The organism is Lactobacillus sp. UMNPBX12 (assembly GCF_002553955.1).
Lineage (GTDB): Bacteria > Bacillota > Bacilli > Lactobacillales > Lactobacillaceae > Lactobacillus > Lactobacillus crispatus.
In genome coordinates, this window is sequence record NZ_PCYY01000002.1 from 1 (window position 1) to 115,343 (window position 115,343).

Annotated in this window: 120 protein-coding genes, 3 tRNA genes, 1 other RNA gene and 1 pseudogene (1 of these 125 running past the window's edge); 107 read left to right on the top strand and 18 right to left on the bottom strand. The window is 37.0% G+C overall.

Going from position 1 to position 115,343, the window contains the following annotated elements:
- Positions 1 to 252: 252 nt before the first annotated feature.
- Together CP363_RS00880 and CP363_RS00885 are read right to left on the bottom strand one after the other, a co-directional pair.
- Positions 253 to 813, bottom strand: coding sequence for a DUF4811 domain-containing protein (locus CP363_RS00880; RefSeq protein ID WP_065990284.1), 561 nt, complete (start codon positions 811 to 813; stop codon positions 253 to 255).
- Positions 814 to 2,286 (bottom strand): MDR family MFS transporter, encoded by a 1,473-nt coding sequence (locus tag CP363_RS00885; protein WP_098035702.1) that lies wholly within the window; start codon positions 2,284 to 2,286, stop codon positions 814 to 816. It abuts the gene before it with no gap.
- 160 nt (positions 2,287 to 2,446) lie between these two features.
- On the opposite strand from CP363_RS00885, the gene CP363_RS00890 reads away from it, so the two are divergent.
- From CP363_RS00890 to CP363_RS00915, 6 genes are all read left to right on the top strand, one after another.
- Positions 2,447 to 2,884: a MerR family transcriptional regulator gene (locus tag CP363_RS00890; RefSeq protein ID WP_057726449.1), complete on the top strand. Its 438-nt coding sequence runs from the start codon at positions 2,447 to 2,449 to the stop codon at positions 2,882 to 2,884.
- A gap of 121 nt (positions 2,885 to 3,005) precedes the next feature.
- On the top strand, positions 3,006 to 3,860 hold the full coding sequence (locus CP363_RS00895; protein WP_089142986.1) for an ABC transporter ATP-binding protein: 855 nt from the start codon (positions 3,006 to 3,008) through the stop codon (positions 3,858 to 3,860).
- Positions 3,860 to 4,714 (top strand): ABC transporter permease, encoded by an 855-nt coding sequence (locus tag CP363_RS00900; RefSeq protein ID WP_098035703.1) that lies wholly within the window; start codon positions 3,860 to 3,862, stop codon positions 4,712 to 4,714. Before CP363_RS00895 ends, CP363_RS00900 begins: the two co-directional genes overlap by 1 nt.
- 3 nt (positions 4,715 to 4,717) lie before the next feature.
- Positions 4,718 to 5,170 (top strand): LytTR family DNA-binding domain-containing protein, encoded by a 453-nt coding sequence (locus CP363_RS00905; protein ID WP_089142988.1) that lies wholly within the window; start codon positions 4,718 to 4,720, stop codon positions 5,168 to 5,170.
- Between the two features lies 1 nt (position 5,171).
- Positions 5,172 to 5,576 (top strand): DUF3021 family protein, encoded by a 405-nt coding sequence (locus tag CP363_RS00910; RefSeq protein ID WP_089142989.1) that lies wholly within the window; start codon positions 5,172 to 5,174, stop codon positions 5,574 to 5,576.
- 87 nt (positions 5,577 to 5,663) lie between these two features.
- Positions 5,664 to 6,449 (top strand): CAP domain-containing protein, encoded by a 786-nt coding sequence (locus tag CP363_RS00915; RefSeq protein WP_098035704.1) that lies wholly within the window; start codon positions 5,664 to 5,666, stop codon positions 6,447 to 6,449.
- A 66-nt stretch (positions 6,450 to 6,515) separates the two neighbouring features.
- Here CP363_RS00915 and CP363_RS00920 read toward each other — a convergent pair whose 3' ends face one another.
- Complete coding sequence (locus tag CP363_RS00920; RefSeq protein ID WP_098035705.1) at positions 6,516 to 7,949, bottom strand: APC family permease; 1,434 nt, start codon at positions 7,947 to 7,949, stop codon at positions 6,516 to 6,518.
- 168 nt (positions 7,950 to 8,117) lie between these two features.
- On the opposite strand from CP363_RS00920, the gene CP363_RS00925 reads away from it, so the two are divergent.
- A complete protein-coding gene (locus CP363_RS00925; protein WP_098035706.1) occupies positions 8,118 to 9,650 on the top strand; it encodes an SH3-like domain-containing protein in 1,533 nt (510 codons plus the stop codon).
- Positions 9,651 to 9,744: 94 nt separating this feature from the next.
- On the opposite strand, the gene CP363_RS00930 is transcribed toward CP363_RS00925, so the two are convergent.
- Positions 9,745 to 9,816 (bottom strand) — tRNA-Arg (locus CP363_RS00930).
- A gap of 247 nt (positions 9,817 to 10,063) precedes the next feature.
- Here CP363_RS00930 and CP363_RS00935 point away from each other — a divergent pair.
- The 4 genes from CP363_RS00935 (at position 10,064) to tpiA (ending at position 14,273) form a co-directional block, all read left to right on the top strand.
- On the top strand, positions 10,064 to 11,095 hold the full coding sequence (locus CP363_RS00935; protein WP_098035707.1) for a sugar-binding transcriptional regulator: 1,032 nt from the start codon (positions 10,064 to 10,066) through the stop codon (positions 11,093 to 11,095).
- A 52-nt stretch (positions 11,096 to 11,147) separates the two neighbouring features.
- Positions 11,148 to 12,164 carry a type I glyceraldehyde-3-phosphate dehydrogenase gene (gene gap / locus CP363_RS00940; protein ID WP_005718691.1) on the top strand — a complete coding sequence of 339 codons (1,017 nt, stop codon included), beginning with the start codon at positions 11,148 to 11,150 and terminating at the stop codon, positions 12,162 to 12,164.
- Positions 12,165 to 12,278: 114 nt separating this feature from the next.
- Positions 12,279 to 13,490 carry a phosphoglycerate kinase gene (pgk, locus tag CP363_RS00945; protein WP_005721494.1) on the top strand — a complete coding sequence of 404 codons (1,212 nt, stop codon included), beginning with the start codon at positions 12,279 to 12,281 and terminating at the stop codon, positions 13,488 to 13,490.
- Between the two features lie 24 nt (positions 13,491 to 13,514).
- A complete protein-coding gene (tpiA, locus tag CP363_RS00950; protein WP_098035708.1) occupies positions 13,515 to 14,273 on the top strand; it encodes a triose-phosphate isomerase in 759 nt (252 codons plus the stop codon).
- A 486-nt stretch (positions 14,274 to 14,759) separates the two neighbouring features.
- On the opposite strand, the gene CP363_RS00955 is transcribed toward tpiA, so the two are convergent.
- Together CP363_RS00955 and CP363_RS00960 are read right to left on the bottom strand one after the other, a co-directional pair.
- A complete protein-coding gene (locus CP363_RS00955; RefSeq protein WP_005721490.1) occupies positions 14,760 to 15,275 on the bottom strand; it encodes a hypothetical protein in 516 nt (171 codons plus the stop codon).
- 19 nt (positions 15,276 to 15,294) lie between these two features.
- On the bottom strand, positions 15,295 to 16,170 hold the full coding sequence (locus CP363_RS00960; RefSeq protein WP_023488014.1) for a Cof-type HAD-IIB family hydrolase: 876 nt from the start codon (positions 16,168 to 16,170) through the stop codon (positions 15,295 to 15,297).
- Positions 16,171 to 16,237: 67 nt separating this feature from the next.
- Here CP363_RS00960 and CP363_RS00965 point away from each other — a divergent pair, with 67 nt between their 5' ends.
- Genes CP363_RS00965 through tsaE form a run of 3 tightly spaced genes read left to right on the top strand, consistent with a single transcriptional unit; the run spans position 16,238 to position 18,415 of the window.
- Positions 16,238 to 16,936, top strand: coding sequence for a uracil-DNA glycosylase (locus tag CP363_RS00965; protein WP_005718702.1), 699 nt, complete (start codon positions 16,238 to 16,240; stop codon positions 16,934 to 16,936).
- Positions 16,937 to 16,946: 10 nt separating this feature from the next.
- Positions 16,947 to 17,936 (top strand): phosphate acetyltransferase, encoded by a 990-nt coding sequence (gene pta / locus CP363_RS00970; RefSeq protein WP_013086075.1) that lies wholly within the window; start codon positions 16,947 to 16,949, stop codon positions 17,934 to 17,936.
- Positions 17,936 to 18,415, top strand: coding sequence for a tRNA (adenosine(37)-N6)-threonylcarbamoyltransferase complex ATPase subunit type 1 TsaE (tsaE, locus tag CP363_RS00975; protein ID WP_013086076.1), 480 nt, complete (start codon positions 17,936 to 17,938; stop codon positions 18,413 to 18,415). Before pta ends, tsaE begins: the two co-directional genes overlap by 1 nt.
- A 37-nt stretch (positions 18,416 to 18,452) precedes the next feature.
- On the opposite strand, the gene CP363_RS00980 is transcribed toward tsaE, so the two are convergent.
- Positions 18,453 to 18,986, bottom strand: a complete 534-nt coding sequence (locus CP363_RS00980; RefSeq protein ID WP_005718706.1) for a 3'-5' exonuclease — start codon at positions 18,984 to 18,986, stop codon at positions 18,453 to 18,455.
- 95 nt (positions 18,987 to 19,081) lie between these two features.
- Here CP363_RS00980 and murB point away from each other — a divergent pair, with 95 nt between their 5' ends.
- The 12 genes from murB (at position 19,082) to CP363_RS01040 (ending at position 29,611) form a co-directional block, all read left to right on the top strand.
- A complete protein-coding gene (gene murB, locus CP363_RS00985; RefSeq protein WP_013086078.1) occupies positions 19,082 to 19,978 on the top strand; it encodes a UDP-N-acetylmuramate dehydrogenase in 897 nt (298 codons plus the stop codon).
- A gap of 66 nt (positions 19,979 to 20,044) precedes the next feature.
- Positions 20,045 to 21,142 carry an ABC transporter ATP-binding protein gene (locus CP363_RS00990; protein WP_005721487.1) on the top strand — a complete coding sequence of 366 codons (1,098 nt, stop codon included), beginning with the start codon at positions 20,045 to 20,047 and terminating at the stop codon, positions 21,140 to 21,142.
- A complete protein-coding gene (locus CP363_RS00995; RefSeq protein WP_035443106.1) occupies positions 21,132 to 21,944 on the top strand; it encodes an ABC transporter permease in 813 nt (270 codons plus the stop codon). The genes CP363_RS00990 and CP363_RS00995 overlap by 11 nt, the downstream gene beginning before the upstream one ends.
- A complete protein-coding gene (locus CP363_RS01000) occupies positions 21,941 to 22,756 on the top strand; it encodes an ABC transporter permease (protein ID WP_013086080.1) in 816 nt (271 codons plus the stop codon). The genes CP363_RS00995 and CP363_RS01000 overlap by 4 nt, the downstream gene beginning before the upstream one ends.
- Positions 22,753 to 23,826 carry an ABC transporter substrate-binding protein gene (locus tag CP363_RS01005; RefSeq protein ID WP_005718711.1) on the top strand — a complete coding sequence of 358 codons (1,074 nt, stop codon included), beginning with the start codon at positions 22,753 to 22,755 and terminating at the stop codon, positions 23,824 to 23,826. Before CP363_RS01000 ends, CP363_RS01005 begins: the two co-directional genes overlap by 4 nt.
- 38 nt (positions 23,827 to 23,864) lie before the next feature.
- Positions 23,865 to 24,707, top strand: a complete 843-nt coding sequence (gene cdaA, locus CP363_RS01010; protein WP_005718712.1) for a diadenylate cyclase CdaA — start codon at positions 23,865 to 23,867, stop codon at positions 24,705 to 24,707.
- Positions 24,704 to 25,663, top strand: coding sequence for a YbbR-like domain-containing protein (locus CP363_RS01015; protein ID WP_005718713.1), 960 nt, complete (start codon positions 24,704 to 24,706; stop codon positions 25,661 to 25,663). Before cdaA ends, CP363_RS01015 begins: the two co-directional genes overlap by 4 nt.
- Positions 25,664 to 25,685: 22 nt before the next feature.
- Positions 25,686 to 27,038 (top strand): phosphoglucosamine mutase, encoded by a 1,353-nt coding sequence (gene glmM / locus CP363_RS01020; protein ID WP_005718714.1) that lies wholly within the window; start codon positions 25,686 to 25,688, stop codon positions 27,036 to 27,038.
- A gap of 100 nt (positions 27,039 to 27,138) precedes the next feature.
- Complete coding sequence (locus CP363_RS01025) at positions 27,139 to 27,954, top strand: Cof-type HAD-IIB family hydrolase (protein ID WP_089146325.1); 816 nt, start codon at positions 27,139 to 27,141, stop codon at positions 27,952 to 27,954.
- Positions 27,955 to 27,984: 30 nt separating this feature from the next.
- Positions 27,985 to 28,425, top strand: a complete 441-nt coding sequence (locus CP363_RS01030; protein ID WP_005718717.1) for a CopY/TcrY family copper transport repressor — start codon at positions 27,985 to 27,987, stop codon at positions 28,423 to 28,425.
- A 14-nt stretch (positions 28,426 to 28,439) separates the two neighbouring features.
- Positions 28,440 to 29,156, top strand: coding sequence for a hypothetical protein (locus CP363_RS01035; RefSeq protein WP_098035709.1), 717 nt, complete (start codon positions 28,440 to 28,442; stop codon positions 29,154 to 29,156).
- Positions 29,156 to 29,611: a low molecular weight protein-tyrosine-phosphatase gene (locus CP363_RS01040; protein ID WP_005718721.1), complete on the top strand. Its 456-nt coding sequence runs from the start codon at positions 29,156 to 29,158 to the stop codon at positions 29,609 to 29,611. The genes CP363_RS01035 and CP363_RS01040 overlap by 1 nt, the downstream gene beginning before the upstream one ends.
- 24 nt (positions 29,612 to 29,635) lie before the next feature.
- On the opposite strand, the gene CP363_RS01045 is transcribed toward CP363_RS01040, so the two are convergent.
- Positions 29,636 to 30,781, bottom strand: a complete 1,146-nt coding sequence (locus CP363_RS01045) for a glycerate kinase (RefSeq protein ID WP_098035710.1) — start codon at positions 30,779 to 30,781, stop codon at positions 29,636 to 29,638.
- 208 nt (positions 30,782 to 30,989) lie between these two features.
- On the opposite strand from CP363_RS01045, the gene CP363_RS01050 reads away from it, so the two are divergent.
- The 4 genes from CP363_RS01050 to CP363_RS01065 all read left to right on the top strand — a co-directional run bounded on the left by CP363_RS01050 (position 30,990) and on the right by CP363_RS01065 (position 36,611).
- Positions 30,990 to 31,823, top strand: coding sequence for a PRD domain-containing protein (locus tag CP363_RS01050; protein WP_013086086.1), 834 nt, complete (start codon positions 30,990 to 30,992; stop codon positions 31,821 to 31,823).
- 127 nt (positions 31,824 to 31,950) lie between these two features.
- On the top strand, positions 31,951 to 33,972 hold the full coding sequence (locus tag CP363_RS01055; RefSeq protein ID WP_098035711.1) for a beta-glucoside-specific PTS transporter subunit IIABC: 2,022 nt from the start codon (positions 31,951 to 31,953) through the stop codon (positions 33,970 to 33,972).
- Between the two features lie 41 nt (positions 33,973 to 34,013).
- Positions 34,014 to 35,489 carry a glycoside hydrolase family 1 protein gene (locus tag CP363_RS01060; RefSeq protein ID WP_013086088.1) on the top strand — a complete coding sequence of 492 codons (1,476 nt, stop codon included), beginning with the start codon at positions 34,014 to 34,016 and terminating at the stop codon, positions 35,487 to 35,489.
- A 171-nt stretch (positions 35,490 to 35,660) separates the two neighbouring features.
- A complete protein-coding gene (locus CP363_RS01065) occupies positions 35,661 to 36,611 on the top strand; it encodes an alpha/beta hydrolase (RefSeq protein WP_005721479.1) in 951 nt (316 codons plus the stop codon).
- Positions 36,612 to 36,655: 44 nt separating this feature from the next.
- On the opposite strand, the gene CP363_RS01070 is transcribed toward CP363_RS01065, so the two are convergent.
- On the bottom strand, positions 36,656 to 38,281 hold the full coding sequence (locus tag CP363_RS01070) for an APC family permease (RefSeq protein ID WP_013086089.1): 1,626 nt from the start codon (positions 38,279 to 38,281) through the stop codon (positions 36,656 to 36,658).
- A 375-nt stretch (positions 38,282 to 38,656) separates the two neighbouring features.
- On the opposite strand from CP363_RS01070, the gene CP363_RS01075 reads away from it, so the two are divergent.
- The 19 genes and pseudogenes from CP363_RS01075 to CP363_RS01165 all read left to right on the top strand — a co-directional run bounded on the left by CP363_RS01075 (position 38,657) and on the right by CP363_RS01165 (position 53,390).
- Positions 38,657 to 38,842, top strand: a complete 186-nt coding sequence (locus CP363_RS01075; protein WP_005718732.1) for a type Z 30S ribosomal protein S14 — start codon at positions 38,657 to 38,659, stop codon at positions 38,840 to 38,842.
- Positions 38,843 to 38,870: 28 nt separating this feature from the next.
- A complete protein-coding gene (locus tag CP363_RS01080) occupies positions 38,871 to 39,515 on the top strand; it encodes an SDR family oxidoreductase (RefSeq protein WP_023488033.1) in 645 nt (214 codons plus the stop codon).
- A 71-nt stretch (positions 39,516 to 39,586) separates the two neighbouring features.
- On the top strand, positions 39,587 to 40,108 hold the full coding sequence (locus CP363_RS01085; RefSeq protein WP_005722771.1) for a VanZ family protein: 522 nt from the start codon (positions 39,587 to 39,589) through the stop codon (positions 40,106 to 40,108).
- 84 nt (positions 40,109 to 40,192) lie between these two features.
- The gene (locus tag CP363_RS01090; protein WP_005718738.1) at positions 40,193 to 40,921 is read left to right on the top strand and encodes a YebC/PmpR family DNA-binding transcriptional regulator; all 729 of its coding nucleotides are present in this window, start codon (positions 40,193 to 40,195) and stop codon (positions 40,919 to 40,921) included.
- A 198-nt stretch (positions 40,922 to 41,119) separates the two neighbouring features.
- Positions 41,120 to 42,094 (top strand): competence type IV pilus ATPase ComGA, encoded by a 975-nt coding sequence (gene comGA, locus CP363_RS01095; RefSeq protein WP_098035712.1) that lies wholly within the window; start codon positions 41,120 to 41,122, stop codon positions 42,092 to 42,094.
- Entirely contained in the window at positions 42,063 to 43,064 is a 1,002-nt protein-coding gene (locus tag CP363_RS01100; protein ID WP_013086094.1) for a type II secretion system F family protein, read from the top strand. The genes comGA and CP363_RS01100 overlap by 32 nt, the downstream gene beginning before the upstream one ends.
- A gap of 60 nt (positions 43,065 to 43,124) precedes the next feature.
- On the top strand, positions 43,125 to 43,466 hold the full coding sequence (comGC, locus tag CP363_RS01105) for a competence type IV pilus major pilin ComGC (RefSeq protein WP_005721477.1): 342 nt from the start codon (positions 43,125 to 43,127) through the stop codon (positions 43,464 to 43,466).
- Positions 43,441 to 43,866 (top strand): hypothetical protein, encoded by a 426-nt coding sequence (locus CP363_RS01110; RefSeq protein WP_005721476.1) that lies wholly within the window; start codon positions 43,441 to 43,443, stop codon positions 43,864 to 43,866. Before comGC ends, CP363_RS01110 begins: the two co-directional genes overlap by 26 nt.
- Positions 43,863 to 44,132, top strand: a complete 270-nt coding sequence (locus CP363_RS01115; protein ID WP_005728527.1) for a hypothetical protein — start codon at positions 43,863 to 43,865, stop codon at positions 44,130 to 44,132. The genes CP363_RS01110 and CP363_RS01115 overlap by 4 nt, the downstream gene beginning before the upstream one ends.
- Entirely contained in the window at positions 44,086 to 44,613 is a 528-nt protein-coding gene (locus CP363_RS01120) for a ComGF family competence protein (protein WP_005727833.1), read from the top strand. Before CP363_RS01115 ends, CP363_RS01120 begins: the two co-directional genes overlap by 47 nt.
- Positions 44,614 to 44,807: 194 nt before the next feature.
- A complete protein-coding gene (locus CP363_RS01125; protein WP_005718747.1) occupies positions 44,808 to 45,809 on the top strand; it encodes a class I SAM-dependent methyltransferase in 1,002 nt (333 codons plus the stop codon).
- 44 nt (positions 45,810 to 45,853) lie between these two features.
- A complete protein-coding gene (locus CP363_RS01130) occupies positions 45,854 to 47,038 on the top strand; it encodes an acetate/propionate family kinase (RefSeq protein ID WP_005722775.1) in 1,185 nt (394 codons plus the stop codon).
- A 53-nt stretch (positions 47,039 to 47,091) separates the two neighbouring features.
- Positions 47,092 to 47,460, top strand: a transfer-messenger RNA (tmRNA) gene (gene ssrA, locus CP363_RS01135).
- A 208-nt stretch (positions 47,461 to 47,668) separates the two neighbouring features.
- Positions 47,669 to 48,559: pseudogene (locus CP363_RS01140) on the top strand (DUF3737 family protein).
- 8 nt (positions 48,560 to 48,567) lie between these two features.
- On the top strand, positions 48,568 to 49,731 hold the full coding sequence (locus tag CP363_RS01145) for a MalY/PatB family protein (protein ID WP_098035713.1): 1,164 nt from the start codon (positions 48,568 to 48,570) through the stop codon (positions 49,729 to 49,731).
- 92 nt (positions 49,732 to 49,823) lie between these two features.
- Positions 49,824 to 50,786 (top strand): mannose-6-phosphate isomerase, class I, encoded by a 963-nt coding sequence (gene manA / locus CP363_RS01150; protein ID WP_023488052.1) that lies wholly within the window; start codon positions 49,824 to 49,826, stop codon positions 50,784 to 50,786.
- A 35-nt stretch (positions 50,787 to 50,821) separates the two neighbouring features.
- Complete coding sequence (locus CP363_RS01155) at positions 50,822 to 51,214, top strand: SdpI family protein (protein ID WP_098035714.1); 393 nt, start codon at positions 50,822 to 50,824, stop codon at positions 51,212 to 51,214.
- On the top strand, positions 51,214 to 51,936 hold the full coding sequence (locus CP363_RS01160; RefSeq protein WP_098035715.1) for a response regulator transcription factor: 723 nt from the start codon (positions 51,214 to 51,216) through the stop codon (positions 51,934 to 51,936). The genes CP363_RS01155 and CP363_RS01160 overlap by 1 nt, the downstream gene beginning before the upstream one ends.
- Positions 51,936 to 53,390 carry a HAMP domain-containing sensor histidine kinase gene (locus CP363_RS01165; RefSeq protein ID WP_098035716.1) on the top strand — a complete coding sequence of 485 codons (1,455 nt, stop codon included), beginning with the start codon at positions 51,936 to 51,938 and terminating at the stop codon, positions 53,388 to 53,390. Before CP363_RS01160 ends, CP363_RS01165 begins: the two co-directional genes overlap by 1 nt.
- 43 nt (positions 53,391 to 53,433) lie before the next feature.
- Here the strand turns inward: CP363_RS01165 and CP363_RS01170 are convergent, their stop codons facing one another.
- The gene (locus CP363_RS01170; protein ID WP_198995774.1) at positions 53,434 to 55,638 is read right to left on the bottom strand and encodes an LTA synthase family protein; all 2,205 of its coding nucleotides are present in this window, start codon (positions 55,636 to 55,638) and stop codon (positions 53,434 to 53,436) included.
- Between the two features lie 124 nt (positions 55,639 to 55,762).
- Between CP363_RS01170 and CP363_RS01175 the strand changes: the two genes are divergently transcribed.
- The 3 genes from CP363_RS01175 to CP363_RS01185 all read left to right on the top strand — a co-directional run bounded on the left by CP363_RS01175 (position 55,763) and on the right by CP363_RS01185 (position 59,282).
- Positions 55,763 to 56,365, top strand: a complete 603-nt coding sequence (locus tag CP363_RS01175) for a VanZ family protein (protein ID WP_005721383.1) — start codon at positions 55,763 to 55,765, stop codon at positions 56,363 to 56,365.
- Positions 56,366 to 56,452: 87 nt separating this feature from the next.
- A complete protein-coding gene (locus tag CP363_RS01180; protein ID WP_054832884.1) occupies positions 56,453 to 57,790 on the top strand; it encodes a glucose-6-phosphate isomerase in 1,338 nt (445 codons plus the stop codon).
- A 118-nt stretch (positions 57,791 to 57,908) separates the two neighbouring features.
- A complete protein-coding gene (locus CP363_RS01185; protein ID WP_089149923.1) occupies positions 57,909 to 59,282 on the top strand; it encodes a DHA2 family efflux MFS transporter permease subunit in 1,374 nt (457 codons plus the stop codon).
- Between the two features lie 108 nt (positions 59,283 to 59,390).
- Here the strand turns inward: CP363_RS01185 and CP363_RS01190 are convergent, their stop codons facing one another.
- Entirely contained in the window at positions 59,391 to 60,401 is a 1,011-nt protein-coding gene (locus CP363_RS01190; RefSeq protein ID WP_057726800.1) for a serine hydrolase, read from the bottom strand.
- A gap of 81 nt (positions 60,402 to 60,482) precedes the next feature.
- Here CP363_RS01190 and CP363_RS01195 point away from each other — a divergent pair.
- Positions 60,483 to 60,554 (top strand) — tRNA-Glu (locus CP363_RS01195).
- Between the two features lie 5 nt (positions 60,555 to 60,559).
- Positions 60,560 to 60,632: transfer RNA gene (locus tag CP363_RS01200), tRNA-Gln, on the top strand.
- A 77-nt stretch (positions 60,633 to 60,709) separates the two neighbouring features.
- On the opposite strand, the gene CP363_RS01205 is transcribed toward CP363_RS01200, so the two are convergent.
- Complete coding sequence (locus tag CP363_RS01205; RefSeq protein WP_013086108.1) at positions 60,710 to 62,062, bottom strand: Mur ligase family protein; 1,353 nt, start codon at positions 62,060 to 62,062, stop codon at positions 60,710 to 60,712.
- A 135-nt stretch (positions 62,063 to 62,197) separates the two neighbouring features.
- Here CP363_RS01205 and CP363_RS01210 point away from each other — a divergent pair, with 135 nt between their 5' ends.
- The 18 genes from CP363_RS01210 to CP363_RS01295 all read left to right on the top strand — a co-directional run bounded on the left by CP363_RS01210 (position 62,198) and on the right by CP363_RS01295 (position 76,208).
- Positions 62,198 to 62,797, top strand: coding sequence for a thymidine kinase (locus CP363_RS01210; RefSeq protein ID WP_089143150.1), 600 nt, complete (start codon positions 62,198 to 62,200; stop codon positions 62,795 to 62,797).
- A 16-nt stretch (positions 62,798 to 62,813) separates the two neighbouring features.
- On the top strand, positions 62,814 to 63,902 hold the full coding sequence (gene prfA, locus CP363_RS01215) for a peptide chain release factor 1 (RefSeq protein ID WP_098035718.1): 1,089 nt from the start codon (positions 62,814 to 62,816) through the stop codon (positions 63,900 to 63,902).
- Complete coding sequence (prmC, locus tag CP363_RS01220; RefSeq protein WP_013086109.1) at positions 63,895 to 64,740, top strand: peptide chain release factor N(5)-glutamine methyltransferase; 846 nt, start codon at positions 63,895 to 63,897, stop codon at positions 64,738 to 64,740. The genes prfA and prmC overlap by 8 nt, the downstream gene beginning before the upstream one ends.
- Before the next feature lie 5 nt (positions 64,741 to 64,745).
- A complete protein-coding gene (locus CP363_RS01225; RefSeq protein ID WP_023488069.1) occupies positions 64,746 to 65,747 on the top strand; it encodes an L-threonylcarbamoyladenylate synthase in 1,002 nt (333 codons plus the stop codon).
- Positions 65,748 to 65,834: 87 nt separating this feature from the next.
- Positions 65,835 to 66,464 carry a uracil phosphoribosyltransferase gene (gene upp, locus CP363_RS01230; protein WP_005718766.1) on the top strand — a complete coding sequence of 210 codons (630 nt, stop codon included), beginning with the start codon at positions 65,835 to 65,837 and terminating at the stop codon, positions 66,462 to 66,464.
- 122 nt (positions 66,465 to 66,586) lie between these two features.
- Positions 66,587 to 67,300 carry a F0F1 ATP synthase subunit A gene (gene atpB, locus CP363_RS01235; protein ID WP_005728516.1) on the top strand — a complete coding sequence of 238 codons (714 nt, stop codon included), beginning with the start codon at positions 66,587 to 66,589 and terminating at the stop codon, positions 67,298 to 67,300.
- A gap of 20 nt (positions 67,301 to 67,320) precedes the next feature.
- Positions 67,321 to 67,545: a F0F1 ATP synthase subunit C gene (gene atpE, locus CP363_RS01240; RefSeq protein WP_005718768.1), complete on the top strand. Its 225-nt coding sequence runs from the start codon at positions 67,321 to 67,323 to the stop codon at positions 67,543 to 67,545.
- 56 nt (positions 67,546 to 67,601) lie between these two features.
- Positions 67,602 to 68,108, top strand: coding sequence for a F0F1 ATP synthase subunit B (gene atpF / locus CP363_RS01245; RefSeq protein WP_098035719.1), 507 nt, complete (start codon positions 67,602 to 67,604; stop codon positions 68,106 to 68,108).
- Complete coding sequence (atpH, locus tag CP363_RS01250; RefSeq protein ID WP_013086110.1) at positions 68,108 to 68,656, top strand: ATP synthase F1 subunit delta; 549 nt, start codon at positions 68,108 to 68,110, stop codon at positions 68,654 to 68,656. The genes atpF and atpH overlap by 1 nt, the downstream gene beginning before the upstream one ends.
- Before the next feature lie 14 nt (positions 68,657 to 68,670).
- Entirely contained in the window at positions 68,671 to 70,182 is a 1,512-nt protein-coding gene (gene atpA / locus CP363_RS01255; RefSeq protein WP_005721378.1) for a F0F1 ATP synthase subunit alpha, read from the top strand.
- A gap of 10 nt (positions 70,183 to 70,192) precedes the next feature.
- The gene (locus CP363_RS01260; RefSeq protein ID WP_098035720.1) at positions 70,193 to 71,155 is read left to right on the top strand and encodes a F0F1 ATP synthase subunit gamma; all 963 of its coding nucleotides are present in this window, start codon (positions 70,193 to 70,195) and stop codon (positions 71,153 to 71,155) included.
- Between the two features lie 33 nt (positions 71,156 to 71,188).
- The gene (atpD, locus tag CP363_RS01265; RefSeq protein ID WP_035443063.1) at positions 71,189 to 72,628 is read left to right on the top strand and encodes a F0F1 ATP synthase subunit beta; all 1,440 of its coding nucleotides are present in this window, start codon (positions 71,189 to 71,191) and stop codon (positions 72,626 to 72,628) included.
- 11 nt (positions 72,629 to 72,639) lie between these two features.
- Positions 72,640 to 73,080, top strand: coding sequence for a F0F1 ATP synthase subunit epsilon (locus CP363_RS01270; RefSeq protein ID WP_023488076.1), 441 nt, complete (start codon positions 72,640 to 72,642; stop codon positions 73,078 to 73,080).
- Positions 73,081 to 73,146: 66 nt separating this feature from the next.
- A complete protein-coding gene (locus CP363_RS01275) occupies positions 73,147 to 73,377 on the top strand; it encodes a DUF1146 family protein (RefSeq protein WP_013086111.1) in 231 nt (76 codons plus the stop codon).
- 83 nt (positions 73,378 to 73,460) lie between these two features.
- The gene (locus CP363_RS01280; RefSeq protein WP_013086112.1) at positions 73,461 to 74,450 is read left to right on the top strand and encodes a rod shape-determining protein; all 990 of its coding nucleotides are present in this window, start codon (positions 73,461 to 73,463) and stop codon (positions 74,448 to 74,450) included.
- Positions 74,451 to 74,463: 13 nt separating this feature from the next.
- Positions 74,464 to 74,757, top strand: a complete 294-nt coding sequence (gene yidD / locus CP363_RS01285; protein ID WP_013086113.1) for a membrane protein insertion efficiency factor YidD — start codon at positions 74,464 to 74,466, stop codon at positions 74,755 to 74,757.
- Between the two features lie 8 nt (positions 74,758 to 74,765).
- The gene (locus CP363_RS01290; protein ID WP_013086114.1) at positions 74,766 to 74,993 is read left to right on the top strand and encodes a DUF2969 domain-containing protein; all 228 of its coding nucleotides are present in this window, start codon (positions 74,766 to 74,768) and stop codon (positions 74,991 to 74,993) included.
- 21 nt (positions 74,994 to 75,014) lie between these two features.
- The gene (locus tag CP363_RS01295; RefSeq protein ID WP_013086115.1) at positions 75,015 to 76,208 is read left to right on the top strand and encodes an FtsW/RodA/SpoVE family cell cycle protein; all 1,194 of its coding nucleotides are present in this window, start codon (positions 75,015 to 75,017) and stop codon (positions 76,206 to 76,208) included.
- An 81-nt stretch (positions 76,209 to 76,289) separates the two neighbouring features.
- Here CP363_RS01295 and CP363_RS01300 read toward each other — a convergent pair whose 3' ends face one another.
- From CP363_RS01300 to rpsD, 5 genes are all read right to left on the bottom strand, one after another.
- The gene (locus CP363_RS01300; RefSeq protein WP_005718784.1) at positions 76,290 to 76,754 is read right to left on the bottom strand and encodes a universal stress protein; all 465 of its coding nucleotides are present in this window, start codon (positions 76,752 to 76,754) and stop codon (positions 76,290 to 76,292) included.
- Between the two features lie 60 nt (positions 76,755 to 76,814).
- On the bottom strand, positions 76,815 to 77,096 hold the full coding sequence (locus CP363_RS01305; RefSeq protein ID WP_005718786.1) for a hypothetical protein: 282 nt from the start codon (positions 77,094 to 77,096) through the stop codon (positions 76,815 to 76,817).
- A gap of 310 nt (positions 77,097 to 77,406) precedes the next feature.
- Positions 77,407 to 78,714 (bottom strand): replication-associated recombination protein A, encoded by a 1,308-nt coding sequence (locus CP363_RS01310; protein WP_098035721.1) that lies wholly within the window; start codon positions 78,712 to 78,714, stop codon positions 77,407 to 77,409.
- Entirely contained in the window at positions 78,715 to 79,182 is a 468-nt protein-coding gene (locus CP363_RS01315) for a YueI family protein (RefSeq protein ID WP_013086117.1), read from the bottom strand.
- Between the two features lie 91 nt (positions 79,183 to 79,273).
- A complete protein-coding gene (gene rpsD, locus CP363_RS01320; protein WP_005721374.1) occupies positions 79,274 to 79,885 on the bottom strand; it encodes a 30S ribosomal protein S4 in 612 nt (203 codons plus the stop codon).
- 284 nt (positions 79,886 to 80,169) lie between these two features.
- Between rpsD and ezrA the strand changes: the two genes are divergently transcribed.
- The 21 genes from ezrA (at position 80,170) to mreD (ending at position 102,444) form a co-directional block, all read left to right on the top strand.
- Complete coding sequence (ezrA, locus tag CP363_RS01325) at positions 80,170 to 81,882, top strand: septation ring formation regulator EzrA (RefSeq protein WP_098035722.1); 1,713 nt, start codon at positions 80,170 to 80,172, stop codon at positions 81,880 to 81,882.
- A gap of 87 nt (positions 81,883 to 81,969) precedes the next feature.
- Positions 81,970 to 83,130: a cysteine desulfurase family protein gene (locus CP363_RS01330; protein WP_035443061.1), complete on the top strand. Its 1,161-nt coding sequence runs from the start codon at positions 81,970 to 81,972 to the stop codon at positions 83,128 to 83,130.
- Positions 83,130 to 84,347, top strand: a complete 1,218-nt coding sequence (thiI, locus tag CP363_RS01335; protein WP_089146692.1) for a tRNA uracil 4-sulfurtransferase ThiI — start codon at positions 83,130 to 83,132, stop codon at positions 84,345 to 84,347. Before CP363_RS01330 ends, thiI begins: the two co-directional genes overlap by 1 nt.
- 226 nt (positions 84,348 to 84,573) lie before the next feature.
- Positions 84,574 to 85,830 (top strand): ATP-binding protein, encoded by a 1,257-nt coding sequence (locus tag CP363_RS01340; RefSeq protein WP_089146693.1) that lies wholly within the window; start codon positions 84,574 to 84,576, stop codon positions 85,828 to 85,830.
- Between the two features lie 144 nt (positions 85,831 to 85,974).
- Complete coding sequence (locus CP363_RS01345; protein WP_089146694.1) at positions 85,975 to 86,679, top strand: pseudouridine synthase; 705 nt, start codon at positions 85,975 to 85,977, stop codon at positions 86,677 to 86,679.
- A complete protein-coding gene (locus CP363_RS01350) occupies positions 86,679 to 86,936 on the top strand; it encodes a hypothetical protein (protein ID WP_233187122.1) in 258 nt (85 codons plus the stop codon). Before CP363_RS01345 ends, CP363_RS01350 begins: the two co-directional genes overlap by 1 nt.
- Before the next feature lie 184 nt (positions 86,937 to 87,120).
- A complete protein-coding gene (locus CP363_RS01355) occupies positions 87,121 to 87,540 on the top strand; it encodes a GtrA family protein (protein ID WP_005718806.1) in 420 nt (139 codons plus the stop codon).
- Entirely contained in the window at positions 87,540 to 88,469 is a 930-nt protein-coding gene (locus CP363_RS01360; RefSeq protein WP_089146695.1) for a glycosyltransferase family 2 protein, read from the top strand. Before CP363_RS01355 ends, CP363_RS01360 begins: the two co-directional genes overlap by 1 nt.
- A gap of 147 nt (positions 88,470 to 88,616) precedes the next feature.
- A complete protein-coding gene (locus tag CP363_RS01365) occupies positions 88,617 to 89,129 on the top strand; it encodes a DUF3990 domain-containing protein (RefSeq protein WP_005727083.1) in 513 nt (170 codons plus the stop codon).
- The gene (locus CP363_RS01370) at positions 89,126 to 89,401 is read left to right on the top strand and encodes a hypothetical protein (protein ID WP_005718809.1); all 276 of its coding nucleotides are present in this window, start codon (positions 89,126 to 89,128) and stop codon (positions 89,399 to 89,401) included. Before CP363_RS01365 ends, CP363_RS01370 begins: the two co-directional genes overlap by 4 nt.
- Positions 89,402 to 89,434: 33 nt before the next feature.
- On the top strand, positions 89,435 to 89,665 hold the full coding sequence (locus CP363_RS01375) for a hypothetical protein (protein WP_089146696.1): 231 nt from the start codon (positions 89,435 to 89,437) through the stop codon (positions 89,663 to 89,665).
- 205 nt (positions 89,666 to 89,870) lie between these two features.
- Complete coding sequence (locus CP363_RS01380) at positions 89,871 to 92,486, top strand: cation-translocating P-type ATPase (protein WP_098035723.1); 2,616 nt, start codon at positions 89,871 to 89,873, stop codon at positions 92,484 to 92,486.
- A 132-nt stretch (positions 92,487 to 92,618) separates the two neighbouring features.
- Positions 92,619 to 93,827, top strand: a complete 1,209-nt coding sequence (locus tag CP363_RS01385; RefSeq protein ID WP_098035724.1) for an ATP/GTP-binding protein — start codon at positions 92,619 to 92,621, stop codon at positions 93,825 to 93,827.
- Complete coding sequence (locus CP363_RS01390) at positions 93,820 to 94,356, top strand: N-6 DNA methylase (protein ID WP_089143170.1); 537 nt, start codon at positions 93,820 to 93,822, stop codon at positions 94,354 to 94,356. Before CP363_RS01385 ends, CP363_RS01390 begins: the two co-directional genes overlap by 8 nt.
- A gap of 315 nt (positions 94,357 to 94,671) precedes the next feature.
- The gene (locus CP363_RS01395) at positions 94,672 to 97,311 is read left to right on the top strand and encodes a valine--tRNA ligase (protein ID WP_089146698.1); all 2,640 of its coding nucleotides are present in this window, start codon (positions 94,672 to 94,674) and stop codon (positions 97,309 to 97,311) included.
- Complete coding sequence (locus tag CP363_RS01400) at positions 97,312 to 98,595, top strand: folylpolyglutamate synthase/dihydrofolate synthase family protein (RefSeq protein ID WP_005718820.1); 1,284 nt, start codon at positions 97,312 to 97,314, stop codon at positions 98,593 to 98,595.
- Positions 98,573 to 99,250: an HAD family phosphatase gene (locus CP363_RS01405; protein ID WP_023488111.1), complete on the top strand. Its 678-nt coding sequence runs from the start codon at positions 98,573 to 98,575 to the stop codon at positions 99,248 to 99,250. The genes CP363_RS01400 and CP363_RS01405 overlap by 23 nt, the downstream gene beginning before the upstream one ends.
- A gap of 35 nt (positions 99,251 to 99,285) precedes the next feature.
- On the top strand, positions 99,286 to 99,918 hold the full coding sequence (locus CP363_RS01410) for a RadC family protein (RefSeq protein WP_013086147.1): 633 nt from the start codon (positions 99,286 to 99,288) through the stop codon (positions 99,916 to 99,918).
- A gap of 85 nt (positions 99,919 to 100,003) precedes the next feature.
- A complete protein-coding gene (locus CP363_RS01415) occupies positions 100,004 to 101,008 on the top strand; it encodes a rod shape-determining protein (RefSeq protein WP_013086148.1) in 1,005 nt (334 codons plus the stop codon).
- A 45-nt stretch (positions 101,009 to 101,053) separates the two neighbouring features.
- Positions 101,054 to 101,905, top strand: a complete 852-nt coding sequence (gene mreC, locus CP363_RS01420) for a rod shape-determining protein MreC (protein ID WP_013086149.1) — start codon at positions 101,054 to 101,056, stop codon at positions 101,903 to 101,905.
- Complete coding sequence (gene mreD, locus CP363_RS01425) at positions 101,905 to 102,444, top strand: rod shape-determining protein MreD (RefSeq protein WP_013086150.1); 540 nt, start codon at positions 101,905 to 101,907, stop codon at positions 102,442 to 102,444. The genes mreC and mreD overlap by 1 nt, the downstream gene beginning before the upstream one ends.
- Positions 102,445 to 102,485: 41 nt before the next feature.
- On the opposite strand, the gene CP363_RS01430 is transcribed toward mreD, so the two are convergent.
- Positions 102,486 to 102,611: a DUF4044 domain-containing protein gene (locus CP363_RS01430; RefSeq protein ID WP_005718831.1), complete on the bottom strand. Its 126-nt coding sequence runs from the start codon at positions 102,609 to 102,611 to the stop codon at positions 102,486 to 102,488.
- Between the two features lie 93 nt (positions 102,612 to 102,704).
- Here CP363_RS01430 and CP363_RS01435 point away from each other — a divergent pair, with 93 nt between their 5' ends.
- The 14 genes from CP363_RS01435 to CP363_RS01500 form a co-directional block, all read left to right on the top strand.
- A complete protein-coding gene (locus tag CP363_RS01435) occupies positions 102,705 to 103,034 on the top strand; it encodes a DUF3397 domain-containing protein (RefSeq protein ID WP_005718832.1) in 330 nt (109 codons plus the stop codon).
- A 169-nt stretch (positions 103,035 to 103,203) separates the two neighbouring features.
- Positions 103,204 to 103,635, top strand: coding sequence for a division/cell wall cluster transcriptional repressor MraZ (mraZ, locus tag CP363_RS01440; protein WP_065990441.1), 432 nt, complete (start codon positions 103,204 to 103,206; stop codon positions 103,633 to 103,635).
- A gap of 5 nt (positions 103,636 to 103,640) precedes the next feature.
- Positions 103,641 to 104,588, top strand: a complete 948-nt coding sequence (rsmH, locus tag CP363_RS01445; RefSeq protein WP_065990439.1) for a 16S rRNA (cytosine(1402)-N(4))-methyltransferase RsmH — start codon at positions 103,641 to 103,643, stop codon at positions 104,586 to 104,588.
- 13 nt (positions 104,589 to 104,601) lie between these two features.
- Positions 104,602 to 104,964, top strand: coding sequence for a cell division protein FtsL (gene ftsL, locus CP363_RS01450; RefSeq protein WP_023488118.1), 363 nt, complete (start codon positions 104,602 to 104,604; stop codon positions 104,962 to 104,964).
- Entirely contained in the window at positions 104,964 to 107,123 is a 2,160-nt protein-coding gene (locus tag CP363_RS01455) for a penicillin-binding transpeptidase domain-containing protein (RefSeq protein WP_089146699.1), read from the top strand. The genes ftsL and CP363_RS01455 overlap by 1 nt, the downstream gene beginning before the upstream one ends.
- A 6-nt stretch (positions 107,124 to 107,129) precedes the next feature.
- Positions 107,130 to 108,098 (top strand): phospho-N-acetylmuramoyl-pentapeptide-transferase, encoded by a 969-nt coding sequence (mraY, locus tag CP363_RS01460; RefSeq protein WP_013086153.1) that lies wholly within the window; start codon positions 107,130 to 107,132, stop codon positions 108,096 to 108,098.
- A gap of 7 nt (positions 108,099 to 108,105) precedes the next feature.
- Entirely contained in the window at positions 108,106 to 109,485 is a 1,380-nt protein-coding gene (gene murD, locus CP363_RS01465; RefSeq protein ID WP_089143175.1) for a UDP-N-acetylmuramoyl-L-alanine--D-glutamate ligase, read from the top strand.
- Between the two features lies 1 nt (position 109,486).
- Positions 109,487 to 110,593: an undecaprenyldiphospho-muramoylpentapeptide beta-N-acetylglucosaminyltransferase gene (gene murG / locus CP363_RS01470; RefSeq protein ID WP_089146700.1), complete on the top strand. Its 1,107-nt coding sequence runs from the start codon at positions 109,487 to 109,489 to the stop codon at positions 110,591 to 110,593.
- 16 nt (positions 110,594 to 110,609) lie between these two features.
- Positions 110,610 to 111,467, top strand: a complete 858-nt coding sequence (locus CP363_RS01475; protein ID WP_089143176.1) for a cell division protein FtsQ/DivIB — start codon at positions 110,610 to 110,612, stop codon at positions 111,465 to 111,467.
- Between the two features lie 62 nt (positions 111,468 to 111,529).
- On the top strand, positions 111,530 to 112,891 hold the full coding sequence (ftsA, locus tag CP363_RS01480) for a cell division protein FtsA (RefSeq protein ID WP_013086157.1): 1,362 nt from the start codon (positions 111,530 to 111,532) through the stop codon (positions 112,889 to 112,891).
- A gap of 14 nt (positions 112,892 to 112,905) precedes the next feature.
- Complete coding sequence (gene ftsZ / locus CP363_RS01485) at positions 112,906 to 114,249, top strand: cell division protein FtsZ (RefSeq protein ID WP_098035725.1); 1,344 nt, start codon at positions 112,906 to 112,908, stop codon at positions 114,247 to 114,249.
- Between the two features lie 17 nt (positions 114,250 to 114,266).
- On the top strand, positions 114,267 to 114,704 hold the full coding sequence (locus tag CP363_RS01490; protein ID WP_005718844.1) for a cell division protein SepF: 438 nt from the start codon (positions 114,267 to 114,269) through the stop codon (positions 114,702 to 114,704).
- Positions 114,704 to 115,006, top strand: a complete 303-nt coding sequence (locus tag CP363_RS01495; RefSeq protein WP_005718845.1) for a YggT family protein — start codon at positions 114,704 to 114,706, stop codon at positions 115,004 to 115,006. The genes CP363_RS01490 and CP363_RS01495 overlap by 1 nt, the downstream gene beginning before the upstream one ends.
- Positions 115,006 to 115,343: the 5' portion of an RNA-binding protein gene (locus CP363_RS01500; RefSeq protein WP_013086159.1), read on the top strand. It continues 463 nt past the right edge of the window; the window shows 338 of its 801 coding nt (coding positions 1–338); the start codon lies at positions 115,006 to 115,008; its stop codon lies beyond the right edge, outside the window. Before CP363_RS01495 ends, CP363_RS01500 begins: the two co-directional genes overlap by 1 nt.

A 115,343-nucleotide genomic window follows, 5' to 3' on the forward strand; every position in this document is an offset into this window, starting at 1 on the left:
AGGGAAATAAATCAGATAAATATTTAAGAAATTAAGGTTAGACTAATGGTTCACAACCTACCGCAAAAATATTGACACTTACCGTTTGTAAAGGTGATTTAAGTTAACTTAAATCATATGGTAAAATTTGAGTTAAAACGAAGTTAATTTTTCCAGCTATTGTAAATATCAATTTAGCCATAAATAAAAACCCCGAAATTCATGTCCGAATTTCGGGGTTCATATCATGATCAAAGTTTGAGCTTCATTATTTTATTGGGCTGATTTTTGTTTTAAAAACTGCTGTTTTTTCATCATTTGTTTTTGCAACTGCTTGGCATCGTTAACTGACATTACTTTCCAGTTGGAGGGAATAGAAAAAATATATTCTCTGTGTTTTAACTCCTTGTCATGACCAAAGACGCCAAACATTATTTGATTAAAGGTATTGCTATAGGTGTAGCGAGTAGTCTTAATCGTTACTTTTGGTTGGCTGCTTCGTTTTACTTTTGTCGATACTTTATCTAATTTAATAGATTTTGGCTTCTTTTGAAGCTGACCAGTTTTATAAAGGTAAACTTTTTCAGTTCCATTACCTAAAGGCTGATAAAGCAAAATTGGCAGGCGAGGAGTAGCACTGGAAACTAGAGTGTTAGTGCTTGAGGTTGTTTTAGTTTTCATTCCCCAGTGATTATAATCATGTTCTACAATGCCGACAACACAAAGAATTGTTATGATTAATGATAGCCATGCAATAAAAGTATGCCTTTTTCCAGGGATGATATTAAAGTAAATAAACATAATTGCAGCTACGATTAGAATTAAAAGTATCATTTAACCATCCACCTTTTCTTGATGTTCACGTGCTCGATTGCCCTTCTTTAAGAAGAATGCAAGAACTAATGCGATTAATGAGAAGAGGATACTCATTGCAAATGAAGCATGAAAACCGTCTAAAGTTGCACTGATTGCTCTAGTCTTGTATTCAAGTGGCAGTGCATGAAGTAAACTTTTACCAGGCATATTATTATTGGTAGTTGTAGTTAAAACAGATACCAAAATTGCAGTACCAATTGAACTTAATACCTGTCTGAAAGTGTTGTTAACAGCAGTACCGTGAGAAATCTTGTTTAATGGTAAAGAATTCATACCAGATGTAGTAACATTCATCATTACCAAAGCTACACCGACCATTCTGATTGCATAAAGAATGATAATCATCGTGTACGAACTTTGCTCAGTTAAAAAGACAAATGGAATGGTTCCAATGGTCAACAAAGTTATACCAGTAATTGCCATTTTACGTGCACCATATTTGTCGAATAAACGGCCAGTAATTGGCGACATAATACCAATCATCAATGCACCAGGTAGTAACATTAAACCTGAATGGAAGGCAGAAACGCCACGCAAATTTTGAATATATAATGGTAAAACCATTTCAATGCCGACCATCGCTAAGTTGGTGATACCACTTAAGGCAGCTGCCAGTGAAAATTCAAAGTGTTTAAAAACGGTAATGTCCAAAAATGGGTCATCCATTTTCAATTGGCGGATACCGAATAGGATTACAAATATAATTCCAAATCCAATAAATCCTAAAATCTCGGGATTAGTCCAGCCTTTGTTACCAGCTTCTGAAAAACCATACAACAGACTTCCGAAGCCTAGAGTAGAGGTTGTTACTGACCAAACATCAATTTTTTCTTTCTTAGTTGGTAAAACATCTTTAATTAAAAAGAAAGCTAAGATAATTACTATTCCCGCAATTGGGGCAATGATGCTGAAGAGGTAACGCCAAGAAAGGTTATCAACAATCCAACCAGATAATGTTGGTCCAATTGCCGGTGCTAAGCCAATAACAATCCCAACAGTTCCCATTGCTGCACCACGCTTATTAGCTGGGAAGATAGAAAGCATAATTGTTTGTAAAAGTGGCATAGTAACACCAACGCCTAATCCCTGAATGATTCTCCCAGCAAGCAGGGTGCCAAAGTTGGGTGCAATTGCGGCGATCACTGTTCCAATAAAGAAGATTGACATGGCTGACAAATACATTTTTCTTGAACCGAAGCGATTGATTAGCCATGCAGAAATTGGGATCATAACACCATTAACTAACAGAAAGGCTGTTGAAAGCCATTCAGCAGTTGCGGTGCTGATGTTAAATGAACGCATAATTGAAGGAAGCGCTGTTGAAAGCAGTGTTCCGTTTAATACAGTACAGAAAGAACCTATAATTAAAACTAAAACTAGTAGGTTTCGATTATAAGCTTTTCCATGAATATCCGTTGGTTGCTTATTCATGTAATATTCCTTTCTCTTATAAAAGTTAACTATAAAAACTATAGGCTTAAAATTTGCCATTGTCAAATAATCTTACAAATAAGTTAGATAAATTAACACTTGTGTTGCAAAAGATAACAACAATATATAAAATATAACTATACTGTAAGGTGGTATCAGGATGAAATCTAAAAAAATTATGCATGACATTTTTAAAAATTTAGAAATTGGAATCGGTGAAGTTAGTAAATTGACTGGTGTTTCTCAAAGGCAATTGCGCTATTGGGAAACTAAGGGCTACATTAAGCCGATTTCAGATGATCAAAGTGGTGTGCGCCGCTATAATTTAGCGACCTTGTATCTAATTGTTTTTATCAAGGAACAATTAGATGAGGGCTTTACGTTGTCTGCAGCCTTTGAGCATTCAAAGGATATACGGTTGAAGAGTAGAATTGTTCATCAATTTTTCAGAGAAACTTTTGATGATGTTAAGGTTACTGATTCTACAAAGGGCTATGGGGAAATTGACTTAGGTGAATTTCAGGCTGAAGATGGCAGCATGCACCATTTCAAAGGTGTTGTAGATGAAAAAGGACAATACGTTAAGATGGATGAATAATGCAATTTTGATTTAGCTATTTTGCACTTTGTGTGTAAAAATGAACCACTTATTTGAGGTTTAAGTACAAAAGGGCTTCTTTTCTGTATTCTGATTATGAATTCAGAAAGGAAGTCTTTTTATGTTAATTGAAACTTTTAATCTAACTAAAAAATATGGTAAGAAGTTAGCTTTGAACAAGGTTAATTTGAAGATTAATCGTGGACAGTTGGTAGCTTATTTGGGCACGAATGGTGCAGGTAAATCTACTACTATTAACATCCTGATTGGCCTATTGAAACCAACTAGTGGCACTATCACGTATGCTAAGGATCTAAAAATCGGGGTAGTCTTTCAGAATAGTGTTTTAGATGATGTATTGACTGTCAAAGATAATCTATATTTAAGGGCAAGGATGTACAAAACTTTTTCTAAAGAGTGGTTAGAAAAATTGATTGGGTTGATTGGTATTAGAAGTTTCCTCAATCAAAAATACGGTACTTTGTCTGGTGGGCAAAAAAGAAGAGTGGATATTGCTAGAGCGTTAATTGATCATCCAGATATCTTATTTTTGGATGAACCAACAACAGGGTTAGATTTACAAACAAGAATTGTTATCTGGGATTTATTGCAAAAGCTTCAAAAAGAACAGGGGCTGACTATTTTCTTAACTACGCACTATTTAGAGGAAGCCGAAAATGCTGATCAGATGTATATTTTGGAAAATGGCAATGTCTTAGCAGAAGGCTCTGCAGAAGAAATTAAAGAGATGTATGCACCCAATCGGCTGCTAATTCGCCTAAAACAAGGGCAAACTTTTTCTACTAATTTTAAACAAATTTCTAAGTCAGATGATCAAATTGAAATCGATGGGCTTAATAGTAATCAGGTCATAGACCTTTTACATAAGTTTGAAGATAAGATTGATACATTTGAATATCGAAAAGGGTCAATTGATGATGCATTTATCAAGATTGCTGGAAAGGAGCTTCAATAATGTTCGCCTTAATGAAGAGAAATATCAAAATTTATTTTGCTAATAAACCAGGTGTAGTAATGTCATGTTTTGGTGCACTAATTTCATTTGTAATTTATATTGGATTTTTACAACAAAATATTGTTGATTCTTGGCAAAATGTTAGTCATGCAAAACAATTATTGGACCTCTGGATGCTTGGCGGTATTGTTTCAATTGCAGGCATTACTACTTCGTTTCAAGCACTTGGTCAAATGGTGAAGGATAGGGAAAGCCGAGCAATTGATGATATGAAGTTAACGAATTTAACTCCAATTAGTGAAAGCATGGCCTACGTAGCTTCAGCATTAATAATAAGCTTCTTGATGCAGGTTATTACTTTTCTAGTGATGGCAATTTACTTTTCAGTGGTTGATAAGGTGAATATTCAATCAACTGTATATTGGTCAGCATTAGGTTTTATGTTATTAGGTGCAATTGGCGCAACTTTATTAAACTTAGTTATCGTTTTATTTATCAATTCTTCAACAACGTTTAGTCGTTTGTCGGCGGTAATTGGAGCAGCAGCTGGATTTATGGTTGCAACTTACATGCCTTATGGAACTTTATCAAAAACTGCGCAAAATATAGTAAAATTGTTTCCAAGTAGTTATGAAGCGGGAAGTTTTAGAAGCTTGCTCTTAAATAAATTAAGTCAGGAAGATGTTCCAGATGAAATGCGTCAAAAATTGATTGAATATTTAGGGATTCATTTTAAATTTGGGTCTCATCAATTAACTAACGGGGATAATGTATTGGTAATAATAGCTATGTCACTCTTATTGACAGTTATAGTAATATGTCTCGCAGTCATGCTTGATAGAAGGAAGAACTAACACGTGAATGTAGAATTTCAGTCAGATTCTAATTTGAAAAAAGATCAAATTAAGATCAAAGTAATTTCTTTAGAGGAAACAGCAGAAGTAAAAAATTTATTGGCTTATATTCAAGATTTTGGTAAAAAGGTAGATTCAATTCTGCCGGTAAAAACTGAAGATCGGATTTTAACTATTAAAATTGAAGAAATTATCAAAGTTGAGGTTGAAAAAACAGAATTAACTTTTTATACCAAAAGTGCTGTCATTAAAACTACAGGTCGCTTATATCAAGTTTTAGAGAAATTAAATAATGATTTTGTACAGGTATCAAAACATGGGATTATTAATTTGAATTATCTTGAAGCACTCGAGGCGGGATTTACGGGCAATATGATTGCAAAACTGGCTTTTAAACAGAAGACTGATGTTTCAAGAAGATATTTACCTGAATTAGAAAAGAAACTGGGATTATAAAATGAAAATTTGGCATAAAATTTTAGATTTTTTTGTAACTGGAATGGGATTTGGTGCAATTACTTGCTTGCTTATTTTAGGAATAGTATCAAATAGTGTAGGTGCAATTAATATCCCATTAATGAGCGTAATTGTTGTTTTCATTTGTAGTGGTTTGATTGGTGAATTGAGTTTTCTATTTGATACTAATCTGTCATATTTAATTGCGTTGTTGTTACATTTAATTGGTACATTTACGTTGTTTTCTATTATGATGCTTTTCAATCATTGGCTTATAGATTGGCAAACTTTATGTATCTTCATTTTTGTATATATCATAATTTGGATTGTGATTAGATTGACGCAAGAAAAAGATATTCAAAAAATTAATCGTCAGATTAAAAAGCGGAATGGTAAAGATGGATGAATAATGCAATTTAAAAGGAAGATCTTTCATTAGTGTATGTGCTACAATTAAATCGTAGTTCACATATATTAATATGGGAGAAAAAGAATGAAGAAACGATTTTTAATTGCAGGTGCTTCTGCTATGATGATGACCTTGTCATTAACTGCATTGAATTCCAAGCCAGTTAAGGCAGCCAAAAATGCCGTTGATTTTATGACATATCTATCTAAAAACAAATCTTTGACTAAAGGGCAAAGGAGTTCCGCTAGATCAGCAGTGAAATTATTGAAAACAGGTCGCTTAGGTAAAAAGCCTAAGGCAAGTTGGTACAATGAATACGTTGACTTGCATTCAAATGATGATGCAACTAGTGCTAAGAATATTAAAGCTGTATTGCCTTATTTGGATAGCGTCAATAGAGTACGCAGAAATGAGGGAGTTCGCTCACTTAAGGTATCACCACTTTTGACAGCAGCCTCAATGTTAAATGCTGACTATCAAAAACGTGGTAGCTTAAAGCATACTCATTATTTCAAGTCGATTGGTTTGGAAAACATCGCTACTCAAAGTGTGGGTTTAGATCCGGTTGATACTTGGTTCTCTGAAAAGAAAAGTTGGAATTATGATGTAAAAAAGAATCATTCGTTGAAGCCGGCGAAGTATAGTCCAACTTGGACGGCAACTTATGATGCGGCCGTAGAGGGCACGAATGGCTATAAAGTGGCAGGACACTACTTGAATTTGATTAACAGAAATTATAGAGTAATGGGCTTTGCCAATGTAAGCAATACTGGTTATGGAAATGCTGATTCATATTTAGGAAGCAGTAAAGGTGCAGGAATTAGCGTTGCCAAGTACAAGGCATTGGTAAATGCTTGGGCTAATAAATAAAAATATACACTAAAAAGGAAGCAGTCTTTTGAAATTGCTTCCTTTTTAAAATTCTGTATTTAAATTTTATTTTGCCTTTGCTTCTTGATATTTCTTAATTCCTGGCAAAATTAAACCTAATGCAATCAAGACGATTGGCGTCAAGATATTAAGGAATAAGGTAAATGGATCTGGTGAGTAAATACCCAAGATACAACATGCAGCAGTAACTACAAAACACCAAATACCGGCAGTATAGGCTAAGCCTTGATGTTTAGTCATTTGATAAGTAGTGTTGAACTTTTGCTGCTGTTTTCTTAAAGCAACATATGCCGCAAATACCCAAAGGTAACGAAGTGGCATAGTAGTTGAATTTAATTTAACTAATTGTGCCATAACAGCTTGAGCATTTGGTACTAAAGCTTGAATAGCAATTAAGCCACCAGAGAGGACAACAACCATCCAGATACCGTTGATGTAAGCACCATGCTTGTTGAGTTTTAATAAGCCCTTTGGAATAAATTCTTTAGCTTCTTTACTACCCAAAAGCATTCTAAGTGGTGCATCGATACTGATTACTAATGTTGAGAATTGACCGATTACGTTACACCATGAATAGATGTACATGAACAAGCCGCCAACATGGTAATATTCGCCCAGCTTGTCAAATGCCATGTAGGCACCATTAGAGATGTATTCGTTAAGGTTGGCATTAACCACCTTAGGGTCAAACATTAATGCCATGGCAAAAGTACCTAAAATAGCAGATACCATAACCATGATTGCTAAAGCCATCATAGCCTTAGGGAAGTTTTTGGAAGGATCCTTAACCTTATTAACATAAGGGGAGATCTTTTCACAACCACCAACGGCAAATACTAGGATTGAAAGAGAAGTAAAGTATTTTACGTTGAAGGTTGGCATCAAATTCTTCCAGTTAAAGTCAATACTGTGGAAACCAGCAGAAGGATTAATAGCTGGTGCGGTAAACATCATAATGATGAATAAGATTGACATGATAAACATTGAAGAACCAGCAATTGTTGCTAGGCCTTTCAATACTGGAATACCACGACTTGCAACCCAACAGAAAAGCAAGAAGACTACTAATGTAGCAAATTGTGTCCAAGCGGTAGGTAAGCCATCATACCATTTTGTATTTCCGAAGATACCCCAGGCCATCGCTCTTAAACCACCAGTACCTTTACTGGAAATATAAACAACGTGGCAAGCCCAGTAGGTCCAACCTGCGTAGTAGGCCCATTTTGCGCCCATAGTGGCATTTACCCAAGAGGAAACCCCACCTTCAGCATTCTTGAAGGTAGCTCCAAGTTCACCAACCATTAAGGCATAAGGAACAAAGTAGAGAAGGAACATGACGATCCAGCTAAAGACAACCTTTGTCCCGTCAAAGTAGACGTACCCATTAACAACGTTACCAAAGCCCCACACGGTAGAGAAGGCCATCATTGCTAGGGTGGTCCACATCATCTTTTTGGAATTATTTTGTGATTCGACCATAAAATTTCTCCCTATTACTATTTATATATTTATGTGAACTTTTTAATTATATAACAGAAGCGTTTTCAAAGCCTTGTTGTTCAGGAAATTTTTTAATAATTAGATGTTTCATTTGATAAATTTGTGCTAAAATGAACGTGATTTTTTCATATGGGAGGATTAATAAGGATGTTAAAAGGGAAAAAGATGTTATTAACTTTTGTGGCCAGTGCTGCATTAGTTGGTGGTGTTTTTGCCATTAGTCAAAGCAAGGTAGATGCCAAAAGCTACAGCAAGGCAGTTACTAAGATTGCTGGCAATGGTAATTACGCTATTTATCATAATGTATCTAAAAAAGGACCATCAGGTGCATTTTCAAATACCAAGTACTTTAAGCATGGTCAAATTCAATCTAAGAAGTATGTTTCTACCAAGAAAGGTAACTTCTGGTACATTATTGTCGATGGACGCAATGTAGGTTGGGTAAGTCAAAACTTTTTTGCTAGAAACCAAATTTCAGTAGCTCAAGATGTTAGCTTAGTTCACAACAGCAACTACAGTTTTCCAACTAGGGATGCAATTAACTATGCAACAGATGGACAAGGTACTGCAATTAATCCGGATAAGGTTAATGTTTCACATAGCTCTGTTAGTTCAAGCCGTGCCGGCACTACTAAGGTAGATTATTCATATGGCAGGGCAAAGGCAAGCGTTAATGTAACTGTTCGTTCAGATGCAAATGAAGGAATTACTAGTGCAGGTGCTTCTGTTAAGAGTGGTCCTAAGGCAGTTCATACTTGGAATGGTGGCTCAAAGGGATCATCAAGAAATTGGAATCAGGCACACGGTTATCGTTCAGAAACTAGCTCAAATAGCTATTCAGGTAACGGCATGACTTTGCGCACTCGTTTGTTCCAACCACGTTTTGTCAGCTTAGGCTATGGTCAAGCTGCTGATGCAATGGGACAAGTTGGGGTAATTCCTGAAGGTATTACTGTTAATGATGGTATTTTTACAGCTTCTATGTACACTAGCAGTAGCGACTCAAGAGGACATCTTGTTTCTTACAACTTGAATGCAATTAAGAGTAAATATGCTGCTCAAAACTTAACTACTATGGGATGGAGCACTTTTAGAAGCTACGCAAACAATATTAAAGTTTCACCATACATTAAGCTAGGTCATGGTCAATCACTTGGCTCTTCTTCAAGCTACATTTATGTTTTGGCTAATAACAATAAGACTGCTAATTCAACAGCTTCAGAAGAAATTATGCAAGTAAGAAAGAGTGATATGAAGATTAACAAAATCTGGACTGTTAAGACCTGGAACGGCAGCAGTGCATATCCTCGTTACTTCCATAATGCAACCTTTGTTGGCGACAACACTATGTATGCATTGTTCCACAATGGTGGTCGTCACCAATATGAATACTGGAAGTTAACTAGAAATGGTGACACTTGGACTCCAGAAGAAATCGGTGCTACTCAAAGTAATTTCGTAACTGGTTCACCAGTTCAAGGTTTTGCTTATGACAGCAACCACAATCAATTCTATATTGGTTTTAACGACTACATCTTCCGTGTAGCAGCAAATGGTACTTATAAGGGTAGCCATCATTTCAACACTCGCCGTGAAATTGAAGGCTTATCTGTTTCAGGCTCAACTTTGTACACTGAGTTAGCACAACGTGCTGAGTTGATGACTACAAGCACTAAATAATTGTGATATTGAAAAAGGCATTCCGTGAGGAATGCTTTTTTGGTATAAAAAAGAAGAATACCGAGATGGCGGTATTCTTCAACATGTAGTTATATGGGCCCCCTGGGAGTCGAACCCAGATTCTAAGAACCGGAATCTTATGTGCGATCCATTACACTAAGGGCCCAGATGATTCTCAAATAGTAGTATATCAAAAAAAGTAATGAAATAAAAATGATTTTACTCGATTTACGACTTTTTTAAAATCGTGTATCTTTTTCTTGAATTACGAAAAATACATTGTTATACTAACAGTGTCGATTGGGAAATGTATGAATTGAATGAAAAGTACGTTTCTCTTATATTTTTAAGCATTCTGGGACACAAAACGACACGTAGGTGGTCGATAGATGTCCCATGGAAAGGAGGGAACGATGGATTCGGACTTTTCTTTGCTCGAAGCGCTCGTTCCCAACGTCTTAAAGATTCTTCGACAAAGGTATCTTGTCCTTGAGCAGATTTCGCTACATGCGCCAATTGGACGCCGAAGTGTTGCTCAGCATTTAGGGCTTTCAGAGAGAAACATCAGAACTGAGACTGAGTACTTAAGTCAATTAGGATTGATTGAAACAAAAAGTTTTGGGATGTTTTTAACTGAAAAGGGTGAGAAAACATTAAAAGATGCAGGGCCATTGCTTGATCGCCTCTTTAATGCCGGTGAAACGGAAGTAGCATTAGCCAAAAAATTAGGGATTGAAAGAACATTGATCGTCCCTGGTAATGCGGATTTCCAAGACCGAGTATATGAGGAGATGGGAGAAAAATTAAGTTCAGCTTTGAATTTACTCTTGCCTTTAGGCCATTCAATAGTTACAATTCTAGGTGGAGCGGCGTTAGCTAGATCTGCTAAGTATTTATCACCAGATTTAGCTAACAATCGCCAGTTGGAATTTGTTCCAGGTCGAGGAGCTTTGGGCGAAAATGTAGAGACGCAAAGTAATACAATCGTCCAAGAAATGGCTGCTAAGACTTCAGGTACTTATAAGACATTATATTTACCTGAGCAGGTCTCAGATGATGCTTACAAATCTTTGATTCGTGAGTCCTCGATCGCAGATGTTCTGCAAGACATTTCTCAAAGTGATGCTGTGATTCATGGTATTGGGTTAGCTCAAGAGATGGCACAGCGCAGAGGCTATAATTCAATTAAGCTATCTGAACTTCGTGAGAAGAGAGCCGTCACCGAATGTTTCGGGTGTTTCTTCGATGAACATGGCAAGGTTGTTGACCGCATCACCCAGGTTGGATTGCAGTTCGAGAACCTATACAAAATACCCCACATATTTGCTTTTGCTTGTGGTGCCCGAAAGGCTCAAGCAATTAAAGCTTATATGCCTAATGCGCCTCATCAAACCTGGCTAATCACTGATGAGGGCGCCTCAAATATGATTTTAAAGGGGAAATGAAATCCCGTTTAAAATAAATGTTGTTTATAGTTCTTAAGGAGGACTTTAGGTTATGACAGTTAAAATTGGTATTAACGGTTTCGGCCGTATCGGTCGTTTAGCATTCCGTCGTATTATGGACCTTGGCGAAAAGTCAAAGGACATTGAAGTTGTTGCTATCAACGACTTGACTACTCCAGCAATGCTTGCTTACTTGCTTAAGTACGACACTACTCATGGTACTTTCAACCACGAAGTTTCATCAACTGAAGATTCAATCGTAGTTGACGGTAAGAGTTACCACGTATACGCAGAACCACAAGCACAAAACATTCCATGGGTTAAGAACGATGGTGTTGACTTCGTTCTTGAATGTACTGGTTTCTACACTAGCAAGGCTAAGTCACAAGCTCACATCGATGCAGGTGCTAAGCGTGTATTGATCTCAGCTCCAGCTGGTAACGACTTGAAGACTATCGTTTACTCAGTAAACGAAGACACTTTGACTGCTGATGACAAGATTGTTTCAGCTGCTTCATGTACTACTAACTCACTTGCACCAATGGCTAACGCTTTGGACAAGGAATTCGGTATCGAAGTTGCTACTATGACTACTATCCACGCATACACTGGTACTCAAATGACTTTGGATGGTCCTTCACGTAGTGGTAAGGAACAAGACGCTCGTGCTGCTGCTGAAAACATCATTCCTCATACTACTGGTTCAGCTAAGGCTATCGGCTTGGTATTGCCTAACTTGAACGGTAAGATGAACGGTCACGCACAACGTGTTCCAGTTCCAGATGGCTCAGAAACTGAATTAGTATCAATCTTGAGCAAGAAGGTTACTGCTGACGAAGTTAACGAAGCTATGAAGAAGTACGAAAGCCCATCATTTGCTTACAACGGTGACCACATTGTTTCTAGCGATGTTCTTAACATGACTGCTGGTTCAATCTTTGACCCAACTCAAACTATGGTAACCACTGCAGGTGACAAGCAATTAGTTAAGACTGTTGCTTGGTACGACAACGAATACTCATTCACTTGCCAAATGGTACGTACTTTATTACACTTTGCAACTCTTTAATCATTAATTTTAATTAACTGATTATATAGTTAAGTGGTAATTGAGAAGGCGGAGGGAGATTCTTCCTTCCGCCTTTTTTTGAAGAAAAAATATCAAAATAATCGGAGGATTATAATGGCTAAATTAATCGTTGACGATCTTGATGTTAAAGGCAAAAAGGTCTTAGTACGTGTAGACTTTAACGTTCCAATTAAGGATGGCGTTATTGGTGACGACAACCGTATCGTTGCTGCACTTCCAACTATTAAGTACATCATTGAACACGGTGGCAAGGCTATCTTACTTAGCCACTTAGGTCGTGTTAAGTCAGATGCTGACAAGAAGGAATTATCATTAAAGCCAGTTGCTGAACGTTTAAGTGAACTTCTTAAGAAGCCTGTAACTTTTGTACCATCAAACGAAGGTAAAGAAGTTGAAGACGCTATCAACAACATGAAGGATGGAGACGTTATCGTTCTTGAAAACACTAGATTCCAAGACATCGACAACGACTTTGGTAAGCGTGAATCAGGTAACGATCCTAAGCTTGGCGAATACTGGGCAAGTCTTGGCGACATGTTTGTAAATGATGCATTTGGTACTGCTCACAGAAGTCACGCTTCAAACGTTGGTATCGCAACTGCTATGAAGGAAGCTGGCAAGCCTGCAGCAGCTGGTTACTTGCTTGAAAAGGAAATCAAGTTCTTAGGTGATGCTGTTGAAAACCCAGTACACCCATTCGTAACTATTCTTGGTGGTGCTAAGGTTTCAGACAAGATTGGTGTTATCGAAAACTTAATTCCTAAGTCAGACCACATTTTAATCGGTGGTGGTATGGCTTACACATTCTTAGCAGCTCAAGGCCACAGCATTGGTAAATCATTATTTGAAGCTGACAAGGTAGACCTTGCTAAAGAATTACTTGCTAAGGCTGGCGACAAGATCGTTCTTCCTGTAGATAACGTAGCCGCAACTGAATTCTCAAATGATGCTTCACGTGAAGTTGTTGGTGATGATATTCCTGACAACATGATGGGTCTTGACATCGGTCCTAAGACTGTTGAAAAGTTCAAGGAAATCTTGAAGGATGCTAAGACTGTTGTTTGGAACGGCCCAATGGGTGCATTCGAAATGCCTAACTTCGCTGAAGGTACTTTGGAAGTTGGTCGTGCATTGGCAGACCTTAAGGATGCAACTACTATCATCGGTGGTGGTGACTCAACTGCTGCTGCTAAGCAATTAGGCATTGCTCCTAAGATTACCCACATTTCTACCGGTGGTGGTGCTTCACTTAACTACCTTGAAGGTAAGGAATTGCCAGGTATCGCTTGCGTTTCAGACAAGTAATAGTAAGGAAAGGACAATAGATTAATGAGTCGTACACCAATTATTGCTGGTAACTGGAAGTTACATATGAATCCAGAACAAACTACTGAATTCGTTAACGCTGTTAAGGATAAGTTACCAGACCCAAGTAAGGTTGAATCACTTATTTGTGCACCTGCAGTTGACCTTGACGCTTTGAGAAAAGCTGCTGAAGGCTCAAACTTACATATCGGTGCAGAAAACTGTTACTTTGAAGACGAAGGTGCTTACACTGGTGAAACTTCACCTAAGGTCTTGAAAGAAATGGGTATGGACTACGTAATTATTGGTCACTCAGAACGTCGTGGTTACTTCCACGAAACTGACGAAGACATTAACAAGAAGGCTAAGGCAATCTTTGCTAATGGCTTGAAGCCAATCATTTGCTGTGGTGAATCACTTGAAACTCGTGAAGCTAACAAGCAAGAAGACTGGGTAGTTGCTCAAATTAAGGCTGCTTTAGAAGGCTTAACTGCTGAACAAGTATCTTCACTTGTTATTGCCTACGAACCAATCTGGGCTATCGGTACTGGTAAGACTGCTTCATCAGATCAAGCTGAAGAAATGTGCAAGACTATTCGTGAAACTGTTAAGGACTTGTACAACGAAGAAACTGCAGAAAACGTTCGTATTCAATACGGTGGTTCTGTAAAACCAGCTAACGTTAAGGAATTAATGGCTAAGCCTGATATTGACGGTGGCTTGGTTGGTGGTGCTTCATTAGTACCAGAATCATTCTTAGAATTGGTAAACTACCAAGACTAATTCATAAAAAATAATTTAGATTAATAATCTAGAATTTTTAGGGTCAAATCATTAGATTTGGCTCTTTTTTATATAGTTTGATAGTTAAAAACAAGTTCGTTGATAAAGTAAATAAAAATGATCAAGCCATTGATAAATCACTTGATCATTTCACTATATTTTTTAATAGAAATTAAAGTTGTCTTGTTTAGAAAAATAGATGTACTAAGTTAAATAACAAATTATTAAGCTATAAGCTAGCTCTAAAGACATTATTTAGCTGTCTTTAAAGTAAAATAATAACATCTAGCCCTTGTATTTTTGGCTGAACGAAGTATAATAAGCTATGGAGATTAAATCAAATTAGATTTAACCTTCATTATTCAGTCTCTGCCTAATAATTCCTTATTACTTAATAAATATAAACTTTATGGCAGAAGATACATCTATATCTATATCACTTTCTAGAAGAGCAGTTATGAAAATTTTCATGACTGCTTTTTTTGTTTAATTTGGATTTACCTCAAATCCAATTGGCGGAAAACTAGGCAGTTTCAAAGGCGTAACATGCCATTGTGTAAATAGAACGGATGTCAAAAGAATAAAGGGGACGTCTTCAGGCTTAGTAATATCACAAATTAAAACGCCTCCGCGATCTCCCATGATTGTTTGGACACTTGCTACACTCTTGATTCCAGAACGAAAAGTATAAGTACCACGTTTAATACTACCTGTAACAATATACTTTAATTGGGTCAAATAGAATATGTTTGCAGTAGGTGTGTTTAACTTTTTTACGCCTACTAAAGAGTGGTTGACGACATCAATTGTGAACGAAGCAATTAGGCCCGCACCATCAGAAAACAGACGTCCCACTTCCTGTTTACGGAAATTATTTAGATATAAAGTGTGATTTGGATTATCAAGATTGCCTTGAATAAAAAATTCAGCTTTTCCATTTTGATTAAGCACAGGAATTTGACCGTAATCCTTTTCCTGATTAAGTTCTAGCCAAAATCGCATACTTACTCACCTCATAACTTTAAATATTGTTATTATCTGCAATAAATTTATTTAAAATATAAGCTACTCCATCTTCATTGTTTCTCTTGGTGACTACCTGAGCTATTTTCTTAATAGCTGGAATCGCATTGCCCATCGCAACGCCAGTACCTGCTGCTCGGATCATACTCTCATCATTTAAATTATCACCGATTGCAGCGATTTCCTCAGGCTTGATACCTTTTAACTTGGCATAATCAAGTAAGGCAAGACCTTTTTGAGCATGTTGGTCATTGATTTCAATATTAGAAGATGAACTTGAAGTTACTACTAGATCGCCCATTGTAGCGATTTCTTTTTTGATATCGGTAAAAGCTTCATGTCCCCGAGAGTCAAAAGCAATAATTTTCATTACTTCTATTTTAGGATCTTGCAATAAATTATCGAAACTGTGGATTTGTTTCATATTCATAATAGTCTTATTACCAGCAGAAATTGCTACAGCTTGACGAAAATCAAGTAGAGGATTTAGATCTACCATTAAATGAGCTACATTTGAAATACGTTGATCTAGATTTTCACTATAAACCTGATTGGCAGTTAAAATTTCAAAGTAAAAGCCTGCTCGATGTAGTAAATGCACTAGCTGTTGTGCTTTTGCCTTGGGAATGCTGTGTTTGATCATTAATTGCTCATTTTCGTCAAAAACCAGGGCACCATTAAGATTGATAAAACCGGTATGCAAATCAGCATCTTTGAGAATTGAACGTGATTCGCGTGGGGCCCGGCCAGTCGCAATTAAAAATTCAATGCCGCTACTTTGTGCATTTTTCACAGCTTTTGCATTAGCAGCAGAAACAGCCATCTCTGAATTAAACAATGTGCCGTCAAGATCACAAGCAACTAATTTGATCATAATTTCTCTCCCATTTAGTATTAAATTAATGATACCATAAAGAGGAGAAGAAAAGAGGGTGTAAGACTTGGCTAAAGAATTAATTGGCAACGATTGGGATCAAGTATTGGATCCTGTTTTTGCAAGTGAGAAATATCACGAATTGCATAATTTTTTAAAAGAAGAATATTCTACTAAACAAATTTATCCTGATATGTATCATATTTTTACGGCTTTTAAATTAACGCCGTTTGCTAAAACTAAAGTGGTAATTTTGGGTCAAGATCCATATCATAATCCTGGTCAAGCTAATGGAATGAGTTTTTCCGTCATGCCAGGTACAACTTTGCCGCCATCACTTAAAAATATCTATAAGGAACTCTATGATGATGTCGGAGCTCGGCCTGTTAATCACGGTTACTTAAAAAAGTGGGCCGATCAAGGTGTGCTTTTGCTGAATGCGGTTTTGACGGTACCGTATGGGCATGCTAACGGTCACCAAGGCAAAGGTTGGGAAGATGTGACTGATACTGCAATTAAGGCTCTGAGTGAGCGTGGAAAAGTCGTCTTTATTTTGTGGGGTCGATTTGCTCAAAACAAGATTCCATTAATTGATCAAAGTAAGAATTTTATCATTAAATCATCACATCCAAGTCCATTTTCGGCTGATCGAGGGTTCTTTGGCTCGCGACCGTTTTCGCGGTGTAATATGGCATTGAAGAACTTTGATGAAACGCCGATTGACTGGCAATTGCCAGAAACGATAAGTAAATCTGATTTAGCATAAGAGGTAAAAAATGAGCGTATTTTCATTATTCAAAAAACAAGTTGAAGCAGCAAAAGATAAGAAAAGAATTGTTTTTCCAGAAAGCGATGATTTAAGAATTCTTACTGCCATAGCTAATTTGAAAAAAGATGGCATTATCGAACCAATTTTAATTGGAAATCCAGATGAGATTGCTAAGTTAGCTAAAGAAAATAATTTAGACTTAGCTGGTGTTAAGATCTATGACCTCAATCATTATGATGAACTTGATCAAATGGCAGCGGAATTTGTTAAAGCTAGACGAAAAGATACCAGTATTGCTGAAGCAAAGCTCAAGTTAGCCCAAGGTAATTACTTTGGTACCATGTTGGTGAAGATGGGAAAAGCAGACGGTATGGTTTCCGGTGCTGCTCACTCAACGGCTAACACTGTTTTGCCAGCTTTACAATTAATTCATGCAGCTAAGGGGATGCATCGAGTATCCGGCGCTTTCGTAATGGAAAAGGGCGATGAGCGTTACATTTTTGCCGACTGTGCCATCAACATTAATCCTGATGAAGAAACTTTAGCTGAAATTGGCTATCAATCTGCTCTGACTGCCAAGATGGCCGAAATTGATCCTAAGGTCGCATTTTTGAGCTTTTCAACTAAGGGTTCAGCCGAAGGACCAATGGTTGATAAGGTACATGATGCAGCAGCTATGTTCCAAAAGGATCATCCAGAAATTCCAGCTGATGGTGAATTGCAATTTGATGCCGCTTTTGTACCTGCAGTTAGTGAAAAGAAGGCTCCAAACTCAAAGGTAGCTGGACATGCGAATGTCTTTGTTTTCCCAGAATTACAATCAGGCAATATCGGTTATAAGATGGTTCAAAGATTAGGTGGCTTCACTGCTGTTGGTCCAATTTTGCAAGGTTTAGCAGCTCCAGTGAATGACCTATCTCGAGGCTGCAGTGAACAAGATATTTATGATTTAGCAATTGTTACTGCCGCACAAGCTTTAGCAAAGGATGAAAAGTAATGACAAAGTTAGAAATTAATTCTGCTGATGGAATGCAGAAATTAGGTGCATCCCTAGCCAAAACGGCCCAGCCCCACGATTTATTACTATTAAATGGTGATTTGGGTGCAGGCAAGACAACCATGACTCAAGGATTAGGACGAGCATTAGGCATACATCGGCCTGTTAAGAGTCCTACATTCACCATTGTGCGTGAATATCGAGAAGCTAAGTTGCCGCTCTTTCATATGGACTTTTATCGTTTGGAAAATGATGATTTATCCTCGATTGATTTGGAGGGCTATTTAGCAGAACCAGGTTTAGTGGTAATTGAATGGCCACAACTAGTAATGAATGATTTGCCAGATGAGTATTTGCAACTCACGATTACCAGAGTGGACGATAGTTGGGATTCAACTAAACGGGTTGTTGAATTTACTCCTCATGGTAAGCGCAATGAAGAATGGGTCAAAGCTGCGTTAACTGAATTTAATAAGTAAAGCAAAAATCTCTAGGATCAAAACTCCTAGAGATTTTTCATATCTGATAAACCAAATTTTTGATTGCTTCATCACCAAATTGCTCTTCTTGCTTGATTAAAATCCCAGCACATGCTTCACTATCACTTAATGCGTTATGGTGGTGCCACAATTCAACGTTTAAGGCCTCAGAAACTGTGTCTAATTTGTGGTCAGGCAGTTCTGGTTCGAGTAATTTACTGCTAGCTAAAGTGTCAATGACCAAATAGTGGGGCTCCTCAATACCGTAACGTGCCAGGCTTTGCCGCATGACATTAGTATCAAAGCGAGCGTTATGTGCGGCTACAAGCATTCCTGGTTGATACAATTCTTTAATGTGGGGCCAGACCTCTGCCATTGTTGGAGCGTTTTTAACGTCCTCAGCTGTAATTTGATGTACTTGAATATTTCGCGCGTCAAATGGCATTTGAGGATTAATTACTGTATAAAAGCGATCAACAATTTTATTATTTCTCACCATTACCAAAGCAAGTGAACAGGCACTTTCTGGATAATGGTTGGCTGTTTCAAAGTCCATTGCAATAAAATTCATAAAATTCTCCTTTTAAAAAAGTATATCATTAATATTAATGAAGCTAACGCCTTTATGCGGTAAAATAAAACAAGAAACTTTAAGGAGGCAACAGCGTGGAATTACTTGATTTGAAAGAAAAAGGGATTGATATTAAAGAGCAAATCCCATTAAGCAGATATACTTTTACTAAGACAGGTGGACCAGCTGAATATTTGGCCTTTCCTAAGACGACTGATGAAGTAGAACAATTAGTAAAAGTCACACGTGAAAATGAAATTCCATTAACAATTATTGGCAATGCCTCAAATCTAATCATCCGTGACGGCGGAATTGATGGGTTAGTAATTATTTTGACTGAATTAAAAGAGATTAAAGTAGAAGATAATCAAGTTACAGCTGATGCTGGTGCACGGATTATCGATACAGCTTTTGCGGCTGCTCATCATGGTTTGAGCGGAATGGAATTTGCTGCTGGAATTCCTGGTAGTATTGGCGGTGGTATTTTTATGAATGCTGGTGCCTATGGCGGTGAGATGCAAGAAGTAGTGCAAAGCGTTAATGTTTTAACCAGAGCAGGAGAATTTAAAACATATTCAAACGCAGAAATGAACTTTTCTTACCGGCATTCATTAGTTCAAGAAAATGGCGATATTGTATTAAGCGCCACTTTTGCACTCAAGTCAGGCGATAAGTTAGAGATCTTAGATCATATGCATTATTTAAATGCTTTACGTCGTTATAAGCAGCCACTTGAATATCCATCTTGTGGCAGTGTCTTTAAGCGGCCTACTGGGCACTTTGTTGGTCCGATGATTATTAAAGCTGGTTTACAAGGTAAACAAATCGGTGGCGCTCAAGATTCAATGAAACATGCAGGTTTTATCGTGAATAAAGGCGGTGCTACTGCAACAGATTATTTGAATTTAATTCATTTGATCCAAAAGGTAATTAAAGAAAAGTTTGACATTGACTTACACACAGAAGTTAGGATTATCGGCAAAGAAAAGTAAAATATTTTAGCAAAGACAAGCTACAGGCTGGAAGGCTTGCAGCTGTTTTTTATGTGAGGGATGGAAATGGATATTATCAAACTAAAACACATCACCAAAAAATATGATGATGGGTTTGTAGCATTAAAAGATATAAATTTAACTATTGAATCTGGTAAATTTTATTCACTACTTGGTCCTAGTGGCTCGGGAAAATCGACAATTTTGCGAATTATTGCTGGCTTTACTCAGCCATCTAGTGGTCAAGTCCTCTTTGATGGTAATGATATTACTGACCTTGATGCTTCAAAAAGACATATCAATACAGTTTTTCAAAATTATGCTTTGTTTCCACACCTGGATGTTTTTCAAAATGTGGCGTTTGGCTTGAAAATTAAGAAAAGACCAATGAGTGAAATCAAGCCAGCTGTTAAAGATGCTTTGCATATGGTTCGTCTAGACGGTTACGCTAACCGCGAAATTTCGGAACTTAGTGGAGGACAGCAGCAGCGTGTAGCTATTGCCCGGGCAATTGTTAATGAACCTAAGGTTTTACTATTAGATGAGTCGCTATCTGCTTTGGATAAACGTTTACGAAAAGACATGCAATTTGAATTACGGGCAATTCAGAAAAAGCTAGGCATTACCTTTATTTTTGTTACGCACGATCAAGAAGAAGCTCTATCAATGAGTGATGAAATTTTTGTTTTAAATGATGGGCAGATTCAACAAAGTGGTAATCCGGTAGCAATTTACGATGAGCCAGTGAATGACTTTGTAGCACGTTTTATTGGTGACTCCAATATTTTATCTGGTCGAATGATTCATGATTACGAAGTGGAATTTGCTAATAATAAATTTAAATGTGCCGATGGTGGGATGAAGCCTAATGAAAAGGTTGAAGTAGTTATTCGTCCCGAAGACTTGGATATTGTTAAACCAGAAGATGGGAAGATTGTGGTTACAGCACAGACGCAATTATTTTTAGGTGATCACTTTGAGATTAAGGCAATTGATGCCAATGAAAATGAATGGCTGATCCATTCTACTAATGGAGTTAAATTGGGACAACGTGTTGGGCTCTTTTTTGATCCAGAAGATATTCACGTCATGCGGTTAAATGAAAGCCAACACGATTTTGATGCTCGACTAGAAAAGTATGAGGCGGATGAAAATGAAAAATAAAAAGATGTTTTTTATGATTCCATATCTGCTGTGGATTATTCTCTTTGTCATTTTGCCGATTTTATTGATTCTCTGGTATTCGTTTACTGATAGTAATAACGCATTCACGCTCAGAAATTACGTTGAATTTTTTAAAAATGGTACCTTTTTAAAAATGATGCTTAACTCATTTTGGTATGCATTTTTGATCACCTTGTTGACGTTGGTAATTTCGTATCCGGCAGCGTATTTTTTAATTAAAATGAAAAACCAGCAGCTGTGGCTGTTATTGATCATTTTGCCAACATGGATTAATTTGCTGCTTAAAGCATATGCATTTATTGGCATTTTAGGTAATGACGGTTTAGTAAATAAATTTTTACATTTATTTGGTATTGGTCCCGTAAATATTTTGTTTACTGATTTTGCTTTTATTTTTGTGGCGACTTACATTGAAATTCCGTTTATGATTTTGCCAATTTTTAATGCGATTAAAGAGATTAATCCTGCAGTCATTCATGCCTCTGAGGATTTGGGTGCTAGTAAATGGCAAACTTTTTGCTATGTTTTATGGCCGCTTTCTCGTCCAGGAGTTGAAAGCGGCGTTCAGGCCATCTTTATCCCATCATTGTCATTATTTATGTTAACAAGGCTGATCGGCGGCAATCGGGTAATCACATTAGGGACTGCTATCGAAGAGTATTTTATGACCACAATGAACTGGAATATGGGGGCCACAATTGGAGTAATTTTAATCGTGCTGATGGTGGTAGTCATGTTGATTACTAGCAAAAAGGCTAGAAGAAAGAAGGTAGATTTATGAGAAACAGACATTTAATCGCTAAGATCTATCTTGTTTTTACTTTGATCCTATTATATGTACCCATTTTTTATTTGATTTACTTTTCATTTTCTAGTGGTAAAAACATGAATAAATTTGAGCACTTTACATGGGCTCATTATCAGACTTTATTTCAAGATAATCGCTTATTAGCGATATTTTTGGAAACTATCCTACTAGCGCTGTTGTCCAGTTTAATAGCAACAATTATTGGGACATTTGGTGCAATTGCAATTGCTGCGATGAAAAAAGAATCTAATAAGAAAACAACCTTAGCATTAAACAATGTCTTAATGGTGTCACCTGATGTAATTATTGGTGCTAGTTTTTTGATCTTTTTTACAGCATTGGGAATTGGCTTAAATTTTGGTTCTGTATTGTTAAGTCATATTGCCTTTTCTATTCCGATTGTGGTTTTGATGGTCTTGCCGCGACTTAATGAAATGGATATGTCGCTTATTGATGCAGCACGTGATTTAGGGGCGAATTCATGGCAGGTTTTTAGTGATGTTTTAATTCCAGTTATTATGCCAGGCATCTTTTCCGGTTTATTTATGGCGTTGACCTATTCACTAGATGATTTTGCCGTAACTTTTTTCGTTACTGGGAATGGTTTTTCAACTCTTTCAGTTGAAATTTATTCTCGGGCACGACAAGGAATCGATCTTGAGATTAATGCTTTAAGTACCGTAATGTTCATTTTTGTCTTGTTGCTTGTAGGAATCTATTATTTTATTACTACTAAAAAGGGCAGAAAGAAAAATCATCGTGTGATGGGAGGCCTAGTTAAATGAAAAAGATTATGATGGCAATTGCAGCTATTTTAATTGCCTGTGCAGGCCTTTGGGGTTTATCCCATCATTTGGAGAAATCGTCTACCGGGAAAAATAAACAAAACTTGATTATCTATAACTGGGGCGACTATCTAGATCCAAAGTTAATAAAAAAGTTTGAAAAGCAGACAGGTTATCATGTTGTCTATGAGACCTTTGATTCCAATGAAGCGATGTATACCAAAATCAAACAAGGCGGAACGGCATATGATTTGACCATTCCTTCTGAGTATATGGTAACTAAAATGCGCAAGGCTCATTTGCTTGATCAGTTGGATCAAAAGCAAATTCCTAATTTGAAATATATTGGCAAGAGTTTTTTACATAAGTCATTTGATCAAAATAATGATTATTCTGTGCCATATTTCTGGGGGACACTAGGAATTGTTTATAATGATAAATTCGTCAAGCCAGGGGCAATTAAGACTTGGAATGACCTGTGGAGTAAAAAGTATCGCAGGCAAATTTTACTAGTTGATTCAGCTAGGGATGCAATGGGGATGGCATTAGTTTCTTTAGGATATTCAATGAATACCACATCTAGTATTAAACTACATTTGGCACAAACTAAGCTTAATAGTCTGGGACCCAATATTAAGGCGATTATTTCAGATGAAATGAAGATGTACCTAGTGCAAAATGAGGCAGCAATTGGCGTTACCTGGTCTGGTGAGGCTTATGAAATGATGGAACAAAATCCTCACTTGCATTATGTTGTGCCTAAGCAAGGATCAAATTTGTGGTTTGATAATTTTGTTATTCCAAAAACTGTACAAAATAAAAAAGCTGCACTTAAGTTTATTAATTTTATGCTTGAACCTAAAAATGCAGCGCAAAATGCGGAATATGTTGGATATGCAACCCCAAATACCGCAGCCCAAAAATTATTGCCGAAAAAAGTTAGAGATGACCGGCAGTTTTATCCTACTCAAAGTACGTTGAAGAATCTACAGGTCTTTAGAGATTTAGGTCCTAAGAAGACCCAAGAATATAATGACCTATTTTTAGAATTTAAAATGTATGCACGGTAAATTGGGGCGGTTATAATTAAAGAAGAAAGGAGCAATCAATGCATTTTAATATTTCTAATCTGTTTACTTGGAATAATTTCTCCATTGCTTTAGATATTTTAATCATTTGGTATTTAGTTTACCGTTTGATCATGATGATTCGTGGTACCAAAGCAGTACAACTGGCAAAAGGGATCGTCTTTATCTTTATTGTTAGAATTATTGCCGGCTTACTGCAACTGCATGCGGTAACTTATATTGTGGACCAAATTGTTTCTTGGGCAGTAATCGGAATTATCGTTATTTTCCAGCCGGAAATTCGTCGTGGACTAGAGCGGCTAGGACGCACGCCGATTTTTAATGGCCGAGGTGAGAGTGCTCATACACAGTCGGTTAAGATGGTGCAGGAGCTCGATAAAGCGATTCAATACATGTCTAAAAGAAGAATTGGTGCCTTAATCACGATTCAACAAGATACGGGGCTAGATGATTATATTGAAACTGGAATCAAGCTGGATGCGGATATTTCTGGTGAATTGTTAATTAATATTTTTATCCCTAATACGCCGTTGCACGATGGGGCGGTAATTATCAATAATAATCGAATTGCTGTTGCGGCAGCATATTTACCACTGTCAGATAACAGCATGATTCCTAAGCGTTTAGGCACGCGTCACAGAGCTGCCGTTGGTATTTCTGAAGTTACCGATGCGGTAACGATCGTCGTCTCAGAGGAAACTGGTGGCGTAACTATTACTAGAAACGGGCGCTTTTTAGTAGATTTGTCTCGTGAAGAATATTTGAAGTATTTGAATGCTCAACTTGTTCCTAAGGAAGAGAAGAAGGTTCCATGGATTCGTCGTGTGATTAATAAAGTCTGGAAATGGGGTGCAGATCGATGAAAGACTTTTGGGATAAACGCTGGGTAATCAGAATAATCTCATTGCTGTTTGCGATCTTATTAGTGGTTTACATTGACTCTACTCAAACAGGTTTTGTTACACAGGGTGAATCTAAGAAGACACGGCAAACTGCTAATGAAACGCAGACAATTAGTGTTCCTCTGCAAGTTTCGGTTAATACAGATAAATACTATGTTGTTGGTTATCCTGAAAAGGTTAAGATAACTTTGGAGGGTTCGAATGCGTTAGTTACTTCGACTGTTAATACTCAAAGCTTCCGTGCTTATATTGATCTAACTCATAAGAAAATAGGTAAGCAAACCGTAAAGGTAGAAGTTACGGGACTAAATAGTCAATTATCTTACACGATTAACCCGGCAACAGTTAATGTTGATATTGAACGACGAAAATCTCGTACCATGCCCGTTCAAATAGAGTATAATAAAAATGCTGTTGCTAATGGATATAATATTGGTACGGCTAGTGTTGATCCGCAGCAAGTTGAGGTTACTGGTGCTAGAAGCGAAGTAAATCAGATTGATCAGATCGTTGCCAAGTTGCCTTTACCTAATGGCATTAATCATGATTATGAGCGTCAAGTTATTTTGATAGCTGAAGATAAAAAAGGGCGTCAATTAAATGCAGTGATTAATCCATCTACAGTAAAAGCTAGTTTGCCAATATCGCTTTTCAAAAAGAAAGTTAAGCTAAATTTAAAGCCTAAAAATGAAAAAAATAATAAAGTCTATTCGGTTACTGCCAAGAATGATGAGGTAACACTGTATGGACAAAAGGAAACATTAGCAAAGATTAAGCAGTTGGATGTTGATGTAGATCTGAAGGGGATCTCATATTCAACTGTAAAGAATTACCCTTTAGTTTTACCTAAGGGAGTTGCTCGCGTTGATCCTGAAAATGTACAGATATCAATTAAAGTAAAGAATGCAAATAATTAATTTGAGAAAGGTTGTTTATTAAATGTTAAAATATTTCGGAACTGATGGTGTTCGTGGCGTAGCTAATCAAGGCTTAACTCCAGAAATGGCTTTTAAATTAGGTCGTGATGGTGGTTATGTTTTAACTAAGAACAAAAAAGACGGCGAACAAGCTAAGGTCTTAGTATCTCGTGATACTCGTATTTCAGGCCAAATGCTTGAATATGCCTTGATTTCAGGCCTTCTTTCAGTTGGGATTGAAGTGCTTGAGGTTGGCGTAATTACTACTCCAGGTCTTTCATACTTAGTACGAGCACAAGGCGCCGATGCAGGGGTGCAAATTTCAGCTTCACACAACCCTGTAGAAGATAATGGGATTAAGTTCTTTGGTAGCGATGGTTTGAAGCTTTCAGATGAAATGGAAGGCGAAATTGAAAAATTAATTGACGCTAAGGAAGATAAATTACCTCGTCCATCTGCTAAGGGATTAGGTACTGTAACTGACTTCCACGAAGGTTCAGCTAAATACTTGCAATTTATTGAAAATACTATTCCAGAAGACTTGGGTGGAATTAAGGTAGTTATTGATGGAGCTAACGGTGCTTCAAGCGCATTGATCTCAAGACTGTTTGCTGATTGTGGCGTTGACTTTACTACTATTGCAACTCACCCAGATGGTTTGAACATTAACGATCATGTTGGTGCAACGCATACTGAAAAGTTACAAGAAGAAGTTGTTAAGCAAGGTGCTCAACTTGGTTTAGCCTTTGATGGGGATGCTGACCGTTGCATTGCTGTTGATGAAAATGGTAATGAAGTTGATGGTGACCACATCATGTACGTACTCGGCTCATACTTGGCAGAACATGGTCGTTTGAAGAAAGATACCATTGTTACTACTGTAATGAGTAATCTTGGTTTTACTAAGGCTCTTGAAAAAGAAGGCTTGAAGAATGTTCGTACCCAAGTTGGTGACCGTTACGTTTCTGAAGAAATGCGTGCTCACGGCTACAATCTAGGTGGCGAACAATCAGGTCACGTTATTATGAGTGATTATCATAATACTGGTGATGGTATGTTAACCGGTTTGCATTTAATGCTCGTAATGAAGAAGACTGGTAAGTCATTAAGTGAACTTTTGAAAGACTTTAAAGATTACCCACAATGCCTAGTTAATGTTCCGGTTGCTGACAAGAAGAGCTGGAAAGAACACCAACCAATTCTTGATGAAATTGCTGCAGTGGAAAAGGATATGGCTGGAAATGGTCGTGTACTTGTTCGTCCATCAGGTACTCAAGACTTGCTTAGAGTAATGGCTGAAGGACCAACTCAAGAAGAAACTGATGCCTATGTAGACCGTATCGTTAAAGTGGTCGAAAAGGAAATGGGTAAGTAAAATCCTAATTGAATAATCGATAAGTAAAAAGTCGTGAGTTAAATCACGGCTTTTTGTATAATTAATGCTAGATGTAATTTTTAAGATCCGAGGGGTTAAAATGGCTATTAAATTGATCGCGGTTGATTTAGATGGAACTTTATTATCAAGCAATAATACTATTTTGCCAGAAACGCAAAGAATGTTGCGTGTCGCAGTACAAAATGGGATTAAGGTTGTTTTAGCTACTGGACGACCATTATCAGGAGTATTGAACTTTGCTAAGCAATTAGGACTTGAAGGTGATGATCAATACGCAATCGTCTTTAATGGTGCAGTAATTCAAACAATTTCTGGTCGTGTTTTAATGAGTCAGGAATTGAATTATCAAGACTTCAATAATATGTTGCGTTTTCAGCGTTTAAGTCATGTAAATGTACATTTTGAGACGACTAAGTATTTCATTACAACTGATCGGGATTTATCTGTGCAAATGCAAATTAATGCGGCTTTGACCGATAATATTATGAAAGTTAGAGACCGAAAAGAAATTCCAAAAGATTTTACTTTTAACAAAGTCGGTTTTACTTCAACTGAAGGAGCTGACCAGGTAGAAAAACTGTGGAATAGTTTCCCCGACTGGGCTTTTCAGACTTATGACATTGTTCGCAGTTTTGACAGTATTATTGAATTAAATGCCTTGGGAGCTTCAAAAGGTAATGCTTTAATGGATTTGGCTTCACGGCTAAAAATTGCCCAAAAAGACGTGATGATTTTTGGTGATCAAGGCAATGATCTTTCGATGTTTTCTAATCCCGACTTCATGAAAGTAGCGATGGGTAACGCCATTAGTGAGATCAAAGATAAGGCTGATTATGTTACTGATGATAATGATCACAACGGGATTGCAAAGGCTTTGAAAAAATTTGTTCTTTAGTAAAAAATTTGGATTTAGAAGTGATGTTTTATGGCAGAAACTAAAGACGATCGTAATTCCATTACCCAATCAGAATGGGAAGTTATGCGTATTATTTGGACCTTAGGAGAAGTTCGTACTGGCCAAGTAATCAAAGAACTACAAGGTAAAAAGGATTGGTCCGATTCCACAATTAAAACGCTAATGCGGCGTTTAGTGCAAAAGGGCTTGCTAAAGACGCGTAAAGAAGGCCGGTGTTTTGTTTATAAGCCGACTATTAGTCAGCGCAAAATGATGTCTGAAGTTACTTTACATATGATGCAAAACATGTGTGATATGCACAAGGGTGAGGTATTAATTCAGTTGCTAAAAGAAGCACCGCTTTCTAAGGGCGATATTAAGACGATGCAGCAAGAACTTAAATTGAAAGAAAAGGATGCTCCTGACATGGTGCCTTGCAATTGTTTGCCATCTGAAAAAAGTAGATGTTAGGGGAAGATTTTTAGATGAAGAACATCGTCAAAATAATACTACGTTTGATAATGGTCGGCCTAGCCGCAGTATCTTTTTGGTTATTAATGACTAGCAATGTGAGTTTAAAAATAAACGATACACAGGCGATGGGCAAAGAAGTAATCAATCGAGTAGTGGATGACTCAGATAATCCTAATTTGAAGGCAGGGGTTGAGTTACTCGAAGCATCTGGTTTGGAAAAGACATTGTTAGAACAATTGCCGCCGAAATATCAAGTTAACTTATCGTATGCTGATCTATATAGATTGTGTGAAAAATATAATGATCAGGGAAAATTGACCACTAAAGATTTAGGCTTAACTAGTAAAAGTAAGTTGGAAGAAATTATCAATGAATATTTAGTCAAGCAAATTAATCATAAATTGAAGGAAGATTCAGAAGATGTGAACCATATTATTACAATTTATGAGTATTCAATTTTTGCAGTGGCTTTGTTATTTTTGTTAGCCGCAATTTTGATTTTATTTGGTCGCTCTTCGGCGTCAATTCCACTAGCACTAACTACTATTGCTTCATTTGTGGCATTGTGGCTTGCCTCAAATGAGGCGATGACCGCATTGCAAAGTCGAGTTTATAGTGGCATTCTTGTAACTTTGTCGCAGGAGATTTGGGTTGGCTTAACAGTTGGAATTATTACGGCGATTATTTGGCCGGTTATAAATAGACTAACTAAGAGGAAGAAAAAGTAATGAAAAAAATTCTGTTTGTTTGTCATGGCAATATTTGCCGCTCACCAATGGCAGAGGCCGTGATGCAATATTTGTTAAAAGAAAATAACCTAGCAGATCAATATACTGCTGAATCTAAAGCAACTACGCAGGATGCTTTAGGTCATGGGATTGATGCTCGTGCACAACGGGAATTAGTTGCAAAACATATTCCATATGATCGTGGTCATCGTGCTAGTCAAATGACTCGCTCAGACTATGATAATTATGAATATTTAATCTGCATGGATGAAGAAAATTTCGCAGATATGAATCGCATTACTGGTGGAGACCCAGAGCATAAAGAACATAAAATTTTAGAGTTTGCTGGCTCTTATGCTGATGTCGATGATCCTTGGTATACAAATGATTTTGAAACAGCATATAATGAAATTTATCGTGGCTGTGAAGGCTTAATTAAGAAATTAACGAAATAAAATAAGATGGGCATCGAGCTCATCTTATTTTTGTACAATTAAACGGACAACATTTTCAGTTGTGCGGGTTACGTTTGTTGGTCCATCTTTTAGGGCTTGCTCAATATCTTCTGCTTTAGCAAGAATCCCGAAAATAGCGGTAAAACCCTCATCGTAGAGTTGATCAATACCTTGACCTAAATAGCCTGCTAAAGAAATAACTGGTACGTGATATTTCTGGGCTATTTTGGCAACTCCGAAAGGGGTTTTACCAAACTTAGTTTGAAAATCAGTTCCGCCTTCGCCGGTAAAAACATAGTCAGCGTCTTTGATCTTTGCTTCAAGCTTAGTTTCTTGGGCAATTAATTGCACGCCTGGATGAATACTGGCGTTAGTAAAGGCGATCAGGCCAGCGCCTAGGCCGCCAGCGGCACCACTACCAGAAATTTGGGCGACGTTTTTATCAATAGTCTGTTCAATTACTTGTGCATAGTGAGATAAATTTTGATCTAGAATTTTAACAGTTGTATCATCTGCGCCTTTTTGTGGGCCGAAGACGCTACTTGCACCATTAGGTCCAGTTAGAGGATTGGTTACGTCACTGGCTAATAAAAATTTGGTATCTTTAATACGAGGATTAATTGAAGAAAGATCAATATTAGCAATTTGATCTAAAGCACCGCCTGCTAACTTTTGGGTGATTTCATGATGATTTTGATCAAAAAATTTAACACCAAGTGCTTGTGCCATACCAGCACCGCCATCATTAGTACTGCTGCCACCAAGGCCGATAATAATCTTTTTGACGTTGTGCTTCAAAGCTGCGTTAATTAATTCGCCGGTTCCATAAGTTGTAGTCTTTAAAATTGTTTCGGGAGTTCGTTTACTTTTTGCAACATAGGAGAGACCACTAGCTTGTGCCATTTCGATGATTGCAGTTTGTCCATCACCTGAGATGCCATAATAAGCTGATACTTTTTGATTAAGCGGACCGGTAACATTTATTTGGTATTTTCGACCGTTTGTAGCATCAACGAGTGAATCAGTTGTACCTTCGCCCCCATCGGCCATTGGTACCGCAATTATTTGTGCATTGGGAATAACTTTTTGAATACCATTTTTCATTGCAATGCAGACTTCTTTTGCTGTCATGCTTTCTTTAAATGAATCAGGTGCAAGAACGAATTTCATTTTAATTACCTCGCTTTTTAGTTCATTGTAAAATATTTTGCATTTTTTCACAAAATTATATTGACACCGCTTACAATGTTGGCTATTATAATAACTGTAAGTGAGCGGATTACTGATACGATCAGGTCTTAGCTATTACAAATAATGTTGCGTTGGTATATCATTATTTGTGATAGCTTTTTCTTTTTTGCTAAGGTGGTGAATTATTATGAAATTTCTTAAAACATTTAATAATAGTGCTGCCTTAATTGAAAATAACCAAGGTCAAGAAGAAATAGTCCTAGGCAAGGGCGTAGGATTTGGTCTAAAAAAAGGTGATCCTGTTGATGAAAGCAAAATTGAACGTCGCTTCGTTACTAAAGACGAAGTGGATCAAGTTAAGGGCTTTGACCCTAAAACAATTGAAGTAACTAATAAGGTACTTCAGCTGGTCGAACCTCTGCTTCAGATTAAGTTCAATGACTTTCAGTATCTTGCTTTAGCAGATCACATTGATTTTGCAGTTACGCGAATTAAAGATCATATTGATATAGCTCCCGCTAACAATAGTTGGGAAGTTCAAAATCTTTTTCCAAAAGAATTTGCGGCAGCTAAAAAAGTGGTCAATCTAATTAATCAGGAGATGCAGATTAAATTGCCGCAGAGTGAGTCGGTTTTGATGACCTATCACCTGGTTAATGCTAAGAGTGATGTTTCTCAAGTACAAGAAACAATTCAGATTACAAATTTGATTCGTGGGATAATCGATATTATTCAATTGCAATATTCAATGCAACTTGATACGAGCTCCTTTAACTATAGTAGGTTTGTTTCGCATTTGCGCATTTTGTTAGTTAGATTTTTACGAAATAAGCAAAAGGAGGAGGCTTCACTTGATCCTGCAATGCTAGGTTTTATGAAAATCAAATATAGCAAAGCGTATGAGACAGCGGAGCGGATAACCACTTACTTACATGCAAAAATGGGATGGGATTTAGATTCAGATGATGAATTTTATCTTGTTTTACATATTTGGCGCGTAACTAGTCGTCAAGATAATTAAATATCTAAGTTACTTAGGTATGTTACTAAGAAGATTAGGCATGAACCCGAGTTACTGAAAGACGTTGAACATTTATGTTCTTTAGTTTTTGAGTAGCTTGGGTTTTTATTTTAAGGAGGAAAGGCAAATGGCTAAGAACTATGATGAATTAGCCAAGACCATCATTCAAAATGTTGGTGGCAAAGATAATGTGACCAGTGTTGTTCACTGTGCAACTCGTTTGCGTTTTAAATTAAAGGATGAAAAAAAGGCTAACGATGATGTTTTAAAAGATACAGATGGTGTTGTAACTGTTGTTAAAGCTGGTGGTCAGTATCAAGTGGTCATTGGTAATGAAGTTGCTGATGTTTACGATGCTGTTGTCAAAGAAGGCGGCTTTAATGACGGTGGACAAGTTCCTGATGATGACGTTGAAGATAATTCTAGATTTGTGGATAAAGCCGTTGCTTTGATTTCAGGCATTTTTACAGATATTCTAGCTCCACTTAGTGCTGGCGGTATTATTAAAGGTCTAGTAGTTTTAGCAGGTGCAATGGGATGGCTATCTACTAAATCAGGTACTTACCAAATTCTATATGCAATTGGTGATAGTATTTTCTACTTCTTACCAGTATTCTTAGGGGTAACTGCAGCACGTAGATTTCACATGAATCAATTTATCGGATTAGCAATTGGTGCGACCTTAACTTATCCAACTATGGTTCAATTAGCTGCAAGTAAGACTGTTCTAGGTACATTGTTTAAAGGAACGGCTTTTGCCTCAGAGATTCACACGACTTTCTTTGGCATTCCGGTTATCACGATGAATTATACTTCTACAGTTTTACCAGTATTATTTACCGTTTGGTTTGCTTCAATTATTGAGCACTGGGCTAAAAAGTGGATTCCATCAGTTGTTCAAATGTTCTTGGTTCCAGTTGTCACTATGATTATTGCTTTACCAGTTGCATTTATAGTAATTGGTCCTGTAATGACTTGGGTTGGGGACGCAATTGGTGCAGTGATGTCAGGTGTTTACAACTTTAGTCCAATTATTGCTGGTTTATTAATGGGTGCTCTTTGGCAAGTACTTGTTATTTTCGGTGTTCACTGGGGAATCGTTGCCGTAACTACTGCAGATTTAGCCGCATTAGGTTATGACCCAATTCTAGGTTTATCTTGCATGGTTTGTTATGCGCAAATTGGTGTTGTTTTAGCTATTATCCGTCAAACTAAGGACAAAAAACTTAAAGAAACTGCTACTGGTGCATTTTTCTCAGGACTGTTCGGTGTTACTGAACCAGCAATTTATGGTATTACATTACCAAGAAAAACGCCGTTTGTTTTAAGCTGTATTGCTGGTGCAGTCTCAGGTGCAATCATTGGTGCCTTTCATTCAGTATTGTACATTATGCCATCAATGGGATTCTTTGCAATTCCGGCCTACATTAATCCTAAGGGAGGATCAATGACAACAATTGTCGGCGTAATTATTGCCGGTATTGTAGCATTTATAGCTGGTTTTGCACTTCAAATGCTCTTTGGTAAAAAATCAGTTGATGCTGAATATAATAAAAAACAAGCACAAAAAGTTGCTGACGCCGCTAATGAAGCAGCTAATATTACTAAGAGTGCTCCTGTACAAGCAATTTTAAGTGAAGAAAAGGAAAATCCTTCAACCAAATTAGTTTCACCATTAAACGGTGAAGTAAAACCATTATCAGAAATTAAAGATGAAGTATTCTCAAGCGGTGCAATGGGGGAAGGCGTTGCTATTGAACCAAGCGAAGGTGTGCTTCATGCCCCAGCTGATGGTAAGATTGCTTTAGTTTTCCCAACAGGACACGCTGTCGGACTTAACACTACAGATGGCGCAGAAGTGTTAATGCACATTGGAATGGATACCGTTAATCTGCAAGGTAAGGGCTTCAAGACTTTAGTAGAAAAAGGTCAAGAGGTTAAAGCAGGTGATCCATTGGTTAAATTTAATATTAAAGAAATTAAGGCTGCTGGCTATGAAGTGACTACTCCAGTTGTTGTTACGAATTCTAAGAAATATGAATCTGTACAGCAAGTAGCTCAAGGTGAAGTTAAAGTTGGTCAAGAAATTTTGTCTTTGCAAGGCAGTAACGCAGAAGTTAAAACAACTGGTCAAGTTCAAACCAATTAGTCTATAATTAATGTAAATGCTTTCAGAAAAGGAGAATCATAATGTCATTTCCAAAGAACTTTTTATGGGGCGGAGCAACTGCCGCTAACCAAATCGAAGGTGCATATGATGAAGATGGTAAAGGCCTATCAGTAACAGATATTACTACTGCAGGTAGCTTAGATGCACCTAGAATGTTGACTTACAAGTTAAATGGTAAGTTAGAAAAAACACCAGGAGTTCCAGGTGCGGGACTTCCTGAAGGGGCAGTTGGTGCAATTGATCCTAATGAATATTATCCTAACCATGTAGCGATTGATTTTTATCACCATTACAAAGATGATATTAAGATGTTTGCGGACATGGGTTTCAAAACCTTCCGTTTATCAATTGCTTGGACTCGGATCTTCCCTAAGGGTGATGAGGAAAAGCCAAATCAAGCTGGACTTGATTTCTATCGTAGAGTATTTGAAGAATGTAAAAAATATGATATTGAACCTTTAGTTACGATTTCTCACTATGAAGATCCACTTTACCTCAGTGAAAAATACCACGACTGGGGCGACCGTGAAATGATCGATATGTATGTTAAATATGCTAAAACTTTGTTTGAAGAATACAAGGGGTTAGTAAAGTACTGGTTAACCTTTAACGAAATCAACTCAACTTTACTGATGCTCAGTGCCTTTGGTAACAATGTGACTGATGATAAAGTTTACCAACATGCATATCAAAAATTGCATTATCAATTTGTAGCCAGTGCTCGTGCAGTTAAGTTGGCTCATGAAATTGATCCTGATTATGTGGTAGGGAATATGATTTGTGGGATCGTTGATTACCCATTAACCCCAGATCCAAAGGATATTTTGGCTAACCGCCATATGTGGGAACAAAATATTTTCTACTGTGGGGATGCACAATGCAAGGGTAAGTATCCAACATTTGCTAAGCGTCTTTGGAAAGAACACAATGTTCACTTAGACATTACTGAGCAAGATAAGAAGGATATGTTGGAAGGTAAAGTTGATATGTACACCTTTTCTTACTACATGAGCAACGTTATCACAACTCATGAAGTAAAAGATAAGGTTGGCGGTAACTTCGCCGCTGGTGCTAAGAATCCATACCTTAAGTATTCAGAATGGGGTTGGGCAACTGATCCAGATGGCTTGCAATACTACCTTGAAGTTATGTATGACCGTTACGAAATCCCAATGATGGTAGTTGAAAATGGTCTAGGTGCCGTTGATAAGATTAGTGATGATGGTAAGATTCATGACGATTACCGCATTGATTACCTTAGAATGCACATTAAGGCAATGAATCGTGCGATCGAAGATGGCGTTGATGTCCGTGCCTACACTACTTGGGGCTGTATTGATGAAGTATCAGCTGGTACCGGTCAAATGTCTAAGCGTTACGGTTTTATCTATGTTGATCGTGATGATGAAGGTAAAGGTACTTTAGATAGAATGCCAAAGGATTCTTACTACTGGTACAAGAAAGTTATTGCTTCAAATGGTGCAGATTTAGATTAAAGCTATACTAGTTAAAAAGATGATGAGACAGCAGATCTCATCATCTTTTTATTCTAAAATTAGAAGTTTTGTGTACAGGGCTGAGCAATATTTTGATAAAAATGTCAATATACCATATAAAATTTAAAAGCGTATAATTAATTCTATCTGTTTTATATAGGAGTTGACATTTTGAATAGAAAACACAGAAGGAAATTTTGGGTGACGATTGGAATTATCGTTGCTGTATTAGTTGCGTTCATTGGAGTAGGAGAAGCATATTTTTTCAATGTGGCCTTTGTGCCTGGTAAAAAAGCTGTTTTGAATAAATACTCGAGTAAAAATAAAAAAGATCCGTTAGCGGAGAAGAAGCGCTGGTATGAAGATGCTAAAAAACAGAGATGGTATATTAAGTCTAATACTGGTGATTATCGGCTAGATGCAAATTATATTCCGAAGAAAAATTCTGATAAGGCGGTTGTTTTGTTGCACGGCTTTACCAATAACAAGGATACGATGGGACCGTATGCAGCAATGTTCCATCAAATGGGTTATAACGTGTTGATGCCAGACGCGCGTGCACATGGGCAAAGTCAGGGAAAATATATTGGCTATGGTTGGCCTGAAAAGTATGATGTGCGTAAATGGGTGAGAAAGTTGATTGCTGAGGAAGGCAAAAAGCAGAAGATTGTCATCTTCGGTGTCAGCATGGGTGGAGCCACGACGATGATGGCAAGTGGTATTAAGATGCCGAGCCAGGTTAAGGCTTATATTGAAGATTGTGGCTATACTAGTGTTAAGGATGAATTTTTGCATGAAGCTAAGGATATTTATCATTTGCCCGGTCCAGTTGGTCAATTTTTTGTGAATGGATTGAGTGTTATTGCTAAAGCAAATCTAGGCTTTTATTTAGGGGATGCTTCGGCGGTTAATTCTGTCGAGAAAAATAATAAGCCAATGTTGTTTATTCATGGTGGGAAAGATCCGTTTGTGCCGACGAAAATGGTTTATGCAAACTACAAGGCAGCTAAAGGGCCAAAACAGTTGTGGATTGCTAAAAAGGCAAAACATGCTCGTTCTTTTGAGACATACCCTAGAGAATATCAACGTCGTGTAAGTGAATTTTTGAAAAAATATGTATAAGAAAAAGGAAGGTGCGTGCCTTCCTTTTTGAATAGAATAATTTATTATTTCGTAGCATTAGCTGGCTTTCTTCTACCAACTAACCAAGTCAAAATCAAAGCAACAACTGCTTCGATAACAATCAAAGCAATTCTCATCGGTAATTTTGTGCTACCTAACCAAATATCTAAGATGATTGAACCGATAATCAAGATTCCCATCCAAATCCATTGAGCTTTATCAAAAGCAACACCGTATTCAACTTCACGACGTCTAATACCTGGTAAGATAGCACCCAAACCAATTAAGACAACTACGGCAACGATATTAATGATTAATTCATACCACCATAAGCCAGTTCCTTGCTTAACATCTTGTGGTGCAAAACCAAGGATAGTTGCAGCAGCAGTGACTAATAGTAATAGTAAACCGACAAGCCAAGCTAACTTATCGTTTTTAATATAAACATATTGTGATGGAAACTTCTTGGAATTCTTTCTAATTCTCATAAATGAGTAGAAGATCCAGCAAGTAACACCTGGTGAAATGATTGAGTTAAGGTTTAATAACCAATTGAAAATATCATTCATATCGGGTAAGAAAATACCTAAGATCATAATGAATGATGAAAGAGCAACGGTTAGGATATAGCCGTTAACTGGTAAGCCGTTCTTGTCTTTTTTGCGCAAGAATTTAGGCATGTACTTGTCGCCAGTATCTGAAATCAACATTCTGGTCATTGCGTCAAGTAAGACGGCAACCAAAGCACAGTTGAAGAACAATGATGTCCAAGCCCAGAAGTAAAGCAAGAAGTGGCCCATGCCGAATTGTTTACCTAACATATCGAAGAGGTAGTAAGCACCATTCATCTTCAAGTCATTAGGAATATGGTTAGCGTCGAAGTAAATACCTAAGGCAAATGAACCTAAGATAGTCAAGAAGGCAGTCATTACGGCTAAAGCAATCATGGCCTTAGGAAAATCAGTTTTAGGTTTTTTCATCTTGGTTACGTATGGTGCAACCAATTCACAACCATTCATGGCGTAAATCAACATACCAACTGTTGACCAGTAGTGTAAGTTGAAGTTAGGCACAATTGAATGGAAGCCAAAGTTTTTGGTTGCCATATGGCCACCAGATTTAACCAAGCCGAAGAAGGCTAAAATCACGAATAAGATAACCATGATAATCATCAATCCACCACCAATCGTAGAAAGAAATTCCATTGAGTTAGAAAAGTGGTGTTCGACAATGATAAAGACAATAAACACTACAAAGGTTAAAATTGCAAACAATGAAGTTGGGATCTTATCTTGGAAGTCTTTAGTTCCAGTTACAGCCCAACCCAAGTCAACGATAATTTCATTGGCAGAGTCAACTGCATAAGGAATGGAAGCAGCCCAATAAGTCCAAGCCGTGAAGTAACCTAAGAATTCACCGTCAGTACCACGTACCCATGAAGAAAGTCCGCCGCCTTCTTTATCAAAAGTAGAACCTAGTTGCCCTACCATTAGTGAATAAGGTGTGACATAAAGTAAACACATGATAATCCAAGAGGTGATAACAGGCATCCCTTGGTTTTGAAAGTTGTACATGATATCGTCTAAACCGATAACTGTACATAAAGCCATTAGGGTCAAAACAGGCCAAGTGATGGTCTTCATTTTATTTGTTGAAGTTAAATCGTCCAATTAATTTTCATCCTTCTCTTTAAAAACTTTTACTCTCTTAAAAGAATAAGAAGGCTGGCGATTTGTTTTTACATTTTTCGTTCATTTTTTCTCCTCATTGTGAAAGTATCTAAATAGATTCTAACTATTATATGTGTTGATGACTAGTGTTAAGCGCTTTCTATTTTTTTGATAAAAATGCTTCACTTATTAAATGTAAGTGGTATAATAATTACTGACGAAAAGTAAGAGACTAATAAAGCAAATTGAAAGGAAGAAAAACGTATGACTGGACAAGTAATGGCAATTGGAATTATTATTTTGGCGTTGGGATTGTTAACTAGAGATAAGAAGCCGTCGCCTCAAAGAATAGAAAGACGTAGATAGAGGTTTAATATGGCAAAAACATCACAAATTATTCGTAATAAGCAAAAAGCAAAATATTCAACTAGAGAGTACACCCGTTGTGAACGCTGCGGGCGACCACATTCAGTTTATCGGAAGTTTGGTTTATGCAGAGAATGCATGAGAGAATTGGCTCATCAAGGTCAACTTCCAGGTGTTAAGAAGGCTAGTTGGTAAACTTCACAATGAATAGGAGAAATTGATTATGCAAGTACTTGTAGCAGGTGCAACAGGTCGTGTTGGTAAGGCTGTCATTAAAAGATTAGTTGATGAAGGATACGATGTAATTGCTGCAGCTAGACGTGAAAATGCTGTAGAAGTCGTCGATCCAGAACATGTGACTGTTCAACATTTAGATTTTCATGATTCATTGGCAAAGATTGAGGATGAAATTGGTCACCCAGATGCAGTGATTTTTGTAGCAGGTTCTCGTGGAAAGGACTTATTGCAAACTGACTTAAATGGCGCAGTTAAGCTGATGAAGGCTGCTGAAGCTAATGGCGTTAAGCGTTACGTTCAACTAAGCTCCGCCTTTGCGCTTGACCAAGACAAGTGGGCAGAAATTCCTTCTCTTGCAAGCATTATTGATTATGATATTGCTAAGTACTTTTCCGATGAATGGTTAATTCATAATACTAATTTGGATTATACGATCATTCAACCAGGTAACTTAATGGAGAAGCCAGCAACGGGTAAGACATCATTTACTCCAGAAGGTGGAGAAAATTCGATTGATGATGTTGCTCAGGTATTGGTTGATAGCCTAAAGTATGATAATACGATTCATCAAGTAATTATTATGCATGATGGGGACACACCAATTGATGAAGCATTAAGCAAAGTTAAATAATTTATAAAACGGGTCAAGTTTAACCCTTTTTTTTGTTAAAGTAAGAAGTAAAAAAGAGAGAAGAAATAGCAATGGATAAATTTCATTTTACTAAACGAGAAAAAATCTTTTTACTGCTTGCTTTATTGGTGCTAGTTGCATTGTTCATTTCTAGTTCAATGACTTATCAACAGCAGGAAATTCATGACAATAAAATTAACCGTTATTTTGGCTGGTTAGAGAATATCGTTGCTGGCTGGGATTTTACTTACGGTGGTCGTATTCACAATGTGCAAGTTGATGGTCGAGCAGGGCTGGCCCAATTTGTTTTACGCAAAATGGCTCACTTTGGTTCTTACTTTTTACTAGGTGGTTTTGGCTATTTAGGATTAAGAAGAATTTTCAAAATCAAATGGGTAGCACCAGTTTTAACTTGGTTTATGGCAATTGCATTTGCTGCGTTTGATGAATATCATCAATTTTTAACAGGTGATAGAACACCGAGCGTGCACGATGTAATGCTTGATGGAGCAGGGGCTTTAACGGCAATTTTGCTGATAATGCTAGTATTGTTTATTAAACACAGATTTTTTGACCAGAAAAAACAAGTTTAAATGGTTGACACCATTGAATTTTAAAGTACTGTGAGTTAAGATAATAACGTTAATTAATATTAGAAAAAAGAAAGAAGGATCCTTATGTCAGGACATTCAAAATGGCACAATATTCAAGGCCGCAAGAATGCGCAAGACGCAAAGAGAGGTAAAATTTTCCAAAAGTTATCTCGTGAAATTTATATGGCTGCAAAGAGTGGTGGTCCTGATCCTGATGGGAATCCTACATTACGTATGGTAATTGATAAGGCACGTTCAAACAACATGCCTAAGGATAACATCAAGCGTGCCATCAAGAAGGCCGAAGGTGGTTCAGAAGAACACTACGACGAAATTACTTACGAAGGTTACGCTCCAGGTGGTGTTGCAGTCTTTGTTGAAGCTTTGACTGATAACAAGAACCGTACAGCTTCAGACGTTCGTGTTGCTTTCACTCGTAACGGTGGTTCACTTGGTGCTACTGGTTCAGTTGCTTACATGTTTGACCGTAAAGGCTACATTGTAATTGATCGTTCAACTACTGATGCTGATGAAGATCAAGTATTACTTGATGTTATGGATGCTGGTGGTGACGATCTTCAAACTAGTGATGATGCATACGAAATCTACACTGATCCAAAGCAATTTGCAGGTGTACGTGACGCCTTAATTAAGGATGGTTACAAACTAGCAGATGCTGAATTAACTATGATTCCACAAAACACCACTCCAGTTCCAGCAGATAAGAAGGAACAATTTGAACATTTAGTTGATGCTCTTGAAGATAGTGACGATGTTCAAAATGTTTATACTGCAGCGGCTGATGAAGATTAATTAGTTAATGATGAAATAGCTTAGCCAATGGCTAAGCTATTTTTTTGTGCACTTTTTTAATGGTTTTTTAATCTTAAAATGCTGTTAGATCAACGTTTTTTAGAGTTGAGAAAATTTTTTGTGTTTTTTTCAATTTCTCACAAAAAAATCGACTTTTTTTGCGTAATAAATAATGTGAGGCAAAAAAGGAGGATTTTTATGAAGATCAAAGAAATTGTCAATGAATTATTGATTGAGGCAATTAAAGTTAAAGCAAGTGATATTTTCTTTTTCCCGAAAAAAGAAAACTTGATGGTTAAATTTCGGACCGGTAAGGGTCTAATTGAATATGCAGGTTTTACTTTGGAGACGGGAAAGGAAATTATCAATTTTTTTAAGTACAGTGCTCAGATGGATATTGCAGAACATCGTCGCCCGCAGGTTGGCGCAATGACATATGAGAATGAAGGACATGAATATTTCTTGCGTTTATCTAGCTTAGGAGATTTTTCCGATCAAGAGTCACTGGTTATTCGAGTCATCTATGGGATTGACCATAGTCAATATTTTATTCCAGAGCAGCTGGGAACAATTGAAAAGTTGGCTAAGAGTCGCGGATTGATTATTACTAGTGGTCCAACTGGCTCGGGCAAGACAACGACAATGTATGAAATTGCTAAGAAAATGAGCCAAAACAAAGTAGTGATGACAATCGAGGATCCTGTTGAAATCCATGAATCTTCTTTTTTGCAAGCACAAGTCAATAACGAAGCGGGAATTGATTACCAAAACCTATTAAAGGCGGCATTACGGCATCGTCCAGATATTTTAATTATTGGAGAAATTCGTGATCAAGGAACAGCACGTTTAGCAGTTGATGCAGCTTTAAGTGGACACCTGGTTTTTGCGACAGTTCATGCTAAAAGTACTTTGCAAACTATTTCTCGACTAGAGGGATTAGGTATTAGGTGTGACGAACTGACAAATTGTCTAACTGCAGTGTCGTATCAGCGATTATTAGTCAGTCAAGGAAAATTAAAGTGCTTGATGGATATTGCGGCAGATTCTTTGCTAAAAAAAGAGCTAGGCAAATCGGTTCGTGGTGAATTCGTTAATTGGCAGGAAAATCTAGAGCGTTTGTGGAAAGGAGGAGAAATTAATCATGAAGTATATTGGCAATTCCAAAAAGGATAAGTTAAATGGCGAAGAACAATTGGCCTTTTTGGATTATTTAAAACATAGTTTGGATAATGGTTTTTCTTTGCTCAATTCAATTGAATTAATGCCGGCATTGTGGCCAAAAAGGCGTCAGTTGATGGAAAGAATGGCTAGTCGCATGAAAGAAGGAGCAAGTTTTAGTACTGAACTGCTTAAACTAGGCTTTTCTAAAACGACAGTAACTCAGGTTAATTTGGCTTTACAGCAAGGAACCCTAGTTGAATGTTTGCAGCATTTAGCAACGTTGAATCGACTAAAACAGGAGCAGATGAAAAAACTGCGGGCTGAATTATCTTATCCGTTGGTTTTAGCGATAATGATGGTGATTTTACTGGTCTTTATGCAATCGTTTATTTCGACACAATTCAGCGATAGCAGTGATCATTCAGGAGATATGGTCATGATTGGTCTGATCATTATTGTATTGCTGGGCTTATATTTTTTTGCTAAGATCGTTACTTTGCTCAATAAACAGGATTATTCATCAATGAAAAAACTGAGTAAATATCCGTTAATTGGGCAGGTAGTTATGCTGTATATTCATTATTTGTTGGTTTATGACATTGGACTGCTGCTAGCTAGTGGCTTTTCATTGCAGCGAATGTGCGAATATGCGGCAGATCAAGAGAAAGGTTCATTGCAGCAAGCACTGGGACAAAAGATAGGGCACGATTTAGCTGAAGGAAAAAATTTAGAAGAAATTATTAATGCAGAGGATTTTTTGCCTAATAGTTTATTAGTTTTATTGCAGACTGGCTCTGAGCGAAAGAGCTTGAGTAAGCGCTGTTTGTTATTAGGACGTAGCCTATTTTTGGATTTAACTGAAAAAATTGAGAAATTAGTCGTCAATGTTCAACCAGCTTGTTTTATTTTAATTGGCTTATGCATTATTGGAATGTATTTGAAGCTGTTATTACCAATGTATTCAATGATGCAAGGACTATAGAAAAAGTGACGTTAAAGATAAAAGTAAAAAAATAGAGTGAAGAAGAGGATTAAGTTAAAAATGAAAGAGAAGATGAAGAAGTATTTAGCAAACATTATGGCTAAGCGCCGCAAGCAAGAGGGTTTTACTTTGATTGAAATGGTTGTGGTAATTGCCATTATCGTGATTTTGATTTTGCTAATTGTGCCTAATTTGATTAATCAAAAGAAGAATGCTGAAACTAAAACTGCGGATGCATTTAGGACTACTGTGCAAACGCAAGTTGAGTTATATAAGGATAAATATGGTGAACCTAAAGATTTTGAAGATCTAAAAAAGGACGATTACTTAACTGGTGATCAAATTACTAAAGCTAAAAAGAATTTCACGTTAGACAGTGGCGAAGTTGTTGAAAAGAAATAAATTAGCCGGCTTTTCCCTACTAGAAGTAATAATTACACTTGGTGTTTGCTGTGGCATTTTGTTGATTGGTAGTTTGCAGTTAAAAAGATATCAAGAAAAACTGATTTTTGATAATACTGTTAAAAGAGTTACGACGGCACTTGATCAAACTTCGAGGTACAGTACGATCAAGGAGGTTACTATTGGCGTATCATATCTAGCTAGATCCAATCAAATTTTATTCTCTGGCGGAAAATATCACAAAAGTATTCCAGTTGATCAAAATATCAAAATTACTGGCTTGGATCATTTTAAATTCAACCTGACTGGTTATTCTAAACCAGGTACGGTGACTTTTAGTGGCTACGGAATGGAAAAAAGCCTGAAATATCAAATGCTGTGGGGGAGAGTAGCGGAATGATAAAAGTTAAAGGATTTCTAGTAATTGAGAGCTTTATAGCAATTATAATTGCTGTGATTGCTGTTAGTTGCTTTTATATAACTGTAGCTGAAAATCAGAAAAATGGTCGTGAGATGGAATTAAAAACAGATCGTGCTTATGCTTACCATATACTGACTAAAACTGACCTGGAGCAAGTAACAGTTCACGATCGAATTTATCAAAAGGCAGGACGTAATCATGTTTGGGATGCAACGACTAAACAAACTTTTGCGGTCAAAGAGTAAAGGTTTTATGTTAGCTGAAGCAATGTTTTCGCTTTTTATTACTATGATGGTGCTGCTAATTTTACAAAATTTATTGTTGAGTGTTAAAAAAGCAAACTTGAATCAAAATCAGCATGTCAATGAAGTAGCCTATGCTTATGTACAGCTAGAAAATTTTATGCGGGCTGACAAAATTAAGGCAGTGTATCCAGTAACTAAATTAGCTATAAGTAATAGTGCTTCCTTTAAGTGCATCGATCAAAAAGGCGATGCAACTACTTACCGAATTGAATACTATAAAAAGAACGTACTTAAAGTATCTGGTGCAGGGAAAGGCTATATGCCGTTATTATTTAACGTTGAAAAGGCTGCTTTTAAAACCACTAAAGATAGCATCATTATTAGGGTAACAGAGAAAAATAAGGGTGCATCAGATTTAGTTTTTCAGCTTGATGAGGAACAGGAAAAGAAAAATGCTAAAACCAAAGAAAAAGACGCATAACGTAAAAGGCAGTGCCTTACTAAGTAGTGTATTAGTTTTAATGACCACGCTTTTGTTTATCAAAATGTATCAAGATATTTATCATGCTAGCATGGAGAACAATCGCCTAATTATCGAATGCTTAACGGATGATTGACTTTCCTTGCACCTCTTTATCCCTTTCTATAAAATAATTAAGGTATGGAGGGACCGCTATGGAAAATTTTGAAAAACTTTTTAATCAGTTTTTAGACTGTGTGCAAACTTTGCAAACGGCATTAAATGTTTCATTTACAGAAGCCTTAGTAGAGACTTTTGATAACTTAGAAAGTGGCAAGATTAAGGTTGAAAATGGTGCACCGGATGAAAAAACAGTGGCTGAATTAAGTCAAAAGTATCAAGCAATAGATTATGACGAAATTAGCCAAAAAGAAAAGGCTCAAGTCTTTACTTTTCTAACTTTAAAGGCAGTTAATGATGATGGCTTTGATGTTAACCAAATGCCTACTCCACCTGCAATTGCTACAGTAGTAGCAATGTTGATGCATAAATTATTAAAAGATCAAAAGATGGAAATCGTTGATCCTGCCGTGGGTACCGGGAATTTGTTGTTTTCAATTATTTCTCAACTTAAGGCACTCAATCATTCTAAGGATAATTATCAATTGGTAGGGATTGATAACGATGAAGATATGTTAAGTTTGACAGATGTGGCTGCGCATCTGAATAATATTGACATTGAGTTATATCATCAAGACGCTTTAATGCCTTGGATGTGTCCTAACGCTGATGCAATTGTAAGTGATTTACCTGTAGGCTATTATCCAGTTGATGAGAATGCCAAGAATTTTGAAAATCAGGCTAAGAAAGGTCATTCTTTTGCTCATTTGTTGTTAATCGAACAAATTATTAATAATTTAAAGCCTAACGGCTATGCCTTTTTGGTAGTTCCCAAGTCTATTTTGTCAGGCAAGATTGGCGCTGATTTTATGCCATGGTTAACTAAGAAAGTCTATTTGAAGGCGATTGTAGAGTTGCCAGATGATATGTTTAAGAACAAGTTTAATCAAAAGTCAGTTTTAGTTTTCCAAAATCACGGTGATGAGGCCAAAGCAAGTGAAGTTTTGCTTACCAAACTTGGTTCCTTGAAAAAAGAAGAGGCTTTAATTCAATTTAATGTTAAACTTAACGAGTGGTATGCAAAGATTAATCATTAATTGATAAAGCACTTATTTTTTTGAAAGAAGAGGAATTAATTTTTATGAAAAAAGTTTTGGCAATTAACTCTGGTAGTTCATCTTTTAAGTACAAATTATTCTCATTACCAGATGAAAAGGTTCTTGCCAAAGGAATGGCTGATCGTGTAGGTCTTGAAGATTCATCATTTGAGATTAAGTTAGCTGATGGTACTAAGCACGTTGAAAAAACTGAAATCCCAGATCAAGAAGCTGCAGTTAGCTTATTGATCAAGTTTTTAAAAGGATACCATGTTGTTGAAGAACTAACTGAAATTGTCGGTGTAGGACATCGTGTTGTTAATGGTGGAGAGTACTTTAAGGATTCTACTATTATTACTAAGGAAAATCTGCCTAAGATCTACGAATTGTCAGATTATGCTCCGCTTCACAATCCTGCTGAGGCTCGCGGAATTGAAGCTTTTATGAATGTTTTACCAAATGTGCCAGAAGTTGCGGTTTTTGATACTACTTATCACCGTAATCTTGATCCAGTACATTATTTGTATTCACTTCCTTATGAATATTATGAAAAATATGGTGTACGTAAATATGGTGCTCATGGTACTTCAATTCGCTATACAGCACCGCGTGCTGCTAAATTACTAGGTAAAGATTTAAAAGACTTAAAGTTAGTCATCTGTCACTTGGGATCAGGCGCATCAATTACTGCAGTTAAGGATGGCAAGTCTTACGATACCTCAATGGGCTTTAGTCCAATTGCCGGAATTACAATGGCTACTAGAACCGGTGATATCGATCCTTCACTCGTGCAACATCTAATGAAGGTAGAGCATAAGTCGATGGATGAAATGATTTATATCATGAATAATAAGTCTGGTTTGTTGGGCTTGTCAGGAATTTCACCAGATATGCGCGATGTGCGTGAAAGTGATAGCGAACGGGCTAAGTTAGCAAGAAAAATTTTCATTAATCGTATTATTCGCTACGTTGGTGCTTATATTGCCGAAATGGGCGGCGTTGATGCAATTATCTTTACTGCTGGTATTGGTGAACATGATACTGGTGTGAGAAAAGCGGTTCTTGACGCTTTCGCATATATGGGTGTTGTTGTAGATAATGAAGCTAATGAAAGTGTTAGTGAAGGACTAATCACAAAAACAGATTCCAAAGTTGCAGGAATGGTTATCCCAACTAATGAAGAATTGATGATTGAACGTGATGTGGTACGTTTGACTAATATTGATTAAGCATTTTTATCGCATGTAATGTGTGTCTATGCTATAATGAATAAGTATCTCAAGGGGATGTTTTGGGATTCGACAGGCGTAGACCCGCATTGACTGCGGTTCGTAGGTTACGACTACGTAAAAACGTTACAGTTAAATATAACTGCAAATAACAAAAATTCTTACGCATTAGCTGCTTAATTTAAGCGCATGTGTTGCTCCTTGTCGGTTTACTCGTGGCTGACACCGAGTATCAACTTTAGCGAGTTACGTTTAACTACCTCACCTGAATAGTTAAAAAGAGTCTTAACAGGTTAGCTAGCCCATCCTAGCCCTGTTATATGGCGTTTTGAGCTAGTGAAGTTCAAGTAATATAACTATGATCGTAGAGGTCAGTGACGAGATGCGTTTGGACAGGGGTTCAATTCCCCTCATCTCCATAGATAACCGTTCTAGATGTTGTTCTAGAGCGGTTTTTTGTTTTGTTAAGATATCCGTTTGACCGAAGTTTAACCGAAATCTCGATTCGCATTATAAATTTATGTTATGCATTACCCATAAAAATAAGTATTAAACATTATAGGAAGGAAATCATATAATAAATACTAACTTAAAACTTACTTTAGATAAACAGCGAAAAGGTGAAGCATAATGATTGAATATAAGAATAAATATTTTGCAGGTGAAAGAATTCTTTATGGATTAACTGATGCAATCCTTGATGGTATTACATTTGGCAGTGGTGAATCTCCCTTAAAAGAAGCTAAAAATATCAGATTAAAGAATTCAATTTTTAAATGAAAATATCCACTTTGGTATGATGAAAATGTGAAAGTTGAAAATACCACGTTTGAAACTATGTCACGGTCTGGAATTTGGTATACCAAGAATATTTCAATTAAAAATAGTGCTTTACAGGCACCTAAATTATTCAGAAGGACAAGTCATATTATTTTAGATAATGTTCATTTTGCTAACGCAGAAGAAACAATGTGGACTTGTAATGATATTAAGATTACCAATTCTCAAATTAATGGTGATTATTTTGGTAAAGATAGCCAGAATATTTATCTTGATCACGTTTCCATTGTGGGAAATTATGTTTTTGATGGTGCAGAAAACATTGAAGTTCATAATTCAACTTTTATCTCTAAAGATGCTTTTTGGAATTGCGATAATGTCACGATTTACGATTCAATTATTGATGGTGAATATTTAGCTTGGAATACTAACAACATTACGTTAATTAATTGTAAAATTGAAAGTGATCAGGGCTTGAACTACATTGATCACCTGGAGATTAAGAATGGTTCCTTGATTCATACAGATTTAGCTTTTGAATATGTTTCTAATTTAGATGTGGAGCTTAATACAAAGATTGATAGTATTAAAAACCCAATTTCTGGTAAAATTACGGTACCTGAGATTGGTACTTTGATTATCGATCCAGATAAGGTAGATCCATCTAAAACCGAGCTTGATTGCCCGAAAATAGGTACAAAAATTGTTCATTCTGATACGAACCAAACACCAAAGGATTAGTGAGATATATGCAATATGATTTTGAAAATGCACCAGATAGATCAAAGACTGATTCAGTAAAGTGGGATGTGAAGTCTGGTGAATTACCAATGTGGATTGCCGATATGGACTTTAAGACGGCACCTGAAATTATCGAGGCAATGCAACAAAAATTGACATTAGGTGCATTTGGTTATGAGTTCCCACAAGCAGATTATTTTAATGCTGTCGCTGATTGGTATGAAACAGAACATAATCATCGGCCACAAACAAATTGGATGATTTTTACTACTGGAGTAGTCCCTGCTATTTCATCAATTGTACGCCGTATTTCACATATTGGTGATAATGTTTTAGTACAAGAGCCAGTTTATAATATTTTTTATAATTCCATTTTGAATAATGGGCGCCATGTTTTGTCGAGTGATTTAGCTTTCGATGGTAAAAGTTATTCGATCAACTGGGCTGACTTGGAACAAAAATTAGCTGAGCCGCTAACGACTTTGATGATTTTTTGTAACCCACATAATCCAGTAGGAAAAGTTTGGACTAGTGAAGAAGTACAAAAAATTGCGGATCTTTGTCACCAATATCATGTAACATTACTATCGGATGAGATTCATGGTGATCTAGTTAGACAAGGTCCAGATTACACGCCAGCCTTTTCTGTAACAGGTGAAGCACAAAATAGTGTGATTTCACTAGTGTCTCCAAGTAAAACCTTTAATGTTGCTGCTCTTCATGCTGCTACGGCAATTGTTCCTGATGAGAACTTACGGAATATGGTTAGCCGCGGTTTAAATAGTGATGAAGTAGCCGAGCCTAATTTATTGGCGATTCCAGCAACGATTGCGGCTTATGAGCAAGGCCATGATTGGCTTAATGCTTTGAAAAAACAGTTAAAGCAAAATTTTGCGTATGTGCAGAATTTTATTGAAAAAAACATTCCTGAAGTACAAATCATTTCGTGCAATGCGACATATTTGATGTGGATCGATCTGCAAAAGATCAGTACTGATTCACAGGAATTAGCAGAGTTCATTCGCCAAGAAACTGGGCTGATTATTTCAGCTGGTAGTGTTTATCGTGGAAATGGCCATGATTTTATTCGAATTAATCTAGCTTGTCCTTTGACGATGGTCAAGGATGGGATGCAAAGATTAGCTACAGGTATTCATAAGTATAACAAGTAGCTTTACATGTAAAACAAATAGTATACATATATCTAAGAAAAGGGTTTCATTTATTCTACCTTAAAGTTTATACTTTAATTGAGGTGATTTAAATGGAACCATTATTTTTAACCCCATACTTTAGACCAAAAATTTGGGGTGGACGTAAATTAGATGATATTTTTCACTATGATATTCCAGAAGGAAAAGTTGGAGAAGCTTGGATTATTTCAGGTTACAAGGATGACGCGTCAACTGTAACAGATGGGCCACTTAAGGGAATGTCATTGCGGGATGTTTACTTGAAGCATCCGGAATTGTTTGGCAACCCTAAGGCCAAGGAATTTCCATTATTGGTAAAATTCTTAGATGCTAATGATAATTTATCAGTTCAAGTACACCCGGATGATGATTATGCTCGCAAAGTAGAAAATGATTCTGGTAAGACTGAGTCTTGGTATGTGATGCAAGCTGATCCAGGTGCTTATATTATTTATGGTCATCATGCGAAAAGCCGTGAAGAATTAGCTGATATGATCCACAAAGGCGAATGGGATAAGTTGCTCAGAAAAGTTCCGGTTAAAGCAGGCGATTTCTTCTATGTGCCAGCAGGTACAATTCATGCTTTAACTAAGGGATGCTTAGTAATTGAAACTCAACAGTCAAGTGATGTAACTTACCGCTTGTATGACTACGATCGTGTGGGCAAGGATGGTAAAAAGCGTGAGCTTCATACTCAAAAGTCAATTGATGTGACCACTGTTCCCCATGTTGATCCTAAGTTAGATGTTAAGACTAGCCAAGATCAAGATGCAGAAATTAAGACATTGGTTGAACCACCACTTTCACCACACTTTTATTTGTGGCAAATTGACCTTGATGGTACTTGGAAGACCGGCTTAAAGGATCATCCATACCTGTTAGTTTCCGTTATCAAAGGCGAAGGAAAATTAAAAGCTGATGGCAAGTCATATGATTTGAAGATGGGAACTAATTTAATTATTCCAAATGAGATGAAGAATTTCACTTTCACTGGTAAAATGAGAATAGTTATGTCTGCACCAGGTGAGGAATAACCGTTTAAATTTATCAGAATTAGGAGTGAGAAATCGTGATCTATGTCGCTTGTGGCTTAGTTATGGTGGCGGTAGGGTTGATTTGGCTGATTACGCCAGCCAAAAGGCCCAACCGAATTTATGGCTATTTATCTTATCTTGCGCAAGTTAACCAGGATAGTTTTAAGTTTGCTCAGAAACGGGCAAGCTGGTATTGTATCCTGTTTGGGTTTATTCAAGCACTGTTAGGAGTAATCATTCACTATTTGAATTGGGATCGCTATTTTCTCATTTGGCTGTTAACATTTTATTTATTTATCTTATTGCCAATCGTTTGTACCGAAAAAAGTTTGAAGAAATTTCTGTATGAGCGCCATGAATTGCCACATGATTATGTCGATCCTGATCAAGTGAAACGTCAGAGAACAAAAGGATTTAGGGATCAATAATGAATTTGAGAATATTAATGGTTGAAGATGACACTTCTGTTGCTGAAATGATGGGAATGTTCTTCAAAAAAGAAGGTTGGCAACAAGATATTGCTGTCGATGGTGTCGAAGCTGTCGATATGTTTAAAGAAAATGCAGATAAGTATGATCTAATTACGCTAGACTTGAACTTACCTAAAAAAGATGGGATTCAAGTAGCTAAAGAAGTACGGGCAATTTCGCCAACAGTACCGATAATTATGCTTACTGCGCGTGGAAGCGAATCTGATCAGGTATTAGGCTTAGGAATTGGTGCCGATGAGTACGTTACTAAGCCTTTTAGTCCGATTGCTTTGATTGCACGAATCAAGGCCTTGCATCGTCGGATAATGATGGAAGAAGAACCAACTAATCCGCACAAAGATAATCAAGATTATGAAATTACAACTGATCATTTACAAATTTCAAAAAATAGACGAGAAGTTTTATTTGATAATCAGCCGGTAATGGGTTTGACACCAAAAGAATTTGATTTGCTGTATACAATGGCACAAAAGCCTAGACAAGTCTTTTCTCGTGACCAATTACTAGAACTAGTTTGGGGCTATGAGTATTATGGTGAAGAAAGAACTGTTGATGCTCATATTAAAAAGCTTCGACAGAAATTAGAGAAGGTTGGTGCCAAGGTGATCCAAACTGTCTGGGGCGTCGGATACAAGTTTGATGATTCGCAGGTCAAATAATGAAATTAATTTACCAAAATATGTTGAGTTTCTTACTCATTATTGTGACAACTATCTCGATTATTGGTTACTCAGAGATTGGTTATGCGCGTAATCAAGCTTATACGCAAAACTACCAGCGGATGGAAAGCTACGCTAACTCTTTGGGAAACTTGGCAGAAGCTGATAGCCAAAATGGAACTGCATTACTTAGCAATAACTTCCTGAATCAATTAGAATATATTCTTCGTGGTGATGATGCTCATTTACGTATTTTTAATGATAAAAATGAGCAGATTTATCCCAAAACAAAGGCTAGAATTCAGCTTTCGCAAGAAGTTTTTACTACTTTAAAAAATGGGCAAGAGATTAGAATTCAAAATAATCATAATGAAAATTCACCGATTAGTTCAACTAAGGATGCCTACACGGGGGTTTTGGTTCCATGGATGAATGGCAAAAATCTTGTTGGCATTGTTTGGATAGGATCGAGAGTAAAGCATGTTGAGCGACCGATTTTAATGGCTAAACGCAATTTGTTGCGTGCATTGTTAATTACTGTAGCGGTTGGATTGTTGCTGAGCTTTATTATTTCTTATTATTCAACTAAACGAATTAAGCGATTATCACGTGCTACGCAAAAAGTTGCATCAGGTAACTTTAATGTGCAAATTGAGCATAAAGATAGCGATGAAATTGATCAATTGGCTGAGAATTTCAATAAAATGGTGCAGGCTTTGAAGCAGTCGAACGAAGAGGTTAAGGCTCAGGAAGAGCGACGAGACCAATTCATGGCTGATGCTGCTCATGAAATGCGGACGCCATTGACAACAATTAATGGCATTCTAGAGGGCTTGCAATACGATGCTATCCCAGAGGATTCTAAACCGAAGTCAATCGCGTTAATGCAGCGCGAAACTAAACGATTAATTCGGTTAGTCAATGAAAATTTGGACTATGAAAAGATTCGAAATAATCAAATTATGCTGGTTAAGACTAACTTTAATGCCACAATTATTCTGCATGATTTGAAGTCGCAATTAAAACAAAATGCAACTAAAGCCAACGATGAGCTGGTTGTAGAGGCACCTGATCAGTTGCCTATTTATGCAGATCGTGACCGTTTTACCCAGGTAATGGTTAACTTAGTTCAAAATGCGATTCAATTCACTCATGATGGCAAAATTATTATTTCGGGTAAACGGATAGAGCATGGAACACAATTATCGGTTAAGGATAATGGTATTGGCATGAGCAAGAATCAGACTAAGTATATTTTTGAACGCTTTTTCAAGGGTGATCCATCGCGTGCTCGAATGGGAACTGGCGAATCAGGCTTGGGACTTGCGATTGTTTCTTCTTTGATTAAGCAACATGGTGGCAAAGTAGAAGTATTTTCCGCACCAGGTAAAGGTTCCACATTCACCGTGACCTTTTATGACAAGGGCTATGAACAGTTTGTAGCTAAAAACTAAAAAAAGAACGCACAGTTTTTCTTGAAAGGTCTGTGCGTTCTTTTTAGTTATTGGTATTTTCTGAACTGTTTTTGTTTTTCTTATTCTTATTCTCTTTAATATTTTTAACGCTGTCAGGAACTTGGGTAATTTCTTGTTTTCTATCTTTTAGTTCAGCGGCATCAGTACGGTAAAGATTAGTAGTTGTACCGCGATGTCTGCTATAAAGCGAGGTGGAATTGCCAGCTAATTCATTTCTGATAGCGATCATTTTTTGATAATTGACGGAATAATCAAATTGGGTTGGATCAGCAGGGACAAAGCCAGTTGGGGTGTAGAAGCGTAACAAATTGTGGTTGTTTAATAAGTCAGAATAGTGTAATGATGCCTTGGCCTTTTGTGCTAGCTCAGAGATTTCTTTTTTCTCTTGAGGAGTAAAATTAATGATTTGTTTACCGCTAACTCGGTCATAAACGGTACCTTTGATTCCTTTAGCACCAACTATGATATATCTGGAGCTGACAATGGTCCCATTACGAAAGACGATCCAATTTTGTCTTTTAGGCGAAAGCATGTCGCTACCGAATTGGACATAGTTTTTATTGTTAATACCGAGCAAATGCATCAGTGTTGGCAAGACATCAATTTCACCAGCAATTTCATGGTTAATTTTTCCTTTCAAATTATTGGCATGAATCATGAATGGAACACGCTGCATTTGAACATTATTGTAAGTATTCCACGTGTCAGAGCTTTCACCAATAATTGGTGCTAAGGTTTCATTTTCAGAATTACTTAACCCATAGTGATCACCATAAATGACTACCATTGAGTTTTTGTAAAGACCAGAAGACTTTAAGTAGTGGAAAAATTCACGCAATGCCTCATCTAGGTAGTGGGCAGTTTCAAAGTAATTGTTGATAGTTTGGTCGGCAGTGTTTGTAGTCTTAAAGTTAGGGTCCTTGTCTTCTTTATCTAAGTTAAACGGAATGTGGTTGGTTACCGTAATGAACTTAGCATAGAAAGGCTGCTGCATCTGCTCTAAATATTTAACGCTTTCGGCAAAAAGCAGCTTATCTTTTAACCCATAGCCGCTTGCATCTTTACTTTGGGAGCTATAGTAATTTTTATCAAAGAAATAATTATAGCCCATATTTTTATAAACATCATTTCGATTCCAAAAACTACCGACGTTGCCGTGAAAGACAGCGGAAGTATAGCCATCTTGACGCAAAATTTGCGGTGCAGCTTGAAAGGTGTTTTCCGAACCTAAAGAAGTGAATAAAGATCCGTCGGGAATACCGTAAGTACTAGTTTCTAGCATGTTTTCCGCGTCACTGGTTCTACCTAGACCAACTTGGTGGTAGAAGTTGTTAAAACTGAGCGTATGTTTATTTTGATAAAGTGAATTTAGAAACGGCGTCACTTCTTTGCCATTAACCTTAAGATTAATTAAAAATTGCTGGAAACTTTCTAAGTGGATGATAATCACATTGCGGTTTTTCTCAATACCAAAATATGAGGAAGATGGAGCAGCATTTTGTTTTTTGGTGAAAGTTAAAATCTGGTTCAAGTCTGCAGCGTTGGCATTTTTAGTGACTTGAACATTTTGCGCACTCTTGAAGCAATCATAAGCGGTAAAGGTGTCAATACCAAGGTATTTAACGACATAGGAGCGATCAAAAGTGTTGCGCAATAAGCGCGGACGAGAAGTTTCTGCCAAAAAAATGTTAAGGGTTAGGATAAATGCGCCTACTGAGGTAATCGCAAAGGGAGTGGATAAACCATAAGATCTTTGATCAATTTTGATTTTATGAATGATCAGTAAAGTAACAATAACGATCAAATCAATCCAGATAATAATGTCTGTTGGATGCAGAAGAGCAACGGTACTTTTACCTAGACCCTGCGAAACTTTACCAACGTTAGACATCGTTTTAATTGTTAAAAAGTCCGAAAATTGACGATAGTAGATAATATTTGCAAAAAGCAATGCCGTATTGGCAAAGTCTAAAATTAACATTGTGATGTAAGAGATCAGCGGTTTAGGAATATAAAAACCGAAGCTGATTAAAATGATGGCGGACCCTACGGGGCTGAGCCACATAATGAAATGTTGATACGGGTCGCTCAAGCCTAAATTGAAATCAAAATAAGCTGCAAAAATATATTTCAGCCAGAAACAAACAACTAAAAGGGTTAAAAAGCCCGTTCGTGTTTGAATAAAACTGATAATTTTCTTTTTTTCCATATAATGCTCCTTTAACATCTTTTAATTTTAATGGTTCACCTCTTTTAAAACAATAATTTGCTAAGAGTTATCTTTTTTTTAAGATTTTCCAGCCGTGAAAATAGGTATAATCTATAATGAATATTTTGGAAAGAGGCAAAGTATGCTATTTTTGGGCCCACTTTATAGTTTTTTAGCTAAACAGTATGCAACTAATATTAACCACTTTGCATTAGTTAAATTAACCTTATTAGCGCTGGATAAAACAATATTTTATTTTTTAATTTTTGCTGTATTGCGTTTAATTTGGCTTCTTTTGGTGCGCCGCAGAAGATCAATTAGGTCTGAAGCTAGCGTTTGGGTCTTTTCTTTTTACATAATCTTAGTTTTGATGCTGACAACTTTTAGAAATACCTACTTTCCGTGGCAGCTTGATTTTAATTTCTCTAGGCCATTGAGTGATATTAACTTGGTATTCATGAAGGAAACTTGGAAATTAGTCTATGCTCCCAGTCATTTGGATTTCTTTTATAATTCTTTTGGCAATGTCTTGTGCTTTGTGCCATTTGGCATTTTTTTCCCCATTGTTTTTTCAAAAAGAGCAACGTTTTTAAGGACGGTACTGATGGGGATGCTGTTTTCAGTGGGAATTGAGACTCTGCAGTTTTTGCTGGTGACGGGGGTTAGCGATATTGATGATGTTTTCTTCAATACTTGTGGAGCAATTTTGGGTTATGTGATTTTTAAAATTGTCAAAAAAGCCTGAATGCGCTTATAATGTACTGGTATTTATAAATCAAGATTGTTAAAATAGGTTTGTGAAAAATATTTTATTTAGTTAGGAAGCAGATTTATGAGTTTAATTAAATTTGATAGTAGTAAATTAACTCCATTTGTTCACGAAAATGAATTAAGTGAAATGCAAGTTATGGTAAATGCTGCTAACACTGAACTCCGTGAAGGTACCGGTGCTGGTAATGATTTCCGTGGTTGGCTTGACTTGCCAGTAGATTATGACAAGGATGAATTCGCTCGTATTAAGAAGGCTGCCAAGAAGATTCAAAACGATTCAGATGTTTTAATTTGTATCGGTATTGGTGGTTCATACCTTGGTGCACAAGCTGCAATTGAATTCTTGAACAGTAACTTCTATGGTAAGGCTGACAGCGATATGCCAACTGTTGTCTTCTGTGGTAACTCACTTTCAGGTTCATACCTTTACGACTTAATTGAATGGTTAGGCGACAAGGACTTCAGCATTAACGTAATTTCTAAGTCAGGTACTACTACTGAACCATCAGTAGCATTTAGAATCTTTAAAGATAAGTTAATTAAGAAGTACGGTAAAGAAGAAGCTGCTAAGAGAATTTACGCAACTACTGACCGTCAAAAGGGTGCTTTAAAGACTGAAGCTGATGCTGAAGGTTATGAAGAATTTGTAGTTCCAGATGACATTGGTGGTCGTTACAGTGTTCTCACTGCTGTTGGTTTACTTCCAATTGCTGCAGCTGGTGCTGATATTGATGAATTGATGAAGGGTGCAGCAGACGCTCGTGCTGATTACACTGACACTGATTTGTCAAAGGCAACTCCATACCAATACGCAGCACTTCGTAACATCCTTTACCGTAAGGGTTACACTACTGAAATTGTTGAAAACTATGAACCAAGTCTTAGAATGTTTGGTGAATGGTGCAAACAATTGATGGGTGAATCAGAAGGTAAAGACAACAAGGGTATCTGGCCATCAAGCGCTAACTTCACTACTGACCTTCACTCACTTGGTCAATACATCCAAGAAGGTTTACGTAACTTATTCGAAACTGTTATCCGTGTTGAAAATCCTCGTCATGATGTTAAGATTCCAGGTGATGAAAAGAACCTTGACCAACTTAACTTCTTGGAAGGTAAGAGCTTGAACTACGTAAACGATCGTGCTTATGAAGGTGTTGTTTTGGCTCACACTGATGGTGGTGTTCCAGTTATGACTGTTAACATTCCAGATCAATCTGAACACACTTTAGGTTACATGATTTACTTCTTTGAATTAGCTATTGCTATTTCAGGTTACTTGAATGGCATTAACCCATTCAACCAACCAGGTGTTGAAGAATACAAACGTAACATGTTTGGTCTTCTTAACAAACCAGGTTACGAAGATTTACACGACGATTTAACTAAGCGTCTTTAATAAAAATACTCAGCATATTTGATAGTATGCGTATTAATATAATTAGCTGTGCTAATTAAAGAAAGAGTAGGAAACAAAGGTTTTTTGCTCTTTCTTTTTTTGTGGAAAGGATTTTTGCGTGAAAGAGAATACTAAAAATGTTTTAGCAGTATTATCAGCTGCGTTTATGTCATTTGTCGGAATTTTGACGGAAACTAGTTTAAACGTCACTTTTCCTACGATGATGAAGCAATTTGGTGTCGGTTTGGATATAATTCAATGGACGACAACAGGATATTTATTGGCGATTGCGATTATTATGATTTGTTCTTCATATTTGAATGAACGTTTTACTGCGCGGCAATTGTTTATTGTTGCTTGCGTTGGTTTTATGATTGGAAGCGTAATTAGTGCTGTAGCACCTAATTTTCCTATTTTACTGTTAGGTCGGCTGATTTCAGCTCTAGGTGCAGGATTAAGTACACCGTTGATGTTTAACTTAGTAACCGAAGTTATGCCTCGCAAAAAATGGGGCGTTTACATGGGAATCGCCGGCTTAGTAGTAGCTATGGCACCGACTTTAGGACCAGCATTTGGCGGTATCACTACTTTTTATCTTAACTGGCGCTGGATTTTTGGTTTTGTTACAATTTTTGCGATCATTGTTTTTGTTGCCGGGCTATTTGTAGTCGGTAAGTATCATGAACAAACTAAAAATAGTTTTGATTGGCTATCATTTATCGTTTTAGCTATAGCATTTATTACTTTGACATTAGGCGTAAATCAAATTAGTAATGGATTTGCTAATCCTTTAATGTGGATTTTATTAATTGTGACTGCAATTTTAATTTGGTTATTTGTTAGATTATCTAAAAAATCATCCAAGAAATTGTTAGATCTAGCCGTATTTAAGCAAAAAGCGTTTGTTTATGGTGCGTTAGCTTACTTTTTATTGCAATTTAATAATATTGGTATCAGTTTTGTATTGCCTAACTACATCCAAATTGTCGGAAAGCAAACATCTTTAGTTGGTGGTTTGATTTTGCTACCAGGTAGTATTATTGCAGGGCTACTCAATCCATATTTTGGTAGCCTATATGATAAAAAAGGAGCTAAATTGCCACTTTATTTAGGTGGCTTCTTAATGGCGATCAGCTGCTTGTTATTTGCTATTTTTGGCTTAAATTTGACTGCGATGATGATCATTATTATTTATGGCATCATAATGTTAGGACACAGAATGTCATTTTCTAACACGCTAGCTGAAGCTTTGAAGGTAGAAAAAGGAGCATTGCGCGCCGATGCAACCGCAGTTTGTCAGACTAGCCAGCAATTAGCCGGTTCTGTAGGAACAACTATCTTAGCAGCAATTATGTCGATTTGGCAGAAAAAGGGTTCAGCGTCCTATGCACTGGCGACAGCTCAAGGTAGTCAGGCAGCCTTTTACTTTACCTTGTTAATGGCATTGATCATTTTAATTAGCTACTGGAAAATGTTTAAAGCAGAAAAATAATATTTGACTAGTACATTAGCGTTAAAATAAGTTATAATACTAGACGGATGATGAAATTTAGTGAGAGATAAAAAGACGACTGACACACAGCCGTCTTTTTTCTATAAATTATATTTTGGCGTTTTCGTTTATAAAACTACGGATAATTTTTTCGCGCATAGCTAAGAAAACAGTGTTGTGTCCAGTCGGATGGACTCGATTGGTCAATAAAATTAGACCAGAGCGTTTGATGCGATCAAGAATAATTAAAGTACCAGTAAAACCGGTGTGCAAAATGATCGGATAATTTTGCTTTGGATCAAACCGAAGGTCCCATCCCCAAGAGCGTGGTTTTATGCCTTGGGGATTTTTATTATCAAATAGCTGGCTGACAGTCTTTTGACTATAAGGTAAAACATCCTTTAGTCCTAAATAACCTTGGGCGAAGGTAACTAAGTCTTGAAGATTGGAAAATAAGCCAGCAGAACCGCAATCTATTCCAAGTTGTCTAGCTTTAGGATCATGTGGAATACCTTGCAAGACATGGCCATCAACTAGGGCAGTAGGCACGCAATCATCCTTTTGTGGTGAAAAAGTAGTATTTTCAAGCGGCATTTGATTGAGGACTTGCTCTGTGACTACTTCTTGGACAGGTTTACCAAAAATCTTTTTAATAACTAATCCAAGTAAGATAAAGTTTGTATCGGCATACCGCATCTTGTGTTCAAATTCGTCAGTTACTGGCAGATTGATAATTGCTTGTAGTAAGGCATCATGATCTAGTTTGTCACGGTGGGGGATCCAGCCACGAATGCCACTAGTATGGGTTAGCAAGTGATAAAGGCGTACACGCGGGTCTTTAAATTCAGGAATAAATTGCTGCAAGGGCTCAGTAAAGTTAAGTTTGCCTTGGTCATAAAGCTTAAGCAAGACATTTTCTGTTGCTAAAACCTTAGTCAAACTAGCTAGGTCGTATTCTGCAAAAGGGCTCAGCTGAGTAACTTCTGGGTAGATACTAGCAAAACCAGTAGTTGATGTAAAAATTTGCTTATTTTTGATAAAAGTGTAATTGACGCCTGGAACAACGCGTTCAAAAACCATTGATTCAATTAAATGCTGTGTTTTATTAAAGTCGATCATGTTTCACCATCCATTAGCATTATTATAGTCAAAATTACTTGACAAGCATAGAAGAAAAAAGCATAATTATAAATGTTGATTCGCCCGTTGGTCAAATGGTTAAGACGCTACCCTCTCAAGGTGGAGTTATGAGTTCAATTCTCGTACGGGTGATTTACTGGGATATAGCCAAATTGGTAAGGCACAGGATTCTGGTTCCTGGATGTTTGGGTTCGAGCCCCAATATCCCAATAATTAGAAAGGCTGTAGCATTAGAGCTACAGCTTTTTTTGTACACAAAAAAGGATTCCCGCGGGAATCCTTTCTATTTACATACCAGCCTTAATGATTTTCTTTTCGGCCATCTTCTTTCTAAGTGCAAGCATTGCAGTATAAGTTGAAAGAATATAGACCTTCTTAGTTGGCAGTTTTTTAATTTCTTCAATTAGGCTATCATCATCTGGATTAGTACTCATTTGTCCTGGATCAAAGCCAGCAATTTCAAGTCTAAAGCCCATATCATGCCAGCGTTGACCACCGACGAGGATCTTTTTAATCTTTTCTTTGTCTAATCCTTCAAAATCAGCATCCCAAATCCAAGAAGTATCAATTCCATCAGCGTGGTTGGCATTAAGCAAGGCAACTAGTGAATAATCATCTTTTTCTGTATTAAGCATGTGCAAGACTTCATCCAAACCAACTGGGTTTTTAACTAGAATTAAATCGATATCCTTATCGCCATAGTGAATTAATTCTTGACGACCAAAGATCCGTTTATTTTCTGCAAAAGCTTGAGCAACTTCAGCTTCAGTTAATCCAAAGTGGCGTGCAACAGAATAGGCGGCTAAGGCATTATAAATGTTATAAGTACCACCAATATTAATGGAATATTGCTTGTTGCCCATTTGGAACGTTGAGCTATTAGGTGTTCGATCAATAATCTTGTTAACTGTAAAAGTTAAATCAGGACGGTGGTAGCCACAGTTAGGACAGAAGAAGTCACCTAAGTTGGCATAAATACGTTCATGATAATGTAAAATGTGGTCGCATTTTGGACAAAGAACACCATCGGTATTGACTGGAGCCTTGAAGTCGTTTTCAGGTTTGTCATCAGGAAGTTTAAAGCCATAAAAAATTTTCTTATTAGGCAATTCAACTGATGAAAAAATGCTTGCATCTCCGTTAGCGATAATTGTAGCGTCAGGTGCTAATTTAATACCATTAACGATCTTGTCATAAGTGGTATAGATTTCACCATAACGGTCCATCTGATCACGGAAAATGTTGGTTAATACAAAGACGCTAGGATGAAGTAATTTGGTCACCATTTTAACATTTGCTTCATCAACTTCTAGAACAGCGATTTTTCTTTTAACTCTCTTGTGCTTGTGAGCCAAAAAAGCGGTCACGATTCCTTGTTGCATGTTGGAACCAGATGGATTAGTTAACACATCACCATACTTTTTCTTTAAAGCTTCAACAATCAAAGCAGTAGTCATTGTCTTACCATTAGTTCCCGTGACAATAACAGTTTCATAGCCTTTGGCTAAAGAATTTAAAACTTCTGGATCAATTTTCATTGCTAATTTGCCTGGAAAACTGGTGCCGCCCTTAAGGGCATTATGCAAAAACCAATAGCTTGATTTACCGGCAACTTTAGCAATTCCTGATTTAAAACTCATGTACATCCCTCACTTTAAAACTATGTCTAAGTTTAGCATAGAGCGAGGATGAAAACGAGGTTTAATACCTACACAAATTTATTTTTTCCTCTATACTATTAAGGCGAAGACTTTTTGTTAAAAGGGAGGGCCAGCATGGCGCAATTATTTTTTCGTTATGGTGCAATGAGCAGTGGCAAAACAATTGAGATCTTGAAAGTAGCTCACAATTATGAAGCACAGGGGCGCAAGATTGCCCTAATGACCAGTGGCTTGGATAATCGTAGCGGTGTAGGAACCGTTGCTTCTAGAATTGGACTTCACCGAGAAGCAATTCCAATTACTGCTGATATGAATCTATTTGATTATATTAAAAAGATGAACAAAGCAGATGTTGCTGATGGTAATGGTAAACTAGCTTGTGTGTTAATTGATGAGGCACAATTTTTGAAGAGACATCATGTCTTAGAATGCGCTAAAATTGTGGATGTGTTCAATATTCCAGTAATGACCTTTGGCTTAAAAAACGATTTTCAAAATCATCTATTTGAAGGTAGTGAAAATTTATTGATTTTTGCTGATAAAATAGAAGAGATGAAGACCATTTGTCATTATTGTGGACACAAGGCAACAATGAATTTGAGAATTAATAATGGCAAGCCTGTTTATGAGGGTGAACAAGTACAAATTGGTGGCGATGAAAGTTACTATCCTGTTTGTCGCTATCATTACTTTCACCCAGGTGTTGAAAGATAGAGAGGATTTTTAGTTTATGGATAAAGTTATGGCTCAATTAGAGGGTCTAGTAGCTCACTATGAAGAACTTCAGGAAATGATGGCCGATCCTGAAGTTATTAATGATACTAAGCGCTACATGGAGATTTCTAAGGAAGAAGCTGATTTGCGTGAAGTAGTACAAAAATATAAGAAGTACAAAGAGGACAAAAAAGAGATTGAAGATAATAAAGAAATTATCTCCAGTGAAACTGATCCTGATTTAATTGAAATGGCTAAGGAAGAAAATTCTGAAATTGAGAAAGAAATTCCCGAGCTTGAAGATCAAATCAAGATTTTGATGTTGCCTAAGGATCCTAACGATGATAAAGATATTATCATGGAAATCCGTGGTGCTGCCGGTGGTGACGAAGCCTCTTTGTTTGCTGGCGATTTGCTTAGAATGTATGAAAAATATGCTGAACGTCAAAACTGGAAGGTTTCAATGATTGATTCAGAACCTACTGAGGTTGGCGGCTATAAACATGTGGCAATCATGATTACTGGTGACAAGGTTTATTCGAAATTAAAGTATGAAAATGGTGCACACCGTGTTCAACGGATTCCAGTAACTGAATCTCAAGGACGTGTTCATACTTCAACTGCCACTGTTGCTGTTATGCCTGAATATGAGCAAGTAGACATTGATATTGATCCTAAGGATATTCGTGTTGATGTTTACCGTTCAAGTGGTGCCGGTGGTCAGCACATTAACAAGACCTCTAGTGCCGTTAGAATGACTCACTTGCCAACCGGGATTGTAGTTGCAATGCAGGATCAACGTAGTCAACAACAGAACCGTGAAAAGGCAATGCAAATTTTGAAATCACGTGTTTATGACTATTATGAAAGTCAAAATCAAGCTCAGTACGATGCTAAGAGAAAGAATGCAGTTGGTACTGGTGATCGTTCCGAAAGAATTAGAACATATAACTATCCACAAAATCGTGTAACAGATCACCGCATCGGCTTAACCATTAACAAGCTTGATCGTGTGATGAACGGTGAACTTGATGAAATTATTGATGCATTAATTCTTTACAACCAAACTAAGCAATTAGAGGAGTTGGCTGATCAAAATGCCTAAAATGACTTTAAAGCAGATGCGTATTAAAGCGGGTGAGAGTGCTGAAAATGCGCGTCCTGAGGATGTTGATTATGTTCTAGCAGAGCGCTTAGGCTTGACACCAAGTGAATTTGAACTGAAGCAAGAAATGGACTTAACTGCTGACCAGATTAAGCAGGCCAATAAAGATATCGAAAAATTGGCTAAGGGCATATCTCCACAGTATATTTTGGGTTATGCTTGGTTTTTGGGCTATAAAATTATGGTGCAACGCGGTGTCTTGATTCCTCGTTTTGAAACTGAAGAATTGGTTGAATGGGCATTGCAGACACTTAAATCAGGTGATCAAGTCCTTGACTTGGGTACCGGTTCTGGATGTATTACCGTGGCTTTAGCTAAAGAAGCACAGAAGAAAGGCATTACAGATTTAACTTTATATGCTAGTGATGTAACGGATACTGCCTTAAGAACAAGTGAGGAAAACTTTTTAACTTATGATCTTGATGTAACTACTCGTAAAGCCAACGTGCTGTTGGGCTTAGAAGAGTTTGATAAGATCATCTCTAATCCGCCGTATATTAAGACAAGCGAAAAGAATGCAATGGATGAAAATGTCTTGCAAAATGAACCTAAAGAAGCTCTTTTTGCTGGCAAAGATGGTCTAGACTTCTATAAGAAATTTGCTAAGCAAGTGCGTGAGCATTTGAATAGCCATGGAGAATTTTTCTTAGAATTTGGTTTTAGCGAAGAAGAACAACTGAAGGAATTGTTTGCTAAAGAATTGCCTGATTTTGAAATCGAATTTAGAAAAGATATGGCCGGCAAGCCACGCATGGTTCATGGAAGGTGGAAAAAATAAGAACGATGGAAACGAAGATTTTTAAAAAAGATCAAATCAATGATGCAGTTAAGTTGTTAGCTAAGGGTGAATTGGTTGCTTTTCCAACTGAGACAGTCTATGGTCTAGGTGCAATTGCAACCAAAGAAAAGTCTGTGAAGGGCGTTTATGCTGCTAAGGGACGTCCAAGCGATAACCCATTGATCGTTACTGTTTCTGACGAAGAAATGATGGCTAAGTATGCTAAAGAAGTTCCAGAAAGAGCTAAGAAATTAATTAAACATTTCTGGCCAGGTCCTTTGACATTGCTATTGTTTGTTAAACCAGGAACTCTGCCAGATGCAGTTACTGGGGGACTTGATACTGTAGCATTTCGTTGTCCTGATGATCAATTGACTCATGATTTAATTGCTAAATTGGGTTATCCAATTGTAGGACCATCGGCTAATACCTCAACTAAGCCTAGTCCTACTACTGCAGAGCACGTTTACCATGATTTAAAAGGGAAGATTGCCGGAATTATTGATGACGGCCCTACTCGTGTGGGATTAGAATCGACAATTATCGACTTATCGGTAGAAACACCAATCGTTCTTCGTCCTGGTGAAATTACTCCAGAAGAGTTAAGCGAAGTTTTAGGTGAAAAAGTTTTAATTAACACGGGCAAAGTGTCAGACAAAGATATACCTAAGGCACCGGGGATGAAATACCGTCATTATGCGCCAAGTGAGCCGGTAGTCGTGGTTGATGATCCTGCTGATTTTGCAAAAATTGATTTTAATGAAAAAACTGGTGTAGCAGCTTTAGCGCCAGTTTTAGCTAAAATCAATTTGCCTCAAGCAAATAAATTTGACCTGGGTAAAAATTTAGTTGATGCCGATCATAACTTATTTGGTGGCTTGCGCTATTTCGATGATCAAGATGATATCGAAACTATTTATGTACAAGGATTTCATGAAGGTGAAGAAAGTTTAGCTTACATGAATCGATTGAATAAAGCTGCAGGTGGACATCATTTCAATAAATAAAAAAATAAAACGCAAAGGGCTTTAAACCCTTTGCGTTTTTGATTAAAATGTTTAGTGAATTATATTATTTGTTAATAGGAGGCATATATGGGAAAGTTCGTAGTTTTGGATCACCCATTGATTCAACACAAATTGACTATTATTCGTCGCAAGGATACGGGTTCAAATGAATTCCGTCGCATTGTTGGTGAAATTGGTGGGTTAATGACTTATGAAATCACTAGAGACTTGCCACTTGAAGATGTTGAAATTGAAACACCAATGGGTAAGACTGTCCAAAAGGAAATTGCTGGTAAGAAGTTGACAATTGTGCCAATTTTACGTGCCGGTATGGGGATGCTTAATGGTGTCCTTGAAATGGTTCCTTCAGCTAAGATTGCCGTTATCGGGATGTACCGTGACGAAAAGACTTTGAAGCCACATGAATATTTCTTCAAGGCTCCAAAGGATATTGCTGAACGTGAATGTTTAGTCGTTGATCCAATGCTTGCAACTGGTGGCTCAGCTAATGATGCCATTGCTGCATTGAAGAAGCGTGGTGTTAAGGAAATTAAGCTTGCTGTTTTGGTAGCTGCTCCAGAAGGTATTAAGGCAGTTCAAGAAGCAAATCCTGACGTTGACATTTATGCAGCTGCTGAAGATGACAAATTGATGGATAATGGTTATATTTTCCCAGGTTTGGGTGATGCTGGTGACAGACTATTTGGTACTAAGTAATCGTCCTTTTTAGAAAAATATTTTCTCTAATGCGCTTTCATTTTACACAAAGACCTTTTTTGGTGTTAAGATGATTTACGTGTTCGAGTTTTATTCAGCACGAGAAGGGAGGTCACGAAGTAATGGAGAAATCATTTGTTTTTAAATTCATGGGCTTGAATTTTGAACTTTCTGGTATTATCGGTTCAACGCTAATGGCTTTAGCAGTTTTATTTATCTGCATTTGGCTTTCAAGAAAAGTTGAAATGAAACCCAATAAGAGACAAAATGTGTTCGAGTATTTACTTGATTTCACTAACGGCATTGTTAAAGATAATGTTAGCGACAAGGATGCTCAAAATCACCTATCACTATATGCATTTGTTTTATTCCTATTTATTTGGTTTATGAACCAATTAGGGATGTTCATGGAAGTCAAAGTTGATGATTGGATGTTTATTAAATCACCAACTGCTGATCCAGTAGCGACAATGTCGTTTGCAATGATGACCTTGCTTCTATCGTTCACATTCGGCGTACAACGATTTGGTGTTGGCGGATATTTGAAGAGCTATACGCAACCAGTTGGTTTTATGCTTCCAATTAATTTAATTGAAGAGTTTACCAACTTTTTAACCTTATCATTACGTCTATATGGGAATATTTATGCTGGTGAAGTTTTGCTAACTTTAATTGGTAATGATCTAGCACATGCTGGTGGACCATTTACGTTAGTTTTGGCAGCTCCATTAGCCATGATTTGGCAAGGTTTCTCTGTCTTCATTGGCTCTATCCAGGCATATGTTTTTGTAACTTTATCAATGGTTTACATTGGTAAGAAGGTTACTACAGAATAAATTTTTGGAGGTATAAATTTATGTCAGAAGCTTTTAAATATCTTGCTGCATCCATTGCAGCTGGTTTAGCAGCTTTGGCTGCATCATTGGGTAACGGTAAAGTTATTTCAAAGACTCTTGAAGGTATGGCTCGTCAACCTGAAAGTGCAGGTAACTTGAGAGCAACAATGTTTATTGGTGTTGGTTTGATCGAAGCCGTTCCTATTTTGGCTATCGTTGTTGCCTTCTTGATTTTGTTCCTTTAATAAAAAGAGATAATTTTCTGTTTAAAGGAATAGTATTAAAGAGAGAAGGGCAGTAAATGACTATTCAAACATTATTTGCAGCCTCACATATTTACTTAGGTAATGCTATCTGGTATTTGATCTGTTTTGCCATCTTGATGCTTCTTATTAAGCACTTTGCTTGGGGACCAGTATCAGATATGATGGAAAAGCGGCGGCAAAAAGTTATTGATGACTTGGATTCAGCTGCTAGTGAACGAAAGAAAGCTGAAACGCTTGCTAATGAGCGTGAATCTGCCTTGAAGAACTCAAGACAAGAAGCAACACAAATTCTCTCTGACGCTAAGAGTAACGCGCAAAACACAAGTAAAGAAATCGTAGCAAATGCAAACGAAGATGCTGCAGCAATTCGCAAAAAGGCTAATGAAGATGCCGCTCAGGCAAAAGCAGACGCTTTGAATTCTGCACGCGATCAAGTTGCTGATATTTCTGTAGCAATCGCTGAAAAAGTAATTGCTAAGAATTTATCTGCTAAAGACCAAAAAGATTTAGTCGACCAATTTATTAAGGGGTTGGATGATTAATGGCTTTAAGTAGAGAAGAAATTGCAGCACGCTACGGTGCCGCACTATTTGGTTATGCGCAAGACAATGATGCATTAGACACTGTTTATAATGAAATGGTGGAATTAAAAAAGGCTGCTGAAGCCAATCCACAAATCATTAGTGTCTTGAGCGATCCTATTTTAAGTAATAAAGATAAAAAGGATCTTTTGACTGCAATTGAAAAAGATTTTTCAGATGAGGTTCAAAACTTTTTGAATTTGTTACTTAAATATGATCGTTTTGCTGATTTGATCGATATTATTGATCGCTTTGTCTTACTTTATGATAATGAAAAGAAGGTCGCATCTGGCGTTGCAACTACGGCTGTTAAGCTAGATGATGATCAACTCAAACGTTTAGGTGAAAGTTTTGCTAAGAAATATAACCTAAACGTGGTGCGTCTAGAGAATAAAGTTGATCCAAGTATTTTAGGCGGCGTGGTTCTTCAAGTAGAAGATCGCGTGATTGATGGATCAGTTAAGAATAAACTGAAGAAGATCCGTGCGCAGATAATTGATAAAAATTAAAAGAGGTGAAACCATTGAGCATTAAAGCGGAAGAAATTAGTTCCTTGATCAAGCAACAACTTGAACATTACGACGATAAGCTCGACATCAGCGAAGTTGGTGTTGTAACTTATGTTGGTGATGGTATCGCCCGTGCTCACGGACTTAACGATGTTTTGTCTGGTGAGTTATTGAAGTTTGATAACGGCTCATACGGTATTGCACAAAACCTTGAATCAAATGATGTAGGTATCATTATTTTGGGTCAATTTGACAATATTCGTGAAGGTGACCGTGTTCAAAGAACTGGACGAATCATGGAAGTTCCTGTTGGTGACGCCTTAATCGGTAGAGTAGTTAACCCATTGGGTCAACCAGTGGACGGTTTGGGTGAAATTAAGACTGACAAGAGTCGTCCAATTGAAGCCAAGGCTCCGGGGGTTATGGATCGACAATCAGTTGATCAACCACTTCAAACTGGTATTAAGGCTATCGATGCCTTAGTTCCAATCGGTCGTGGTCAGCGTGAATTGATTATCGGTGACCGTAAGACTGGTAAAACTAGTTTGGCCATCGACACTATCCTTAACCAAAAGGGGCAAGACGTAATTTGTATTTACGTTGCTGTTGGTCAAAAGGAATCAACCGTTAGAACTCAAGTAGAAACTTTAAAGCGTTTTGGCGCAATGGATTATACCATTGTTGTTGAAGCGGGCCCAAGTGAGCCAGCACCAATGCTTTATATTGCACCATATGCTGGTACTGCTATGGGTGAGGAATTTATGTACAATGGCAGGGATGTATTAATCGTATTTGACGACCTATCCAAACAAGCCGTCGCTTACCGTGAACTTTCCTTGCTTCTCCGTCGTCCGCCTGGTCGTGAAGCTTATCCAGGTGATGTCTTCTACTTACACTCACGTTTGCTTGAACGTAGTGCTAAGTTGAATGACAAACTTGGCGGCGGTTCATTAACAGCTTTGCCAATTATTCAAACTGAAGCTGGGGATATTTCTGCATATATTCCAACCAACGTAATTTCAATTACTGATGGACAGATTTTCTTGCAAAGCGATTTGTTCTTTGCTGGTACTCGTCCAGCCATCGATGCTGGTAACTCAGTTTCTCGTGTTGGTGGTAACGCCCAGATCAAGGCAATGAAGAAGGTTGCTGGTACTTTGCGTACTGACCTTGCAGCTTACCGTGAACTTGAAAGTTTCGCTCAATTTGGTAGTGATCTTGATCAAGCTACTCAAGCTAAGTTGAATAGAGGTCAAAGAACCGTTGAAGTATTGAAACAACCACTTCATGATCCAATTCCTGTTGAAAAGCAAGTTGTGATTCTTTATGCTTTGACTCACGGATATCTTGACGCTGTTCCAGTTGAAGATATTGCTCGTTTCCAAAACGAATTATTTGATAACTTTGACAGCAGTCATGCTGATTTGCTCAAGACAATTCGTGAAACTGGTCAATTGCCAGATGATAAGAAATTGTCAGCAGCAATTGAAGAATTCAGTGAGAGCTTTACACCAAGTGAGAAATAGGAGGTAGAATATGCCTGCATCTTTACTTGAGTTAAAGAAAAAAATTGCTTCAGTAAAACAAACTGGTAAGATTACAGAAGCTATGAGAATGGTCTCTGCTTCAAAGTTGAACCAAACTGAAAATCGTGATAAAGGTTATACCGTTTATAACGACCATATTCGTAGAACTATTTCTCGTTTAATTAGCTCAGAAGTAGTTGATAATCTACGTGAAAAAGACGTCTCAATTGATAAGAACAATGTTGCTCAAATTGATTATACTGATGTCTTTGGTTTGGGGATTACAGCAGATATGATTCAGCCACGTAAGAATGTCAAGACAACAGGTTTCTTGGTAATTTCAGGTGACCGTGGTCTTGTAGGTTCTTATAACAGCAATGTCATTAAGAATATGATGAGTATCTTTGAGGACGAACGTGCTCAAGGACACGATATCAAAGTTCTTGCTGTAGGTTCGGTTGCGGCACAATTCTTTAAAAAGAACAATATTAACGTTGTTTATGAAAAGAATGGTGTTTCAGATGTACCAACTTTTGATGAAGCATTACCAATTGTTTCAACCGCAATTAAGATGTTTTTGAATGGTGTCTATGACCAGCTTTACGTATGTTATACTCACCACGTTAACTCATTATCATCTGCTTTTCGTGTTGAAAAAATGTTACCAATCGTCGATTTAGATATTGGTGTCAAAGAAGCTGAAGCACATAAAGAATTAGAATATGATATCGAACCAGACATTAATAGTGTGCTTACTAAGTTGTTGCCACAGTATGCTCGTTCAACAATTTATGGTGCCATTCTAGACGCCAAGACTGCAGAACATGCTAGTTCAATGACAGCTATGCAAAGTGCGACTGATAATGCCAATGATTTGGTATCAAGTTTAACTACAAAATTAAACCGTGCTAGACAGGCACAAATTACTACTGAAATTACCGAAATTATCAGTGGTGCAAATGCCTTAGAGTAAACTTAGAGTAATAAAGAAAAGGAGGTAGATGTTTTGAGTGAAGGTGAAATCGTTCAAGTAATCGGCCCAGTTGTCGATGTTAAATTCCCAATCGATAAGAATTTACCTGATATTAACAATGCCTTGCGCGTAATCAAATCAGAGGATGAAAGCATCGTCCTTGAAGTTACGCTTGAACTCGGTGATGGTGTCTTAAGAACGATCGCCATGGAATCTACCGATGGTCTTCGCCGTGGTATGAAGGTTGAAGATACTGGTGCTCCAATTTCAGTTCCAGTTGGGGAAGATACTTTAGGTCGTGTGTTCAACGTTTTGGGTCAACCAATTGATGGCGGTCCAGAATTTTCAAAAGATCACCCTCGTGAAGGTATCCACAAAGAAGCACCTAAATATGAAGATTTAACTACCAGTAGAGAAATCCTTGAAACTGGTATTAAAGTTATCGACTTGCTTGAACCATATGTACGTGGTGGTAAAGTTGGTTTGTTCGGTGGTGCCGGTGTTGGTAAAACAACTATCATTCAGGAATTGATTCACAACATCGCTCAAGAACACGGTGGTATTTCCGTATTTACTGGTGTTGGTGAAAGAACTCGTGAAGGTAATGACCTTTACTTCGAAATGAAAGCTTCAGGCGTTTTAAGTAAAACTGCCATGGTATTTGGTCAGATGAACGAGCCGCCTGGTGCCAGAATGCGTGTTGCATTGACTGGTTTGACTCTTGCTGAGTACTTTAGAGATGTTGAAGGACAAGACGTATTGCTCTTTATCGACAATATCTTCAGATTTACTCAGGCTGGTTCAGAAGTTTCAGCTTTGCTTGGTCGTATGCCAAGTGCCGTTGGTTACCAACCAACTTTGGCAACTGAAATGGGTCAATTGCAGGAAAGAATTACTTCAACTAAGAAGGGTTCAATTACTTCTATTCAAGCTGTTTATGTTCCTGCCGATGACTATACTGACCCAGCTCCGTCAACCACATTCGCACACTTGGACGCTACTACTAACTTGGAACGTAGTTTGGTAGAACAAGGTATTTACCCAGCCGTTGACCCACTTGAATCAACTTCAAGTGCCCTTGACCCTGAAGTTGTTGGTCAAGAACACTACGAAGTTGCTACTCGTGTTCAACATGTTTTGCAACGTTACCACGAATTGCAAGATATTATTTCTGTTTTGGGTATGGATGAATTGTCTGATGAAGAAAAATTGATCGTTGCACGTGCACGTAAAGTTCAATTCTTCTTGTCACAAAACTTCTTCGTTGCTGAACAATTTACTGGTGTACCTGGTTCATATGTTCCAATTAAGGAAAGCATTAAGGGCTTTAAGCTTATTTTGGATGGTCACCTTGATGACTTACCAGAAGATGCCTTCCGTGGTGTTGGCCCGATCGAAGATGTTTTGAAGAAAGCACAATCTATGGGTGTAACTCCAAGTGATCCCGAAGCTAAAGCATTGCTAGAAAAGTAGGGTGATGTCAAATGGCAGATCCAGAAAAGCTTTTTAGAGTAAATGTTGTAACTCCTAATGGAATGATTTATTCCCATCGTGGAAGCATCGTTGATGTACGCGCTGTTGATGGTGAACGTTCAATCATGTATAACCACGTACCACTTTTAACTCCACTAGTTATTAGTGAGGTTAAGATTAAGCGAAGCCGTGAAATGGATTCAGTAGTTGATCATATTGCGATTTCCGGTGGCTATATTGAGTTTTCGAATAATGTTGCTACGATTATTGCAGATAGTGCTGAACGCGCAAGAAACATTGATGTTTCTCGTGCTGAGGCAGCGAAGCAACGCGCTGAGCAACGTTTGAAGGAAGCACGGGAAAAACATGACGAACAAACTATGGCACGTGCTGAAGTTGCTTTAAGACGAGCAATGAACAGAATTAGCGTGTACAATACTAAAGGTCACTAGAAGAAGGAAGAGACGAATGCACAAAATGCTGCATCCGTCTTTTTTTGTCAAAATTGAGGAAAATATATGTTTCAATTAGGCGTTCATGCCATTATTAGTATCATTATATATTTGATTGCGATTGGCTTATCTTTTCAAGCAGTTAAAGCAATTCAACTAGATAAAATTATTCGTAAAGGCCATGTTTTTGAAACGCAATTATTATATTTATTTATTGCAATTGGCTTAGGCTTTTTAGTTGGCAATTTTGTCATTACTTTTATCGATACTTCAATGCAATTGAGTAATTTGTTTTAAAGATTGTGTTAAAACAAGGACAGTAAAGGAAAGTCATGATTATTTATGGTAAAATGGACGATGAATAATTATGGAGGGTTATCGTGGCACGAGATATAGGAATTGATTTGGGGACAGCAAACGTACTGATCAATGTCTCTGGTAAAGGTATCGTATTAAATGAACCTTCTGTTGTAGCTGTAAATACCGATACAAACAAGGTAGTTGCAGTTGGTTCAGAGGCATATGAGATGGTGGGAAGAACTCCAGGTAATATTCGAGTAATTCGCCCCTTGAAGAATGGGGTAATTGCTGATTTTGACATTACCGAAGCAATGCTGTCTTACTTTATTGAAAAATTAAATGTAAAAGGCTTTATGTCCAAGCCAAATATTTTGATTTGTGCTCCTACTGGAGTTACTTCAATTGAACAAAAAGCAATTATTCAGGCAGCTGAGAAGTCTGGTGGCGGCAAGGTTTATTTAGACTTTGAACCTAAAGTTGCGGCTGTTGGTGCAGGCTTGGATATTTTTAAACCGCAAGGTAATATGGTGATTGATATCGGTGGTGGTACCACTGACGTTGCAGTTTTATCAATGGGTGAAATTGTAACTTCTCAATCATTACGTTATGCTGGCGATCGGATGAACCAGGCTGTCATCAGTTACATTAAGAATAAGCATAATTTGTTAATAGGTTCTAGAACTGCCGAACAAATTAAGATTGAAATTGGTAGCGCCTTTGAACCAGACCAAGATGAACAAATTACTGTTCGTGGTCGTGACGTAGTTGATGGTTTGCCTAAGCAGACTACAGTTACTGCACCAGAGATTCAAAAGGCTTTAGAACCAGGCTTGATGTCAATCATTGCAGCAGCTAAAGAAGTATTGGAAACAACTCCACCAGAGCTTTCAGCAGATATTATTGATCGCGGAATCATGCTAACAGGTGGTGGAGCCCTATTAAAGAATATTGATAAGTTGATTTCTTATTATTTGCAAGTTCCAGTTTTAATTGCTGATCATCCATTGGAAGCAGTAGCTTTAGGAACTGGTACTTTGCTTAAAAATATTGAAAAGCATCAACGTCACTAAGTGAGGAAATTACTTGCGTAAGATTTTGATTTTTATTGTACGTATTTATCAGACAGTGATTTCACCGTTATTACCACCAAGTTGTCGGTATTATCCCACGTGTTCTAATTATATGATTGACGCGTTGAAAAAACATGGCCCAATTTTAGGGTTAATTATGGGAATTTGTCGTATACTAAGGTGTAACCCTTTTATTAGGGGCGGGGTAGATCCAGTTCCTGATAATTTTACTATTTTTCGAAATCCACATCCGGAACGATATGAAGACCCGATTATATCTTCTAAGTTTCATCCGGATAGCAAGTAGGAGGATTTATGTCTAAAAAGTTAGAAAATATTGATATTGAAGTTAATGAACTTAAAGGAAAGAATTTACCAACTTGGGAAGTTATTATTCCTAACAAGAAGTCCATTGGTTTAATTGAAAAGGTGGAAGGTCGTTATCGCGCTACTACTTCTAAGACTAGTAATATTTTATTTGCTAATAGTCTTGAAAGCAGTATTAACGATTTACTTTCATACTTCACCTTACATGAAAAATAAAATTTAAGTAGTGATTGTTTAATGGCAAAAGTTGAAAATGAAACGAGTCTATTCGATCGATTAGCCTGGAATATTATTATACCAGTGCTACTCTTGGCTTTAATTAGCTTGTATTGTATCTATGTTGCTGCATTAGGTGATCCTAGTCATATTGGTTCACCTGTTAGGGCAGTAGTTATGCAGGCATTATGGTACTTGATTTCAATTGCAATTATTGTGGTTGTGATGCAGTTTGATGCAGAACAGTTGTTTAAGATTGCGCCAATTTTCTTTGGAATCGGAATATTTTTGCTGATTGCGGTGCTATTCTTATATAACAGAAGCGTAGCTGCAGATACAGGTGCGAAAAGTTGGTTCAAACTAGGGCCGATTACTTTTCAGCCTTCAGAAATTATGAAGCCAGCTTTTATCTTGATGTTGGCTCGAGTGGTCAAAGAGCATAATGATAAATATGGTCACACGATTAAGACCGATTGGTTGTTATTAGGCAAAATTATTGCTTGGCTGGCACCGGTAGCAATTTTACTAAAGTTACAGAATGACTTTGGTACTATGTTAGTATTTATTGCCATCGTTGGTGGCGTGGTTTTAGTATCAGGGATTTCTTGGAAAATTATTGTACCGTTATATGGTATTGTGATTTTAGCAGCTATTGGGGTTATTGTATTAGTAACTACGTCGGCTGGGCAATCATTGTTGAGTCATTTCTTTCAAGCATATCAATTTGAACGAATTAAGTCTTGGCTCGACCCATCTGGTGATACTTCATCAGGAGCTTATCAGTTATGGCAAAGTATGAAGGCAATCGGTTCGGGTCAGCTATTTGGTAATGGCTTTGGCAAAGCTAGTGTTTATGTTCCAGTTCGTGGATCAGACATGGTTTTCTCGGTAATTGGTGAAAACTTTGGTTTTGTCGGCTGTGTAGCATTGATTTTGATTTATTTATACCTGATTATTCAAATGGTAAAAATCTCGTTCGATACCAGAAATGTATTTTATTCATACATTGCAACTGGTGTTATCATGATGATCTTGTTCCACGTATTTGAAAATATTGGGATGAATATTGATTTATTGCCATTGACAGGTATTCCATTGCCATTTGTTTCTCAGGGTGGTTCAGCTTTAATGGGGAACATGATTGGGATTGGTTTGATCTTGTCGATGAAGTTCCATAATCGTGATTACATGTTCAGTACGGCTGGCGATTTTTAGAAATAACATTAAAAAAATACCTCCAAAAATTCAAATCTGAATTTTGGAGGTATTTTTTTATCGGTTATTAAAGCTAAATAATTAGCCTTGCAAAGCATCCTTAACTTCTTCAGTACGACATACCAAGACGTCACATTTAGAAGTTCTGGTTACGTATTCGGTAACACTACCGATGAGCAGACGTTCAACAGCGTTCAAACCAGTAGCACCCACAACGATTAAATCAATATTGTGCTTCTTAGGGAAGTCATGTCCAATGATTGTCTTAGGTGAACCAAATTCAATAGAGTAGTGAACATCTTCAGCGCCAGCCTTAGTGGCACGAGCTTGGTAATCCTTCATTCTCTTTTCAGCATCTTTAGAAACTTGTTCTACCATTGCTGAATCAAAACTTGAAACATTTTGGAAAGAACGAGTATCAATTACGTGTAAGATTTCTAGTGTTGCATGGTTACGCTTGGCGATGGCTACAGCCTTGCTGAATGCCAAGTCAGCTTCTTTTGAACCATCAACTGCAACTTGAATATTCTTGTATTGTGAAAGCATATATAAGCACCTCTTCCTATATTCTATTTTACCAAAATTTTGCTTGTCATTAGTGAATTATTATTCTTTATTTTGAGTAATTGATAAACCAAAAGCCAAAATAGTTAATGAAGCTAAGAATAAGGTGATTAAGTTCAAATATTTATTACCCATGAATAGCAAAATAATCCCTAAAATACTTTCAGCTAAAAGGGCGACTGAAGTCCACTTAAGAATATTGCTCAAGCGTGGATCGCCACCAATGTCATAAATTAAAAAATGTCCGTTCCTTCTGTGCCACATGTACCACGAGGTTAACAGTAGGAGAAGGATAAAAATAATCATTACAATCTTTATTGCCATTTAACAGTCTCCACTATAGAAAAAGACGGTCAATTGAGACCGCCTTTTTTAATATTCTAAAGAAATCCGAGTTGACTAAACATAGCATAATGACGCTTGTTGAACCCGCAATGTTCAAAATTTTAGCTGGCATCGCAGCGAATATGGATCCTGCAACAAGGCAGTATTCCGATTCGGTAGTTATTTGCCAACTCCCACGTCTTATAGTTTGATCGGTCAACTTTATACATTTAAGCTTGTCGATCAACTCAGATCAATTATTATAATACGCATATTACAGGTGCTTGTCAACCATATTGAATGCGCGAGATTAGTGATTATTGCGCAAGTTATCAGATTGCATTTGTTTTAATTTTTGATAGGTTGCCTTATATCTAGCTTCGACTTTAGAATTGCCTTTAGGTGCAAAGTAGCTGGCATGAAGTAGGTTATTAGGCAAGTATTGCTGTGCTACCCAATCATTTTGATAATCATGAGGATAAAGGTAGTTCACGCCATGTCCAAGCTTTTTGGCACCAGAGTAATGAGCATCTTTTAGGTTGGCGGGAATTGAGTCAACTTTTTTGGTTCGAATATCAGCTAGTGCAGCATCAATTGCTGAAATGGCACTATTGCTTTTGGCAGAAAGAGCTAACTCAATAACCGCATTAGCCAGTGGAATTCGTGCTTCAGGCAAGCCAACCATTTGTGCAGCTTGGATGGCTACTATAGCGTGTTCAGCTGCGGCTGGATCGGCTAGTCCAATATCTTCGTAGGCAATTACTGCTAGTCTTCGACAGATAGAGACTAAGTCACCAGATTCAATTAATCGGGCAAGATAGTGCAGCGCTGCATCTGTATCAGAGCCACGAATTGATTTTTGAAATGCTGAGACTAGATCGTAATGTCCATCACCAGAAGCATCAAAGTTTTGCACCTTCATTTGAATTGAATCAGCCATTTCTTTTTGAGTGATGATAATTTTTTGATCATCTTGGTGTTTATCTTGCAATTCTTGCTTAGTTGAAAGAACAGCTAATTCTAAACTATTCAAAGTAGACCGCAAATCACCGTTGCCTTTTTCAATCAAAAGAGCACGCGCATCATCTGTTAATTCAACATTATATTTGCCTAGACCTTTTTCTTTATCGTTCAATGCGCGATCGATTGCATGAGAAGCATCATCTGTAGAAAGAGGCTTTAATTCAAAAATTTGGCAACGTGAACGAATAGCAGGGGAGATCGAAATATAAGGGTTCTCAGTAGTTGCCCCAATTAAAATGATTTGTCCCGATTCTAGCAAAGGCAGTAAGAAGTCCTGTTTAGTTTTGTCCAAACGATGAATTTCGTCCAGCAATAAAACAACTGTCCCACTCATTTTGCCTTCTTCGGCTACTTGTTGCAATTGCTTTTTGCCGTCAGTAGCTGCATTGAGCTTTCTAAAGGCATATTTAGTTGAGCCTGCAATAGCACTAGCAATACTTGTCTTACCGATGCCAGGAGGGCCGTAAAGGATCATTGAAGACAGAAGTCTAGCTTCCACCATTCGGCGAATAATTTTGCCTGGACCAATCAGATGCCTTTGACCAACAACTTCGTCTAAATTAGTTGGTCGCATACGATATGCTAATGGTTTCATTTACTTATCTCCGTGAAAAAGTTTATGCCAAAAACTTTCTTTTGTTTTAGGTGCGGCTAATTCTTCTTTAGGAAACTCAGGTGGATAAACTTGCTTTAGCTCAATTCGTGGTCGATTTATAGCGTTCTTCGCTACAACTAGTACTGCCGTATCATGTGGTCCTGTTTTTGCGGTTTCATTGTTAACTAAAGTGAAGGGAATATCATATTTGCTGCAACTGGCTTCAACGTCTCCCAAGAAGCCATCATCAGTGATATTGCCATTGATCAAAATAGTATAGCCCTTAAAGTCAGTGATATGTTTAAGAAATAGGGCAGTTAATTCAGGATTTTTAACTTCAGTATTGTCCATACGGATTAAGCAGCGCTCACGTAATGAACCTAAAAATCTGCGGCGTTCATCAGGCTTAGTTTGTGGAGTAATACCTTGAGCTGCTTGTTCAACACGTTTATTTAAATCTTCAGTCATCTAATCATCCTTTCTTTTTATGTACTTATTGTAGCAAAGAAAAAAGCCTTTCTCGATTGAGAAAGACTTTCGACAAAATAAAATGTAAAAATTAAAGTAACTTGTTGTACCATTCAACAACTAAGGCTTCATCAATTTCTGGTTCCATTTCGTCACGTTCTGGCAAACGTACAAGAGTACCTTCCATTTTGTTTTCATCAAATGAAACAAATGATGGACGAGCAGTAACTGCTTCTAAGGCATCCTTAACTTGTTGTAAGTTCTTTGACTTTTCCTTCAAGCCAATAGTTTGACCAACCTTGACTTCGTATGAAGGAATGTCAACACGCTTGCCATCAACAGTGATGTGACCGTGGTTTACTAATTGTCTAGCTTGTTCTCTAGTAGTAGCTAAACCAAGACGGTAAACAAGACTGTCCAAACGACGTTCAAGCAAGATCATGAAGTTAACACCGTGTTGACCTTCACGAATCTTACCAGCGCGGGTGAACAAAGTTCTAAATTGACGTTCGTTTAAGCCGTACATCCAACGTAACTTTTGCTTTTCGTGCAATTGTTGACCGTATTCTGACAAACGACCGCGGTTGTTAGGACCGTGTTGACCTGGAGCGTAGTTACGACGAGAAATTTCCTTACCAGTACCTGAAAGGGAAATACCCAATCTTCTTGAACGTTTCCAACTTGGACCTGTATATCTTGACATAAAAAATCCTCCATAAAATTTAAACAATAATTTTTGGAGTAAAATATTAAGCATAAGTTCAACATTCGTGCATCTTGGATTTACATTTTCGCCCAATGCAGCGCGGGTTACTCGTTCACTAAAGCGTTTCAAGATGTTGACGTTCTTGTCACTTATTGCTGCAAATATTTTACACGAATAGTATTATATAGAGTTCAGAATAATAAATCAAGAAAATAGAACAGCTTTTTGCACCTATTAGGGTCAGGTTTTGTTATAATTATGATAGTTTTGGAGGATAAACTATGTCATCAATTCAAGCTATTATAATTATTGCCGTGGTGATCCTAATCATTGTCGTAGTTGCAGCAATGCTAATGATCAATCGTAAACAACTAAAAGAAATTGAAGCGATTGATGCAGCAGTGACTGAAATTGAGAAGATGCATCTAGAAGATGATATTACGCGACTGGATAAAATGGATTTGGCCGGCGAAAGTTTAACTACATTAAATACTTGGCGCAAGAGCTACACTGAAGCGGCTAAGAAAAAATTACCGCGAGTGCATAAGCTAGTTGAAGAAGCTGCTAATGAAAATGCAACTTATCGCTTGTTTAAAGCAAGAAAGAATATTAAACAAGCACAGGAGATTATCAAGCCAACGCTCGAAGATGCTCGTAACACCAAGGCAGTTTTCACGGAACTACTTGAATCAAATAAGGAAAATCAAATTCAATATGATGCTTTGATTAAAGTTTATCGTGAATTAAGAAAAGATATCTTAGCCAATTCCTTTGAATATGGTGCTGCGATTGATCAGGTTGAAGATCAACTAGCATCAATGGAGAGTGACTTTGAAGAAGCAAAAAATCTTTCTTCACAAGGTGATCATGTTGAAGCTAAGCGAGTTTTGTCCAAGATTCGGACGTCTTTGGGTAACTTACAAAAACGCTTAAAACCGCTAAAAGAGGGCTATCATCAACTTGAAGTAGTGTTCCAAGATCAGCTTAAGGAATTGTCTGATGCTTATAAAAAAATGATTTCAGAAAAATATTACCTTACTAGCGTAGATGTTTTGGGCAGAATCAAGGAAATTCATGATGAAATTGATGGTGCGCGCAAATTGCTAGCTGAGACTAAGGTGGATGAATTAGCCAAGGAAAATAAAAAGATCTCTGGCGAAATTGACGATCTATATGATGTTTTAGCTAAGGAATACAAGGCAAGACCATTTGTTGAAAAAAATCAAAGTAAAATGCTGACTTTGATCTCACATCAGCAAACCGCGTCAAAGAAGCTGGTAGAAAAGTTGCGGCATATTGATGAGAGCTATGAATTGACTCATGGCGAATTGGAAAAGAGTAAAGACTTAGAAAAAGAAGTCAATGAAATGTACCATCAGTACACTATTGATACACAGAATATCGCAGATGGTAAGGGTGTTTACTCTGCTATTCAAGATTCATGGCTCCAGATGCTAGATCGCCTGCGTGAAATTGATGCAGAGCAGGCTAAGATGTCAACTGACGTTGATGGACTTTATGATTCTGAAAATGTAGCTAATGATTCAATCAAGCGCTTTAAGCAAGAAGTTTCATTAGTTTACCGTCGACTTGAAAGACGAAATTTGCCAGGTAATCCTGATAGCTTTGTTCAAATGTATACTTTGGTGGTCAACGAGATTGGTCATGTCAGCAACGAATTAAGTCAGGTCCGGATTAATATGGAAAAGATCTCAGCTGAATTAATTCAAATTTCTGATGATGTGGAGCGGCTTAAACGTGAAGCAGATGACATCATTAATTCCGCTAACCTAGTTGAATTGACGATGCAGTATTCAAATAAATATGCAGATAAGGATTCAATTGCGCAAGCACAAAAGACAGCGATGCAGCTATATAATGAATATAACTATAAGGAAGCCCTTGATACAATTGCTACAGCAATTGAAAAGGTAGAGCCAGGTAGTTATCAACGACTTGAAAATGCATATTATTCAGAAGAGAAGAGTAATTAATTGAAGCGATTCATTATTTAAGCTAAAATTGAAAAGTCTTGAAACGGTCAAGCGATTGACCGTTTTTTAAATGAAGGGGTAATGATAGTGATTTATTTTGATAATAGTGCAACAACGAAGATAGATCCACAAGTATTGGATACTTACAATAAAGTAGCGACTAATATTTGGGGCAATCCTTCGAGTTTGCATAAGATGGGTGATCGTGCACACCAATTGCTTGAGGCGTCACGTAAACAAATTGCTGATTTGCTGGGGACTAAGCAGCATGAAATTTTCTTCACTTCTGGTGGAACAGAATCAAATAATGCCGCAATTAAGGGGACTGCAATTCAAAAGCGTGAATTTGGTAAGCATATTATCACTTCTAGCGTGGAACATGCATCTGTAGCCAATAGTTTTAACGCGTTAGAGAATTTGGGTTGGCGCGTTACCAGATTGCCAGTTGATAAGGAAGGCCGAGTTAACGTTAATGACTTAAGAAACGCGATTGATTCTGATACAACTTTGGTTTCAATCATGGGCGTTAATAACGAAATTGGCACCATTCAACCAATTGATGAAATTAGCGATTTGCTTGAAAATTATCCAACGATTCAGTTCCATGTTGATAACGTTCAGGCACTTGGCAAAAATATTTGGGATAAGGTTTTTACACCAAGAGTAGACCTCTCGAGCTTATCTGCGCATAAGTTCCATGCACCACGTGGTATAGGTATTTTATATAAAAAAGAGGGCAAGATGCTCACACCTTTACATGATGGTGGTGGCCAAGAAAAGGGCCTGCGTTCAGGTACTGAAAACTTACCAGCAATTGCGGGAATGGCTAAGGCAATTCGTTTGCTTTTAGAAAATGAACCAGAAAAAGCACAGCGTGAAGCAGAAATTAAGGCTAAAATTGTTGATTATCTAAAAGATAAACCAGGGATTGATATTTTTTCACCAGTAAGCGATGGCTTTGCACCACATATTCTTTGCTTTGCTTTAGAGGGAATTCGGGGCGAAACTTTGGTTCATACGCTAGAAGATCAAGATATTTATACTTCAACTACTTCTGCTTGTGCATCAAAAACAGCAGATGAAGCCAGCACCTTGGTTTCTATGCGAATTGATGATAAGATTGCTACTAGTGCAATTCGTTTAAGTTTTGATGAGACGAATACGCTTCAAGAAGCGGATGAATTTATTAAGGTCTTTGACAAGATCTATAATCATTTTGCTAAAATTAATCATTTGGGAGAAAATTAATGGAATACACAGAAGTTATGGTTCGCTATGGCGAGCTTTCAACTAAGGGGAAGAACAGAAAGGACTTCATCAATCGCTTAGCAAGTAACGTTGAAAAAGTTCTTAAGGATTTCCCACAAATTGAATTTCATCCTCGTCATGATCGGATGCACATTGTCCTGAATGGCGCATCATTCAAGGATGTTGACCAACGTCTGAAGAAGGTATTTGGAATTCAAACTTACTCACCAGCAATTAAGATTCCTAAGACTCTTGAAGATATTGAAAAGACTTCTTTGGAATTGATGCAAGAGACTTTTAAGCCAGGGATGACCTTTAAGGTTAATACCAAGCGTAGTGACCACAAGTTTGAATACGACACTAATCAATTGAATAATCTGGTTGGTGACTACTTGTTTGATCATATGGATGGCTTGAAGGCTGAAATGAAGCATCCTGATTTGGTCTTGAGAATTGAAGTTCGTCAAGATGCCGCATATATTTCTAATCAGTTGCTTCATGGTGTTGGCGGGATGCCCGTTGGTACTGCTGGTAAGGCTGTCATGATGCTTAGTGGTGGGATTGACTCACCAGTTGCTTCATGGCTGGCATTGAAGCGCGGAGTAGATATTGAAATGGTTCACTTCTTTAGTCCACCTTACACTACTGAAAAGGCCTTGGCTAAGGCTAAGGAATTGACTGGTATTTTGGCAAACTACGCTGGTAAGATTAATTTTATTGCTGTGCCATTTGCGGAAATTCAGGAAACGATCAAGGAAAAGTTGCCAGAAGGCTACTTGATGACTGTGCAACGTCGTTTTATGTTGCAGCTTGCTGACCGCATTCGTGCACAACGTGGCGGCTTGGCTATCTTTAATGGTGAATCAGTTGGTCAAGTTGCTTCTCAAACTTTGCAATCAATGGTGGCTATCAATGATGTAACTACTACTCCGGTTATTCGTCCAGTTGCGACAATGGATAAGACGGAGATTATTGCCAAGGCTGAAGAGATTGGTACCTTTGATTTATCAATTCAACCTTTTGAAGATTGTTGTACAATTTTTGCTCCACCACGTCCTAAGACTAAGCCAAAGCTAGATAAGGCGCGTGAATATGAGTCGCGCCTTGATGTTGAGGGCTTGATTCAGAGAGCTTTAGATGGTATTGAAGTTACGCCGATTTATCCAAATGAAAAGTTTTTGGATGATAAAGCTCAAGAAGACGCTGACTTGTTATAGAGGATTAATTTCACTGGTGTTTTTGAAATTTAATATGATACAGTTTAATTATTTAGAAAGATATGGTGTTAATATGGAAACTTCTAGTAGTATTATGTATTGATTTAAAGTTAATATAATAGGCACGCGCAAAACGCGCGTAAAAACGGTCGATTTCGTTTTCGACCGTTTTTTTGTGCGTGAAAGAGTATAATTATAACTAAATAGTTTAGAAACGGTGACCTAAATGAGAGAAACCAAAAATTTAGAATTTAAAGAGAATTTGACGAATACTTTTCTGAAAACGGTTAGTGCATTTGCAAATTATGGCAATGGAAAGATTAAATTTGGAATAAAGGATGATGGATCAATCGTTGGTGTGAAAAATCCAGTTGAATTTTGTTTAAATGTTGAAAATAAAATCAACGATTCGATCACACCAAATCCAGATTATAATTTAGAAATTGATCCTAAAACTAATGTGGTTACTTTAACAGTAAAGCAAGGTGTTAATCCTCCATATTTATATAAATCAAAGGCCTATAAGAGAAATGATAGTGCTTCAATTGAAGTTGATCGATCTGAATTATCACAGTTAATCTTAATTGGTGAAAACAGAACCTATGATAGTTTAACCGCGATGAACCAAGATTTGTCATTTAAAATTTTAGAAGAAGCACTAAAAGAAAAGATAGGAATTAAAAGTTTAACATCTGATATATTGATTACGCTTAATTTAGAGCGTAAGGATACCAGTTACACTAACGCTGGTGAGCTTTTGGCAGACAAAAATAATTATCGTGGAATTGATATTGTTCGGTTTGGTGAAAGCATTAATATTATGCTTGATCGAGCAAGTTATGAGCATGAATCTATTCTTAAAGAGTATAAGCAAGCAATTCAAAAATATCGTCAATATTATCAACATGAAGAAATACAGGGAGCAACGCGAAATATTGTAAGTCAGATTCCAGAAGAAGCTTTTCGTGAGGCAATAGCCAATGCCTTAGTTCATCGAGTTTGGAACATTAACTCGCAAATTAAAATTTCTATGTATGATGATAGAATTGAAGTAGTATTTCCAGGTGGATTGCCACAAGGACTTAGCAAAGAAGAATATCTTTCAGGTCAGATTTCCATTTTGCGTAATCCAATTATTGCTAATGTTTTCTTTAGGTTAGGATTAATTGAGCAATTTGGTACAGGTGTAAGAAGAATAAATGATTCTTATAGAAGTAGTTTGGTTCAACCGCAGTTTGAAATTTTTGATAATTCGATAAAGATAATATTGCCAGTTTTAAAATTTATTACGGACGATCTGTCTAATGATGAAAAGAAAGTATATCAAATAATTCATGAAGGTGCGGATACTACGAAGCAAATTAGCCAAATGAGTAAGTTTGGTAGGACGAAAGTTTTGAAGATTTTGCGGCAACTAGAAAAACAAGGTTATATTAGAAGAATGGGTGAAGGCAGAGCTACAAAATATATTTTAAGCAAATAATCGCGCGCAAAACGCGCGTAAAACGCGCGTAAAAACGGTCGAAAACAAAATCGACCGTTTTTGATTAGTGTCGCAATTCGAAATTGGGTTAACTTTCTTATATAATTAATATTAATCAACACATAAGAACGAAAGAAAAACATAATGCGCATAGATAAATATTTGGCCAATATGAATGTTGGCTCACGAAAAGAAGTACACCAATTAATTAAAAAAGGAATTGTTGCAGTTAATGGCACGACTGTTAAAACGCCAAAGCAGCAAGTTAAAGAAAGCGATCAGGTCACTGTTAACGGAGATGCTGTTGCTTATCAAAAATATCATTATTTCTTATTGAATAAACCTAAAGGTGTTTTGTCAGCGACGGAAGACCGCAGTCAGCCAACAGTGATTTCCATACTGGCGCCGCAAGATCGCTATCAAGGAATCGTACCCGTTGGTCGTTTGGACAAGGATACTACTGGCTTGCTCCTTTTGACGAATGATGGTCAGTTGAATCATGAATTGCTTGCACCTGGTAAGCATGTTGATAAAGTTTATCGTGCTGAAATTGCTGGCGTAGCTAATGAAGAGACTGTTAAAACTTTTGCTTCAGGAATGACACTAGGCGATGGGACCAAACTGCAGCCAGCAGAATTGAAGATATTATCCCAGGATGAAGAGCACGATAGGTCTACAACTGAAATTAAAATTCGTGAAGGTAAATATCACCAGATCAAGCGCATGTTTGGTGCGGTAGGGATGAAAGTCGTTGAGCTAGAGCGAATTTCGATGGGAAAGTTAACCTTGCCTGCTAACTTAAAGCGGGGAGAATATCTGGAATTGAAGTTGGAAGATATAATAAAGTGATGGCAAAGATTAAAGAATTCGATGAAGATCCGGAATGGAGTGATTATATCATGGACTATGAAAAGAAAATACTGGAGCGAGAACAAGACGCGCGTGAGGAAGGCAAAGAAGAAGGTTTAGTGTATGGGATTCACAATTTGATTACCATAATGCGAGACTACGGTGAGAACAATCAGAAAATTCTTCAACGGCTTAAACAGAAGTACGGCTCTGATTTTACCGATGAGCAATTAGAGAATTTCTTGAAACAAAATTAAAACATCAAAATTAATGGCAATAATCCCCTATTTAGAAGTTCTAAATAGGGGTATTATTCTATTTAAAGTTTTAACTTTAATAATGAAAACGTAGAGCTTAAAAACAATGATATAATTAAGACCATATTAGTTAAATATGTTGAAATCCAGGACCTCTTGTCTGGATTTTTTATTAGGAATAATTATGGAAAAAATCAAAACAGCAATCTATTCAGAAGATTTTGTTCAATTAGTAAAGTATGTTCTAATTGGCGTATTAGGGCTAGTCGTTGATTTTGGAATTTATACAATTTTGACGCATTTCAAGATGAATGTTGAAATAGCTAACATTATTTCGTCTACCTGCGGGATCATCAATAACTTTTTATGGAATTCTTATACTAACTTTAAAGTTCATGATCGCATGATATTAAGATTTATTTCTTATTTTATCGTTGGTCAGATTACCACGGTATTTACTACGGTTTCCCTATTTATTTTCGTTACTAAATTGGGTTATCCGCACTTAATCGTTAAAATAGTAGCAACTTTTGTAGCAACCTTAATTCAATTTGTAATTAATAAAGTAGTTACTTTTAGAAAAGCTAAGAAAGAAGAAATCTAATGGAAAAATTATCAATTGTGGTTCCTTGTTTTAATGAACAAGAAACAATTCCACTTTTTTATCCAGCAGTGCAAAAAGTATTAGCTAAAATGCCCAAAGTGACGCCCGAATATTGGTTTGTAGATGATGGCTCCAATGATAACACACTGACCGAATTGAAAAAATTGCATGAGCAGGACAAACATGTTCACTATATTTCTTTTTCTCGTAACTTTGGTAAGGAATCCGCTATCTATGCGGGCCTATCAGCTGTAACGGGAGATTATATTGTCTTAATGGATGTAGATTTGCAAGATCCGCCTTCACTTTTACCAAAAATGTATAAAATTTTGCAGACTGGTGACTATGATGCAGTTGGCTGCAGACGAGTAGATCGTAAAGGGGAAGGTAAGTTTAAGTCTTTCTTGAGCAATCAATTTTATAAGGTGATTAATCGCATTTCTAAAGTGGAAATTGTTTCAGGCGTACGCGACTATCGCATGATGACCAGGCAGATGGTTAACGCAGTTTTATCAATGAAAGAATACAGCCGCTTTTCTAAAGGTATTTTTGCTTGGGTTGGTTTTAAGACTAAGTATCTTGAGTACCACAATGTCGAGCGCGTAGCTGGTGAAACTGATTGGACGACTCACAAATTATTCAAATATGCGTTGGGTGGGATTGCTGATTTTTCTCAAGCACCGCTTAACTTAGCTGTTTGGATTGGGACAACTTCATTCATTTTGTCAATTATTGGTCTCCTGGTTGTGATTGTTCGTAAACTAATAGTTCCTGGTTCAAGTATTTTGGGCTGGGCCAGCACAATTTCAATTATTTTATTGATTGGCGGTTTGCAGCTTTTGTGTATCGGAATTATTGGACGTTATATTGGCAAAATCTATTTACAAGTTAAAGAACGACCAATTTATATTGTGAAGGAAAAGAAATGAGAAAGAGCCATAAATTGTTGAATGTCTGGGATATAATTCTCAGGCATTTTCTTTTTTTATTTTAATTTCTCACAAAAAAATCGTGCTTTTTTGCGTAATAAATAGTGGAGGATAATTTTGTCCTACTATTTATGAAAGAGGTGCGCGATGAAAAATACGCATACATCACGATTCATGAAAAGCAATACCAAAGTCATTTTGTATCATGGAAGCAATCAGGCTGTTTATCAGCCTCGTATAAATAAAAATGTTTTTACAACTGATTTTGGTAATGGCTTTTATGTGACTGCTAATCGTAGACAAGCAGAAAAATGGGCAAAGCGTAAGGCTAGATATTCAGGTCAACCGACATTAAATAGATATGTATTCGATGCTGATCAACCCGACTTGAAAATATTAGTTTACCAAGCAGATATTGATTGGATTAAGTTTGTCATTCAAAATAGAATGAATAATATAAAAGATAATTCTGATATCGTCATTGGCCCAACAGCAGATGGTAAACTTTTTTCTGTTGTTAATTGCTGGAAACATGGTAATCTAGATTTAGATGAGGCTCTGCTAAAATTAAAACCGAGTGTTTATTCGGAGCAGTATTGTTTCAAGACAGAAAGAGCTCTCAAAGCTTTAACGTTCATAGATAAGGAGTTGGTTAGATGATTCCCGAAATTAGTGAAAAGCAATTTCATCAGCAACTAGCTGAAGCAATTAGCGACCTAATTGCTAAGAGATTAAACATTTATCCTAAGCAGGCTCTAAATTTATTTGAGAAGTCACGTGTTTATAAGGATTTAATGAATTCAGATGATGAATTTGATCAAATGATGCCAGCTGATTTTTTTGATTTGTGGCAAAATGAGCGTTTAGTCGGTGTACCAGTTAGTTCGGCCGATATTGCTAACGGATTATTGAAAGATAAGAAGTACAAATGATTATCTTATTGCTCGGAATGGAGTGATTATATCATGGACTACGAAGAGAAAATACTGGAGCGTGAACAAGATGCACGTGAGGAAGGCTTGATAAAAGGACGTGAGGAAGGTAAAGAAGAGGGACTTAAACGAGGCGTCAAAATTTTAGTTTCTTCACTTAAAAGAGCTGGTAATACCAAGCAAGAGATCATGCATCTCCTTGAACAAAATTACGGTTCTGATTTTACCGATGAACAATTAGAAAACTTCCTAAAAGAAAGTTAAAAGAGCTTGCCAACTACCTACTTGATATGGTTTAATTATGTATAAGTAAATAGGGAGTAATCGGCATAAATTGTATTTACGGCGTCAGAACGAAATTTATTTTCCGCTGTAAGTTTAAATGATGAGACTATTGACTAAACAGTGTTTTAGCCAGTAGTCTCTATTTTTTTGCTTAAATTACTCTTATGTTTAGGGAGGGCTTTACATGGAATACTATCGTCAGAAAAAAGACGAGATAGCTAAAGAGTTAAATACCGATTTAAAGCAGGGGCTGAGCGCTAAAGAGGCTCAAGAGAAATTAGCTCAAGTTGGTCCAAATGCTTTAGTTGAAGGAAAGAAGAAAAGTACTTTTCAGGTCTTTTTAGAACAATTTAAAGACTTAATGGTGATCATCCTAATTATCGCGGCAATAATTTCTGCTTTTACGGGCAGTCTGGAAAGTACGTTGGTAATTATTGTTGTATTGATTCTGAATGCGATTTTGGGTACGGTACAACATGTTAAGGCGGAAAAGTCGCTAGAATCGCTAAAGTCATTATCTGCGCCAACGGCTAAAGTTTTGCGTAATGGCCAAAAAATGGAGATTGAGGCTAAGGACTTGGTACCTGGCGACATTCTTTTGTTAGAAGCAGGTGACTTAGTTACTGCAGATGGTCGAATTTTAGAAAATTATTCTCTGCAAGTCAACGAAAGTTCATTAACTGGTGAATCGACTAATGTTGACAAGTTGGACACTGATTTTGAAAAAGAAGTGCCGCTAGCTGATCGGGTTAACATGGTTTACTCCAGTTCCTTAGTAACTTATGGGCGTGCTACGGTTGTGGTAACGGCAACGGGGATGCAGACTGAAATTGGTAAGATTGCTTCCTTGATGAATGAAACTAAGGAACGTCGCACTCCGCTGCAAGTATCACTTGACCAGTTTTCATCACGATTGGCTACTGCTATTTTAATCTTGTGTGCTGTGATCTTTGGTATTCAAATGTGGCGTGGTCAACCGCTGCTTGATTCACTGCTATTTGCAGTAGCTTTAGCTGTTGCTGCAATTCCTGAAGCTTTGAGTTCTATCGTAACTATTGTGCAAGCAATGGGTACGCAAAAAATGGCTAAAGAAAATGCTATTATTAAAAACTTGGCAGCCGTAGAATCTTTAGGGTCTGTATCAGTAATTTGTTCAGATAAGACTGGTACGTTAACTCAAAATAAGATGACTGTTGAGGACATCTATATTGGTGGTAAAGTTTTAAAGCCAAATGAGCTGGATTTGAGTAATCAACTTCACCGCTACTTGCTTTATGATGTAGTGCTTAACAACGATGCAAGTTTGGCCGAAGATAAGGCAATTGGTGATCCGACTGAGTCAGCCTTGCTGGAAATGTATCGTCAAGTGCCCGGGATTGACTTAGGTAATGGTGTTTTAGGCTTATCAGAACAAGAATTACGCGAACATTCTAAGCGTCTGGAAGAAGTACCATTTGACTCAGATCGTAAGCTGATGAGTACTAAGCATTTGATTCATACTGTACCAATTATTTTTGTTAAAGGTGCAATTGATGTGCTCTTGAAACGCTGTGTCAATATTCGTTTCGGCGATGAAATTCGTCCAATGACTGAAGAAGATTGTAAAGAAATTTTGGCACAAAACAATTACTTTTCAGAAAATGGTTTGCGTGTTTTGGCTTTTGCTTATAAAGAAAGTGATGAAGAGCTTTCTACTGAAGCAGAAGATGGCTTAACTTTTATTGGCCTTGTTTCAGAAATGGATCCACCACGTGAAGAAAGTGTAGCTGCAGTTGCTCGTGCTAAGGAAGCCGGGATTAGGACTGTGATGATTACTGGTGACCATAAGGTGACTGCCGTTGCAATTGCCAAGAAAATTGGTATTTTCAATGAAGGTGACATGGCTTTAACTGGCCTTGAATTAGATGCTTTGAGCGATGAAGAACTTGATCAAAACATTGAGAAGATTTCGGTTTATGCTCGTGTATCGCCTGAAAACAAGATCAGAATTGTTAATGCATGGCAGAGAAAAGATCGTATCGTATCAATGACTGGTGACGGTGTTAACGATGCCCCAGCCTTGAAGAAGGCCGATGTTGGTGTCGCGATGGGGATTACTGGTACTGAAGTATCTAAAGATGCTGCCAGCATGATTTTGGCCGATGATAATTTTGCCACAATTATCAAAGCTGTTGCTAACGGTAGAACAGTTTATGAAAATATTAAAAACGCTATTGGCTACTTGTTATCAGGTAACCTTTCTGCGATTATCACTGTTTTATTTGCTTCACTTGCTGGCTTACCAGTGCCATTTGTAGCGGTTCAATTGCTTTTCATTAACTTAGTAACTGATTCACTTCCAGCTCTTGCAATTGGGATGGAGCCAGGTGATCCAGACATTTTGAAACGTAAGCCACGTGATCCTAAGGCAGGAATTTTGAATAAACCTTTTGTGAGTCAAATTACTATTCAAGGTTTGATCATTTCAGTAAGTGTTATTGCAGCATTCTTGATTGGCTTAAAGGATAATCCTGCTGTGGCTACTACTATGGCCTTTTCAACTTTGACTTTTGCTAGATTGTTGCATGGTTTCAATTGTCGTTCACAACACAGCATCTTTAAGATTGGTTTTAAGAATAACTGGTACAGCTTAGCCGCCTTTGCTTTAGGCACCGCTTTGCTTTCCTTAATCTTATTTGTACCAGGATTGCACAGCTTATTTGCTGTAACACCATTGACCGGTCAAGAAGTATTATGGATTGCTGGTTTAGCATTGATTCCTACTGTTTTGATTCAAGCAGTTAAGATGGTTAGAAAATAGAATATTTTAGATAATCCTCATGAAGTAGTAACTACTTGATGAGGATTATTTATATTTTAAACAGATTTTATGTATAAAATGCAAAAATATGATAAAATTTAGCCTGAATAAAACAATTTTAGGTGAATAATTATGAATAAAAATAAATTATACTTTTTAAAATTAGAAATTCAAAATCATCCGCTATTTGAGGATGATCTTGAATTTTCACTGGTCAGTGATGCAAGGGTTACTTCTAATACCTCTGATCGATTAACTCATTTGCTCGGCAGTTTATGGGTGAATAATTTAATCACTCTAGTAGGGACTAATGCTACTGGAAAGACTACGATCATGAAACTCTTGATAGGAATTCTTCAAACAGTTGTGATGGGAAAGTCAATTGATCAAACTAAGCTAACGGATGTGCTAATAGGAAATGAGCCTATTAGTGTTACAACTTATTTTTATGGAACTGATCATGTAGTTTATAAGGATAGTTTAGTTTTCAAGTTAAAGAAAACTTTAAGTAAAAGCTGGCATATTGAGTCTGAAACGGTATATCGAAAAAAGGTAACTGTTAATCTTTCAAAGAAAAAATTATTTGATTTCAAAAATATAAAACCAGAATTAGACAGAAAAGAATTAGGCGACCTAGCTTCTTCAATTTTGTCGTCTGATGATTCGATTTTTAGAGCGATTATTTCGAAAAATAAGTATTATCCTCAAATACCATTTGATACTTTGTTCTTTACTGACTTTAATGCATTGATGTATGGTTCTGGCAATGTGCCTGGAGAAATTTTAAACTTTTTAGATCCAACAATTGAATATCTTAAAATTGAAAACAAGCCTGAGGGCTCTGGTGCTACTAAACAATTGTTTAAGCTGAAGTTTAAAGGGAAAGATACAGAGATTGCAGAAAATGATTTTACAACGATTGCAAAATACTTGTCTTCTGGTACAGCTAAAGGGATAACTCTTTATGGCGAGGTAATTAATGCACTTTCCGTTGGTGGCATCATCTTTATTGATGAGTTGGAGAATCACTTTAATCACGCTATTGTAGATTCTTTTATTGAGTATTTTACTAATCCTAAAATCAACATAAATAGAGCTACTTTGGTATTTAGTACGCACTATACTGAAATTTTGGATAAAATTGAAAGAACTGATGAAGAATATATTACTAAGAGAGAAGGCAAGATTCAGCTTCAAAGATATTCAACTGCTGATGTAAGAAGCGATCTAAATAAAGCCGATGTTTTTGAATCAGATTATTTAGGTGGGACAGCTCCAGATTATGATGCCTACATGGCTTTAAAGAAGGCTACAGAAAAGGCGGTTAAAATGGATGAGTAACTCTACAGATCTAATCGCTATTATTGTAGAAGGTCATACTGAACGAGCAATTATGGAAGTTCTATTGGAACACGATGCACTAAAATTCAACGAGGATGATCTTCTTGAAGGTGAAGTAATTAGAGCACGAAATGCTAAAAAGTTTGCTAAAGAATTTTTGAATAAAGGGTTTAGAAGTAGAAAGGTTAAAATTTATAGGATACTTGATTCCAAAACCGAAAAGTTTAATCTTCCAGAAGTGTATAAAAAGAAAGTATCCGAAGTAGTAGAACTTCGTACTAGACCTGAGATTGAAATTCTAGACATTCTTTATCATCAAGACTATCAGCGATATACAAATAACTATAAAAGTAAAGTGAAGCCTAGTGATTTTGTTAAGCAGTATTATCACGATCTTAAGAGTGTGAAATCTTATGATGAAAATTATTATTTTTGGAATAGTCACTATGATGATTTAATCAACGTGTTAAAACAATATAAGCAATATCATTCATCGGAAAAATGTATTGCTGATTTATTAAAAGAATAAAGACATATGGCTAACTTAATTACGACTAATTCCTAACCCTTTTTTCTGAGTGAAGTTCATGCTATAATCATAACCAAAGCAAGAATCAAGAGGGGTCGACTTTATTAACAGAGAAAAGCCAGACAGCTGAGAGGCCGAAGGTTGACTAGTAGCTTGATTAGCTGATTAATTGAAAATAAAAAGTAGGTTAATCCGGTATACGCCGTTATCGTCTTCAAGAGAAGCATGTTTGATACATGCTTAACGTAGGTGGTACCGCGGTTTAACTGATCGTCCTAGACAATATGTCTAGGACTTTTTTATTGGAGGAATTTTATGACAGATTTAGCACCTAAATACAACCCAAACGAGGTTGAAAAAGGTAGATATCAAACCTGGCTTGATGAAGATTTATTTAAGCCATCAGGTAACAAAAAAGCTCACCCATATTCAATTGTTATTCCACCACCAAATGTAACTGGTAAGTTGCACTTGGGTCACGCTTGGGATACTGCAATTCAAGATACTTTAATTCGTTTTAAGCGGATGCAAGGCTATGATACTCTTTACCTTCCTGGGATGGACCATGCTGGTATTGCTACCCAAGCTAAGGTCGAAGCAAAATTGCGTAAACAAGGCAAAGACCGTCACCAAATGGGACGTGAAGCTTTTGTTAAACAGGTTTGGGATTGGAAAGATGAATACGCATCAATCATCAAAGGTCAATGGGCTAAGATGGGTCTTTCACTTGATTATTCAAGAGAGAGATTTACTTTAGACAAGGGTCTTTCTAAAGCTGTTAAAAAGGTTTTTGTTCAGCTTTACAATGAAGGCTTAATTTATCGTGGTGAATACATCATCAACTGGGATCCAGCACTTCAAACCGCTTTAAGTGATATCGAAGTTATTCACAAAGATGATAAGGGTGCCTTTTACCATATTAAGTATCCATTTGCAGATGGTTCAGGTTATGTAGAAATTGCTACTACTCGTCCTGAAACCATGTTTGGTGATACTGCCGTTGCGGTAGCACCTGGTGATAAGCGCTACAAGGATATTGTTGGCAAAGAATTGATCTTGCCATTAGTTGGCCGCCATATTCCAATTATTGAGGATCAACATGTTGACCCAGAATTTGGTACTGGTTTAGTTAAAATTACTCCAGCTCACGACCCTAATGACTTCCAAGTAGGTAATCGTCATAATTTGAAGAGAATCAACGTGATGAACGATGACGGTACGATGAACGAAGAATGTGGCAAGTATGCTGGTATGGATCGTTTCGACTGTCGTGAAGCCTTAGTTAAAGATCTTAAAGAAGAAGGCTACTTGATTAAGATTGAACCAATCGTTCACTCAGTAGGTCACTCAGAACGTTCAGGTGTTCAAGTTGAACCACGCCTTTCTAAGCAATGGTTCGTTAAGATGAAGCCACTTGCTGACAAGGTTTTGGAAAATCAAAAGACTGACGGCAAAGTAAACTTTGTTCCAGAACGATTTGAACAAACTCTTGATCACTGGATGGAAGATGTTCATGATTGGTGTATTTCACGTCAATTGTGGTGGGGGCACCGAATTCCAGCTTGGTACAATAAGAAAACTGGTGAAACTTATGTAGGTGAAGAAGCACCTAAGGACATTGAAAACTGGGAACAAGATCCAGACGTACTTGATACTTGGTTCTCAAGTGCATTATGGCCATTTTCAACTTTAGGTTGGCCTGATACTAATGCAGAAGACTTTAAGCGCTACTTCCCAACTAATGCCTTGGTAACTGGTTACGATATTATCTTCTTCTGGGTATCAAGAATGATGTTCCAAAGTTTACATTTCACCGGCAAGCGTCCATTTAATGATGTTGTTTTACACGGTTTAATGCGTGATGAACAAGGTCGCAAGATGAGTAAATCACTTGGTAACGGTGTTGACCCAATGGATGTAGTTGATAAATACGGTGCCGACGCCCTTCGTTGGTTCTTGCTTAATGGTACTGCTCCTGGTCAAGATACTCGTTATGATCCTAAGAAATTATCTGCTGCTTGGAACTTCATTAACAAGATTTGGAATGCAAGTCGTTTTGTAATCATGAACTTGCCAGCAGATGCTAAACCAGCTCATATGCCAGATGCTTCTAAGTTTGACTTATCAGATCGTTGGATTTTCGATCGCTTGAATCATACTGTTAGTGAAGTAACTCGCTTGTTTGATGAATATCAATTCGGTGAAGCTGGTCGTGAAGCTTACAACTTTATTTGGAATGACTTCTGTGACTGGTATATTGAAATTTCTAAGGTTGCTTTGAATGGTGACGATGAAGAATTAAAGGCAAGAAAGCAAGAAAACTTAATTTGGATTCTTGACCAAATCTTGCGTTTGCTTCACCCAATTATGCCATTTGTAACTGAAAAATTATGGCTTTCAATGCCACATGAAGGTAAGTCAGTTATGGTTGCTGAATATCCAACTACTCACAAGGAATTTGAAAACAAGCAAGCAGATCAAGACATGGCCTTCTTAATTGAAACTATTAAAGCAGTACGTAACATCCGCATGGAAGTTAATGCACCAATGTCAAGTCAAATCGACATCATGATTCAATTAGACGATGAAGCTAACAAGCGCGTTTTGGACGAAAATGCTGATTATGTTGAAAACTTCTTGCATCCAAAGGAATTGACTGTAGCTAGTGAAGTTGAAGCACCAAAATTAGCTAAGACCGCTGTAATTCCAGGCGCACAAATTTTTGTTCCATTAACTGAACTTGTTAATGTTGACGATGAGCTAGAAAAGATGGAAAAAGAAGAAAAGCGTCTTGAAGACGAAGTTGCTCGTTGTGAAAAGAAGCTGGCTAACAAAGGCTTTGTTGATCACGCTCCAGAAGCTGTTGTCAACAAGGAAAAGGAAAAGAAGGCTGACTACGAAAGTCAATTAGCCGGTGTTCGTGAAAGAATTCAAGATTTGAAAGAGAGTAAATAATTGAAATTTACTAAAGCTCAAGAAGTAATCGATTACTTATATGCTTTGCCTCATTTACATCCTAAAAATAATTTGTCTTTTATTAAGCGGTTATTGTTGGAATTAGGCAATCCTCAAGATCTAGTTAAAACGATTCACATTACGGGCACTAATGGTAAAGGTTCAACTTCATACTATTTATCAAACCTACTAAAAAAGGCTGGTCAAAAGACTGGCCTTTTTGTCTCACCGTATGTCTATGAATTTAATGAGAGAATACAGTTAAATAATCAAAATATTAGTGATCAGGATTTAGTTAAAACAGCTAATATTGTGCAGGGTACTTATGAGAAATTGCAGCAGCAGGACTCAACTTTTTCGTTAGTAACCTTTGAATATGAAGTCGCACTGGCTTTCGTCTATTTTGCTCAAAAAAAGTGTGATTATGCTGTTATCGAGGTAGGAATTGGTGGAGAACATGACAAGACTAATGTAATTATGCCAGAAGTAAGTGTTATTACTACAATTGGTCTCGATCATGAAAAAATTATTGGACCTACAATTCAGGATATTGCACGTGAGAAAAGCGGCATTATTAAGGCAAAAAGACCAGTAGTTTTAGGTAACGTGCCAGAAGTTGTTTGGCCAATTTTGAAAAGTAAAGCCGAAGAAGAACATGCGATAGTTTATCAATTAGGACGAGACTTTAGTGTTTTACTTGATAATCAAATTGTTTATCAAGATCACAAAAGAAAGCTAGTTTTTGCTTTACGACCACAAGTTGAAGCCTATGATATTGCCGTTGCCTGCCAGGCGTTCTTTTTGTTGAAACTGCCTTTATCAAATGAAGAAGTTGAAACAGCGATTAATCAAACGATTATTCCAGGGCGCTATCAAATTTTACGAGAAAATCCGCTAATCATTTTAGATGGAGCACATAATATTCAGGCAATGAGTAATTTGCTGGCAGTCGTTCATCGTATGACCCAGCAAAAGCATGGCAAGCTTTATGCTTTAGTGACTATGATGAAAGATAAGGATCTTGAGCAGGTGTTTAGCTTGTTTGATGATAAAGATGAAGTTTTACTGACAACTTTATCTTATCCGCGAGTAGCTAAAAAAGATGATTTTCCAATTGATGTACAAAAAAGATATAATTATGAAAAAGATTATCGAGCTGCTTTTACTCAGCTGCGAGATCACTTGGGAGCTAATGATATTTTAATTGTTAGTGGATCCTTTTATTTGGTTAGTGCTATTTTAAATTGGAAAGGAAAACGTGATGCGCGTACAAGGGCTAGATGATGATATTCAAGGCATTATCTTTGATATGGACGGTTTGCTAGTTAATTCAGAGAAGCTGTATTGGGATGCTAATATTCAGGCGGCAGAAGAAGAGAATTTGGGTACGCCGCGGGATGCTTATCTCAAGTTAACTGGTGCTACAGTTAAAGAGATGCAGGATTTTTATCATAAATATTTTAAAACTGAAGCAGACCGTGATCGTTTTATTAAGCGAACTGATGACTTGGTGTGGCAATGGACTGATGAGGGAAAGTTAAAGCTGCAACCTGGTGTTCAAGAAGCATTAGACGAATTTGAAAAGCGTGGTTTGAAGATGGCGATTGCTTCAAGTAATTATGAAAATGTAGTTCAGCATGCTATGTGGGCGACTGGAATCAGAAATTATTTTGATTTTCATCTTAGTTATCTTGATGTACAAAGAGGTCACATTAAGGCTAAGCCGGCACCAGATATTTATCTAGAAGCAGCTAAGAAAATGAATTTACCTAAAGAAAATATTTTAGTTTTTGAAGATTCATCAACCGGTGTTCAAGCAGCTGCTAATGCAGGGTTAAAATGTGTGATGGTACCAGATTTGAAAGCACCATCTGTTAAAGATAAGCAGAATGCAACGATGATTTGTCAAAACTTTTTTGAATTTCTGAAAAAAATTTAGCTCTTTTTTGCGTAATAAGTAATGAGGGGGATTTTATGTTAAAAAGAAAACCAAATCATTACTTTGTCAAAACAGATTTAGAGCTATTGACACAATTATTTGAACAACTAGAAAATAAAGGAATTCATACGTTGCAGGACTTAAATGTTTTTCTGAAAAACGCAGGGTTAAATTCGTTTAATGATCTATTAAAGTTTATTACCAGTTCAGAATGCTCGGATGAACTTGCTATTACGGCTGAGGCAGTACTAGATCGTTTGCGCTGCGCTTCACCTAAGAGAAAGACAATTTTGACATCTAGCATTGAAGTAGGTACGTATTTAGCTGATAAGCTGATAGGGCACAAGCAGGAAGAATTGTGGGCATTGTATATTGACAATAGCAACCACATTATTGCTGAGAAGAAACTATTTCAAGGGACTTTGAATAGATCAATTGCTCATCCGCGGGAAATTTTTCGGTGGGCAGTTATTTATGGCTGCTCTGGAATTTTTATTGCTCATAATCATCCTAGTGGTAAATTAACGCCATCTGCAAGTGACTTGGAATTAACTGAAAGTTTACGTCAAGCTGCAAAAATGATGAAAATTGATTTCTTAGACCATTTTATCGTGGGAGAAGGTCAATATTTAAGTTTGCGTGAGAAAAATTGTTTTAAAGTTCTTTAAAATTTGTGTGAAAGGCGCCTTTAAAGTTATAGTATGCTATAATTATTCAAGATTTAGAGACCGCAACAGTTAAGGAGAGATTTTTGTGTTTGGATTAGGTACAAAGAATATTGGTATCGATTTAGGTACAGCCAATACACTTGTTTATATGGAAGGTAAAGGCATTGTTCTTAGAGAACCTTCAGTAGTAGCAAAGAATACACAAACAGGCGAAGTAATCGCCGTTGGTTCAGAAGCAAAAGAAATGATTGGTAGAACACCAGGCAGCATTGTAGCTATCCGTCCAATGAAGGATGGTGTGATTGCTGATTATGATACTACAGCAGCAATGCTTAAGTACTTTATGGAAAAAACTGTTGGTAATTCTAAGCCATCAGTAATGGTATGTGTTCCTTCAGGTGTTACTGAAGTTGAAAAACGTGCTGTAATTGATGCAGCTAGAGTTGCAGGTGCGCGTGAAGCATTTGTAATTGAAGAACCGTTCGCAGCTGCAATTGGTGCTGGCTTGCCAGTTATGGACCCTACTGGTTCAATGGTTGTTGATATCGGTGGTGGTACTACTGATGTTGCTACAATTTCATTAGGTGGAATCGTTTCATCAACTTCAATTCGTCAAGCCGGTGATAAGTTTAATAATGCGATTATTAACTATGTTCACTCAAACTTTAACTTATTAATCGGTGAAAGAACTGCAGAAGACATTAAAATTCAAATTGGTTCAGCTTCAGTTGAAAAGGCTAAAGAAATTGAATCAATGAATATTCGTGGTCGTGATTTAGTAACTGGTTTACCAAAATCTGTTGATATTGAAGCAGTTGATGTTGCCAAGGCTATTCAAGATGTAGTTCAAGACATTATCGTAGCTATTAAGGAGACTTTGGAACAAACTTCACCAGAAATTGCTGCCGATGTTATTGATCATGGTATTGTTTTAACTGGTGGTGGTGCACTTTTGAAGAATTTGCCAGAAGTTATTTCTGAAGCAACTAAGGTTCCTGTGTTTATTGCTCAAGATCCACTTGATTGTGTAGCAATTGGTACTGGTGAATCACTCAAGAATATTGAAGTAATGCGTAGAAGTCGCAAATAATAAAAAAGCCGGCTGTTGCCGGTTTTTCTATAGGATCAATTCTTAATGAAAAAATTTCTGCAAAATAAAAAGTTATTATCAGCATTTATTATAATAGTTGTTATTTTAGCCGTTTTGGGTGGGAGTGTTAGCTTGCGCAATAGGCGCAATACACCTTTACTGATTCAAAGCTTGGGTAACGATGTCGTTGCTTTAGGTACTAGAATTGTTGATGTACCAGTAGGGCTCGTGTCAGGCGGATTAAATAGTGTTCATGATATTTTAAATACGCAAGAAGAAAACAATCATCTAAAGCGAGAAGTTACTAATTTAGGCCAGACGAAGGCTCGTAATTCAGCTCTTGAAAAAGAAAATAGGCAATTGAAGTCTGCATTGAAATTAAAAGATACGTTAAGTGGCTATACCATGGTCAACGCCTCTGTTATTTCTCGGTCGCCTGATACATGGTCAGATTTATTAGTGATTAATAAAGGAAGTTCAGCTGGAATTAAAAAGAATATGGCTGTCATGTGCGATGGCGGTGTTATTGGTCGAATTGTAGAAGCAAATGCTGCTTCTTCCAAGGTGGAATTACTTACTACTACTGATGAGTCGGCTAATCGCTTCTCTGTTCAAGCGGATGCTGCGAATGGAAAAACAGTACATGGTATTATTACAGTTACTTCCAATAATTATCTTGCCTTTACACAGGTGGTTGATGGTCGCAAACTGAAGGCCGGCACGAGAGTTTATACTAGTGGTATGGGCGGTAACTCACCAAAAGGCTTGTTAATTGGGACAGTTACTACGACAACTCGTGATTCATTTGGTCTATCTGATCAGATTAGAATTAAACCAGCAGGTGATATTAGTGATCCATCTGTTGTAACTGTAATTGAAAGACAGGTGGCTAATTAATGTCTACGTTTCGAAAATGGGTTTTGGCAATTGGCTTATTTATTGCATTGGTAGTAGACGGTGTATGTGCACTTTACTTACATCAGTTTATGACTTATGACAACTTTGCAGCGTCAAGCGTCATTTTGCCAATCAGTGTAATGTTGATTGGTCTGTTTGATGATACTAATGATAATGAAATTTGGTTAGCATTAGGTGCAGGAATTGTTGCTGATATCTATTTTTATGGCATTATCGGTGTTTATACAGTTTTCCTACCTGCAACTTGCTGGATCTGTCAAAAAACAGCTCGTTTTTTACCGGAAATGTTATGGGCTAGATTAATTGTCGTTTTATTAGGAACTGCAGTTTTTGTTGCGTATAGTTGGCTCATTTTTAATATGGTGGGTATTAGTGCTGCATCAGCACACGTATTATTAATGAGCATTTTAGTCAGTTTAGGTTGGGCAGTTGTCTTCTTTTTTCTCTTGTATTGGATTTGGGGCAATTTAGCTCAGGATTATCCATTCTTAATTGATTTAAACGCTTATCGAGTTTAAAAAAGACGCGGAAGATTTTTTCTTTCGCGTCTTTTTAATCCTTAAAAACTTTGAAGTGAGATAGCAGCTTGAGCAATAACAGCTGCTAAAGTAATAATTGCCATGATCCAAGCCATTGCAATAGTTAATTTTTGAAAACCTGATTTCTTTTTCTTTTTTCGTGCCATAAACAGCCCTCCTATTTGAACAATATTTTATGCTTATTAACGGTTTTTTTCAAATCAATTATAGTTTAGAATAAAAAGAATGGAGGAATGCTTATGCTTTATATTTTCCTAATTCCAATTATTGGCTTAGTAGTTGCTTTTTTTATCAATAAAATTTTCCCTAAAGCACAGTTTAGAGGGTACGATGTTATGCCATTTTTCTTTCTTTCAGCTTGTGGATTAATTACTTTACATATGAATAAACCTTCTTTTTTACCTTATGGTTTTTTATGTTATTTTGTATTAGTGATTGTTGTGTCGCTGAACGATGCGATTAGAAATAAAAATATTTCTTTAGGAAAAACAGTTAGAAAATTATGGGATTATTTGACTGCTTGTACTGTTTTCTGGTATATCGGACTTTTATTGATGCTAGTGTTATAAAATAAAATTATTTGTATATGCTTAAGTCGCAAAATTTCAACATTTTGTGACTTTTTTTATTTTGAAAAATCACAATAAAAAAGAAATTTAAAAATCTGTATTTTTTTCTTATGAATGTGGTAGAGAGTGGGGAATTGTGGTAAATTATTTAGTGGAAGGGGGCTAGACCATGTTCATGGGTGAATATCACCACAATCTTGATAGCAAGGGTCGCCTGATTATACCAGCGAAACTTCGCGATCAGATTGGCGACAAGATGATATTCACGCGAGGAATGGAAGGCTGCATTTTTGGCTACTCGATGAAGGAGTGGTCGAAGATTGAAGCTAAATTAGCAAAACTTCCGTTGACTAAGAGGAATACACGTAAATTTATGCGTTTATTCTACTCTGGTGCGATGGAATGTGAGTTTGATAAGCAAGGTCGCGTTAATCTGACAACAACGTTGAAAATGCATGCCAAACTCATTAAAGAATGTGTCATCATTGGTGTCTCTGATCGAATTGAAATTTGGTCAAAAGAACGTTGGACTAGTTTTGAAGAAGAAGCTAACGAAGACTATGATGATATTGCTGAAAATTTGGACGACATTGAACTATAAAAAATATGAAATTCAAACACACCAGTGTACTCTTACACGAAACTATCGACAATTTGAAACCAAAAAACGGTGGTCTTTATGTAGATGCAACTTTTGGCGGTGGTGGACACGCTAGATATTTGCTCAGCAAAATTGACACCGGTACGCTTGTAGGTTTTGACCAAGATGAATATGCGATAAAATCGGCGAAGTTGAACTTTGCGAATTTATTACAACCGGATAGTGAGCCAAGGTTAGAATTGGTACATGACAACTTTAGTAATCTGGAAAAGGACCTGGTAAAACTGGGTTACTCAGATGGAATAGATGGCATTTACTATGACCTAGGTGTATCTTCCCCTCAATTTGATCAAGCAGATCGCGGTTTTTCATATCGTTATGATGCGCGATTAGATATGAGGATGGATCAAAGTCAGGACTTAGATGCTTATCAGTTAGTTAATACTTTAAGTCAAAAAGAACTGGCAGATATTTTGTATCAATATGGCGATGAAAAGTTTTCTCGTCAAATTGCTCACAGAATCGTAGAAAGACGACGGGAAAAGCCAATTGCAACAACTTTTGAATTAGTTGATGTGATTAAAGATGCGATTCCTGCGTATGCACGAAGGACTGGAGGGCACCCGGCAAAGAAGAGTTTTCAAGCTTTGCGGGTCGCTGTTAATCACGAACTTGATGTTTTACAAGCTTCGCTAGAGGAAGCAATTAAGATATTGCGTCCAGGTGGTCGAATCAGTGTAATTACGTTTCAGTCTCATGAAGACAAGATCGTTAAAAGGATTTTTAAGAGGTATTCAGAAGTTGAGGTGCCAAGAGGAATGCCATTTATACCGGACGGTATGAAGCCAACGCTACGTTTGGTAAATCACAAACCAATTGTAGCCTCTACTTCTGAGTTAGAGAACAACAACCGCTCACACAGTGCAAAACTACGGGTTGCAGAGAAGTTATAAAGAGGAAAATGTTATGGCTGATAGCTCAGCAAGAAAAATTGAATATGAACCAAGTAGTAGAAATGGTTCGCAAAGACGACAACGAATTATCCTTGATCCGCGTAAAGTTCCTTATAGTGGCATAGAAAAAGCTTTGATGATTATTGGAAGCGTCATTACGTTGGGCATGATGATCTTTCTAGTTTCTTCTAGTATTTCTGCAACTTCGGCTCAACATGATTTGACTAGAACTCAACAAACAGTTGCTAAGGAACAGAATAAGATTACCGATTTACGTCAAGAGATTGGGGAGTTGACCTCTACTTCACGTTTAAATAAAATTGCACGTGAAAAAGGATTAACTCTAATTAACAAAAATATTAGGACGATTCGTTAATGAAAAAAAACAGTAATTTAAAATTACAAAAATCCAAAGCCCACGGCTACCGCTTTACGGTGGGGAGATTTCTCCAAATGGCCGTGGCTTTGGTTTTTCTTGTATTTACGGCTAGATTTTTATATATCGGAATATCCAAGACAGTTAATGGTCAAAATTTATCACAGCGTACCAAGCAGCTTTATAAGCGCAATCAGGTAATTAAGGCCACGCGAGGGACTATCTATGATCGAAATGGATTAACAATTGCGGAAGATTCGCATTTGTATACGGTTTATGCGATTTTAGATAAGACTTCGATCAACTATAAGAATAAACCTGAGTATGTAGTGAATAAAACCAAGACAGCTGAAAAGCTGGCACAGGTTTTACCATTGTCTGCGGAAAAAATTTACCAATATTTAACCCCAAAAAAGAAGGTCTTTCAGGTACAATTTGGGACAGGTGGTAGTGGACTGACATTGCGACAAAGGAAAAAGATTGAAGCAATGAAATTACCAGGAATTAAGTTCTTGGAAACACCATCTAGATTGTATCCCAATGGTGTTTTTGCATCACATACTATTGGATTGGCTCAACCAATTTGGAATAAAAAGACTAATGCACAAAACTTAGTCGGAACTATGGGAATTGAAGCCTATTTCAATAAGACTTTGACTGGGACAGATGGTTACCGGATTTCTTCGGTAGATGCATCTGAATATCAGCTTCCAAATAGTAATCAGGTTTATAAGCCTGCTAAAAATGGAAACAACTTGTATTTAACACTAGATTCTCAGTTGCAGAGTTTGCTTGAGACTCGCTTAAGTGAAGTACAGAAAACTTACCGACCAACATCAATTACTGCTACAGTTGAAGACATGAAGACTGGGAAAATTTTGGCAGCTTCTCAACGCCCTACTTTTAATCCTCAAACTATGAAGGGATTAACTAAGTCGTATCGGGATATCTTGGTGCAAGATACTTATGAACCAGGATCAGTTTTCAAGATTTTGTCATTCGCTGCAGTAGTCAACAGTGGCAATTACAACCCTAATGAGTATTACCGGTCTGGTTCTGTTAATATTGCTGGTTCGACTATCCATGACTGGCTGACTTCAGGTTGGGGCACAATTCCATTTTCTCAAGCTTTTGAACGTTCAAGTAACACTGGTTTTGTTAAGTTAGAACAAAAGATGGGTGCTAAGACTTGGAAGAAGTACTTGAAGAAGTTCAGAATTGGTGAAAAGACGGGAGTCAGTCTTCCAGGTGAGCAGCCGGGGATGATTTCGTTTAAAACACCAGTTGACCAAGCAATTACTGCTTTTGGTCAAGGCATTACTGTGAATGTAATGCAAATGATGCAAGCTTATAGTTCTTTGGCTAATAATGGTCAAATGGTAAAGCCACAGTTGGTTAATAAAATTACTGACTCTGATGGCAATACAATTCAAGGCTATCAGATTAAAAAGGTTGGTACTCCAGTATATAGTGCTAAAACCAGAAAAGTAATTGTGGCTAACATGAGAAAGGTACTTAATAAGCAATCAGGAACTGGTTCTGCTTATAAGATGGGAAACGCCGATATTGCTGTTAAGACGGGGACTGCGCAGATTGCTAACCCTAAAGGTGGAGGTTATCTAAAGGGTGATAGTAATTATATTTTCTCTGTTGTTGGTATTTATCCAGCAAGTAAACCACGTTACTGTATTTATTTGACAATTAAGCAACCACACTTAATTGGAGGCGGAGCTGAAAAGATTTTGGCTTCAATTTTCAAACCGATGATGCAGAGAATCATTTCGATTGCTAAAAATGATGATGTATCAACTACTGTAAAAGTACCAAACTTAAAAGCTAAAACCGTTGCACAAGCTGAAAGTCAAACTAAGCAATTAGGACTTAATTTGGTTAAAATTGGTAGCGGTGATCGGATTAGCAATCAAGGAGTTAAGAGTGGCGAAAAGTTAGAGTCTGGGTCTAAGATTTTTGTCAATACTTCAGGAAAAATCATTTGTCCTGATATGACGGGATGGACTTATAGTGATTTACACCAATTTGCTAGTTTGACAGATATTAAGTTAAGCATAAAAGGTACCGGCACTGTTGCGAGTCAAAGCGTGGCTAAAGGAACAGAATTAAAAGCTGGAAGAAAATTAAACATTAAGTTAAAGGAGTAACTCAGAATGAATATGATGTTGGCAAGTTGTATTGCCCTAGTTAGTTCACTGGTTTTGACAGTGATCTTTATTCCATTGTTGATTAAATTTATGCGGTCACATCACGAAGGACAAGAAATTCGTGATGAAGGTCCTAAATGGCATCAAAAAAAGTCTGGCACACCTACAATGGGTGGGACCGTTTTTGTAATTGCAGCAGTTATTTCTGTTATTTGGGTAGCTGCTATGCAGCACAGCTTGAATAAAGTTGTTTGGATTTTGGTAATCAGTCTCTTAGGCTACGGTATTATCGGTTTCCTTGATGATGGTATTAAGCTTTACTTCAAACGTAATTTAGGCTTGCGTGCATGGCAAAAATTAGCATTACAGATTATAATTGCAATTTTAATTGTCTTGATTGCTACAAGTGATCATTTTCAATTTGGGTTATATATTCCTTTTGCTGGGGTTGTCCATAGCTTAGTTTTATTTGTGGCATTTATTATTTTTTGGCTGGTTGGTTTTTCAAATGCTGTTAACTTGTCCGATGGTCTTGATGGTTTAGCAACAGGTTTATCAGTTGTAGCATATGGTACATATGCCTATATCGCATTCAAACAAAAGAATTTTGCTATTTTGGCCTTTTGTATGAGTGTAATTGGTGGTTTAATTGCCTTCTTTATTTTTAACCATAAGCCGGCTAAAATTTTCATGGGTGATGCTGGCTCACTTGCTTTAGGTGGCGGTTTAGCAACAATCAGTATTATGCTTAACCGTCCCTGGTCATTATTGTTAGTTGGGATTGTTTTTGTTTGTGAAACTGCTAGTGTAATTTTACAAGTAATTTCTTTCCAAACTACGGGTAAGCGTATTTTTAAGATGACACCTATCCATCACCACTTTGAAATGTTGGGTTGGTCAGAATGGAAAGTAGATATTGTCTTCTGGTTAGTTGGATTAATTGGCAGTATTTTGTATTTAGTAATTTGGGGATAATCATAAAATGAAGGATATTAAAACTTATAATAATAAAAACATTTTGGTTCTAGGCTTGGGTAAAAGTGGTTTTGCTGTTAGCGAACTCCTTTTGCAATTAGGAGCAAATTTAACTTTAAATGATAAAGCTGATTTGGAGAAAAATGCTAAGGCACAAGAATTGAAAAGTCGCGGCGTACGCGTAATTGGCGGTCATCATCCAGTTGATTTGCTTGAAAAAGAACATTTTGATTATTTAGTTAAAAATCCAGGTATTCCCTATGAAAATCCGATGGTTCAAAAAGCTGAGGAGTTGAATATCCCGATTATTACTGAACCAGAAGTTGCTTTAAGTTGTAGTGATGCTCCCTATGTTTGTGTGACTGGTTCAAATGGAAAAACTACTACGGTAATGCTGACACAAAGAATTTTGGACCATCATTTGCAAAAATCTGGTCATCATGCTTATGCAGTTGGTAATATTGGCGTACCGATTTCTGAAGTTGTACCTAAGGCAACTAAGGATGATATTTTAGTAGTTGAAATTTCTAGTTTCCAGCTTTTGGGTGTAACTGATATTGATCCTAAAGTTGCAGCGATTGTTGATATTTACAACAACGTCCACTTAGATTATCACAAGACTTTCGAAAATTATGTCAATGCAAAGTTGAATGTAACTAGAACGCAAAACAGTAATGATTACTTTATTGCTAATTATGATCAAAAAGATATTTTGGCTAAGGAAAAAGAAGTTTCACCAGCTAAAATGCAAACTTTTTCTGAGACAGATCATAATGCTGATTATTTCATTGGCGATGAATATCTTGAAAGTCAAAACGAAAAGATTATGAAGATTTCTAATATTAAATTACCAGGTATTCATAATTTGCAAAATAGTTTAGTCGCTATTGCAATTTCTAAAATTATGGGCGCTGATAATGATGATATCGCCGCAGTATTGAGCACCTTTACTGGAGCTAAGCATCGTTTGCAATATGTAACAACACTTGATGGCTGCAAGGTTTATAATGATTCTAAGTCAACTAATATTGAAGCAGCAACTGTAGCTATTCCATCATTTAAGCAACCGGAAGTATTGATTGCTGGTGGGTTAGACCGTGGCTTCACTTTTGATGATTTGGTACCATTATTTAAAAAACATGTTAAGTCAATTGTTCTTTATGGTGAAACTAGATATTTGTTAGCTGACGCAGCTAGAAAAGCAGGAATTAAGGACATTGTAATTGTTAATACACTACAAGAGGCCGTTCCTCGTGCTTGGGAATTAGTTGAACCAGGCGATGTACTATTGTTCTCACCAGCATGTGCTTCTTGGGATCAATTTAGAACATTTGAAGAACGTGGCGATTACTTTGTTAGATTTGTTGAGGAATTAAAGACTAAATAAAATGAGAGTTATTTTTACAGGTGGCGGTACAGGCGGTCACATTTACCCAATTATGGCAATTATTGAACGTTTGAAAGAACGCGGTATTAGTAAAAACGATGAAATCTTATTTGTAGGTACACAAAAAGGATTGGAATCAAAAATTGTTCCAGCAGCCGGTGTTAACTTTAAAACAATTAAGATTCAAGGCTTTAACCGTAAACATCCGTTAAAAAACTTTGAGACTATCAAGCTATTTTTACAAGCTACTAAAAGCGCACGCCAAATTTTACGGGACTTTAAACCAGATGTCGTTTTAGGTACAGGTGGTTACGTTAGCGGTGCTATGGTTTATGAAGCAGCTAAAATGCATATTCCAACAATGATTCATGAATCTAATTCAGTGGTTGGATTAGCTAATAAATTTTTGGGTCATTATGTGGATAAAATTTGTTATACATTTGATGATGCTGCAAAGGAATTCTCAGAAAAGAAGAAACTAGTTAAGACAGGTAATCCACGGTCACAACAAGTTTTAAGCTTGCACGAAGAAAAAATTGATCTTGAAAAAACATGGGGATTAAATCCAAAAATGCCAACTGTTTTAGTATTTGGTGGGTCCCGTGGAGCATTAGCAATTAACAGAATTATGCTTAAGTCATTAATGACGCTAAAGCAAAAGCCATATCAAATTATTTGGGCAACAGGTACTTTTTATTTTGATAAGGTACAAGAAAAAATTAAGAATGTTGATATTGGTAATAATATTAAAGTTTTGCCATACATTAAAAACATGCCAGGTGTATTGCCAGAAATGACTTGTGTTGTTTCAAGATCTGGTGCAACAAGTATTGCAGAATTTACTGCATTAGGTGTACCCGTTATTTTGATTCCAAGCCCTAATGTAACTCATAATCATCAAATGAAGAATGCGCTTGATTTAGAAAAAGCTGGTGCAGCATTGGTTATTCCAGAAGATGATTTAAATCCAAATAATTTTGTCTCTTCAATTGACCATATTTTGCTCGATGAAAAGTATGCTACTGAAATGAGCAAAGCTTCTAAGGCATTAGGCGTACCTGATGCATCTGATCAAGTGATTAAGGTGATGGAAGAAATTTCACGCTAGGAGGTAGGTGAGGCAGATGGCCAAAAAGCCAGTAACTAAGATTGATCCAAGGAAAGAATTGTCTCCGTACTTGAATCATGAATTTAACCAACAAAGGAATAGTCGAAAATCGCAGACCAAGATTTCTGCCTCACTCTCAAATTTACAGGCAGAAAGACGACGATCATTACGACGTAGGCTAGGTCTGATAATGACGGTTTCAGTTTTGGCGATAGCTGGTTTAGGATACTATATTTCACCTTTAGCGAATATCAGTACTGTTAAAATAATTGGTGCAGAGCATTTACCTGCTAAAGAAATTGTTAAGGTATCCAAGATCAAGGCTAGCGATAAAGTTTTTGATTACTTGTTTCAACAAAAAGATTTGAGTCAAAGATTATCCCAAAAATATCCAGAAATTCAAAGTGCACAAGTTCATTTAGGTCATATTAATCAATTGATTTTACAAATTAATGAACGTAAAACCGTGGGCTACTTAAAAGATGGTGATTCTTACCGAAAGATTTTGGATAATGGAAAAATAGGTACGAGAGCTCTACCTTGGACAAAAGTGAACCAAGATAAACCTATTTTTGTTGGCTATAATAAATCAGATGAATTAAAAAATGATTTAAAGTTATTTAACAGTTTACCTAATTCATTTAAAAATCATGTAAAATTATTAAGTGGGAATACCAGACGAAATTCACAAATTATTTTAGTAATGAAGGACGGTAATGTAGTGATTGGCAATACTGCTACTTTGAATAGCAAACTAAAATATTATGATACTATTAGAATTAAAGCTGGTAAACATAGCCTTATTGATTTAGAAATAGGTGCATTTAGTAGACCATTAACTTCTAGTGAAAAGAAAGCTTATGGCATATCGTAGCTGTTTTGCAAGTTTATTTATGTTAGAATTTTTTCAAGGCAAATATTAATGGGGGCTTAATTTTGGAGAATTCAAATCTTTTAGTGGGTTTAGATATAGGAACCACAAGTGTAAAAGCCGTTGTTGCAGATTCTGGTAAGGTTATCGGTGCAGTTACAACGCCAAATTCAGGAATGCGACACGGTCAAATAGTAGATATTGATCAAACTGCTAGTGCAATTAGTCGTGCATTAAAAGGTGTAGCAGAAAAAACAAACGCCAAGATTTATAGTGTAGTTACAGGAATTCCGGTAGGGATGTTACAACTGGAAACTGCAACTGGTTTTGCTAATGTTGGTGAACAAGGGCAAGAAGTAAATAATGATGATGTAAAAAGAACGATTAGATCTGCGATTCATTCAGCAGCTAAGGATGATCGTGAAGCAATTACATTTTTGCCGAGTCGCTTTTTGATTGATGGTAAAACTGAAGTTGATGATCCAAGAAAAATGATTGCACGTTCCTTGGGTGTTAGTGGAATTTTATTAACTGCACCTACTAGTCCTTTGCACAATATCAAGAAGGCTATTGAAAGAGCCGGTTATCATAATAATTTCTTTGTGCCAACGCCTTTAGCAATTTCAAGTGTAGCATTGAATGAAAGTGAAAAAACTTTTGGTTCGGTAATTATCGATCTTGGTGGTGGCGTAAGTACGGCAACTGTTATTAAAAATGGCCAAATTAAGTATGCCAACATCGATTTAGAAGGCGGAAGCGATATTACTAATGATATCTCTGCTGTTTTAAGTATTTCGAAAAAGGACGCTGAACAAATTAAGTTGGACTATGGATTTGCGGATCCACAATTTGCCTCAAAAAACGATAAATTTGCTATTAATAGTGTTGGTGCAAATAGTCAGCAAATGGTTGACGAAGTATATCTTAGTGAAATTATTAATGCACGCTTAGAACAAATTTTGACTCGTTTAGGAAAAGGTTTAGTTAAGCATAATGCATTGAAGCAACCAGGTGGTATTGTGATTACAGGTGGTAGTAGCCTATTACAAGGAATTGATAGTCTGACTGCTAATGGGTTAAATGTTAAGGCCCGAATTTATGAACCAGATCAAATTGGTATGCGTAATCCGATTTATACAGCTGCTTATGGTATCGTCCACTATTCATATAAGATGTCTGAAGTTGACTATCTTGTTAATGGCGTAATCTATGGTTTTGGTGAACCCGCTGTGGAAGACCCCGTTTCTCAGCCAAAAAGTACCAAGATTTCTAAAAGTACGACTTCTAATAGTGAAAGTGAAGCCAAAGAAGCTTATAATAGAAGCAAAATGTCTGCCAGAACAGAATCTGCGCCAGACGATGAAAATAATACTAAGCAAGAAAAAACTAATAGCTTGAAGAGTTTCTTTAAGAAATTCTTTGATTAAAGGTGGTTAATTTAATGGATTTTACATTCGATTCAGACGACAATAAGAATGCTGTCATCAAAGTAATTGGTGTTGGTGGTGCCGGCGGCAATGCTGTTAACCGAATGATTGACGATGGCGTACAAGGTGTTTCTTTTATTGCAGCAAACACTGATGTTCAGGCTTTGAACAGCAACAAAGCTGAAAACAAGATTCAACTAGGGCCTAAGTTGACCCGTGGGTTGGGTGCTGGTTCACATCCTGAAGTAGGACAAAAAGCTGCAGAAGAGAGTGAACAAACGATTGAAGATGCACTTAAGGGTGCAGATATGATCTTTATTACTGCTGGTATGGGTGGCGGTACCGGTACTGGTGCGGCTCCTGTAGTGGCAAAAATTGCGCGTGAGACGGGCGCATTAACTGTAGGCGTAGTTACACGTCCATTCAGTTTTGAAGGCCCTAAGCGCTCTAAAAACGCTGCAGAAGGTATTACTCAGCTAAAGCAATATGTTGATACTTTGGTTATTATAGCTAACAATCGTTTGCTTGAAATGGTTGACAAGAAGACTCCTATGATGGATGCCTTCAAGGAAGCTGATAATGTCTTGAAGCAAGGTGTTCAAGGTATTTCTGATTTGATTACTTCAACTGACTACGTAAACTTGGACTTTGCTGATGTGAAGACTGTAATGGAAAATCAAGGTGCAGCTTTAATGGGAATTGGCCGTGCTAGCGGTGAAAATAGAACAGTTGAAGCTACTAAGCTGGCGATTTCTTCACCATTATTAGAAGTTTCTATTGATGGTGCTAAGCAAGTGTTACTTAACATTACTGGTGGACCTGACCTTACATTATTTGAGGCTCAAGATGCTTCAGAGATTGTTTCTAAGGCTGCTGGTGACGATGTAAACATTATTTTCGGTACTTCAATTAATCCTAACTTGGGCGATGAGGTGGTAGTAACTGTAATCGCTACTGGAATTGATTCTAAGGTTGAAGAAGCTGCTTCTAAGCAATTACCAGGTCGTAGCCACCAAATTAAGGCTCAACCAGTTAAAGAAAAAGAAGAAGCTCCTAAGGCTGAAGAACCTAAGCAACCAGTTGATCGACCACAAACAGTTCAGCCTGCTGCTGAAAAACAAGAACCTGAGCAGCCTAAGCAAACGATGGTTGATCCAACCAGTGTTTGGGGACTAAATGATAGCGAAGACAATCAAAGAAGAAATACCCAACCTACTGAGCCTAAGAAAGATTATGAGGGTTTTGATACTTTTAGTGATGAAGATCAGGATAGTATTTCTCAAATTGAAACTAGCGCTCAGGACGATAGTGACGATAACAGTGATATTCCATTTTTTAAACATCGTAGTGAAAACTAGTTTTGGAGGTAGTATAAATGGCTTTTGATAAATTAGGAAGATTTTTCGGAATTTCTAATGATGATGAATTAGAAAATGACGAAGAATATGCCTCACAGACTAAAAATGAAAATGAAGACTTGCCTCTGAACTCAGTTAATCGCGATAATGTGGTTTCAATTAAATCAGGCTTGAATTCGGCTAAAAGCAAGATTGTTTTATATGAACCACGGGTATATTCCGATGCTAAGGATGTTGCACAAAATTTATTAAATAATAAAGCAGTAGTGATTAATTTTAGCAGAATGGAAGACAGTTCAGCACGTCGGATTGTTGATTTCATCACGGGTACTGTATATGCATTAAATGGTGAAATCCAACGTATTGGTGATAAAATCTTTTTAGCAACTCCACCAAAGTTTGTTACTGATGGCAAAATTAGTGATTTAGTGGATAAGAAAGACAATTTAAGCTAATGGTTAATATATTAAATTTAATCTACTTGGCACTTACGTGGATTTTATGGCTTTATAGTCTGCTGATCGTGATTGATGCAATTATGAGTTGGCTACCAATGCTAAGTAATTCTGTTGTTGGTCGCTTTTTAGACAAGGTTGTAAATCCATATTTAAATTTGTTTCGAAAAGGTCCATTTGCGAGATTAGCTTATTCAACTGGAATTGATGTCTCGCCAATTATTGCTTTATTTATCTTATATTTCATTCAAAACTATGTTTTAAGATGGATATTTGATATTTTATTGAGGATGATGGTGTAATGGAACGCAGACAGGCAAGTAAGTTTTACCCACATTTTAATCAAGAGGAAAGACCAGTAATTGACTATTTTACTGGTCTTTTTAATCAGCTGATTTTTAAGCATGAGCCAATTTTGACTGATTTTTTGGATCCGGGAAAACGAGCAATTTTAAGAACAATTGTTGGTAATGATGCATTTGTTCAAGAGTATGGTGGCTATCCTAATGCAGAGAAAAAGCGAGTTTATTTAAGTGAAGAATGGCTTAATCTGCGACCGAGTGATTATCAGATTCAGCCGTATGAAATTGAATATCCGCAAAAATTTACTAAAATAAATCATAGTGTTATTTTAGGTAC

Bases quoted from the DNA above. Each gene is read 5' to 3' on its own strand.
- CP363_RS00880 (WP_065990284.1), bottom strand. From the start codon at position 813: ATGATACTTTTAATTCTAATCGTAGCTGCAATTATGTTTATTTACTTT.
- CP363_RS00885 (WP_098035702.1), bottom strand. From the start codon at position 2,286: ATGAATAAGCAACCAACGGATATTCATGGAAAAGCTTATAATCGAAAC.
- CP363_RS00890 (WP_057726449.1), top strand. From the start codon at position 2,447: ATGAAATCTAAAAAAATTATGCATGACATTTTTAAAAATTTAGAAATT.
- CP363_RS00895 (WP_089142986.1), top strand. From the start codon at position 3,006: ATGTTAATTGAAACTTTTAATCTAACTAAAAAATATGGTAAGAAGTTA.
- CP363_RS00900 (WP_098035703.1), top strand. From the start codon at position 3,860: ATGTTCGCCTTAATGAAGAGAAATATCAAAATTTATTTTGCTAATAAA.
- CP363_RS00910 (WP_089142989.1), top strand. From the start codon at position 5,172: ATGAAAATTTGGCATAAAATTTTAGATTTTTTTGTAACTGGAATGGGA.
- CP363_RS00915 (WP_098035704.1), top strand. From the start codon at position 5,664: ATGAAGAAACGATTTTTAATTGCAGGTGCTTCTGCTATGATGATGACC.
- CP363_RS00920 (WP_098035705.1), bottom strand. From the start codon at position 7,949: ATGGTCGAATCACAAAATAATTCCAAAAAGATGATGTGGACCACCCTA.
- CP363_RS00925 (WP_098035706.1), top strand. From the start codon at position 8,118: ATGTTAAAAGGGAAAAAGATGTTATTAACTTTTGTGGCCAGTGCTGCA.
- CP363_RS00935 (WP_098035707.1), top strand. From the start codon at position 10,064: ATGGATTCGGACTTTTCTTTGCTCGAAGCGCTCGTTCCCAACGTCTTA.
- gap (WP_005718691.1), top strand. From the start codon at position 11,148: ATGACAGTTAAAATTGGTATTAACGGTTTCGGCCGTATCGGTCGTTTA.
- pgk (WP_005721494.1), top strand. From the start codon at position 12,279: ATGGCTAAATTAATCGTTGACGATCTTGATGTTAAAGGCAAAAAGGTC.
- tpiA (WP_098035708.1), top strand. From the start codon at position 13,515: ATGAGTCGTACACCAATTATTGCTGGTAACTGGAAGTTACATATGAAT.
- CP363_RS00955 (WP_005721490.1), bottom strand. From the start codon at position 15,275: ATGCGATTTTGGCTAGAACTTAATCAGGAAAAGGATTACGGTCAAATT.
- CP363_RS00960 (WP_023488014.1), bottom strand. From the start codon at position 16,170: ATGATCAAATTAGTTGCTTGTGATCTTGACGGCACATTGTTTAATTCA.
- pta (WP_013086075.1), top strand. From the start codon at position 16,947: ATGAGCGTATTTTCATTATTCAAAAAACAAGTTGAAGCAGCAAAAGAT.
- tsaE (WP_013086076.1), top strand. From the start codon at position 17,936: ATGACAAAGTTAGAAATTAATTCTGCTGATGGAATGCAGAAATTAGGT.
- CP363_RS00980 (WP_005718706.1), bottom strand. From the start codon at position 18,986: ATGAATTTTATTGCAATGGACTTTGAAACAGCCAACCATTATCCAGAA.
- CP363_RS00990 (WP_005721487.1), top strand. From the start codon at position 20,045: ATGGATATTATCAAACTAAAACACATCACCAAAAAATATGATGATGGG.
- CP363_RS00995 (WP_035443106.1), top strand. From the start codon at position 21,132: ATGAAAAATAAAAAGATGTTTTTTATGATTCCATATCTGCTGTGGATT.
- CP363_RS01000 (WP_013086080.1), top strand. From the start codon at position 21,941: ATGAGAAACAGACATTTAATCGCTAAGATCTATCTTGTTTTTACTTTG.
- CP363_RS01005 (WP_005718711.1), top strand. From the start codon at position 22,753: ATGAAAAAGATTATGATGGCAATTGCAGCTATTTTAATTGCCTGTGCA.
- cdaA (WP_005718712.1), top strand. From the start codon at position 23,865: ATGCATTTTAATATTTCTAATCTGTTTACTTGGAATAATTTCTCCATT.
- CP363_RS01015 (WP_005718713.1), top strand. From the start codon at position 24,704: ATGAAAGACTTTTGGGATAAACGCTGGGTAATCAGAATAATCTCATTG.
- glmM (WP_005718714.1), top strand. From the start codon at position 25,686: ATGTTAAAATATTTCGGAACTGATGGTGTTCGTGGCGTAGCTAATCAA.
- CP363_RS01025 (WP_089146325.1), top strand. From the start codon at position 27,139: ATGGCTATTAAATTGATCGCGGTTGATTTAGATGGAACTTTATTATCA.
- CP363_RS01030 (WP_005718717.1), top strand. From the start codon at position 27,985: ATGGCAGAAACTAAAGACGATCGTAATTCCATTACCCAATCAGAATGG.
- CP363_RS01035 (WP_098035709.1), top strand. From the start codon at position 28,440: ATGAAGAACATCGTCAAAATAATACTACGTTTGATAATGGTCGGCCTA.
- CP363_RS01040 (WP_005718721.1), top strand. From the start codon at position 29,156: ATGAAAAAAATTCTGTTTGTTTGTCATGGCAATATTTGCCGCTCACCA.
- CP363_RS01045 (WP_098035710.1), bottom strand. From the start codon at position 30,781: ATGAAATTCGTTCTTGCACCTGATTCATTTAAAGAAAGCATGACAGCA.
- CP363_RS01050 (WP_013086086.1), top strand. From the start codon at position 30,990: ATGAAATTTCTTAAAACATTTAATAATAGTGCTGCCTTAATTGAAAAT.
- CP363_RS01055 (WP_098035711.1), top strand. From the start codon at position 31,951: ATGGCTAAGAACTATGATGAATTAGCCAAGACCATCATTCAAAATGTT.
- CP363_RS01060 (WP_013086088.1), top strand. From the start codon at position 34,014: ATGTCATTTCCAAAGAACTTTTTATGGGGCGGAGCAACTGCCGCTAAC.
- CP363_RS01075 (WP_005718732.1), top strand. From the start codon at position 38,657: ATGGCAAAAACATCACAAATTATTCGTAATAAGCAAAAAGCAAAATAT.
- CP363_RS01080 (WP_023488033.1), top strand. From the start codon at position 38,871: ATGCAAGTACTTGTAGCAGGTGCAACAGGTCGTGTTGGTAAGGCTGTC.
- CP363_RS01085 (WP_005722771.1), top strand. From the start codon at position 39,587: ATGGATAAATTTCATTTTACTAAACGAGAAAAAATCTTTTTACTGCTT.
- CP363_RS01090 (WP_005718738.1), top strand. From the start codon at position 40,193: ATGTCAGGACATTCAAAATGGCACAATATTCAAGGCCGCAAGAATGCG.
- comGA (WP_098035712.1), top strand. From the start codon at position 41,120: ATGAAGATCAAAGAAATTGTCAATGAATTATTGATTGAGGCAATTAAA.
- CP363_RS01100 (WP_013086094.1), top strand. From the start codon at position 42,063: ATGAAGTATATTGGCAATTCCAAAAAGGATAAGTTAAATGGCGAAGAA.
- comGC (WP_005721477.1), top strand. From the start codon at position 43,125: ATGAAAGAGAAGATGAAGAAGTATTTAGCAAACATTATGGCTAAGCGC.
- CP363_RS01115 (WP_005728527.1), top strand. From the start codon at position 43,863: ATGATAAAAGTTAAAGGATTTCTAGTAATTGAGAGCTTTATAGCAATT.
- CP363_RS01120 (WP_005727833.1), top strand. From the start codon at position 44,086: ATGTTTGGGATGCAACGACTAAACAAACTTTTGCGGTCAAAGAGTAAA.
- CP363_RS01125 (WP_005718747.1), top strand. From the start codon at position 44,808: ATGGAAAATTTTGAAAAACTTTTTAATCAGTTTTTAGACTGTGTGCAA.
- CP363_RS01130 (WP_005722775.1), top strand. From the start codon at position 45,854: ATGAAAAAAGTTTTGGCAATTAACTCTGGTAGTTCATCTTTTAAGTAC.
- CP363_RS01145 (WP_098035713.1), top strand. From the start codon at position 48,568: ATGCAATATGATTTTGAAAATGCACCAGATAGATCAAAGACTGATTCA.
- manA (WP_023488052.1), top strand. From the start codon at position 49,824: ATGGAACCATTATTTTTAACCCCATACTTTAGACCAAAAATTTGGGGT.
- CP363_RS01160 (WP_098035715.1), top strand. From the start codon at position 51,214: ATGAATTTGAGAATATTAATGGTTGAAGATGACACTTCTGTTGCTGAA.
- CP363_RS01165 (WP_098035716.1), top strand. From the start codon at position 51,936: ATGAAATTAATTTACCAAAATATGTTGAGTTTCTTACTCATTATTGTG.
- CP363_RS01170 (WP_198995774.1), bottom strand. From the start codon at position 55,638: ATGTTAAAGGAGCATTATATGGAAAAAAAGAAAATTATCAGTTTTATT.
- CP363_RS01175 (WP_005721383.1), top strand. From the start codon at position 55,763: ATGCTATTTTTGGGCCCACTTTATAGTTTTTTAGCTAAACAGTATGCA.
- CP363_RS01180 (WP_054832884.1), top strand. From the start codon at position 56,453: ATGAGTTTAATTAAATTTGATAGTAGTAAATTAACTCCATTTGTTCAC.
- CP363_RS01190 (WP_057726800.1), bottom strand. From the start codon at position 60,401: ATGATCGACTTTAATAAAACACAGCATTTAATTGAATCAATGGTTTTT.
- CP363_RS01205 (WP_013086108.1), bottom strand. From the start codon at position 62,062: ATGAGTTTTAAATCAGGAATTGCTAAAGTTGCCGGTAAATCAAGCTAT.
- CP363_RS01210 (WP_089143150.1), top strand. From the start codon at position 62,198: ATGGCGCAATTATTTTTTCGTTATGGTGCAATGAGCAGTGGCAAAACA.
- prfA (WP_098035718.1), top strand. From the start codon at position 62,814: ATGGATAAAGTTATGGCTCAATTAGAGGGTCTAGTAGCTCACTATGAA.
- prmC (WP_013086109.1), top strand. From the start codon at position 63,895: ATGCCTAAAATGACTTTAAAGCAGATGCGTATTAAAGCGGGTGAGAGT.
- CP363_RS01225 (WP_023488069.1), top strand. From the start codon at position 64,746: ATGGAAACGAAGATTTTTAAAAAAGATCAAATCAATGATGCAGTTAAG.
- upp (WP_005718766.1), top strand. From the start codon at position 65,835: ATGGGAAAGTTCGTAGTTTTGGATCACCCATTGATTCAACACAAATTG.
- atpB (WP_005728516.1), top strand. From the start codon at position 66,587: ATGGAGAAATCATTTGTTTTTAAATTCATGGGCTTGAATTTTGAACTT.
- atpE (WP_005718768.1), top strand. From the start codon at position 67,321: ATGTCAGAAGCTTTTAAATATCTTGCTGCATCCATTGCAGCTGGTTTA.
- atpF (WP_098035719.1), top strand. From the start codon at position 67,602: ATGACTATTCAAACATTATTTGCAGCCTCACATATTTACTTAGGTAAT.
- atpH (WP_013086110.1), top strand. From the start codon at position 68,108: ATGGCTTTAAGTAGAGAAGAAATTGCAGCACGCTACGGTGCCGCACTA.
- CP363_RS01260 (WP_098035720.1), top strand. From the start codon at position 70,193: ATGCCTGCATCTTTACTTGAGTTAAAGAAAAAAATTGCTTCAGTAAAA.
- CP363_RS01270 (WP_023488076.1), top strand. From the start codon at position 72,640: ATGGCAGATCCAGAAAAGCTTTTTAGAGTAAATGTTGTAACTCCTAAT.
- CP363_RS01275 (WP_013086111.1), top strand. From the start codon at position 73,147: ATGTTTCAATTAGGCGTTCATGCCATTATTAGTATCATTATATATTTG.
- CP363_RS01290 (WP_013086114.1), top strand. From the start codon at position 74,766: ATGTCTAAAAAGTTAGAAAATATTGATATTGAAGTTAATGAACTTAAA.
- CP363_RS01295 (WP_013086115.1), top strand. From the start codon at position 75,015: ATGGCAAAAGTTGAAAATGAAACGAGTCTATTCGATCGATTAGCCTGG.
- CP363_RS01300 (WP_005718784.1), bottom strand. From the start codon at position 76,754: ATGCTTTCACAATACAAGAATATTCAAGTTGCAGTTGATGGTTCAAAA.
- CP363_RS01305 (WP_005718786.1), bottom strand. From the start codon at position 77,096: ATGGCAATAAAGATTGTAATGATTATTTTTATCCTTCTCCTACTGTTA.
- CP363_RS01310 (WP_098035721.1), bottom strand. From the start codon at position 78,714: ATGAAACCATTAGCATATCGTATGCGACCAACTAATTTAGACGAAGTT.
- CP363_RS01315 (WP_013086117.1), bottom strand. From the start codon at position 79,182: ATGACTGAAGATTTAAATAAACGTGTTGAACAAGCAGCTCAAGGTATT.
- rpsD (WP_005721374.1), bottom strand. From the start codon at position 79,885: ATGTCAAGATATACAGGTCCAAGTTGGAAACGTTCAAGAAGATTGGGT.
- ezrA (WP_098035722.1), top strand. From the start codon at position 80,170: ATGTCATCAATTCAAGCTATTATAATTATTGCCGTGGTGATCCTAATC.
- thiI (WP_089146692.1), top strand. From the start codon at position 83,130: ATGGAATACACAGAAGTTATGGTTCGCTATGGCGAGCTTTCAACTAAG.
- CP363_RS01340 (WP_089146693.1), top strand. From the start codon at position 84,574: ATGAGAGAAACCAAAAATTTAGAATTTAAAGAGAATTTGACGAATACT.
- CP363_RS01345 (WP_089146694.1), top strand. From the start codon at position 85,975: ATGCGCATAGATAAATATTTGGCCAATATGAATGTTGGCTCACGAAAA.
- CP363_RS01350 (WP_233187122.1), top strand. From the start codon at position 86,679: ATGGCAAAGATTAAAGAATTCGATGAAGATCCGGAATGGAGTGATTAT.
- CP363_RS01355 (WP_005718806.1), top strand. From the start codon at position 87,121: ATGGAAAAAATCAAAACAGCAATCTATTCAGAAGATTTTGTTCAATTA.
- CP363_RS01360 (WP_089146695.1), top strand. From the start codon at position 87,540: ATGGAAAAATTATCAATTGTGGTTCCTTGTTTTAATGAACAAGAAACA.
- CP363_RS01365 (WP_005727083.1), top strand. From the start codon at position 88,617: ATGAAAAATACGCATACATCACGATTCATGAAAAGCAATACCAAAGTC.
- CP363_RS01370 (WP_005718809.1), top strand. From the start codon at position 89,126: ATGATTCCCGAAATTAGTGAAAAGCAATTTCATCAGCAACTAGCTGAA.
- CP363_RS01375 (WP_089146696.1), top strand. From the start codon at position 89,435: ATGGACTACGAAGAGAAAATACTGGAGCGTGAACAAGATGCACGTGAG.
- CP363_RS01380 (WP_098035723.1), top strand. From the start codon at position 89,871: ATGGAATACTATCGTCAGAAAAAAGACGAGATAGCTAAAGAGTTAAAT.
- CP363_RS01385 (WP_098035724.1), top strand. From the start codon at position 92,619: ATGAATAAAAATAAATTATACTTTTTAAAATTAGAAATTCAAAATCAT.
- CP363_RS01390 (WP_089143170.1), top strand. From the start codon at position 93,820: ATGAGTAACTCTACAGATCTAATCGCTATTATTGTAGAAGGTCATACT.
- CP363_RS01395 (WP_089146698.1), top strand. From the start codon at position 94,672: ATGACAGATTTAGCACCTAAATACAACCCAAACGAGGTTGAAAAAGGT.
- CP363_RS01405 (WP_023488111.1), top strand. From the start codon at position 98,573: ATGCGCGTACAAGGGCTAGATGATGATATTCAAGGCATTATCTTTGAT.
- CP363_RS01410 (WP_013086147.1), top strand. From the start codon at position 99,286: ATGTTAAAAAGAAAACCAAATCATTACTTTGTCAAAACAGATTTAGAG.
- mreC (WP_013086149.1), top strand. From the start codon at position 101,054: ATGAAAAAATTTCTGCAAAATAAAAAGTTATTATCAGCATTTATTATA.
- mreD (WP_013086150.1), top strand. From the start codon at position 101,905: ATGTCTACGTTTCGAAAATGGGTTTTGGCAATTGGCTTATTTATTGCA.
- CP363_RS01430 (WP_005718831.1), bottom strand. From the start codon at position 102,611: ATGGCACGAAAAAAGAAAAAGAAATCAGGTTTTCAAAAATTAACTATT.
- CP363_RS01435 (WP_005718832.1), top strand. From the start codon at position 102,705: ATGCTTTATATTTTCCTAATTCCAATTATTGGCTTAGTAGTTGCTTTT.
- mraZ (WP_065990441.1), top strand. From the start codon at position 103,204: ATGTTCATGGGTGAATATCACCACAATCTTGATAGCAAGGGTCGCCTG.
- rsmH (WP_065990439.1), top strand. From the start codon at position 103,641: ATGAAATTCAAACACACCAGTGTACTCTTACACGAAACTATCGACAAT.
- ftsL (WP_023488118.1), top strand. From the start codon at position 104,602: ATGGCTGATAGCTCAGCAAGAAAAATTGAATATGAACCAAGTAGTAGA.
- CP363_RS01455 (WP_089146699.1), top strand. From the start codon at position 104,964: ATGAAAAAAAACAGTAATTTAAAATTACAAAAATCCAAAGCCCACGGC.
- mraY (WP_013086153.1), top strand. From the start codon at position 107,130: ATGAATATGATGTTGGCAAGTTGTATTGCCCTAGTTAGTTCACTGGTT.
- murD (WP_089143175.1), top strand. From the start codon at position 108,106: ATGAAGGATATTAAAACTTATAATAATAAAAACATTTTGGTTCTAGGC.
- murG (WP_089146700.1), top strand. From the start codon at position 109,487: ATGAGAGTTATTTTTACAGGTGGCGGTACAGGCGGTCACATTTACCCA.
- CP363_RS01475 (WP_089143176.1), top strand. From the start codon at position 110,610: ATGGCCAAAAAGCCAGTAACTAAGATTGATCCAAGGAAAGAATTGTCT.
- ftsZ (WP_098035725.1), top strand. From the start codon at position 112,906: ATGGATTTTACATTCGATTCAGACGACAATAAGAATGCTGTCATCAAA.
- CP363_RS01490 (WP_005718844.1), top strand. From the start codon at position 114,267: ATGGCTTTTGATAAATTAGGAAGATTTTTCGGAATTTCTAATGATGAT.
- CP363_RS01495 (WP_005718845.1), top strand. From the start codon at position 114,704: ATGGTTAATATATTAAATTTAATCTACTTGGCACTTACGTGGATTTTA.